Raw genomic sequence first — 112959 nt, 5'->3', positions numbered from 1 at the left:
CGACGGCGGAGGCGGCCTTCCTGGCTCCGGCCGTCGTGCCCGCGGGCGCCTTGCGCGCGACGAGGGTCTGGTCGTCGATCGCCGCCTCAGGGGCGATGGCTCGGATGGCGTTCTGCGCGAGGGTCTTGACGCTGTAGGTGTTGGTCGAGGAGGCGATGACCTTGTTGCGGTTGACGACCTCGAACTTGAACCGGCCGGCCCGATCCTTCTTCAGAACGAACGTTGCTGGCACGAGTGCCTCCTGAGCTTCGCGATTGGCGGACCGCCCGGCGGGCCCGGACGCACCTTTACCCGCAAAGATCGCACTTCAGCGCTGGGTCTGCCAACATCGATGACCGAAGCCCACGTCGTGCCGTTCCCCACGAGCTGCAGGTGCGGGCGTTGTGATTGACGGCCTCGGCACCTGAAGTCGGCTTTGGTCGTCGGGTCCGCCCATTCAATGCACACGGAGATTGCAGCGGCCACAGGAGTGCCCTGTCGGCCGAGCAGGGCAGCGGCGTCCGGCCGATGCGGTCGCTGCGGACGACCGGTGCGACGATCGCCTCATGCCGACCTCTTTCGAGCTTCCCGATGTGAGCGGTGTCGTCCTCGGTGTCCTCGGAGGGACAGGAGACCTCGGGCGCGGGCTGGCGGCCCGCTTCGCCGCTGCGGGCCAGCAGGTCGTGATCGGCTCGCGCGACGCCGAGCGCGCGGTCGCCGCCGCGCAGAGCCTGCCGCTCGGGGGCGGCTCGGTGCGCGGGGCCGACAACCTCGAGTGCGCGCGGGCCGCCGACGTCGTGGTGGTCGCGGTTCCGTGGGACGGGCACGCCGCACTCCTGGAGGGATGCGGCGAGGCCCTCGACGGCAAGGTCGTCGTCGACTGCGTGAACCCGCTCGGCTTCGACGAGCGGGGGGCGTACGCGCTGCCCGTCGAGGAAGGCAGCGCGTGCCTTCAGGCGCAGCGGCTGCTGCCCGGCAGCCGTGTGGTGGGGGCCTTCCACCACATCTCCGCGGTCGTGCTCCTCGACCCGCAGGTGGAGAGCCTCGACCTCGACGTCATGGTCGTGGGGGACGACCGGGAGGCGACGGACACCGTGCAGGCGCTCGCCTCCCGGCTCCCGGGCGTACGCGGCGTCTACGCCGGCCGGCTGCGCTCGGCCGCCCAGGTGGAGGCGTTGACCGCGAACCTGATCTCGGTCAACCGCCGCCACCGGACGCACGCCGGGATACGCGTCACCGGCTTGTGAAGTAGGCCCCGCGCCGTTGGGTGGCCATCAGCACGAGGCCCGCAGCGAACGCGCCGGCGGCGAAGAGGACCGGCGTCGCGATGCCGAAGACCTTGGACTCGCCCTCGAGCAGCGAGGTGACCGACCCGATGAGCAGCGCGATCATGCACGCCGCTCCGCCGATCGGCACGACCACCCGGAAGAGCAGGTTGCGCCGGCCGGACAGGTGTCCGCGGAAGTACGCCGGAACCGCAGCGCAGGTGAGCCCGTAGTAGGCGCAGATGCCGAGCGCCGTGGCCTCGACCGAGTCGGCGAGGGCGTTCTCGCTGGACATGAGGAAGGCGACGAACAGCGCGGCGGAGATCCCGCCGATGACCCACGTGGCCACGGCGGGAGAGCCGCTGTCCTTCTCGACCCGGGCGAGCGGAGCGGGCATCGCGCCGTGCGCGCCCATCGACAGCACCGTGCGGACCATCGGCACGATGGTCGTCTGGGTGCCGGCCACCGCGCTGGAGAGCACGCACAGCAGCAGCAGATTTCCGCCTTGGCCTCCGAGGACCTCCTGCGCGAAGGCGGCGAGAACGTCCTCGTCGCCCAGGGCCGCGGTGCGCTCGATGCCGCCCCAGGCGATCACGGCCACCGTCGCCCCGACGAGGATCACGACGAGGATGCCGATCGCGACGAGGGCCGCGACGGCCGGCCCGCGCCGCGGCGCCGCCGTCTCCTCGTTGACGGAGAAGCTGCTGTCCCATCCCCAGTAGAGGAAGACCGCCAGCAGCAGGCCGGTCCAGGTCGCGCCCATGCCCGCGCCGAAGGGGTCGAGCCAGGTGGCGTCCGGGGTCGTCGAGCCGGGGTGGCCGACGATCAGGACCTCCCAGAGCGCCTTCCCGGCGAACACGACCAGCAGCACGAGCTCGATGAGCAGCAGCGCGGTCTGGGTCGCGGCGGTCGTCGTGATGCCCCGGCTGCACAGCCACGTGAGCAGCCCGATCCAGACCAGGCCGGCGACGAGCTGGGCGACGCGCGAGTCGGCCAGCCCGTCGGCGCCGACGAGCAGGAAGAGGTACTGCGCGGCGACCTGCGCGAGGCTCGCCATGACGAACAGGGACGACACCACGACGGCCCAGCCCCCGAGCCAGCCCGTGCGTGGGCCGAAGGCGCGGGCGACCCAGGCGAAGGTCGTCCCCGCGTCGGGCTCGTGGGCGTTGAGCTCGCGGTACGCGAGGGCCACCAGAAGCATGGGGACGACCGCGAGGAGCATGATCCCGGCGGCGTGGCCACCCGCCTCGTCCGCGAGCAGCCCGACGGTGACGGCGAGGCTGTACGCGGGGGCGGTCGAGGCGAGGCCGATCACCGCGCTTCCGAACGCCGATATCGCGTTGCGGCGCAGACCCTTCTCAAGCGGTAGGCCTGTGACGGGGCCTGCAAGCGTGGTGATCTCAGCTGTCAACTCGGTCCTCCGGGCGTGTCGTCGAGGTGCGCCGCGTCATTGTGCAGGGTCGAAGCGGCCGGTGCGGGAACGTGCCCCGAACGACGAGTGTGCCTGGAGAAGCGGGCGGCGTGCGTGCCGGTGGGCCGCGGGCTCAGTGGTAGGTGTTCTCCTCCGGCGGATAGGTGCCGGCGACGACGTCGTCGGCGAACCGCCGGGCCGCGTCGGTGAGCACCCCGCGGACGTCGGCGTACCGCTTGACGAACTTGGGCGGACGGCCCGGCGTGAGCCCTGCCATGTCCTGCCAGACCAGCACCTGGGCGTCGGTCGCGGGGCCCGCGCCGATGCCCACGGTCGGGATCGCCAGGGCCTTGGTCACCCGCTCGGCGAGCTCGGCGGGGACGACCTCGAGCACGATCGCGAACGCTCCCGCGGCCTCGAGCGCGAGCGCGTCCTCGACCAGCTGGTCGCCGGCCGCGCCGCGACCCTGGACCCGGTAGCCCCCGAACGCGTTCACCGACTGCGGCGTCAGCCCCAGGTGGCCCATGACGGGCACCCCGGCGGCGACGAGCGTCTCGACCTGCCCGAGGACGCGCCGGCCGCCCTCCAGCTTCACCGCGTGGGCGCCGCCCTCCTTGAGGAACCGGGCCGCGGACTCCAGCGCCTGGGCCGGGGAGGCCTGGTAGCTGCCGAAGGGCAGGTCCGCGACCACCAGGGCCCGGCTCGTCCCGCGGACGACGGCCGCGACGAGGGGGAGCAGGTCGTCGACCGTCACGGGGACGGTGGTGGCGTGGCCGAAGACCGTCGTGCCCGCGCTGTCCCCGACCAGCAGGACGGGGACCCCCGCCTCCTCGAAGACCGCGGCCGTCAGGGCGTCGTAGGCCGTGAGCATGGGCCAGCGCTCGCCACGGGCCTTGGCCTCCGCCACGTCGCGCACCGTGACGCGGCGCCCGGCAGGCAGGGACGAGAAGTGGCTGGGCTCGGACATGAGGGCTCCTTGCGCATCTCGAGGCGCTCCGACGCGTCCCCGGACTGCTGCCATCGTGCCACCGACGGGCCTGTCGGCGCCGTCGCGCAGGCTCTCAGGGGCCGGTGACCGCAGACCCCTCGCCGGGCGGGGAGGTCACGGCCGGGGGCTCCGTCCGCGCGTGCGCGCCCGGGGCCGTCTCCCGCCAGCGGCTGGTGATGGGCAGTCGGCGGTCGCGCCCGAAGTTGCGGGCCGAGATCTTCGGGCCCGGCGGGTACTGCCGCCGCTTGTACTCGGCGGCGTCGACCATGCGCAGGATGCGCTCGACGAGGTCGGGGTCGAACCCGGCGGCGACGATGTCCGCCACCCCGAGGTCCTGCTCCACGTAGAGGTCGAGCACCGCGTCGAGCAGTGTGTAGTCCGGCAGCGAGTCCGTGTCGCGCTGGTCGGGCCGCAGCTCGGCCGAAGGCTCTTTCGTGATCGAGCTCTCCGGAATCGGAGGGCGCTCGCCGCGCTCCTCAGCCACCCGGTTGCGCCACCGGGACAGGCCCCAGACCAGCGTCTTCGGGACGTCCTTGAGTGGTGCGTAGCCCCCCACCGCGTCGCCGTACAGGGTCGAGTAGCCGACGGCGAGCTCGCTCTTGTTGCCCGTCGCGAGCACGAGGTGCCCGTGCTGGTTCGACAGGCCCATCAACGTCGTGCCGCGCACGCGCGCCTGCAGGTTCTCCTCCGCGAGCCCGGTCAGCTCGAGCTCGCCCATGAACGCGTCGACCATCGGCGCGATCGCGACGGTCGAGTAGTGCACCCCGGTGCGCTCGGCCAGGTCGGCAGCGTCGCCCTTGGAGTGGTCGGAGGAGTAGCGGCTCGGCAGCGAGACGCCGTGGACGTTGTCCGCGCCGATCGCGTCGCACGCGATGGCCGCGGTGAGCGCGGAGTCGATGCCGCCGGACAGGCCCAGGGCGACCGACCGGAAGCCGTTCTTGCGGACGTAGTCCCGCAGCCCGAGGACGAGCGCGCCGTAGACCTCCGCCTCGTCGGCGGTCCGCTCGGCCACGGGAGCCGGGGCCGGGTCGTACGCCGGGGCCGGCTCGGCGGAGACCACCGACCGCTCGATCCGCACCCGGCTGCCGTCGGGCGCCTCGAGGTGGCTGCGGGTGTCGTCCTCGGAGGCCGTCGCTGCCGGCAGCTCGAGGTCGACGTACAGCATCGCCTCCTCGAACTGCGGGGCGCGGGCCAGGATGGTGCCCTCGGCGGATACCGCCATCGAGTCGCCGTCGAAGACCAGCTCGTCCTGGCCCCCGACCATGTTCACGTACGCCGCGGCGCAGCCGGCCTCGGCCGCCCGGCGCCGCAGCAGCTCCACGCGGGCGTCGTCCTTGTTGCGCTCGTAGGGCGAGGCGTTCACGACGAGGAGCAGCCCGGCGCGGGCCTCGCGCGCGACGGCTGCGGGGCCGCCGTCCTGCCACAGGTCCTCGCAGATGACGAGCGCGACGTCGACGCCGTGCACCCGGACGACGGCCAGCGAGTTGCCCGGGACGAAGTAGCGGTACTCGTCGAAGACGCCGTAGTTGGGCAGGTGGTGCTTGGCGTAGCGTGCGACCACGCGGCCGCCGTGCAGGAACGCGGCGGAGTTCTGCGGGCAGCCGGCGGGCTTGCCGAGCTGGGGCACCGCGTCGGTCAGCGCGTCGAGGTAGCCGACGACGACGACCGTGTCCCCGAGGCCCTCGTCCGCCAGCCGCACCGCCAGCGCGTCCAGCTGCCGGCGGGACGCGGCCTGGAAGGTCTTGCGGAGCGCGAGGTCCTCGACGGGATATCCGGTGAGCGCGAGCTCGGGCAGCGCGACGAGGTGGGCGCCCTGCCCCGTGGCGGCCCGGACGCTGTCGACCACGAGCTGGGCGTTGGCCGTGACGGCGCCGACGACCGGGTTGACCTGAGCGAGCGCGATTCGCAACTGAGGCACGGCACGAGCCTAGGCGCGCGAGCACTCTTCACGACACGCGGCGGCCCCGTAACCTCGGCGACACACGGTTCGTAGGAGGATGCGCCCATGGGTAGGCAGGAAGAGTTCGTCCTCCGGACGATCGAGGAACGCGACATCCGTTTCGTACGGCTGTGGTTCACCGACGTCCTCGGCTTCTTGAAGTCCGTGGCGGTCGCGCCGGCCGAGCTCGAGGCCGCCTTCAACGAGGGCATCGGGTTCGACGGGTCGGCCATCGAGGGCTTCGCCCGGGTCTACGAGTCCGACATGCTCGCGAAGCCCGACCCGACCACGTTCCAGATCCTGCCGTGGCGCGCGGAGTCCCCGGGCGTTGCGCGCATGTTCTGCGACATCCTCATGCCGGACGGCTCCCCGTCGTTCGCCGACCCGCGCTACGTGCTCAAGCGCACCCTGAGCCGGGCGGCCGACCTGGGGTTCAGCTTCTACACCCACCCCGAGGTCGAGTTCTTCCTCTTCGAGAAGGAGCTCGCCCCCGACGGGCGGCCGGTCCCCGTGGACCGCGCCGGCTACTTCGACAACACCCCGCACAGCATCGGCCACGACTTCCGCCGCGCCGCGATCACCATGCTCGAGTCCATGGGCATCTCGGTGGAGTTCAGCCACCACGAGGGCGCGCCCGGCCAGCAGGAGATCGACCTGCGCTACGCCGACGCGCTGACGACGGCGGACAACCTCATGACGTTCCGCCTCGTCATGAAGCAGGTCGCGCTCGAGCAGGAGGTGCAGGCCTCCTTCATGCCCAAGCCGTTCACCGAGTTCCCCGGCTCCGGCATGCATACCCATCTCTCGCTCTTCGAGGGCGACCGCAACGCCTTCCACGAGGCGGGGGCGCCGTACCAGCTGTCGAAGGTGGGCCGCTCCTTCATCGCCGGGCTGCTGCGCCACGCCTCCGAGATCACCGCGGTCACCAACCAGTGGGTGAACTCCTACAAGCGCCTCTCCGGTGAGAACGAGGCGCCCGCGTTCATCTGCTGGGGCCACAACAACCGCTCCGCGCTGGTCCGGGTGCCGATGTACAAGCCGAACAAGGGCGGCTCGACGCGCATCGAGATCCGCTCGCCCGACACGGCGTGCAACCCGTACCTCACCTTCGCGGTGCTGCTCGCGGCCGGGCTCAAGGGCATCGAGCAGGGCTACGAGCTCCCCGAGGGCGCCGAGGACGACGTCTGGTCGCTGACCGACTCCGAGCGCCGCGCGCTGGGGATCAACCCGCTGCCGTCGAACCTCGCCGAGGCGATCCGCGTCATGGAGGGCAGCGAGCTCGTCGCCGAGACGCTGGGCGAGCACGTGTTCGACTTCTTCCTGCGCAACAAGCGCCAGGAGTGGGTGGAGTACCGCCGCGAGGTCACCCCGTTCGAGCTGAACCGCTACCTGCCCGTGCTCTGACGGGCCGTGCTGGTCCGCAGCGTCCACGAGCGGCTCCTCCTCGCCAGCCCCGACGCGGTGGGGGAGCTGCTCGACGCGCTCGGCGGCGCCCACGACCGGCTCTGGCCGGCGGGCCGCTGGCCACCGCTGCGGCTGGACCGCCCGCTGCGGGTCGAGGCTGCCGGGGGACACGGCCCGATCGGGTACGCCGTGGTCGCCCACGAGCCGGGCCGGCGGGTCGTCTTCCGCTTCACCGAGCCGCGCGGCCTCGTCGGCGTGCACCGGTTCGAGGTCGAGCCCCGGCAGGGGGTCGGCGTGGTCCTGCGGCACACCCTCGAGGCCTCCCTGCGCGGCAGGCTGCTGCTCGGCTGGCTCCTCGTGCTGCGGCCCCTGCACGACGCGCTGCTCGAGGACCTGCTCGACCGGGCCGAGCTGGCCGTCGAGGGGCGGGTGCACGCGCCCGCGGGCTGGACGGCGTACGTGCGCCTGCTGCGGCCCCTGCGGCGGGCCCGTCGTCGTGCCGCAGCCGGCGGCGGGTGGCACGATGCGCCCGTGGACGGAGGGCACAGGTGACGATGCTGCCGGCGCAGCCACCGCCGGCCCGGCCCGAGGGCGGGGACCCGCGTGCCCGGCTCGCCCGGCTCGGGTTCACCGACGCCGCGCACGCCGCGAGCCGGCTGGGGTCCGGCCGCCTGGCGGCGCTCGCCGAGGACAGCCGCCTGCTGGCCGACCTGGGCGCCTCGCCCGACCCGGACCAGGCCCTGAGCGGCCTCGCCGACGTCGTGGCCGCCCAGCCCGATCCCGGGCCCCTGCTCCTCGCCCTGCAGCAGGACGGGGCCCTCCGACGGCGGCTGCTCAGCGTGCTCGGGGCCAGCCTCGCCCTGGGCGAGACCCTCGTCCGCCACCCGGACACGTGGCGCCTGCTGCGGGGGGCCGCGCCGCTGAGCCTGCGGCCGTTGCGCGCGCAGTTGCTGGCCGCGGTCGGCGCCGACCCGTCGGCCGACCCGCCGGTCGCGACCGTCGAGTCGGCCGTCGACGCGCTGCGGGCGGCGTACCGGCGGGCGCTGCTCGTCATCGCCGCCCGCGACCTGGTGGCCGAGCGCGGCCTGCCGGGCACGGCGGCCGACCTCGCCGAGCTGGCCGACGCCGCGCTGGAGGCCGCGCTCGCGGTCGCCCGGGCGGCCGAGCCCGACGCGGGCCGGTCGGCGCGGCTCGCGGTGATCGGGATGGGCAAGTGCGGCGGCCGCGAGCTCAACTACGTCAGCGACGTGGACGTGGTGTTCGTCGCCGAGCCGGCGCCGGGCGCCGACGAGGCGGACGCCCTGCGCGTCGCGGCACGGCTGGCCCAAGGGCTGCTGCGCGCCTGCATGGCGCCGTCCCCCGAGGGCCCGCTGTGGGAGGTGGACGCCGCGCTGCGCCCCGAGGGCAAGCAGGGGCCGCTGGTCCGTACGCTGCGCAGCTACGTCGCCTACTACGAGCGCTGGGCGAAGACCTGGGAGTTCCAGGCCCTGCTCAAGGCCCGCCCGTCGGCCGGCGACCTGCGGCTCGGCGAGGACTACGTCGACGCCGTCGCGCCGCTCGTCTGGCAGGCCGCCGCCCGGCCCGACTTCGTCGAGGACGTCCAGAAGATGCGGCGGCGCGTGGAGGAGCACGTGCCGCGGGCACAGGCCGCGCGCCAGCTCAAGCTCGGGCGTGGCGGGCTGCGCGACGTCGAGTTCGCCGTCCAGCTGCTGCAGCTCGTGCACGGGCGGGGCGACGAGACGCTGCGCTCCTCGACGACGCTGGACGCCCTCGCGGCCCTGGCCGACGGCGGCTACGTGGGCCGGGAGGACGCCGCGAAGCTCGACGAGGCGTACCGCTTCCTGCGCACCCTCGAGCACCGGATCCAGATGCACCGGCTGCGCCGCACCCACCTCGTCCCCGAGGACTCGGCGGACCTGCGGCGCATCGGGCGCTCGCTGGGCCTGGCGGGCGACCCGGCCGACGAGCTGGTCCGCGAGTGGAAGCGGCACGCCCTCGAGGTGCGCCGGCTGCACGAGAAGCTCTTCTACCGGCCGTTGCTGCAGGCGGTCGCGCGGCTCTCGCCGGGGGAGGCGCGGCTGGCCCCCGAGGCCGCGAAGGCCCGGCTGGAGGCGCTCGGCTACGCGGACCCCGCGGGCGCGCTGCGCCATCTGGAGGCGCTCACGACCGGCGTGCGCCGCCGGGCCGCGATCCAGCGCGCCCTGCTGCCGGCGCTGCTCGGCTGGTTCGCGGACGCCGCCGACCCCGACGCGGGGCTGCTGGCCTTCCGGCAGGTCAGCGACGCGCTCGGGGACACCCCGTGGTACCTGCGGACGCTGCGCGACGAGGGCGAGACCGCCCAGCGCCTCGCCCGCGTCCTCGCCTCGAGCCGCTATGCGGCCGATCTCCTGCTGCGCGCGCCGGATGCCGTGCCGATCCTCGGTGACGACGCCGAGCTGCAGCCCCGGCGCAGCATGCAGTTGTGCGAGGAGGTGCTGGCGACGGTCCGCCGGCACGAGGACCCGACGGTGGCCGCGGCGGTCAGCCGGGCCATCCGCAGGCGCGAGCTCTTCCGGGTCGCCGCCGCCGACGTGCTCGGCCTCCTCGACGTGGAGCGGGTCGGCACGGCGCTGACCGACGTCGCCGCGGCGACACTGGCGGGCGGCCTGGACGCCGCCCAGCGCTTCGTGGCGGGCGAGCGGAGAGGCCCGCTGCCCACGCGGGTGGCGGTCATCGGGATGGGCCGGCTGGGGGGCGGTGAGATGGGGTTCGGCAGCGACGCGGACGTCCTGTTCGTGCACTCGCCGCTGCCCGGCGCGGACGACCACGACGCGGCCGAGGCGGCGTACGCCGTGGCGAACGAGCTGCGACGCGTGCTCGCGCTGCCGGCGCCCGACCCGCCGCTGGTCGTCGACGCGGACCTGCGCCCCGAGGGCCGGCAGGGCCCCTTCGTCCGGACACTGGGCTCCTACGCGGCGTACTACGCCCGGTGGGGGCTGGTCTGGGAGCGGCAGGCGCTGCTGCGCGCCGCGCCCGTGGCGGGCGACGCCGAGCTCAGCCAGGGCTTCCTGGCCATGGTGGAGCCGCTGCGCTGGCCCGCGGAGGGCCTGCCCGAGGCGGACGTGCGCGAGATCCGGCGGATCAAGGCGCGGGTCGAGGCCGAGCGCCTGCCCCGGGGCGGGGACCGCTCGCGCAACCTCAAGCTCGGGCCGGGCGGCATCTCGGACGTGGAGTGGGCGGTCCAGCTGCTCCAGCTGCGGCACGCGGCCGCCGTCCCCGGGCTGCGCACGCCGCGGACGCTGCCGGCGCTGGCCGCCGCTGCGGAGGCCGGGCTGCTCGACGCCGACGACGCAGAGGCGCTGCGCTCGGCCTGGGTGCTCGCCTCCCGGCTGCGGGACGCGGTCGTGCTCGTGCGCGGCCGTGCGGGGTCCGACCTGCCCAAGGACCTGCGCGAGCTCTCGGCGGTCGCCCGGCTGCTCGGCTACCCCCCGGGCCACGGAGGCCAGCTGCTCGAGGACCACAAGCGCGCCACGCGGCGGGCCCGGTCCGCCTTCGACCGTGTGTTCTTCGGCTGACCGGGCCCCTCGGGGCGGGCGGCTCGGAAGGCATGCTGGGCAGGTGTTCGAGAACGAGACCGAGCTGGACCTGCTGCCGCGACGGCTGTTGCGCGAGCGCGCCCCCGCCCTGATCGCGGAGGCGTGCGCATGGGCCGTCGGGCTGTCGGACCAGCCGCACCAGCACCGCCGGCACGGCCGGGTGGTGGCCAGCGGCGAGACGCTGGGGGCCCGTGCAGCGGCGGAGCTGCCGCTGGGCGGGGAGGAGGACCGCCCGCTCGCGCTGGGGGAGAGCCGTCCCGGAAGCTTCCGCGACGCGCTGAGCGCGCTGACGCCCGACGGGCGCGTCTACGCCGAGCGGCTCGAGGAGCAGGTGCTCGACCCGTTCGTCCTGGAGACCTGCGTGCTGGCCGGCGAGCATGCCCGCAGGGAGCAGCCGGGGGCCTGGGCCGAGCTGGTGGACGACGTGGGCGAGAGCCTCGACGACGTGGCAGCCGTGGTGCGCGCGGCCGAGTGGGCAGTGCCGCTGCAGGCCGAGGCCGAGCAGCTCGTGCTCGCCGCGCTGGGGGACGTGCCGTTGCTCGAGGTGGAGAACGAGGGGCTTCCGCTGTCGCTCGTACGCGCTGCCGAGGCCGCGGCCCGGGGCGCCGTCCCCCCGCCGGAGCCGGCCACCGGGCCGCCCGACCTCGCCGGCGCGCGGTTCCTCGCCCAGGCCGCGCTGGCCGGAACGGGCCTCACGTTGCCGGTGCCGCCGCACGAGGCCGACACGTTGCTGCAGCGGCTGCTCGCCGAGGGGCTGGAGCCGGAGGAGATCGAGGGACTGCTCCCGGAGCTTCCGGTCGACCCGGTGACCGCCGCCCGCGTGCGCGCCGGGCTCGCGCGCGGCGCGGGGCAGGCCGGATGAGGCGCCCGGACACGACGAGGGCGCCGCGGCCGGTCGGCCGCGGCGCCCTCGGGTGACGCTCGGTCAGATGCGGGCGTGGTGGTTGCCGCGCACCTGGCGGTAGATCAGGAGCGCGATGACCGCGCCGATCACCGAGCCGATGATGCCGGACGTCTGCGCGGCGCCGTCCTCGAAGTCACGCCCGAAGAGCAGGAACCCGAGGAATCCGCCGATGAAGGAGCCGACGACCCCGAGCAGAAGCGTTCCGCCCAAGCCCATCGGGTCCCGGCCCGGGACGACTGCGCGGGCGATGAAACCCGCGATCAGCGCCACGATAATCATCCCGATGATGAAGAACATCTTGACCTCCAGACGTATCGTTGCAGGACCAGTGATCCCCCGTCTGGAGCGGCTCACACCTGAGAAGTTCCCGAGTCCGCGTGATTACTCGCCGCCGTTGACCGTCTCCGTGCTGTAGGCGTAGGTCGCCGCGGCGTGCGCGATGGCGTCCGCGCTCGTGTCGAGGGCGTAGGTGTTGACGTTGCCGACCAGCTGGCTCCCGTACGCGGCGGCGAGCTGGGCGTACAGCGCGGCGTCCGCGCCGTCCGCCGTCGGGGTCAGGCTGTCGCAGGCCTGGTGGTAGCAGGGGTCGTAGTCGGCCACCACCCCGCCGTAGCGCTCGACCTGGGCCGCGGACTTGTCGCCCTCCGCCCCGGTGAAGAGGCCTCCCGACGGAATGCCGTTGTTGATGAACGCCTGGTAGTCCGACCGCCCGTTGAACTCGGTGTCCTCGTACGGCAGCCCGCGGAAGCCGAAATGCGTGTTGAACAACTGCTCGATCTGCGCCGAGCCGGGCGGGCGGGGAGCGGTGCCGCCCAATGACCCGCTGCCGTCGTAGACGCCGCGGTAGTAATTCGGTGAGCCGACCATGTCGAAATTCAGGTACAACGCGATGCGCTGGCGGTCGGCCACGGGCAGGCTGTTGACGTAGTAGTTCGAGCCGAGCAGCCCGGACTCCTCCGCGGACCAGAAGGCGAAGCGCACCTTGTTGTTCACCGGGTCGCCGGCCAACTGCAACGCGGTCTCCAACAGGGCTGCGGTGCCCGTCCCGTTGTCGTTGACCCCGGGGCCCTCGTCCACGGAGTCGAGGTGCCCACCGAGCATGACCACGTTGTCCGCGTCGCCGCCCGGCGTCTCGGCGATGACGTTGCGGGTGGTGAGCCCCACGACCTCGGTGCGGACACGGACCGTTGTCGTCGCGGGCTCCATCAGGTCACGGCCGAGCAGATAGCTCACGCCGACCACCGGGATCCGGATCTCGCGCCCGGCGACCGTCGGGTTCAGGGTGTTGTTGCGGTCGGCGACGCCGGTCGTGCCTTCGTTGTAGATGATCGCCGCCGCCGCACCCGCCGCCTGCGCGTTGGCCGCCTTGACGACGAAGTCACAGGTACCGCGCTGCAGCAGCGCGACAGCCCCGGCGGGGAACGCGGCGAAGTCGCTCTCCTCGCAGCCGGAGGTGTTGCTGCTGGGGATCGGGCCCGGGTTGTTGTTGACGTCGACCGGGACGACGCGGCCGGTGACGTCCCCGTAGCCGGTGTTGGTGGCCGGGTTGTACTGCGCGACCGGGGTGTAGGCCACAGGGTCCGGCGCGACCTGCTGGAACGTCGAGTCGGCGATGGAGTACGGGAAGTGCTGGTAGCTCACGTCGTATCCGGCCGCGTCGAGCAGGTTGTAGACGTACTCGGCCGAGTCCTCGTGCCCCGGGTAGCCGGCGAACCGGTTCCCGCCGTTGGCGTCCGCGATCTCCTGGAACGCCTGCAGGTGGCGCAGCAGGCCCGCCAGTGTCACGTCCTGCTGCAGTTGGGCGGAGCCCGTGAGCTCGGCGTAGTCGTCCTCCTCCAGCCAGGCGATGGAGCGTTGCGCGGCCGCGACCAGCTCGGCGCGGGCGCCGAGGTCACGCACCTGGTTCTCCGCCCGGGCGAGGAAATGCCGAAGGAGGGCGATCGGGCGGGCCTCGCTGCCGCCCTGCTCCTCGCGCAGGGCCCGCTGGGCCCGGTCCAGCAGGCTGGTGGTCGCGTTCACGCCGATGCGGCCCTCGGCCCGCAGCTGGTTGACCAGCACGATGAGATCGGCGATGCCGTGGCCGGCCGGCACCTGGGCGACCGGTGGAGCGGCCTGGGCGCTCGCCCCGAGCGGGACCGCTGCGACACACGCCGCTACCGCCGTGGCCGCGGCCAGCACGGCATTCCGCATCCTGTCGCTACGACGCCTCATCGCAAGCTTCTTCCTGCCGGGGGAACCGCCCGACCGAGAATCCTCCCGATATGGGCGCAGCTCAAGCTTGGTTGCTGGTCAGAACGAGTGGTCGGACGGAGGGCGGGGCGGGCGCGGACGGCCCCTGCAGCTCGACCGCCCGAGCGCGGCGGCCTCGAGTGGATCATGAGCGTCGGGCGTGGACGTGCAACAGATGGGCAGACGGACCTGCGGTCGCCCGACCCGGGAGGGCGGCCGCAAGGCCCCAGCCCTCGAGCAAACGGGGGCTGGGGCCGCCCGAGTTGTCCCGCTACTCTGCGACTCATGCACTTCGAGACCCCGGAGGCGCTGGGCAGGGCGTTCGCCGACCTGGCACGCGAGCTCGGGTCGGCCGACGGGGTGGACGAGACGCTGCAGCTCTGCACCGAGCGGACCGTCGCGCTCGTCGAGCACTGCGAGCACGCGGGGGTCTCCTGGATCCGCGGCCGCGCGATCTCGACCCGGGCGGCGAGCAGCGACGTGCCCGTCCGCGTGGATGCGATCCAATACGAGACCGGCCAGGGCCCGTGCCTCGACGCGATCCGCGGCCACGGAACCTACCGGGTCGGGGACCTGCTCGCGGAGACGCGCTGGCCGAGCTTCGCTGCGCGAGCGGCGGCCGAGACCGGCGTGCGCAGCATCCTGTCCTTCCGGCTCTTCCTGCGGAAGGACACGCTCGGCGCGCTCAACCTCTACTCCAGCCGGCGGGACGCTTTCGACGAGACCGACGAGGCCGTGGGTGCCATCGTGGCCGCGCACTCGGCGGTCGCCCTGCAGGGCGCGGCCGAGCAGGAGCGCGCCGACCAGCTGTCCCAGGCCCAGGCGACCAACCGGGTGATCGGGCAGGCGGTCGGCATCCTGATGGCGACGCGGCACATCTCCGCACATGACGCCTTCGGCGTGCTGCGCGCCGCCTCCTCGCACATGAACGTGAAGCTGCGGGACATCGCGGCGCAGGTCGTCGAGCGCCAGCAGGCCGGGGCCGGCCGCTAGCGCCGGCGCTGCGCGGCGCCGGGACGCGAAGGGCCGCCGGCCGCTTCCTGGCGGAAGCGGTCGACGGCCCTGCGGCTCGTGGCCGCGGCGAAGGCCGCGTGGGCCTAGATGTCGAAGTACAGCTCGAACTCGTGCGGGTGCGGGCGCAGCCGGATCGGGTCGATCTCGTTGGCGCGCTTGTAGGCGATCCACGTCTCGATGAGGTCGGGCGTGAAGACGCCGCCCTCGGTGAGGTAGTCGTGGTCGGCCTCGAGCGCGTCCAGGGCCTCGCCGAGCGAGGCGGGGACCTGGGCGATCTCGGCGTGCTCCTCGGGGGGAAGCTCGTAGAGGTCCTTGTCGACGGGCGTCGGCGGCTCGATCTTGTTCTTGATGCCGTCGATGCCGGCCATGAGCATGGCGGCGAACGCGAGGTAGGGGTTGCTCGACGGGTCCGGCACGCGGAACTCGATGCGCTTCGCCTTCGGGTTCGACCCCGTGACCGGGATGCGGATGCAGGCGGAGCGGTTGCGGGCCGAGTAGACCAGGTTGACCGGGGCCTCGAAGCCCGGGACGAGGCGGTGGTAGGAGTTCACCGACGGGTTGGTGAACGCCAGCAGCGACGGCGCGTGGTGCAGCAGGCCGCCGACGTACCAGCGGGCGATGTCCGAGAGTCCGCCGTACCCGAGCTCGTCGTAGAAGAGCGGCGCGCCGTCCTTCCACAGCGACTGGTGGCAGTGCATGCCCGAGCCGTTGTCGCCGAAGATCGGCTTCGGCATGAACGTCACCGTCTTGCCGGCGGCGTGCGCGACGTTCTTGATGACGTACTTGAAGAGCATGACCTTGTCGGCCGACTTCAGCAGCGTGTCGAAGCGGTAGTTGATCTCCGCCTGCCCCGCTGTGCCCACCTCGTGGTGCGAGCGCTCGACCTGCAGGCCGAGGTTGTCGAGCTCGGTGACCATCGCGTCGCGCAGGTCCGCGAAGTGGTCCACCGGCGGGACCGGGAAGTAGCCGCCCTTGTAGGGGGTCTTGTGGCCGCGGTTGCCACCCTCCTCGACGCGCCCGGTGTTCCAGGCGCCTTCGATGGAGTCGATGAAGTAGTAGCCGGCGTTCTGCTTCGTCTCGAAGCGGATGTCGTCGAAGATGTAGAACTCGGCCTCGGGGGCGAAGAACGCGGTGTCGGCGATGCCGGTGCCGCGCAGGTAGGCCTCGGCCTTGGCCGCGATCTGGCGCGGGTCGCGGCTGTAGGCCTCACCCGTGTAGGGGTCGACGATGCTCATGTTGATGTTGAGCGTCTTCTGCACGCGGAACGGGTCGACGTACGCCGTGTCGAGGTCCGGCATGAGCTTCATGTCCGACTCGTGGATGGCCTGGAAGCCGCGGATCGAGGACCCGTCGAACATCTGGCCGTCGGTGAAGAACGACTCGTCCACCGAGTCCGCCGGCACGTTGAAGTGCTGCATGACGCCCGGCAGGTCACAGAACCGGACGTCGACGAACTTGACGCCCTCGTCCTTGATGAACCGCAGGACCTCGTCCGCGTTGTTGAACATGCACCCTCCTGGTCGCTGCGACGCGAGCCGCCGCCTGCGCGCAGGCTAGGCGGGCGCCGTTACCCGGCAATGACCCTACTGTTTCACCAGTGTTACGGGATCAGGGCTGGGTGTTACGCCCGGGTGACCTGGCGTCGCGGTCCGGGGGATGTGAGCGGGCCGTGGCTGCTCGCTGACGAAGAGGTGGCCTCGGCCTACCCGGGATAGCCTGATCCCATGCCGTCGAGCCTGGACCGCCGCACGCTCGGATCGTGGCTCAACGGGCCGCGCGCCACGCTGGAGGCCGAGGGCGTCCAGCTCCCGCCGCGGGGCAAGCGGCTCGGGCGCCCTGCGGACGGCAGCGGCTCGGTGGCGAGCTTCGGGCGGCGCCTCGTCGCGCTCTTCGTCGACTGGGCCCTGGCGCTCGGCCTCACCCGCCTGGCCACCATCGGCGCGGACGTCGACGGTCAGGCCTGGGACCTGCTCGTGCTGGCGGTCTTCGCCGCGATGACCTGGGGCACGTTGGCGGCGACGGGGCGCACGCCCGGCTACCAGCTGCTCGGCCTGCGCCTGGAGATGGCCCGACCCACCGAGCCGCGCACGGTGTGGGGCCTGCGTACGGCCATCCGCAGCCTGCTGCTCGTGCTGGTCGTCCCGGCAGCGGTGTGGGACGCGGACGGCCGAGGGCTGCACGACAAGGCCGCCGGCACCGCCGTCGTCCGCGCGTAGGCGCCCGCTCAGCCGCCGGTGATCTCGGACATCACGCAGAAGCTGGCTCCCCAGGGGTCCTGCAGGACGGCGAAGCGGCCGAAGGACGTGTCCTCGGCCGGGTAGGTCACCGTCGCCCCGCGACGCTCGGCGACCGCGATCGCCGCGTCGGCGGACGCCACGGAGAAGCACGTGGCCCAGCCCTTGGGGGAGCCCGCGGTCAGGCCGCCCAGCCCGCCGAGCGGCCGGCCGTCGTCCATCGCGAAGGTCGCGTACCCCGGCAGCTCGTCGACCTCCTCCCAGCCGAAGCCGAAGACCGACGTGTAGAACTCGCGGGCCGCCACCGGGTCGTCGACAGCGGCTTCGTTCCAGACCAGCGAGCCCGGCTCGTTCACGATCTCGGCGCCGATGTGCCGGCCCGCCTGCCACAGCCCGAAGACGCTGCCCTGCGGGTCGAGCGCCACGGCCATCGCCCCCAAGTCGGCGATGGCCACCGGCCCGGCCAGCACCGTGCCGCCCGCTGACGTGACGCGAGCGCAGGCGGCAGCCGCGTCCTCGGTGGCGAAGTACGTCGTCCACGTCGGCGGGCCCGACGGGTCCTGCTGCGGCCCCATGCCCGCCGCGGCCCGGCCGCCCCGTCGGCAGTCGAGGTAGCCGCCGAACTCGGCCTCGCCGCCGGTGTAGGCCCAGCCGAGCAGCTCGGCGTAGAACTCCTTGGCCGCCTCGAGGTCGGCGGCGCCGTAGTCGACCCAGCACGGGGTGCCGGGCGGCCACGCGGTGTCACGGGTGGGCATCGCTCCTCCTCATGTCCTACGGCCAGATGTCGTACGGCCGGCCACCGGCAGCCGCTGACGGTGTCGGTCCGACGGGCCACGGTCGGGACGGCGTGCGCTCCCGACTCTGCCACCGCCCGCCGACCCCGGCCATCGCCTGCGCCGTGTCGCTCAGCCCAGGGGGAGGAGGAGGGTGAAGCAGCAGCCGTCGGCCGCGTTCGCCGCGGACACGGTGCCGCCGTGGGCCTCGGCGATCCCCTTGACGATCGCCAGCCCGAGCCCGGCGCCGGCGTCAGCCCCCGGCGTGCGGGCCGGGTCGCCTCGGAACCCGACGTCGAACACGCGCGGCAGGTGGGCCGCCGGGATGCCGCCGCAGGTGTCCGAGACCGAGATCGCGGCCGTCTCGCCCCGCTGCTCGGCCTCGACGAAGACACGGCCGCCCGCCGGCGTGTAGCGGACCGCGTTGGCCACGAGGTTGGCCAGCGCGCGCATCAGCGCCGCGGCGTCCCCGGTGACCATCAGCGAGGGCGGGGCAGAGCCGGCGAGGCTCACGTCCAGCGCCTGGGCCATCGGCTGGGCGCTGGCGATCGTGTCGCTCACGAGGTCGTGGACGGGCAGCGAGTCCGTCCGTCGGGCGGTGCGCCCGGCCTGCAGCCGGGAGAGCTCGAACAGGTCCGCCACCATCCGGGAGAGCCAGTCGACCTCGACGCGCATGGACTTCACGTACGGCGTCGGGTCCTCGGCCAGCCCGTCCTCGAGCGCCTCGACCAGCGCCCGCAGGCCGGCGAGCGGTGTGCGCAGGTCGTGCGAGACCGAGGCGACGAGGTCGCGACGGGCCGCCTCGAGGGCGCGCTCCCGCGCGGCCGCCTCGCCGAGCCGCCGCGCGCTCTGCTCCAGCTCGCCCGCGATCTGCTCCAGCTCCTTGGTGCGCAGCGGCCGTGCCCGCTCCGGCACCCGCCGCTGCGGTGCCTCGGCCAGCGCTGCCGCGAGCTCCCGGACCCGACGTGCGTCGAGCAGGACGCCGTGGGCCAGGACGAGCCCGACGAGCGCGGCGACCAGGCCGGAGACGGCGCACACCACGAGGACGACCCGCATCTGCTGCGGCGTGAGCACCATCTTGTGCACGGCGAACGCGGTCCCCGCCACGACGGCGAGCACGGTGGTGAGCACGACGAGGGCGAGGTTCGCCCGCAGGGACAGCCGGCGGGCCAGCCGGCTGCCGGCCAGGCTGACGAGGGCGACGGCCGCCGCGCCGAGGGCCGAGTAGGCCGCGACGCAGACGTACGTGTTCGCCAGCGGGTCCGCGAGCACGGAGGGGTAGGCGGACAGCACGGCCGAGGTCAGGCCTGGGCGAGCTGGCCGGGCCCCGCCAGCTCGACGGGGTCGCTCGGGACCGGATCGGCCGCTCCGGAGGCGTGCCAGCGATAGCCCACGCCCCACACCGTCTGGATCAGGGCCGGGCGCGACGGGTCGACCTCGACCTTCTCGCGCAGCCGGCGGATGTGGACGGTGACCGTCGACTGGTCCCCGAAGGTCCAGCCCCAGACCTGGGCCAGCAGCTCCTCCCGGCTGAACGCGCGGTCCGGGTGGGCGAGCAGGTGGGCGAGCAGGTCGAACTCGCGCACGGTCAGGGCCAGCTCCACCCCGTGCCGGAAGGCCTGCCGGCTCTGCAGGTCGACCTCGACCGGGCCGCCGGCCAGCGGCCCGACGGGATGCTGGGCCGGTACCGGGCGCGCCCGGCGCAGGACGGACTCCACCCGCAGCACCAGCTCGCGGGGGCTGAACGGCTTGGTGACGTAGTCGTCTGCGCCCACCTCGAGGCCGAGGACGCGGTCCTCCTCCTCGCCGAGCGCGGTCAGCATGATGACGGGGCACGCGGGCTCGACGGCTCGCAGCCGACGGCAGACCTCGATGCCGTCGAGGCCCGGCAGCATGACGTCGAGGATGACGAGGTCGACCGCGCCGCCCGGGGTGGAGGGCGTCGCCGCTGCCAGCGCGGAGGGCCCGTCGCCGGCATGCACCGTGTCGAAGCCGGCGCGCCGCAGGTAGTCGACGACCACGCCGGCGACGGTCTCGTCGTCGTCCACCACCAGCACACGCCCCCGCATGAGGCGAGCGTAGGGGGGCGGGAACTCGCAGGGGCCCTGTTCGGGCGAGCCGTCAGGCTTCCGTAAGGAGCCTCAGCGCATGCTGCGCGGGGGGCGCATGTTGCGCGGCAGCGGCCCCTTCGGGATCGGCAGGTTGAGCGACCCGAGCGCGGCCAGCCGCTTCTCGATCTCGTCGACCTGGCCGGGGGAGAGGGTGCGCGGCAGCTTGGCGACCTTGCGCTGCAGCTCGTTCAGGCGCAGCTGGCCCTCCTCCTGCCCGGCCTGGAAGTCGTAGACCGGCACGTCGGGCGCGACCCGGCCGAGCTTCTTGCGCTCCTGCGCGAGCAGCGGGCCGAGCCGCGCGGGGGAGCCCTCGCCGACGAGGACGACGCCGGCGCGCCCGGTCGCCCGGTGGACGATGTCCTGCTGCCGGGTGACCGCGACGCCGGGCGTGACGGTCCACCCGCGCTTGAGCGTCTGCAGCACCGCTGCCGCGGCGCCGGGCTGGCCCTCCGCCGACGCGTACGCCGCCTTCTGCGCGCGCCGGCCGAACAGGATGAGCGCCGCGAGCACCGCGAACGGCAGGCCGACGATCGTGAAGTAGATCGGGTGGTCGACCCAGAGGCCGATCGCGACGAAGACCGCCAGGACGAGGAGGAAGACCGCAGCCAGCAGCAGCCCGATCAGCGGGTCGGTCTTGGCCGTGAGCTTGTAGGCCTGCGACAGCTGTCGCACCCACCCGAACCGTTGCTTGCGGGGCTTGGGCGGAGCGGACTGGGAAGAACTGCTGGCCATGCCGCACAGGGTACGGTCCGCGGCGGCCGACGGACGAGGGTACGCCTCGGTCAGCGGCCCGGGTGCAGGCGCCTGCTGCACGGGGGCACCGGCGAAGGCCTGCCGGAGGCGACGGCCGAGCGCAGCGCGGTGGCGAGCAGCCGGACGAACGGCACGGGCGAGCTGGTCGCCGGGACGGGGCCGGAGGCGGCCACGACCGGCGGAAAGGTCGTCGGCGTCATGCCACCAGGCAAGCAGGACGATGTTGCGCGCAGGTGACAAGCAGCTCAAGAACGGGCGACACGGGGCGACCGGGACGCCGCTCCCCGCTCGGGGAGCGGCCGCCTCGATCTGCCTCGCGCGCTCAGCGCTGGGCGGGCACGGCCCGGCGCTCGAGCGCCTGGGCGTACAGCCGGCCGGCGCGGTAGGACGAGCGGACCAGCGGCCCGCTGAGGACGCCGGCGAACCCGATCTGCTCGGCCACCGCCGCCAGCTCGACGAACTCCTCCGGCTTCACCCAGCGCTCGACGGGGTGGTGCCGGGGGCTCGGGCGCAGGTACTGGGTGATCGTGACGAGGTCGCAGCCGGCGGCGTGCAGGTCGCGCAGCGCCTCCTCGACCTCGTCACGGGTCTCGCCCAGGCCGAGGATGAGGTTGGACTTGGTCACGAGCCCGGCGGCGCGCGCCTGGGTCAGGACGTCGAGCGAGCGCTCGTAGCGGAAGCCGGGGCGGATCCGCTTGAACACCCGCGGCACGGTCTCGAGGTTGTGCGCGAGCACCTCGGGGCGGGCTGCGAAGACCTCGCCGAGCTGGTCGGGCAGGCCGTTGAAGTCCGGGATCAGCACCTCGACCCCGGTGCCCGGGTTGAGCTCGTGGATCTGGCGCACGGTCTCGGCGTACAGCCAGGCCCCGCCGTCGGGCTGGTCGTCACGCGCGACGCCGGTCACCGTGGCGTACCGCAGCCCCATCGTCCGGACGGACTCCGCCACCCGCCGCGGCTCGTCGCGGTCGAGGGCCTGCGGCTTGCCCGTGTCGATCTGGCAGAAGTCGCAGCGTCGGGTGCACTGGTCGCCGCCGATGAGGAACGTCGCCTCGCGGTCCTCCCAGCACTCGTAGATGTTGGGGCAGCCGGCCTCCTCGCACACGGTGTGCAGCCCCTCGCGCCGGACCAGGCCCTTGAGCTCGGTGAACTCCGGGCCGGTGCGCAGCGTCGTCTTGATCCAGGACGGCTTCTTCTCGATCGGCGTCTGCGCGTTGCGGACTTCGAGTCGGAGCAGCTTGCGCCCATCGGGTGCGACCGCCGTCATCCGGCGCCTCCTGCCAGAGATCCCTACCTGCCGCAACAGCGTACGTCGCGACCCCGCGGGGTGAGCCGGCCGTAGCCCGGCCGCGCGGGGCACCGGATGGCCGGCCCGGGCGCGCCGACGGCCACCGTGACGTTCCCGAACGAGCGTTCCTGTAGTGGACAGGATCTGACCGCAAGGGCGAGGAGGCTGCCGTCGTCCCCACCGAGAAGCCTTTGAAGGAGCCCTCCATGCCGGCCAACGTCCGACCCGTCCGCGACGAGCTCGACGGGCTGCTCGCCTTCCTCGCTCAGCAGCGGCTCACCCTGCGTGCGGCCTGCTTCGGGCTGACCGACGAGCAGGCCCGGCTCACGCCCACCCCGAGCACGCTGAGCGTGGGCGGGCTGGTCAAGCACCTCGCGGACATGGAGAGCGGCTGGATGCGCACCATGCTCGGGCTGCCCGAGGTCAGCGACGAGGGCGACGCGGCGGCCACGGAGGCCTACGACGACGGCTTCCGGCTGCGCGCCGACGAGACCCTTGCGCAGGTTCTCGACCGGTACGCCGAGGTGGCCGCACAGACCGAGCGCCTCGTCCGCGCGGAGGAGAGCCTGGACCGCCCGGTGCCGGTGCCGAAGGGCGTGCCGTGGTTCCCGCAGGACGTCGACGCCTGGTCCGTCCGTTGGGTCCTGCTCCACCTCATCCAGGAGACCGCCCGGCACGCCGGGCACGCCGACATCGTCCGCGAGGCCGTCGACGGGGCCAACGCCATCGAGCTGCTGGCCGGGCTCGAGGGGTGGCCGGCCAGCGACTGGGTGCGCCCGTGGGAGCCGGCCGGTGTGTGAGGTCGGCCGTCAGCCGGTGGTGGCCAGCCGTCTGCCGGGCACCGACTGCCCCATGACGTCGACGAGGTGGCGCTCGACGACCGGGAGCGCCTCCTCGATGCTCACCCGGCGGCCGAGCTCCCGGGTCAGTGACGTCACGCCGGCGTCGGTGATGCCGCACGGCACGATGCGCTCGAAGGCCGAGAGGTCGCTGTCGCAGTTGAGGGCGAACCCGTGCATCGTCACCCCGCGGGCCACCCGGCATCCGATGGCCGCGACCTTGCGGTCCTGCGCCCCGTCCCCGCCGAGCACCCATACCCCGCTGCGCCCGTCCACGCGGTCGGTCGCGAGCCCGAGGTCCGCGCAGGCCCGGATCACGACCTCCTCGACCCGGCGTACGTGGGCCACCACGTCCACCGGGTCGGGCAGCCGCAGGATCGGGTAGCCCACGAGCTGGCCGGGGCCGTGCCAGGTGATCCGCCCGCCCCGGTCGACCTCGACGACCTCGGTGCCGTCGGTCGGGCGGTCGTACCACGCGGTGCGGCGCCCGGCCGTGTAGACCGAGTCGTGCTCGACGAGCAGCACGGTGTCCGGTGCCTCGTCCGCGACCCGGGCCGCGTGCAGCTCGCGCTGGCGCGCCCACGCCTCCGCGAACGCGACGTGCCCTTCACGGATGAGTCGGAGGGGGTCAGACACGTCTGCAGAGTACGTCCGGCGGCACACCGCGCCGGGCCCACCGGTCGACTGGGGATTTCCCTGGTGCGCCGGGCCACTGTCCTTCCCTACGCTCGGGGCGTCGCGTCGCCCCGATGAGGAGCTGTCGATGCCTGCCTCGCCGCTTCCGCCCCACACAACCGTCCCTGCCGCTCGCCGTCCCCCGGAGAAACGCCCCGGCGCCGTGCGCTGGCTCGTCCCCGCGATCGTCGTCGTCCTCGGGTTCCTCGTGATGGGGGTCTCCGGCGGGCTCGGCGCCAAGCTCGGTGAGGTGGTGGAGAACGACCAGGCCGCCTTCCTCCCCGAGTCCGCTGAGTCGACCAAGTCGCTCCTGATCGAGGAGCGCTTCGCCGGCGACCAGGACATCCCCGCCATCGTGGTCTGGGAGCGCACCGGCGGGATCACCGACGACGACCGCTCTGCCATCGAGTCGGCGCTGGAGGAGATCGGCCGCGTCGACGGGGTCGCCGGGCCGCCGGAAGGGGCCTCGGTGTCCGAGGACGGCGAGGCCATGCAGGCGCTCGTCCCGCTGCCCGGGGACAACTCGGCGTTCGAGGAGCTGCCCGACGTCGTCGACGAGATCCAGGCGATCGCCGACCGGGTCGAGGGCACGCAGGCGTACGTCACCGGCCCCGGCGGCAGCTTCGCCGACTTCGCCGCCGCGTTCGCGGGCATCGACGGCCGGCTGCTGTTCACGGCGCTCGGTGTCGTCTTCGTCATCCTGCTGCTGATCTACCGCAGCCCCGTGTTCGTGCCCGTCCTGCTGGCCGTCGGCGGCGCGCTCTTCCTGGCCCAGGCCGTGGTCTACCTGGCCGCGGACGCCGGCTGGATCACGGTCGACGGCCAGAGCCAGGGCATCCTGTCGGTCCTGGTCGTGGGCGCGGGCACGGACTACGCGCTGCTGCTGATCAGCCGCTACAAGGAAGAGCTGCATACGCACGACTCGGCCTGGCTGGCGATCCGCGGCGCCCTGCGCGGTGCCACCCCGCCGATCGTCGCCTCCGGCGTGACGGTCATCCTCGGCCTGCTCTGCCTGCTGCTCTCGGACCTCAACAGCAACCAGTCGCTCGGCCCGGTCGCCGCCATCGGCATCGCGTGCTCGATGCTCTCGATGCTGGTCTTCCTCCCCGCGCTGCTCGTCACCCTCGGCCGGCACTGGTTCTGGCCCTTCGTGCCCCGTCACGACGAGGCCCCTGCGGCGGGCCGCGGCCTGTGGGGCAAGGTCGCGGCCCTGGTCGGCAGCAGGGCCCGGGTGGTCGCCGCCGCGACCGCCGTCGTGCTGATCGGCCTCGCGGCCGCGATCTTCCGGCTGGACGCCACCGGCCTGACCACCGAGGAGCAGTTCACGAACGAGGTGCCGTCGGTCCTCGGTCAGGAGGTTCTCGGCGCGCACTTCCCGGGCGGCACCGGGACGCCCGCCAGCGTGATCGGGCCGCAGGGCGACGCGGACCGCATCCTGCAGGTCGTGCAGTCCGACCCGGGGGTCGCGCAGGCCTTCGTGGTGCCCGAGGCGCCCCCCGGCGCCGGCGCACAGGAGGGGGCGCCCCCGAAGGTCGTCGACGGGCAGGTCCAGGTGCAGGCCGTGCTGAGCGACGCGCCGGACTCGCCGGCTGCCGAGGACACGATCCTGCGGCTGCGCTCGGCGGTGGACCAGGTCGGGACGGACGTGCTCGTCGGCGGAACGACCGCAGTGACGTACGACGTCAAGCAGGAGTCGGCACGCGACACCCGCGTCATCATCCCCGTGGTGCTCCTGGTGATCTTCGTGGTCCTCGCGGTGCTGCTGCGGGCCTTCGTCGCCCCGCTGCTGCTCGTCGCGACCGTGGTGCTGTCCTTCGCCGCCACCCTCGGCGTCTGCGCGCTGGTCTTCGAGTTCCTCTTCGACTTCGCCGGGGCCGACCCCTCGTTCCCGCTGTTCGCCTTCGTCTTCCTGGTGGCGCTGGGGATCGACTACAACATCTTCCTCATGACCCGGGTGCGGGAGGAGACCGCCCACCACGGCACCCGCGCGGGGACGCTGCGCGGGCTGGCCGTGACCGGCGGTGTCATCACCTCGGCCGGCGTCGTGCTCGCCGCGACCTTCGCCGCACTCGGCGTGCTGCCGCTGGTCTTCCTCGCAGAGCTCGGCTTCGCCGTCGCCTTCGGGGTCCTGCTCGACACCCTCGTCGTGCGGTCGCTGCTGGTGCCGGCTCTCGTCCACCAGCTGGGGGACAGGGTGTGGTGGCCCTTCGGGCCGCCGCGCCCGAGCGGCCACCGGCGCCCGGTGGAGCCGGCTCGCGAGCCGGTCGACGCCTGACCGGGCTGCGCTCAGCCGAGGAGGCGCGGCTCGATCCGCGTCTCCTCGGCCCGCCCGTCGTCGACGCGCCGCACCCGGTACGCCGCCACGCCACGGGTGTCGGCGACGGCCTCGACCAGCTCGGTCCCGCGGTAGACCAGCCCCACCCCGTCGTCCGTGGCGTAGGACAGCGGAAGCGTGCCGTCGGCCACGAGCCGCTGCAGCAGCGGGCGGCGCTGCCGCTCGCTGTCGTAGTGCACGCCGTTGCCGTACGGCAGGAAGGCCAGCCCGTTCGTCACCGGCCGCAGGTCCGGCCCGAAGGAGTCGGTGGTGCCGCCGACGTGCCAGCAGAGCGACCCCGCGCTGACCCCGCCGAGGACGACACCGGCCTCCCACGCCGCGCGCAGCGCGTCGCCGAGCCCGTGCAGCTGCCACATGGCCAGCAAGCCGGCGACGCTGCCGCCGTCGACCCACACGACGTCCTGGTCGAGCAGGTGCGCGCGCATGTCGTCGTGGTTGGGCATGGTGAACAGAGCGAGGTCCGTGACCTGAAAGCCGGTTCCCTGAAAGGCTTCTCGGACGAGCTGCCGCCGGTGCAGCTGGTCGCCGTTGGCCGTGCCGATGTAGCACAGCTTGGGGCGCGACGGCCCGCCCGCCAGGTCGGCCATGAGGTCGAAGACCGGGCCAGGCTCGAGGTACGTCCGTCGCCCGGGGCGGAAGCCCATCGAGGTCGCGACGACGGTGGGCTCAGCGGCGGCCATGGAGCTCCTCGAGAACGGCGTCGGCGGCGCGCCGTCCGGAGACGAGGGCGCCCTGGATGGAGGCGGTGTCGCGATGGTCCCCGGCCAGGAACAGGCCCTCGCCGAGGGCAACCGGCTTGCGGACGTCGAGCGGCGGCAGCATCGCGGGCAGCGCGTGCGGGATGGCGTACACCCGCACGAGCTCCCAGGACGTGGTGCCGCAGCCGTAGATCCGGGCCAGCGTGTCGCGCACCGCACGCTCGGTCGCCGCGTCGGCCCGGTCGCCGACCACGCTCGCGTGCACCAGGCAACGGCCGGGGGCGTACTCCGGCACGGTGTTGGTGAGGACCGCCGTGTTGACGACCGGGGCGAGGTGCTCCCGGCGCTCGCCGTCGACGTGCAGCGCCGCGAGCTGCGAGGGGGGCTCGGGAGCGAGGAAGTAGAACGTCGTGAGGGCCCGCTGCCGCGGCGTGGGCAGGCCGGGCAGCAGCCGGTGGGCGCCCACCTCGTCCGCGGCCAGGACGACGGCCCGGGCCGCCCGGCGCAACGGCGCCAGGTCGTCGACGCGGTGCCCGAGCTCCACCGACCCCTCGGGAAGGCCGGCAGCCAGCTGCGCGCCGATCGCCCCCATGCCCCGCGCCGGCAGGCTCGGCGTGCCGCGAACGAACGAGCGGACCACGAGGTCCACGAAGCGCCGTGAGGTCGTCAGCTCCTCCTCGCCGAGGACACCGGCGAGGAACGGGCGCAGCACGCTCTCGAGGACGCCGCCGGCGATCCCCCGCTCGGCCAGCGCCTGCCGGGCAGTGCCGTCCGCGGTTGCGAGCAGCTCGGCGACGGGCGTGCGGGTCGTCGCCAACGCGTACTCCGCCAGCCGGGCCTTGCCGAGCGGCCCGCCGACCGGTGCGAGCGCGCTGGACAGCGCCCAGCGCGGCTCCCGACGAGGGTCGCCGACGCGCACACGGCGCCCCCCGATGGCCACCACGACCCCCGCGGCGAAGGGCCGCAGGTCGAGGGCCTCCTGGTCGAGGGCGCGCTCGGCCTCCGGGTACGCCGGGTTGTGCACCTGGAAACCGCGGTCGAGGAGCATGCCGTCGACGACGTCCGTGCGGGCCCGCCCGCCCACCCCGTCGCTCGCCTCCAGCACCCGCACCTCGAGGCCGGCGGCGGCGAGCCGGCGTGCTGCGTGCAGGCCGGCGAGCCCGGCTCCTACAACCACGACATCGGGCATGCCGTCGGACGCTACCCCCTGTGGACGGCCGCGGCACGCCGGCGCCGTCAGGCCCGATCCTCCTGCCATGGCGACAGGGAGACGGGGTTCGCGAGGGCAGCCGGCGGGGCTGCCCTCGTGGGAGGTGCCGGGCTACGAGCCGCTGCGCCGGCTCGGCCCGGGGGCGGGCGGGGGCGTCTGGCTCGCACGCGACGAGGCCACCGGCGCCTCGGTCACGGTGCGGCGCGTCGCTCTGCCCGGCGCGGGCCGGGTGGAGGAGGCGATCCGCCGGGCGGCGGCCCTCGCCGGGGCGGCCCACCCGCACCTGGCGCGGCTGCTCGCGGCGGTCCCCCTGCGCGAGGGGCTGGCTCTGGTGGGCGAGGAGGAGCCGGCGCCCACCGTCGCCGCCCTGCTCGCGGCCCGCGCCCGGCTCGACCCGGGAGAGGCCGTCACGCTCCTGGTGCCGGTGGCGCAGGCCCTCGCTGCGGTCCATGCCGTCGGGCAAGCTCACGGGCGGGTCTCGGTCGAGTCCGTACGCGTCGATGCCCAGGGGCGCCCGGTCCTGGCCGCAGTGGGCGAAGGGCTCGACGTCCGGGCCGGCTCGCCCGCCGGGGACGTGTGGGCACTGGCGGCGGTCGGCTGGCACGCACTGACCGGCCAGCCGTACGAGGCGTCCGGCGGGACCCCGCTGCCACGCCTCGCTCCGGGCGTGCCACGACCGCTGGCGGCCCTGCTGACCTCGGTGCTGGACGCGCCGGCCGAGCGGCGCCCCTCGGCCGCGCAGCTCGCGGCTGCCGTTTTCGACACCTGCACGGCGCTTCCACTGACGCTGCCTGCGGGGACGGCTTCGGGCCCGGTCGAGGCCCCGTCCCCGGCCGTCGGCTCGTTGCGCTTCAGCGGCGACCCGGACTCCGCTCCGGGCCGGGGGCCGGGCACGGGGCGAGCGGGGTCCCGCCGGCCGGGATCAGGGCGGCCGGGAACAGGACGGCCGGGAACAGGGCGGCCGGGAACAGGACGGCCGGGAGCGCGGCGAGCGGTCGACGGCGGCGGGCGCGCCGGCCGCGGCGGCAGGCGGCGCGGGGCGCCTGCGGGGCAGCGGGGCGGGCTCGCGGCCGTGCTGCCCCACGGAGCGGCGCCGGTCGTCCTCGTCCTGGGAGCCCTCGCCATCGCGGTCACCGTCGCGGTCGGGCTCGCGGCCGTCCTCCTGCAGCCGGGGGAGCGGCCGCACGGGACGGCGGCGCTCGCGGTGGAGGCCTCGCCGTCCCGATACTCCGAGGAGTCGCCGTCGCCTCCCCGGGAGGCGCCATCCGTGGCCGACGGGCCGGTCCGTGCGCCGGCACTCGAGCCGCCGAGCCCTGCCGGCTCCCCGATCCCTGCGAGCCCTGCCAGCCCCGCCGGCCTTCCCGCCGATCTCGACCGGCCACCTGCCTCGCCGGAGGGTGCAGACCCGACGCGCTGGCCCGACGTGCTCGCCGGCCTGGACGCGCAGCGGTCCCAGGCCTTCGCGACCGGCGACGAGCAGGCCCTCGCCGCTGCGTATGCGCCGCGGGCGCCGGCCCTCGCTCGCGACCGGGACCTGCTGGGCCGGCACCTGTCCGCCGGCTACCGAGCCCGCGGCCTGCGGCTGCAGGTCCTGTCGGTCCACCCGGTCGAGGAGGCGGCGGCGCCGCGGGTCGCGCTGCGCGTCCGGGACCGGATGCCGGACTACGACGTGGTGGACGCGGCCGGGGTCGAGCACCCGGTCGAGGGCCGGGACGAGCGGTGGTGGACCGTCGTCCTGACCCCGGTGGGCGGGGAGTGGCGCTACTGGGACGTGCGCCCGGCCGCAGGGGCCGCGCCGTGACGGCAGCGGCGGCGTTATTGCCGCGCCAGGCGGCGTTATCGCCGCGCCAGGACGAGCGTGCCGTGCCTAGGCTCGCGCCGTGATGTCCGAAGACGAGGCCCGCGAGTTCGCCCGGTCCTTCCGCCGGTTCCTGGAGGCGATGCACGAGCTGGGCGAGCGCAGCGAGGGCAACGAGGTCGTGCGCCGGGTCCAAGCCCATGTCGAGGAGGCCGCGCGGCGGCACTCGGTGGTCTCGCGCGCCTTCGCGCCCTTCGAGCAGGTGAACGTCCAGGTGGCGCTGGACCGGTGGTGCGAGCACCCCGACCGGTCGGTGACCGTCGAGGGCGTCACCAACCCGCCGCACTACGGGACGTTCTCGCTGCAGCAGCTGCTGCACGGTGAGGGCCTGCCGCCGACCCGGCTGACCGCGCCGGAGCTCGTCGACCTGCCGTCCGGCCCGGCCCGGACGATCGCGTGCCTGCGCAACGGGCTCTTCCTGGTGGACGACCGGGTGCGCGGCCGCTACGCGATGTTCGTGCGCGCACCGGCGCCCAACCAGGGTGACCCGTCACTGCAGCTGGAGCTGGCGGGGCTGCCCACGGCCCAGGCGCAGGAGGTGCTGCGCGAGCTGGACGAGCTGCGCTCGCGCCACAACGTCTACCGCGGGCAGACCGTCGAGCTCTCGCCCGACGTGCACGGCGCGGTCACGGTCGTGTTCCCGGTCCTGCCCCGCACCGAGCGGGCGGACGTGGTGCTGCCGGAGGCCGTCCTCGCCCGGATCGAGCGGCACGCGATCGGCATCGCCGCCCGGCGCGACGCGTTGCGCGCCGCCGGCCGTCACCTCAAGCGGGGGCTGCTGCTCTACGGGCCCCCGGGGACCGGCAAGACCCACACCACGCGCTACCTGGTGCAGCACCTGCCGGGCGCGACGGTGCTGCTGCTGTCCGGCCGGTCGCTGCACCTCATCGGAGCCGTGACCGCGCTGGCCCGGGAGCTGCAGCCCGCTGCCATCGTGCTCGAGGACGTCGACCTCGTCGCCGAGGACCGGGGCTTCGGGCCCGGCTCCAGCCCCGTGCTCTTCGAGCTGCTGGACGCCATGGACGGGGCCGCGGCCGACGCTGACCTGCTGTTCCTGCTGACCACGAACCGGGCGGACCTGCTCGAGGAGGCGCTGGCGGCGCGGCCGGGCCGGGTCGACGTGGCGGTCGAGATCGGCCTGCCCGACGCCGATGCCCGGCGCCGGCTGCTGGAGGTCTACGCCCGCGGCCTCCGGCTCGAGGTGTCCGCCGGCGCGGTCGACGACGTGGTCGAGCGCATGGGCGGCGTCACGGCGTCCTTCGTGAAGGAGCTGCTCCGCCGGGCGGTGCTCGAGGCCCTCGAGAGCCACGGGGCGGCCCCGGACGGCGGCGTCGTCGTCCGTGACGCCGACCTCGCGCGCGCTCTCGACGATCTGCTCGACAGCGCGCAGGGGGTGACGCGTGCCCTGCTCGGTGTGCGCGACACCGCGGTCGACGGGCCGCCCGCCGTGCACGAGCCGCACCCGCACACACGTGCGGCGTACGCGTCCGGGCTCAGCTTCGTGGCCGAGGCCCGGCCCGGCGCTCAACCGTGGAGGTAGGCCGCCACCTCGTCGAGGCCGGGATGCCGGAAGCTGAAGCCGAGTTCCCGCAAACGGCGAGGCTCGACGCGGTTGCTGCCGAGCACCTCGCTCGACAGCTCACCCAGCGCGAGCCGTAGCGCGGGCGCGGGGACGGCGAAGAACGTCGGCCGGGAGAACTCCTGGCCCAGCGCCGAGATCACGTCCCGGACGCGTGCCGGCACGGCGGTGAGGTTCACCGGCCCCTCGACGCGCGCGTCCTCCAGCAGCAGCCGGAGCGCGCGGACCTCGTCGGTGAGGGAGATGAGGCTCCACCACTGATCACCGGATCCGAGCCGGCCGCCCAGCCCCAGGCGGAGCAGCGGCAGCAGCCGGCCGAAGGCCCCGCCCTTGCGGGACGCCACGATCCCGGTGCGGGCGTACGGGACGCGGATCCCCGCGTCGCGGGCGGGGGAGGCGGCGGCCTCCCACTGCTCGACGACATCGGCGAGGAAGCCGCCCCCGCGCCGAGCGGTCTCGTCGACGGCGCGGTCGCCCGTCTCCCCGTAGAAGCCCACGGCCGAGCCGGAGACGAGCACCTCCGGCCGCGGGTCGAGCTGCGCCGCGGCGCGCGCGATCGTGCGCGTGCCGAGCACGCGGCTGTCGAGGATCTCCCGCTTGTACGCCGCGGTCCAGCGCCGGTCGCCGACGCCCGCGCCGGCCAGGTGGACGATGCCGCGCACGCCCTGCAGCTCGGCGGTGTCGACGGTCCCGCCCTTGGGGTCCCAGCGCACCTCCTCCGGCCGTTGCGGCTCGCGGCGGACGAGCCGGAGCACGCGGTACCCGTCCGACTCGAGGTCCGCGACGAGCGCACGGCCGATGAGGCCGGACGCGCCGGTGACGGCGACGGTCCCTCGGTTGCTGTCCACGCCGCGATGCTCCCCGACCCGGGCACGGCGCGCCACCCGGGCCGGCCGCTCCGGAGAGCAGAAATCCAAGGGCTGTACCCGTGCTCAGGCGGTGGTGCGGAACTGCCGCCGGTACGCCAGCGGCGTGATCCCCCGCAGCCGCGCGAAGTGGTGGCGCATCGGGGCCGCCGTCCCGAAGCCGCAACGAGCGGCGATGAGCTCGACGGAGTCCTCGCCCTCCTCGAGCAGGCGTTGCGCGAGAGCGACACGCTGTGCGGTGACCCACTGCAGTGGCGTCGTCCCGACCTCCGCGCGGAACCGACGGGCGAAGGTGCGTTCGGACATGTGCGCCCGTCGCGCCAGCTCCTGCACCGACAGGTCCGCGTCGAGGTTCGCGGTGGCCCAGGCGAGGAGGCCGCCGAGCGTGTCCGCCGGGGTCGCGGCGATGGGCGTCTCGACGTACTGCGCCTGCCCGCCGTCCCGATGCGGAGGCACGACCATGCGCCGGGCCATGGTCGCCGCGACCCCTGCGCCGAGCTCGCTGCGCACCAGATGCAGGCAGGCGTCGATCCCCGCCGCGGTGCCGGCGCTGGTGATGACCCGGTCGTCCTCCACGTAGAGCACGTCGGGGTCGACCCGCGCGGCCGGCAGGGCGGCCTGCAGCTCCTCGGCGTAGCGCCAGTGCGTGGTGCACCGGCGACCGTCCAGCAGCCCGGCCCGGCCGAGCACGAAGGCGCCCGAGCAGACCGACAGGACGCGGGCGCCGCGATCCAACGTCTCCCGCAGCAGGGCGAGCACCGGCTCAGGGGTGTCCGCATGGCGGGGAGAGGCCGGAACGGTGACCAGGTCGGCCTCCCGCGCCCGGTCGAGGCCGTGCTGCACGTCGAGCGAGAAGCCCATCGACGTGGGGACGAGGCCGGGCGTCTCGGCGACGACGTCGAAGTCGAACCCGGGGACGCCCTGATCGCTGCGGTCGAGCCCGAAGACCTCGCAGACCACACCGAGCTCGAAAGGAGCCACACCCGGCAGGGCTATGGCGACGACGTTGCGCAGCATGGGGACAGCCTTCCACGCCATTGGCGGAAAACCTGCGAACCATGGGGTTCCTGCCACTCGTGGCGGGAACGCCAGGGCGGCACAGTTCGAGCCATGACGATGATTCCCGAGCTCGCCTCCGCCCTCGCCCTGCTCGCCTCCTCGGCCGCGATCGTCCCCTGGGTGCGATCGGACGGGCTCGCCGGCAGCCGCCGGGCCCGCGGCCGGGCACTCGGCCGGACGGGAGGCGGCGTCGAGGGCGCGCCCTGCACCTGCGCTGCTCAGGCCCCCAGCTCCCGGTAGTAGAAGAGCAACTGCTCGTTCCGGCCCGGCTCGTGGTTGACGTAGCCGTGTCGCTCGTAGGAGTGGCGCGCGGCCACGTCGTCCCCGTCGACGTTGGTCTCCACCAGCTCGCGCCCGTGCTCCGTCGTCCGTCCCGACGGCGCGCAGGAGCGGCGCCCCGATTTCCTGGCCGCGCCCTGCGGCGCGACGTGCAGCTCGTCGAGCAGTGCGACCGGGCGGTCGTGCCAGACGTCGGGCCGACAGGCCACCAGGGCGAGCCCGGCCGGGGGGTCGCCCGCGATCAGGGCCAGTGCCCGGTCCGTGGCCAGCAGCCGGGTCAGGCGGGCTGCGAGGACGCGGGCCCCCGGGCCGCGTGTCGTGCTCACGGTTGAACCCGTCGAGCAGCGCGGCGACGGCCGGGGCGTCGGCCTTGGTGGACGCCTGGGGCGCGAGGTGCTCCCTCGTCCGAGTCTCGGGCGCCGGTGGCGCCCCACGGCCGGCGGTGCCCTCGCGTCCCGTGGCTCCCTCCGGCTTGTCGAGGACGTCGCCGCAGGAGCCTTGCCCTGTCCGTCAATTTCCACTAACGTTAGTAATATCTGACGGACGCTGCGAGGTGAGGGAGTGGTAGCGATGGGAGCTCCGGTCGCGTTCTTCGAGGTCACGAGCCCGGACCACGAGCGGGCGCAGCGGTTCTACGCCCAGCTGTTCGGCTGGCAGGTGGCGGCCGACGAGGAGATGGGGGGCTACGGGCTGGTCGACACCGGCGCCGGCGACGGGGCGATCGGTGGGGGTATCGGCCCGGTGGAGGAGGGCGACGCGCCGGGCGTCCGGGTGTACGTCCGGGTCGACGACCTGGAGCAGCAACTGCGGAGAGCCGAGCAGCTCGGCGGCACCGCGCTCGTCCCGCCCACGGAGCTGCCCGGCGGGTTCGGCCGGTTCGCCCTGCTCGCCGACCCCGACGGCAACACGGTCGGGCTATGGGCGTGACGACGTGACCTCCAGGGACGAGCAGGGCCTGGACGAGGCCATGCGGGCGCTCGCCGAGCCACGGCGGCGGGCGATCCTGCGCCTCGTCGCCCGTGACGAGCTCGCAGCGGGCGAGATCGCGACCGCCTTCGACGTCACCCGGACGGCGGTCAGCCAGCACCTGACGGTGCTGAAGAACGCGGGGCTGCTCGTGGAACGCCGCGAGGGGACCCGCCGGCTCTACCGGGCCAGGCCGGAGGGGCTCGCCGGGCTGCGCGAGTTCCTCGACGAGACGTGGGCCGCGTCCCTGGGCGTGGCCCGCCAACTGGTCGAGGCCGAGCGCGCCGCTCGTGACGGCGCCGAGGGCGGCAAGGAGGCACGACGTGCCGGATGACATCACCGTGACGCCGCTGCGGCGGCCGCCCGTACGGCAGTCCGTCGTGGTCCGCAGCGACCGCGCGCACACCTTCGACGTCTTCGTCCGCACGCTGGGGACGTGGTGGCCGCTGCAGCCGTTCTCGATCGGCGGCGAGCAGGCCCGGCAGGTCGTCCTCGAGCGGCAGGTCGGCGGGCGGGTGTTCGAGACCTGGGACGACGGCAGCACGCGTGACTGGGGCACGGTCCTCACCTGGGACCCGCCGGAGCGCTTCGCCATGACCTGGCTGGTCACGGGCGCCCCCACGGAGGTCGAGCTCACCTTCGCCGCGCTCGCGCCCGCGCTCACCCGGGTGGCGGTCGAGCACCGCGGGTGGGAGGCGCTCAGCGAGGCCCAGCTGACCGCCGCCTGCGCGCTGCCCGACGGGTACGCCGGGGGCGCCTTCACGCAGGGCTGGGCCCTCATCCTCGGCCGCTTCGCCGCCGCGCTGGCCAGCGAGGCCGCCCATCCGGGTCCGCGGAGCCCAGGAGGGGAGCCGTGACCACCGAGCAGGCCACCGACCGGCAGCTGTACGTCTACCGGCTGACCGGGCCGCGCCCGACGTTCCCGCAGGACATGACCCCGGCCGAGGCCGACGCCATGCAGCGCCACACCGACTACTGGCTCGAGCTGCTCGACCAAGGCACCGCCGTGTTCTTCGGCCCGGTCGGCGACCCGGCGGGGGTCTGGGGCCTCGGCATCCTCGAGGCCGGCTCGCCGGAGGAGGTGGACGCCGTCCGTGCCGACGACCCGGCCGTCACCTCCGGCACCGCGACGGCCGAGGTCATGCCCGTGCTCGGCGGCTACGCGCGCCCGCTGCCGGCCGACCGCACGCCCCCGGGGTAGGGGAGGAGGGGCAGCGCCGCGCGCGCCGGGCAGACTCGTGGGCATGACCACCTCCGACGGCCCGCTGTTCGCCGACCTCGCGCTCCGGGAGGAGCTGCTGCGCCCACTCGCGGCGCTCGGCTACGAGGAGCCGACGCCCATCCAGCGCGAGGCGGTCCCGCCGCTGCTCGCCGGGCGGGACGTCCTCGGGGTCGCGGCTACGGGCACCGGCAAGACGGCCGCCTTCGCGCTGCCGTTGCTGCAGGCCCTCGCGCCGATCGAGGAGCGGCCGGGCAGCCCGACCGCGCTCGTCCTGACCCCGACGCGGGAGCTGGCCGTCCAGGTGTCGGAGGCGATGTACAAGTACGGCCGCGAGCTCGGCGCCCGGGTGCTGCCGGTCTACGGCGGCACCCCGATCGGGCAGCAGCTGCGCTCGCTGTCCCGCGGCGTCGACGTGGTGGTGGCCACCCCGGGCCGGGCGTTGGACCTGCTGGGCCGGGGCGCACTGCGCTTCGACGCGCTGCGCACCGTCGTGCTCGACGAGGCCGACGAGATGCTCGACATGGGCTTCGTCGAGGACATCGACGCGTTGCTGGACGCCACACCCGAGGGGCGCCAGACGGTGCTCTTCTCGGCGACCATGCCGGCACGCACGGCGGCACTGGCCCGGCGCCACCTGCAGGACCCGGTGCACGTGCAGATCGAGAAGGCGCCGGTCGCGGCGGGCGAGGTGCCGCGCGTCCGGCAGAGCGCGTACCTCGTCGCCCGGGCGCACAAGACGGCCGCGCTCGGCCGGGTGCTCGACCTCGAGGCACCCACGGCGGCGATCGTGTTCTGCCGCACCCGCGACGAGGTCGACGACGTGACCGAGAGCCTCAACGGGCGCGGCTACCGCGCCGAGGCGCTGCACGGCGGCATGAGCCAGGACCAGCGCGACCGGGTCATGGGCCGGCTGCGGGCGCAGACCGCCGACCTGCTGGTGGCGACGGACGTCGCGGCCCGCGGGCTCGACGTCGAGCACCTGACCCACGTCGTCAACTACGACGTGCCGAGCGCGCCCGAGTCCTACGTCCACCGCATCGGGCGCGTCGGACGCGCCGGCCGCGAGGGCGTGGCGATCACCCTCGTCAGCTCCCGCGAGCACCGCATGCTCAAGACGATCGAGCGGGTCACCGGGCAGCGCATCTCCGTCGAGACGCTGCCGACCATCGCCGACCTGCAGGCCCGTCGGCTGGAGCTGACGCGGGCGGCGCTGCGCGAGAGCCTGCTGACCGACGACCTGGAACGCTTCCGCAGCGTCGTCGAGACCCTGAGCGACGAGTTCGACGTCCTGCAGGTCGCGCTGGCCGCGGTGAAGCTGGCCCACGAGTCGACGGTCGGCCGTGACGGCGACGAGGACGAGATCCCGGAGGAGCGGCTGCCGTCCAAGCGTGACGTCGGCGACCGCGGGCGGCCCGAGCGCGGGCGCGGCGTTCAGGCCGGCGGGCGCCCGGGCCCGGGGCGCGGCAACGGCCCCATGACCCGGCTGTACGTCGGGGTGGGGCGCAGCGCCGGCATCCGGCCGCAGGACCTCGTCGGCGCGATCGCCGGGGAGACCTCGCTCACCGGCCGCGACGTGGGGGCGATCGAGATCACCGACCGGTTCTCCCTCGTCGAGGTGCCCGAGGACATGGCCGACACGGTCATCACCAGCCTGCGGGGGACGACGCTGCGCGGCCGCAAGCCGACCGTGCGGCGAGAGCGCTTCCCGGCGGGCGGGAGCCGGGGGCGGGACCGCGGGTAGCCCGGCCGCTGCCCCGGAATGCCCGGTATGGACGGCCGTGTTGGCTCTGGGGTGACCGTCGCCCCCGCCCCCACCGTCACCCTCGACAACCGCTTCGCCCGCGAGCTGCCCGAGCTCGCGGTGGCCTGGCGCGCCGAGGGGGCGCCGGACCCTCGACTGCTGGTGCTCAACGAGCCGCTGGCCCGAGACCTCGGCCTCGACCCGGCGGCGCTGGCCGCCCCGGAGGGCCTGCGCCTGCTGACCGGCGCAGCCGTCCCCGCCGGTGCCACGCCGGTGGCCCAGGGCTACGCCGGGCACCAGTTCGGCGGCTACAGCCCCCGGCTGGGCGACGGGCGGGCGTTGCTGCTCGGAGAGCTCGTCGACGCGGCCGGCCGGGCTCGCGACCTGCACCTCAAGGGATCGGGGCGCACGCCGTGGGCGCGCGGCGGGGACGGGCTGGCCGCCGTCGGGCCGATGCTGCGTGAGTACGTCGTGAGCGAGGCGATGCACGCGCTCGGCATCCCGACGACGCGCTCGCTCGCCGTGGTCGCGACCGGCCGGGGCGTACGCCGCGAGACGGTCCTGCCCGGCGCCGTCCTCGCCCGCGTCGCCGCCAGCCACCTGCGGGTGGGCAGCTTCCAGTACGCGGGGGCCAGCGGGGACACCGAGCTGCTGCGCCGGCTCGCCGACCACGCGATCGCGCGCCACTACCCGGAGGCGGCGCAGGCCGAGAACCCGCACCTCGCGCTCTTCGACGCGGTGCTCGCCGCCCAGGCGTCGCTGGTCGCGTCCTGGATGCTCGTCGGGTTCGTGCACGGGGTGATGAACACCGACAACATGACCATCTCCGGCGAGACGATCGACTACGGGCCGTGCGCGTTCATGGAGGGCTTCGACGTCGCGGCGGTCTACAGCTCGATCGACGAGGGCGGGCGCTACGCGTACGGCAACCAGCCGCTCGTCGCCGAATGGAACCTCGCCCGGCTGGCCGAGGCCCTGCTGCCGCTGTTCTCCGACGACCAGGAGCGGGCGGTCGAGCTGGCGATGAGCTCGCTCGGCGCGTACCGGCCGCTGCATGCCGCGGCGTGGCTGAACGGGATGCGGGCGAAGCTCGGCCTCCCGGCCGGCCTCGACGACGCCGTTGCCGCCCCGCTCGTCAACGACCTTCTCGAGCTGCTGCAGGCGGCCCGGGCGGACTTCACGTCCTTCTTCCGCGACCTGGCGAGGGCCGCGCGGGGGCAGGCGGAGCCGGTACGCGGCTGGTTCCTCGACCTCGCGGGCATCGACAGCTGGCTCGAGCGCTGGCGCGCCCTCGAGCCCGACGCCGACGCCATGGACCGGGTCAACCCGGTCTACATCCCGCGCAACGAGCGGGTCGAGGAGGCGCTCGCCGCCGCCACGGCCGGAGACCTCGCGCCCCTGGACCAGCTGCTGCAGGTGCTGGCCCGCCCGTACGACGAGCGGGCCGGGCTCGAGCGCTACGCCGAGCCCGCGGCAGAGGGCTCGGGGCCGTACCGGAGGTTCTGCGGGACCTGACACGCGACGCGCTTCCGGCAAGACACCGGTGGCCCGGCTCCTTCCCCAGGAGCCGGGCCACCGGCGTGTCGGCGAGAGGGAATCAGGCCGCGCTGAAGCGCCCGCCCCTGCCCCTGCCGCCGCGGCTGCGAGAGCGCCGGGCGGCGGGCGTCGCCTCGCCGTCCGACCCCGCCGCGCGTCGCTGCGGAGCGCCGGGCTGCTGGCCGCGGCCGCCGGCGGTGCGCCCGCCTCCGCTCGCGCGCGGGCCCGGGACCTTGGCCTTGCGCGCCGGCTGCTGTGCCGGCGCCGTCGGAGCGGGCGCGGGCTCGACGTGCGGGGCACGCTCGCCCACCAGCGCCGAGAGCGTCGCGTCACCGGGGGCGACCCGGGTGATCGGGGCGGTGACCTTGGCCTGTCGGAGCAGCGTCGACACGTCGGAGCGCTGCTCGGGCAGCATCACCGTGACGACCGCGCCGGAGGCTCCGGCACGCGCGGTGCGCCCGGACCGGTGCAGGTACGCCTTGTGCTCGGCGGGCGGGTCGACGTGCACGACCAGTTCGATCTCGTCGACGTGGATGCCGCGGGCGGCGATGTCGGTCGCGACCAGGACGCGTACGGAGCCGTCGGTGAAGGCGGCCAGGTTCCGCTCGCGGGCGTTCTGGGCGAGGTTGCCCTGCAGGTCGACCGCCGGGACACCGGACGCGGTGAGCTGCTTGGCGAGCTTCTTGGCCTGGTGCTTGGTGCGGGTGAACAGGACGCGGCGCCCCGTTCCGGACGCGAGCTCGCGGACGATCGCGCCCTTGGCGTCGGCCGCGACCTCGAGGATGTGGTGCTCCATCGTCTGCACCGGCGCGGCGGCGGGCGCGACGGCGTGGACCCGCGGGTCGGTGAGGAAGCGCTTGACGAGGACGTCGACGCCGTTGTCCAGGGTGGCGGAGAACAACAGCCGCTGCCCGCCGGTGGGCGTCTGGTCGAGGATGCGCCGGACGACGGGGAGGAAGCCCAGGTCGGCCATGTGGTCGGCCTCGTCCAGCACGCTGATCGAGACGGCGGACAGGTCGCAGACGCCCTGCTTGATCAGGTCGTCGAGGCGGCCGGGGCAGGCGACGAGGATGTCGACGCCCGCGTTGAGCGCGGCTTCCTGGCGCGACTGAGCGACGCCGCCGAAGACCACCGCGGTCACCTGGCCCGCGGCCCTGGCCAGCGGGTCGAGCGTGGCCTGCACCTGGTTCGCCAGCTCACGCGTCGGCACGAGCACGAGGGCATGCGGACGGCGCCGCTCGCGGCGGGTGCCAGCGGCCAGCAGCCGCGCCACGATGGGCAGGCTGAAGGCCAGCGTCTTGCCGCTGCCGGTCGCGCCGCGGCCGAGCACGTCGCGCCCGGCCAGCGAGTCCGGCAGGGTGACGGACTGGATGGGGAAGGCGTCCGTCTTGCCCTCGGCGGCCAGCGAGGCGACCAGGGGAGCCGGGATCCCGAGGGCGGCGAAGGTCACCGGAGCGGCCTCGGCGGCGGTGGTGACGGCGTCGTCGAGGACCGGGGACGGAGCGGCCGCCTCCGGCGCACGGCGGCGGGTGGGCGCCTGACGCGGGGCCTGCGGGCCGGAGGCGCTGGGAGCGCTCGCGCGCCGGCCGGCCCGGCGGCCGGGGGAGGCGGCGCCGGGGCGCGTCGAGGCAGGGGTGGACGAGGCGTGCTTGGTCAATCGAGTCCCTTGGATGCGGTGGCCGCTGCGCATGTCCATGGGGACCCGCCCTGAGGGCGGTGCGACGACCTCGGGCGCGCAGCTCGGCGCAGCCCTCACCGACCATTGTGTCCTACATCTCCGGTCCGCGGCAGGCCCGGAGGCGGTGGGCGTGGTCACCCTGACCGGGCGCGCCACTGCGCGCGACGGCCGAGGGCCGGCCCGGACGACGTCCGAGCCGGCCCTGGGCCGTGTCGTGCTGGGAGGAGCGGAGGGGTCAGAGTCCCAGGTCGGCCTCGAAGGCCGCCTCCTCGAGCCGCTGCTTGATCGTCACCAGGAAGCGCGCGCCGTCGGCCCCGTCGACGAGACGGTGGTCGTACGAGAGCGACAGGTAGACCATCGACCGGATCGCGATCGTCTCGCCCAGCTGCGGGGAGTCGATGACGACCGGGCGCTTGACGACCGCGCCGGTGCCGAGGATCGCGACCTGCGGCTGGTTGATGATCGGGGTGTCGAACAGCGCGCCCCGGCTGCCGGTGTTGGTCAGGGTGAACGTGCCGCCGCCGAGCTCGTCCGGCATCACCTTGTTGTCGCGGGTGCGGGCCGCCAGGTCGGCGATCTTGCGCGCGAAGCCGCCGATGTTCAGGTCACCCGCGTCCTTGATGACCGGCACGAGCAGGCCGCGCTCGGTCTCCACGGCGAAGCCGAGGTGCTCGGCGCCGTGGTAGACGATCTCGTCGCCCTCGATGCTCGCGTTGATCTTCGGGTGGACCTTGAGCGCCTCGACCGCGGCCTTGGCGAAGAACGGCATGAAGGAGAGCTTCACGCCCTCGCGGGCCTCGAAGTCGCGCTTGGCCCGCTGGCGGAGCCGGGCGACGTTGGTGACGTCGACCTCCACGACGCTGGTGAGCTGCGCGGACGTCTGCAGCGACTCGACCATGCGGCTGGCGATGACCTTGCGCAGGCGGGTCATCTTCTCCCGGGTGCCGCGCAGCGGCGAGGGCTCGCCGAGCGGTGCGGCGACCGAGGTCGTCGCCGCCGCCGGCGCGGCGGGCGCCGCCGGCTGGGCCGTCCGGGCCTGCTCCTGCTTCTTGCGCTCGGCCGCCTCGAGGACGTCCTGCTTGCGGATGCGGCCGCCCACGCCGGTGCCCGACAGCGCCGACAGGTCGATGCCGTGCTCGGCGGCGAGCTTGCGCACCAGCGGGGTGACGTAGGCGCCCTCGTTGTTCGGCGCGGGCGCCGGTGCGGGAGCAGCCGGAGCCGGAGCAGCGGTGGCGGGAGCAGCCGGGGCGGGAGCGGGGGCAGCCGCTGCGGGAGCGGGCGCCGGGGCAGCCGGGGCCGGCGCGGGAGCCGGGGCCGGGGCGGGAACAGGAGCCGCCGGAGCCGGAGCCGGAGCCGCGGGCGCGGCCGCTGCGGCCGGAGCCGCGCCGGGAGCGCCCACGAGCGCGAGCTGCGCGCCGACCTCGACCGTCTCGTCGGCCTGGACCGTGATCTCGAGCAGCGTGCCGGCGACCGGGCTCGGCACCTCGGTGTCGACCTTGTCGGTGGACACCTCGAGCAGCGGCTCGTCGACCTCGATCGAGTCGCCGACCTGCTTGAGCCAGCGGGTGACGGTGCCCTCGGTCACGCTCTCGCCGAGCGCGGGCATCGTGACCGGCACGCCCTGCCCACCGGCCGCGGGAGCGCCCTGCGGGGCGTCGGCCGCGGCCTGCTCCTCGTTGCCCGCCGACACGATCGGCTGCTCGGACGGTGCGGGCACCGACGACGGCGCGGCGGGGTAGCTCGCGGACGCGCCCCCCTGGGCCGCGGAGTCCGCCGCGACGTCGTCGAAGGCGGTGTTGTCCTGGCTGGCCGGGGCACCGCTGGGCTCCTCGCCCGCGGTGGCGATCACCGCCAGCTCGGCACCGACGTCGACCGTCTCGTCGGCCGCGACGACGATGCGCTGGAGCACCCCCGCCGCCGGGCTCGGGACCTCGGTGTCGACCTTGTCGGTCGACACCTCGAGCAGCGGCTCGTCGACCTCGACGGAGTCGCCCTCCTGCTTGAGCCAACGGGTGACGGTGCCCTCGGAGACGCTCTCTCCGAGGGCCGGCATGGTCACCGAGAACGGCAAGGGATGCCTCCGGGTCTCGTGTTAACGGATCGACACCGATCCGAAGAAGGGGTGGAAATCAGCCGTGCACGTGCAGGGGCTTGCCGGCGAGGGCGAGGTGCGCCTCCCCGAGGGCCTCCGACTGGGTCGGGTGCGGGTGGATCAGCTGCGCGACCTCGGCCGGCAGCGCCTCCCAGTTGTAGATGAGCTGGCCCTCCGCGATGAGCTCGCCGACGCGCGAGCCGACCATGTGGATGCCCACGACGGGGCCGTCCTTCTGCCGGACGAGCTTGACCGAGCCCTGCGTCTTGAGGATCTGGCTGCGGCCGTTGCCACCCAGGTCGTAGACGAGGGTCTCGACCTCGCCGTACTTCTCCGTGGCCTTGGCCTCGGTGAGGCCGACCGAGGCGACCTCCGGCTCCGAGTAGGTGACTCGCGGGACGCCGTCGTAGTCGATCGGCGTCGTGGCGACGCCGGCGATCTGCTCGGCGACGAGGATGCCCTCGGCGAAGCCGACGTGGGCCAGCTGCAGCGTCGGGATGAGGTCGCCCACGGCGTACACGTTGGGGACGCTGGTCCGGCAGTACTCGTCGACGATCACGTAGCCGCGGTCGGTCCGGACGCCGGCCTCCTCGTAGCCGAGGCCCTGCGACACCGGGCCGCGGCCGACGGCGACGAGCATGAGGTCGGCCTCGATCTGCTTGCCGTCGGCCAGCGAGACCTTGACCCCGGAGTCGGTGCGCTCGACCCCGTTGAAGCGGTTGCCCAGCTCGTACTTGATGCCGCGGCGGCGGAACGCGCGCTCGAGCAGCTTGGAGCTGGACTCGTCCTCGAGAGGGACGAGGTGAGGGAGCGCCTCGACGATGGTGACGTCGGCGCCGAAGGACTTCCAGACGCTGGCGAACTCGACGCCGATGACCCCGCCGCCCAGGACGATGACCGAGCTGGGGACGTGCTCGAGCTGCAGCGCGTGGTCGCTGGTGATGATGCGGTCGCCGTCGATCTCGAGGCCGGGCAGCGACTTCGGCACCGAGCCGGTCGCCAGCACGACGTTGCGGCCGCGGTAGGCGGCGCCGTCGACCTCCACCACGTTGGGCGCGACGAGCTTGCCGTAGCCCTCGACGTAGGTGACCTTGCGCGCCTTCACCAGGCCCTGCAGGCCCTTGTAGAGGCGGGAGATCGTCGCGTCCTTGTACTTGTTCACGCCGGGCATGTCGATGCCCTCGAGCGTGGCGCGCACGCCGAACTGCTCGCTCTCCCGGGCGCCGTCGGCGATCTCGGCCGCGTGCAGGAGCGCCTTGGTGGGGATGCAGCCGCGGTGCAGGCAGGTGCCCCCGACCTTGTCCTTCTCGATGAGCGCGACGGTCAGGCCGAGCTCCGCGGCGCGGAAGGCACAGGCGTAGCCGCCGCTGCCTCCGCCGAGGATCACGACGTCGAAGGCGTTGTCCGCCACGTGGCTCTCCTTGGGTGTGGTGGATGCACGTGCGCGCCAATCTTGTCACTGGCGCGCCGCGTGCTCGAACGGGGGAGGAGCGCGCCGGGTTGGTCCAATCCGGCGCGGGCACCGCCCGGGCTGTCCTAGCGTTCCTATCGGTACGCCGATTCCCGGCGCACGGCGGGCCCGGTCGGCCCGCCCGTCATGGCACGGACCGACCAGGGGGACGGATGCGCGGGCTCGGCAGGATCTTCTCGCGAGGGTCGCGGAAGCCGGTCGCCCAGCGCTCAGCGACCTCCGAGGACGAGCGCCACCTGCGCGAGTTCGCCGCCTCGCGCACCGGGGTGGAGGCGTACGTCGAGCCGCCCACCGCTGTCACGACCACGACCGTCGTCTACGTCGCCAACACCGGGGAGTGGACGCGGCGCCGGGTCCGGGACGCGCACGCGGCCCACGCGCTGGCGAACGCGCTCGGGATCCCGAGCTACGACGCGTCAGTGGTCGGCTACCCCCAGCGGATGCGGGCGTGGAACGCCCGCAAGGCCGCCGAGGAGAAGACGCGCCGCACCGGCACGGTCTGAGCGGCCGCACCCGCCCGGGCAGGGCCGCCCCGTGGCTCAGCCCTTGCGCAGCGTCCCGGCCGCCAGGTCCTCCGCGAGGGCGACGAGCGTGCGGACGCTCGCGCCGGTGCCCCCCTTGGGGGTGTAGCCGAACGGCTCGCCCTCGTTGAACGCCGGCCCGGCGATGTCCAGGTGCGCCCACGGCACGCCCTCGGCCACGAACTCCTTGAGGAAGAGCCCGGCCACGAGCATGCCGCCGTAGCGGTCACCCATGTTGGCGATGTCGGCGACCTGGGAGTCCATGCTCTTGCGCAGCTCCTCGGGGAGCGGCATCGGCCAGACGTTCTCGCCGACGCGGGCAGCGGCGGCCTGCACCGACTCGCGCAGCGCCTCGTCGTTGGACATGACCGCCGCGGTGCGAGAGCCGAGCGCGACCATCTGCGCCCCGGTGAGCGTCGCGGTGTCGACGAGCACGTCGGGCTTCTCCTCGCAGGCCGCGACGATCGCGTCGGCGAGGACGAGGCGGCCCTCGGCGTCGGTGTTGAGCACCTCGACGGTGCGGCCGCCGTACATCGTGAGCACGTCCGAGGGCCGGATCGCCGAGCCGGAGGGCATGTTCTCCGCGAGCGGCATCCAGGCCGTCACCCGGACCGGGAGCCCGAGCCGCGCGACCGCCACCACGGCGGCGAGGACGGCGGCGGCGCCGCCCATGTCGCACTTCATCGTCTCCATCGACGCCGGCGGCTTGAGGGACAGGCCGCCGGAGTCGAACGTGATGCCCTTGCCGACGACCGCCAGATGGGGCCCGCCCGCGTCGGGGGCGTAGCTCAGCTTGACCAGCCGGGGCGGCCGCGCCGATCCCTGGCCGACGCCGAGGATGCCCCCGAAGCCGCGGCGCTTGAGCGACCGCTCGTCGAGCACCTCGACCGTGATCGGCAGGCCCTCGGCGGCGGAGGCCGCGGCCTCGGCGAGGGCCTTGGGCGGCAGGTCCGAGGGCGGGGTGTTGACGAGGTCGCGGCAGAGCGCCACCGACTCGGCCAGGGCGCGGGCCCGGTCCGCCGCGTCCCGGGCCGCGCGCTCGCGGGCTGCGGGCGTGACGAGCGTGAAGGACTCCGCCGGTGCCTTGTGCTGGTCGGCCGAGGTGTTGCGGTAGCGGGTGAAGGAGTACGCCCCGAGCAGCGCGCCCTCGGCCACCGCCGCCGCGGCCGCCGCGTCGGGCGCGGGCAGGGCGAGCGCCACCCGCCGCGTGCCGGCCAGTGCCCGCGCCGCCCCGCCCGCCGCTCGCCGCAGCGTCTCGGCCGCGTACGTCGTGGCCTCCCCGCGCCGGCGGGCCGGCGCCGGGCCGAGGCCGACGGCGAGGACGACCGGAGCGGTCACCCCGTCGCCCCCGGGCACCTTGACGGCCTCTCCCGTCGCGCCGGTCGCGCCGAGCGCGGACAGCGTCCGGGCGAGCCGGCCGCCGAGGGCCTTGTCGACCTCCTCGGCGCCTTCTGCGAGCACCGGGCCGCGCGGCCCCTGCAGCGTGGCGACGACCACGGCGTCGACCCGCAGGCCCGCGGGGGAGGAGCTGGTCAGCGTGAGCTCGGGCACGGTCCGTCCTAACTGCAGGTGTCGCGACTCCGCCCGGGGAACGGGCCGCGGCCGGAGGGGCGCTCCGGGTCGTGATCGTTCCCGACGGATCGGCCCCGAGGGGCCTGAAGCGCTCGATGCTAGCGTCCGGCCCCATGGCCGATGCCGCTGCCGCCCCCCTCCGTCCCGCTCTGTACGACCGGCACGTCGCGCTCGGGGCCAAGCTCGCCCCGTTCGGCGGCTGGGAGATGCCGCTGCAGTACGCCGGGGTGGTCCGCGAGCACACCGCGGTCCGCGAGCGGGTGGGCGCGTTCGACGTCAGCCACCTGGGGACCGTCCTGGTCCGCGGCGCCTCCGCCGCCTCGTACGTCAACTCCACGCTCACCAACGACCTGGGCCGCATCGCGCCGGGCATGGCGCAGTACACGCTGTGCTGCACCGAGGACGGCGGCGTGGTCGACGACCTCATCGTCTACCTGCGCGACGAGGACGACCTGCTGCTCGTGCCCAACGCCTCCAACGTCGCGGAGGTCGCCCGGCGGCTCGCGGCCGGCGCCCCCGCGGGGGTGACGGTGGAGGACGTCTCCGGGTCCTACGCGGTCCTGGCCGTGCAGGGGCCGCGCAGTGACGCCGCTCTCGAAGCCGTGTCGCTACCGGCCGGCCACCCGTACATGTCCTTCGTGGAGACCGCGCGCGACGGCATGCCGGTCACGGTCTGCCGCACCGGCTACACCGGGGAGCGCGGCTACGAGCTGGTCCTGCCGGCCTCGGCCGCGGGGCCGCTCTGGGACGCGCTGCTCGCGGCCGGCGCCGAGCCGTGCGGGCTCGGCGCGCGGGACACCCTGCGGCTGGAGATGGGCTACCCGCTGCACGGGCAGGACCTGTCGCTGGAGATCAGCCCCGTCCAGGCCAGGGCCTCGTGGGCGGTCGGCTGGGCCAAGCCGGCCTTCTGGGGCCGCGAGGCCCTGCTGGCCGAGCGGGCGTCCGGCCCGCACCGCGTGCTGCACGGGATCGAGGCGCTCGACCGGGGAATCCCGCGCCGGGGCATGACGGTGCAGGGCGCCGACGGGGCGCGGGTCGGGGAGGTCACCAGCGGGACGTTCTCCCCGACCCGGGGGGTGGGGATCGGCCTGGCGCTGCTCGACCCGGGGGTCGAGGTCGGCAGCGAGGTCGCGCTCGACGTGCGGGGGCGCATCTCGCGGGCCCGTGTGGTGCGGCCCCCGTTCGTCGCCTCCTCGGTGCGCTGAGCCTCAGGTCAACAAGGGCGACAGCTCGCGAGCGGTGCGGGCGGCGGCCGCGACGTCGCGCGGGTCGAGCGAGCGGATCTGCTCGGGCACGCCGGTCAGCGCCACGGCCGCGACGAGCCGGCCGGCGGAGCTGCGCACGGGCAGTGCGAGGCACGCCCGCATCGGGCGCAGCTCCCCGATCTGGTACGCCCTGTCCGCGCGCCCGACGCCCGTGAGCTCGGCGTCCAGGTCGGCCGGCGAGACCAGCGTCTGCGGCGTCAGCCTGCGCAGCGGTGCCTCACCGAGGGAACGGCGCCAGTCCCCGGACTCGGCGAGCAGCAGCTTGCCGAACGCCGAGGCGTGCAGGTGCCGGGCGAACGCGTCGGCGGGGGGAGGCGGCTGGGCCGGGTCGGGGTCGACGAGCGCCGGGACGCCGCCGGCGTAGGACGCCAGGTGGACGCCCGTCCGGGCACGGGACCGCAGGTCCTCGACCAGCCGGCGGGCGGCCACGGGCACGTGCACGAGCGCGACCAGCCCTGCCAGGTGCGCGACCTTGTGCCCCAGCGTGAAGCCGCGGGCGCCGGGCTGTCGTTCGACGTACTGCAGCGCGACGAGCAGGTTGAGCAGCCGGTACGTGGTGGCGGGCGACATGCCCAGCGCGCCCGCGACCTGCTTGGCCGTCACGCCGGGGCCGGCGCGGGCGACCTCCTCGAGCAGCGCGAACGCGTTGCGCACCGCATGGGACTGGCGCCCGGGAAGCCCGCCCGGGGCAGCGGCTGCCGGCGCGGGCGCAGCCCACGTCCCGCTCGGTCCAGGCGTCACCGCTCCCCCCTTCACGACGCGGCCGGCGGGAGGCCGGCCCCCGGGCCCAGACGATAGGAGTGCGGAGTTACCGCCTGGTTTCTCCGGAACGTCGTCTCGGGGTCGCCGGTGGTCGCCGGCCAGGGGGTGGGGCTGCCCGTCGACCCGGAAGGGCCGGCGCTTTCTCCATTCGCGACGCCGTGTCGTTGCGGAGACCTTCACGGTCGGGAAACCCAGCGCGCGCCGTCAGCGCCCAGAGTTCTCGTCGCCGACCGGGGGTGGAGGCCGGGCCGCCTCAGAGCCGCCCGGGCCCCCGGGACGCATTCTGCGAACCTGACGAGGAGGCCCGTGTGGAGACAGAGGACGAGGCGGCGGCGGGGTCCGACCCGCCGCGCGGAGGACGGGCGACCGGGAGGCCTTCCGTGCGTACCGTGCTCGGGCGCGCCGCGGCGGTGGCCGGCGCCGTCGGCGTGATCTTCGCGATCGCCATCCCGCTCGGCGCGAACAGCTCGACGTTGGCTCCCGCCCCGGCCGCCGACCCGTCGGCCGGCGGCGCGGGGGTCGCAGCGGGCGTCGCAGCGGGCACGTCGCCGGCCGCGGGTGGAGGCGAGGCGGCGGCCGAGGACACCGTGCCGGTGGCCGGCACTCCCGCGCCGCGCGGCGCCGGCACGGGGCGCGACCCGGTGACCATCGACGAGGCCGCGAAGGCCCGGGAGATCGCGCTGGACCCGGCCTTCGTGGCGACGGGCACCGGCGTCTCCGGCGAGCCCGGGCCGGAGTACCTCTCGTTCGAGCTCGAGGACCCGTTGCCGGGCGAGGTGGCCAAGGACGCCCCGCGGCGGGCGGCGGTCTACTTCTACGACTACTCCGACGACACGCTCGTCAAGCGCGTCGTGAACCTGACGACGGGCCAGGTCGAGCGGACCGCCGCGGCCCCGCAGATGCAGCCCCCGGCTTCCGTGGAGGAGACGGCCGTCGCGTTCGACCTCTTCCTCGCCGCGCCCGAGAGCGCGGGCTTCCGGACGGCTTACCAGAAGCTGACGGGGGCGGAGTTCGTGTCGCCCGACCAGATCGTCACGAACGGCATGACGTACGTCGCGAGCCCCGGCGACGTCGGGGCGCCGACGTGCGGGCAGCACCGTTGCCTGCAGTTCATCACGCAACTGCCGGACGACGGCCCCTTCATCGACATCACCGGGTTCGTCGTCAACCTGTCCACCAAGACCGTCGCTCAGCTCTCATGAACCGGAGGATCCCGCGAATGCTCGGCAGGACAACGACTGCGGGCGTCGGGGCGGCGGTAGCAGTACTCGTCGCCTCGACCCTGACCGCTTCCACCGCGGAGGCCAGCAAGGAGAAGGACCGCGCCGCCTACTGCGGGAGCAACGGGCTGGTCAACGAGAAACTGCACAACGGCACTCGCTGGACGATGTGCTGGCGGGTCGATGCCAAGACCGGCCTCGTGCTGGAGAGGATCGCGGTGCAGGCGCCGGGGGAGGGCGCGCCGACGACCCTCATCGACCAGGCGGCGCTCGCACAGCTCAACGTCCCCTACGACTCCGGCGCCAACGAGTGGAACGACATCACGTCGTACGGCTTCGGCGACCGCTACATGCAGCCCATGACCAAGGCCGAGTGCCCCGGCGGCAAGGTCTACGGGCAGTGGCTGGGCACCGGCGAGGACACCAAGATGGTCCTCTGCGTCTCGGAGGAGGAATCCGGCTTCGCCTATCGCGCGAAGACGGGGAACACCACGGGCACCGGCCCGCTCTACAGCAAGCAGGGCCACGACCTGGTCCTGCGCACGATCTCGAAGATCGACTGGTACGAGTACGTCACCGAGTGGCGCTTCGCCGACGACGGCACCATCAGCACCGCGCTCGGAGCGACGGGTGACCTCGCGCCCTCGGACTACACGACCGCCGACCACGGGTGGCCGATCGGCACCAACCTCGCCGACTTCTCCACGAACCACTACCACTCCGCGTTCTGGAAGATCAACTGGAACATCGGCGGGGCCGGCAACGAGACCGTGGAGCAGTACGACACCGCGCCGACGGGCGAGGTCGGGCGGCGGGCGGCCATCCTCAAGACCACCAGGACGGACATCCCCGTGGAGGGGTCGTTCACCACGGCGAACCGCCGGTGGTGGCGCGTCGTGAGCCCGACGACCAACACGGACGGCCACAAGCGGTCCTACGAGCTCGAGCTCGGGGCGAACGACGCGTACGAGGTGCACCCGGAGACGACACCTGACGTGTCGTTCACGCAATATCGTGCGTGCGAGAAGTTCGCGAGCTTCAACCAGGACCCGGAGTGCATCGGCACGTCGCTGCCCGAGTACGTCAACGGGGAGACGATGACCGACCCGGTGATGTGGGTGCGGGTGGGCTTCCACCACATCCCGCGCGACGAGGACCAGAGCCCGATGCCGTTCCACTGGCAGGGCTTCGACCTGGTGCCGCGCGACTTCACCGCGCAGAACATGCTCACGCCGGACCAGCGGCGCTACGTCAACGGCCGCGTCGGGCGGCCGACGTCCTGAGCGCACCCCCGGCCGGGCCCGCCCCCTGGCGGGCCCGGCCGTCCGGTCGCAGCCCGTCCCCCCAGCAAGGAGCACGCACCCCATGAGAGCTTCCGGGCTCCTGGCGCTCGTCGCGGCCGTCGCCGCGGCGCTGATCGGCACGACGGCCCTGCGCGGCGGGCCGGGTAGGGACGTCTCGGCCGCGCAGCCGGTGGCGGCGAGCGCCGGCCCGGCGGCCGCCCAGCCCGTGGTGCGGCCCAAGCCGCCGAACGCGGCCGACGTCGTGTTCGCGCAGATGATGGTCCCGCACCACCAGCAAGCGGTGCGGATGAGCAGGCTGCTGCTGGCCAAGGACGGGGTCCACGACCGGGCCCGCGCCATCGCGGAGTACATCGCCCGCGACCAGGCCCGCGAGGCCTCGGACATGCGCGCCTGGCTGACGGCGTGGGGAAAGCCGCTCGCACCGGGCCCGGGCCCGGCCCACGGCGCGCACGGATCGAGGTGGTCACGGGACCTCGCCGCGATGCCCGGGATGCTCACGCCGGCCCAGCTGCGCCGGCTCGACGGGGCCGTGGGGGCGCCGGCCACCGAGCTGTTCCTGCGGCAGATGATCGAGCACCACCTGGGTGCGCTCGACATGGCCCGCCAGGTCGTGGCCGAGGGCGACAACGTCTACACGCGCAAGATCGCCAAGCACATCCTGGCCGAGCAGGCCGGGGAGAACGCGGCGATGGCGAGGCTCATCGACGAGCTGTGAGGCCGGCTGGGCCGTCCGGGCGACGTCGCTGCGGCACGCGGCCCGACGCCTCAGCACCGCGGCCCGGCCGCCGATGGGCTCCCCGACGGGCAGGGGGCGCCGTCGGGAGCCGGGGAGGGGACGGCTCCCGTCGCGCCCTGCCCGGGGGATGGTCGGGGGGCCAGTGCCCCGCACCGGCCCGCCGGGCCGGTGCGGGGCGCCCCTCAGCGCAGCGGCCCGTCCCAGGGCACGGGCGGCGCCCCCGCCATCTGGGAGAGCAGCTGCTCGATGCTCCAGTCGCGCAGCCGGCGCAACGGCTCCGGGGTCTGCATGATGAGGAGGTCGTTGCGGCCGGCGTACGCGTCCAGCGCCTCCAGCGTGTCCCGGAACTCGACGAGGACCTCCTCCGTGCCCTCCGGCATCGGGTACTCGAGGTCGACCGTCTCCTCGCCGCGGCGCAGTGCGGCCAGGCGGTCGCGGTCCGCGCGCTCGCTGACGGTCGGGAAGCGGCTCGCGACGTGCTCGGCGAGGCGCACGAGCCGCTCGGGTGCCGATCCCTCGCCGCGGGAGGCGGCCTCGCTGAGCAGGACGCACTCGCGGAGCAGGGCATCGAGCTGCTCGCGTTGCTGCAGCCAGAGCGCGACGGGGTAGCGCAGCAGCAGCGCCACCCGGCCCGCGGGCCGCGCGGGCACCGCGGGGACGTCCTGCAGGTCGTCGTCGCCCCACATGGCCAGCAGGCCGGCCTCGTCGTCGGCCGCCGCGGGTGGCGGGTCCGCCGACAGCTCGCACCACACGACCTTCCCGCTCTCCGCGCACTGGTCCGCGCCCCAGTCGACCGCCAGCACGTTGACCAGGTCCAGCCCACGTCCGGTCGTGGCCCGCTCGCTGTGCAGCACCTGGCGGGGGAGCGCGGCGGAGAAGTCGCGGACCTGCAGCAGGGCACGGCCGGGCGCGACGCGTACGGAGGCCTCGAAGTCGGTCCGGGCGTGCAGCACGGCGTTGGTCGCGAGCTCGGACATGCAGAGCTCGGCGACGTCGACCGCCTCGGGGAGCCACTCGCTCAGGCAGCTGCGCAGGAAGGCCCGGGCCGCCGGCACCGACGCGGCGTCGGGCGGCAGCCGGACGACTCGCTCGCTCGTGGAAACGGTGGGCCTCCGCTGGGACAGGTCCTACGCACTCACGGTGTGCAATCTCTCATATCCGCTGCGTGCACATCTACACCGTGCGTTCGGGTGGCCGGCACTCAGCGGGAGCCCAGCGCCAGCACCGCCAGCGACACCGCCGTCGAGGTCTCGACCAGGGCACCGAGCACGTCGCCCGTGACGCCGCCGAAGCGGCGCCGGCACCGGGCGAGCAGGGCCAGCCCCGCGAGCAGCCCGCCGGCGGCCGCGCTCGCGCCTCGCGCGCCGAGCAGCACACCGCCGAGCCCGACGGCAGCGGCCGCCACGAGGAGGGCGCCGGCCACCGGGACGGTTCCGGCGACCGTCGCGCCGAGGCCGCCGGCCCGGGCGGAGGGCACTCCGCGACGGCAGGCCAGGGTGACCGCCGCCCTCCCGGTCACCGCGGCGACGACCACAGCGGTCGTCGGGGCCGCGGCCAGTGCGGCCGCGTCGGCGAGCAGCACGAGCACGAGCGTGACCACGCCGAACGGCCCGATGTCCGATCGCTTCATCACCTCGAGCGCGCCGGGGGCGGGACGGCCCGACCCGAGCCCGTCAGCTGTGTCCGCGAGCCCGTCGAGGTGCAGGCCCCGGGTGAGCCCGGCGAGCGCCGCCAGCGCCGCGGCCGCGCCGAGCAGCGGGGGCCCGTCCAGGGCGTCGACGGCCAGGAGCGCGAGCGCGGCCACGCCTCCCAGGCCCGCGCCGACGAGCGGGCCGAGCAGCATGGCGCCGGACGCCACGGCGGCGTCGACCCGCCGGGGGGCCGGGACGCGCACGACGCTGAAGGTCCCGACCGCGAGCCGGAGCGCGTCGCCGGCGGTGCTCACCGCCGGCCCCGGCGCCGGGGCAGCACGGTCAGGGAGCCGCGGGCTCGTGCGAGCCGCCCAGCTCCGACAGGGTCGCCATCTCCGAGCAGGCCGCGACGGCCGCCTGCAGGACCGGCAGCGCGAGCAGGGCGCCCGTGCCCTCGCCGAGCCGGAGGCCGAGGTCGAGGACGGGCTCGAGGGCCAGCTGCTGCAGGGCGATCGACTGGGCGGGCTCGGTCGACCGGTGCCCGGCGAGCCACCACAGCGAGGCCGTGGGCGCGACCCGGTGGGCGAGCACCGCACAGGTCGAGGGGATGATCCCGTCGAGCACCACCGGCGTCCGGCGGATCGCCGCCTGCACGAGGAACCCGGTCGTCGCGGCGAGGTCGGGGCCGCCGATCGCCGCGAGCAGTGCGATCGGGTCGCCGAGGTGCGGGCGCCCGCGCCGCATGGCGTCGCGGATCGCCGCGCACTTGCGCATCCAGCCCCGGTCGTCCACCCCGGTGCCGCGCCCGCAGACCGAGGCCGCGTCGTTGCCGGTCAGCACGCCGACGAGGGCGGAGGCCGCGGTGGTGTTGGCGATGCCCATGTCCCCGGCGATCAGCAGGTCAGCGCCCGCGTCGACCTCCTCGTCGGCCACGGCCATGCCCACGCGCAGCGACGCCACCGCCTCCTCGCGGGTCATGGCGTCCTCGGTGTCGATGCGCCCCGTCCCGCGGCGGACCTTGTAGCGGGTGACGTCCTCGGGCAGGTCCGACGTGTCCGCGTCCACCGAGAGGTCCAGCACTCGCACCCCGGCGCCGGCCTGCCGAGCGAGGGCGTTGACCGCTGCCGTCCCGGCCAGGAACGCGCGGACCATGTGCCCCGTCACCTCCGCGGGGTACGCCGACACCCCGCCCGCCGCGATGCCGTGGTCGCCGGCGAAGACGACGACCCGCGGGCGCTCGAAGGGGCGCGGCGGGCAGGCGGCCTGCACGCCGGCGGCCCACACGGAGAGGTCCTCGAGCTGGCCGAGCGCCCCCACGGGCTTGGCCAGCTCGGCCTGGCGCTGCCGCGTCTCCTGCCGGAAGCCCTCGTCCGGGTGCTCCACCCGGCCGCCGAGCAGGTGCAGCTCCTCGACCGTGAGCGTGACCGCACCGGCCGGGGGCAGCTGAGCGTCGGTGGGCCCGACCGCCGCTTCGGCGCCGGCCCCGGAGCGGTACGCCGCGTCCTCGCGCGGCGCCGGAGGCGGGGGCGCCTCCCCGGGCTGGTCGGCCCGCCGGGCGTTGTCGGGCGCGTCCGGGTCGCTCGGCGCGTCGGTCGGGCGGTCGGACGGTCCGTCGGGCGGCAAGGAGCTCACAGGCAGGCGACCCTACCGGCCACCACCAGCAGGGCCTGCTCGCTCTGCGCGGCGATAGCGGCGTTCAGCCGGCCCAGCTCGTCCCGGAAGAGCCGCCCGCTGGGCGTCGCCGGCACGACGCCGCTGCCGACCTCGTTGCTCACGGCGACGGCCCGGCGCCGGGTGCCGCGCCAGGCGGCCACCAGCGCCTCCTGCCGCTCGCGCACGGCCGGCAGCGCGGCCCGCGGGTCGTCCCAGGCCCTGCACTCGTCGAGCACGGTTGTGAGCCACAGCGCCAGGCAGTCCACGAGCAGGGGCGGTCCCTCCGCGGCGAGCAGCGGCACGAGGTCGCGGGTCTCCAGCGTCCGCCAGTGGGCGGGCCGGCGCTGCCGGTGCAGCTGGACGCGGGCGTCCCACTCGGGGTCGTCCGGCCGGCCGGGCGCGGTCGCGACGTACGTCACCTCCGGCTCGGCCGCCAGCAGCCCCTCGGCCACGGCGGACTTGCCGGAGCGGGCGCCACCGAGCACGAGGGTGCGCCGGGGGGTGAGGGGGCGGCTCGGCTGCCCGACCAGGTCGAGGGCGTGCCCGTCCGGCACCGCGCGCACGCCCACGGCGGCCAGCTCGCGCGGCAGCTGGTCAGGGCGGTGCCGGTGCGAGAGGCCGACCGCGACCACGTCGGTCGCCGGCCCGACCGCACCGCAGCGCCGCAGCCACGCCAGAGCGGCGGGGTCGGCGTCCCCGAGCAGCACCAGCGCGTACGGGCCGGCGGGGGCGGGCACGGGGCCGGGCGCCGTGACGAGCAGCAGGCGTGGGCCGTCCAGCGGGCCGGCCTCCCAGGCGCCGGGGGCCGTCCGGCGTACGCACACGCCGTCGACCACCGCGTGCTCGCCGACCCCGAGCGCCGGGTCGGGCAGCCGGGCCGCGCCGACGCGTACGTCCCACGGCGCCCGCGGATCGGCGGCCGCGAGCGCACAGGACGCGCAGGGGCAGCCCGGCTCCGGCCAGCCCGCCACCGCTCCGGTCCCGAGCAGCCGGGCCAGCGGGCGGGGGACGGGCATGAGGGGAACGCTAGCCGCCGGTCACGGGGGCCGGCAGCCGTCGGGGCCCGCTCTGCCGGCACCCGGCACCGCAGGAGCCATCGCGACCGAATCGTTGTCGTCGAGGCCTTGACCGACGACGCGGTGCTGGCCACAGTCGGGGCTGCGCTTGTGAGCGCTAACACCGACGCCGCCCCTCGAGGAGACAGATGCAACGCCGCATGCTGCGCCACCCCGGCAGCCCGCCACGGCCACCCCGTATGGCCCGGCCCCTCGTGGGCCTGCTCTCGCTCGCGCTGGCGCTGGGGACCGCCGGCGCGGTCACCGCACCTGCCGCGCAGGCCGCCGAGGTCGCGCCCGGCCTCGTCCTGCACTACCCGCTGCAAGGGGACACCGGCACGGTCGCCGAGGACGCGTCCGGCAACGGCCGCGACGGCGTGCTCAACGGGACCGCGCTCGAGGCGCCGGGCCAGGGCCTCGCCTTCAACGGGACCAACACGTACGTCCGCATGCCCGACAACATCCTCGCCGGCCTGGACTCGATCACGGTCACCGCGGACGTCTACGTCAACCCGGCGCAGGCGACGCCGTACTTCATCTACGGCATGGGCAACACGAGCGGGTCGACCGGGAACGGCTACCTGTTCACCACGGGGAACGACTACCGGTCCGCGATCGCGACCGGCAACTGGTCCACCGAGCAGAACATCCGCCCGGCCGCGTCGTACAACCTCAGCCGCGGCGTGTGGAAGTCCATCGCCGTCACCATCGGCGGCGGCGTCGGCGTCGTCTACGAGAACGGTGTCGAGGTCGGGCGCAACAACGCCGTGACCATCCGCCCCTCCCAGATCGGCAACGGCGTCACCACCGCGAACTACGTCGGCCGCTCGGTCTACACCGGTGACCGGCTCTTCAACGGGCGCATCCGCGACTTCCGCATCTACGACCGGGCTCTCGCCGCCGACGAGGTGAACGAGCTCGCGGCCACCGTGATCTCCGGCGTCGTGGCCGTCGACAAGGCGGCGCTCACCCTGGGCGACACCTCCGCGGTCACCGGCAGCCTCACGCTGCCGACGACGGGGGCGGGCGGCTCGACGATCTCCTGGGCCAGCTCGAACCCGTCGCTCGTCTCGCCCGCGGGTGTCGTCACGCGCCCCGCGTACGGCTCCCCGCCGGGCACGGCGACGCTGACCGCGACCCTGTCCTACCGCGGCATCAGCGACACGAGGACGTTCGAGGTCACGGTGCTCGCGCAGTCGAGCGACGCCGAGCTGGCGGCGCAGGCAGCCGCCGCGCTCGCGGTCCCGAACGCGGACGACGTGCGCGGCAACGTCACGCTGCCGACGACGAGCCGGGGTGCCACCGTGTCCTGGGCATCGAGCGACCCCGCGGTCGTCACCGCCACCGGCGAGGTGGCCCGGCAGGCGGCCGACACCCAGGTGACGCTGACCGCCACGGTGACCTACGGGGCGCAGACCACGACCCGCACGCTGCCGCTGCGCGTCCGGGCCAAGGCGGCTCTCGCGCCGTACGCCGGCTACGCCTTCGCGTACTTCACCGGCGACAGCATCACCGGGGAGAAGATCTACATGGCCGCCAGCCGCGGCAACAACGCGCTGGCCTGGGACGAGCTCAACGGCGGGCAGCCGGTGCTGACGTCCACCCAGGGCACGAAGGGCCTGCGCGACCCGTTCGTCATCCGCTCGCCGGAGGGCGACAAGTTCTACCTCATCGCGACCGACCTCTCGATCGGCAGCGGGACGAGCTGGGACGCCTCGCAGCGCCAGGGCAGCCGCTACATCGAGGTGTGGGAGTCGACCGACCTCAAGACCTGGTCCGACCAGCGCCACGTGCTGGTCTCGCCGGAGACCGCGGGCAACACGTGGGCGCCGGAGGCCTACTACGACGAGAGCCTCGGCTCGTACGTCGTCTTCTGGGCCTCCAAGCTGTACGCCGCGAACGACCCCGGCCACACGGGCAACACCTACAACCGCATGCTGTACGCCACCACCCGCGACTTCGTGACGTTCAGCGAGCCGAAGATCTGGCAGGACCGCGGCGAGTCCCGCATCGACTCCACCGTCATCCGGGAGAGCGGCACGTACTACCGCTTCACCAAGGACGAAGGCGGCGGCGGCACCGGGTGCTCCGACATCATCCAGGAGAAGTCGACGTCGCTGACCGCGGTCGACCTTCCGGGACAGCCGGCGTGGGCGATGCAGGATTCGTGCATCGGGCGCGACGCCGGCACCGCGGCCGTCGAGGGCCCCACTGTCTTCAAGGCGAACCCCGGGGACGTCAACGGCCAGAAGTACTACCTGTTCGTGGACGAGTACGGCCGCCGCGGCTACATCCCGCTGGCCAGCACGTCGCTCGAGACGCCCAACTGGGCGGTCCCGGCCAGCTACAAGCTGCCGGGCGCCCCTCGCCACGGCACGGTCGTCCCCGTGACGAAGGCCGAGCTCGACGGCCTGCGCGCCGGGCTGCCCACGGTGGAGCCCGTCCCGGCCAACGCGAAGGGCGAGATCCTGCGTTACTCGTTCGACCAAGCCAGCGGCTCGACCGTCACCGACAGCTCGGGCAACGCCAAGAACGGCACGATCGTCGGTGGCGGGACGTGGACCGGGGTGGGCTCGCTGCGGCTCGACGGCGTCGACGACTACGTCGACATCCCCGACAACCTGCTCGCGGGCGTCACGGACATCACCATCGAGGCCGACGTCAAGATCGACCCGACCCAGGCGACGCCGTACTTCGTCTACGGCTTCGGCAACACCGACTCCGCGGGTGCCGGCAGCGGCTACCTCTTCACCACCGGCGACAGCTACCGGGCGGCGATCGCCTCCGGCAACTGGACGACCGAGCAGGGCGTGACCGGCACCGGAGCGGTCGCCCGCGGGGTGTGGAAGCACCTGACGTACGTCCTGTCCGGCACCACCGCGACGCTCTACCTCGACGGCGTGCAGGTCGGGCGCAGCACCGACGTGACGCTCGACCCGGGCGACATCGGCAACGGCTACACGCTCGCCAACTACCTGGGCAAGTCCGTCTACAACGGCGACCGGACGCTCAAGGGGGAGGTCCGCGAGTTCGCGGTCTACAACCGGGCGCTCTCGGCGCAAGAGGTGATGACCGCTTCAGGGAACACTGCTGCCGTCGTCGACGTGACGCTCCCGGAGCTGAAGGCGCCTGCCATCGTCGACGCCGACGGCGGTGGCGTGACGCTCCCGGTCAAGCCCGGCACGGACGTCACCACGCTGGCGCCCACGCTGGTCACGTCCGCCGGGGCCACGGTGTCGCCGGAGAACGGCTCCGTCCGAGACCTCACCAGCCCGGTCACCTACACGGTCACGGGCACGGACGGGAAGGTGCGGGCCTGGACGGTGCGGGCGGTGCAGATGCGCACCCCGGTGCTGCCGGGCCTCTACGCCGACCCGAACATCGCGGTCTTCGGCGACACGTTCTACATCTACGCCACCACGGACGGCACGCCCGGCTGGGGCGGCAAGGACTTCTACGTGTGGAAGTCCAAGAACCTGGTCGACTGGGAGCGCTCGGAGAAGCCCTTCCTGACGCTGGACGGGGTGAACGGGAACGTTCCCTGGGCGACCGGCAACGCGTGGGCGCCGACGATCATCGAGCGCGGCGGGAAGTACTACTTCTACTTCTCCGGCCACAACCCGGCGGTCAACCGCAAGACCATCGGCGTCGCCGTGGCCGACAGCCCGGAGGGGCCGTTCACGGCGCAGCCCACCGCGATGATCCTCAACAACGAGGCGGTGACGTCAGGCCAGGCCATCGACCCGGCCGCCTTCCGTGACCCCGCCACGGGCAAGTACTACCTGTTCTGGGGCAACGGCAGCCCGGTCTACGGCGAGCTCAGCGACGACATGCTCTCGGTCAAGCCGGGGACGTTCAAGCGCATCAACGGGCTGACCGACTTCCGGGAGGGCGCGTTCGTCAACTACCGCAACGGCACGTACCACCTGACGTACGCCATCGACGACACCGGGTCGCCGAACTACCGCGTCGGCTACGCCACCTCGACGAGCATCGACGGCCCGTGGACGTACCGCGGCGTTCTCCTCGAGAAGGACCCGTCGCAGGGCCTGCTCGGCACGGGGCACAGCTCCATCGTGCAGGTCCCCGGCACCGACGAGTGGTACATCGCCTACCACCGCTTCGCCATCCCGGGCGGTGACGGCACGCACCGCGAGACGACGATCGACCGGCTCCACTTCGGCGCTGACGGGCTGATGCAGAGGGTCGCGCCGACGCTTACCGGTGTCGACCCGGTCGTCGTGGACCTGACCGGCCCCGAGATCACGGCCGCGACGGCCGGCACCGCGGACGGGACCGACGGCTGGTTCCGGACTCCCGCTTCGGTCATCGTGACGGCGACCGACCCGCGCGGCGTCGCCTCGATCGAGTACTCCGTCGACGGCGGCACGACGTGGAAGGCCTACACCGCGCCGTTCTCCGTCGCCGACGGGACGACGACCGTCAAGGCGCGGGCCACCGACGGGCGGGGCAACGTCGGCACCGCGGCCGACCTGACGGTCCGCCAGGACACGCTCAGCCCGGTGGTGACGTTGACCGGCGGCGTGACGGGCGGGGGCGCGTACGGGCACTCGGCCCGTCCGACGGTGGCCTGGTCCGCCGCGGACGCCACGTCGGGAGTCGCCTCGACGAGCGCGACGCTCGACGGGAAGACGCTCTCGAACGGGGCGGCCGTCGACCTGTCGGCCCTCCCGCTCGGCGGTCACACGCTCGTCGTGCGGGCCACCGACCGGGCCGGTCACGTGCAGGAGCTCACCGTGACGTTCACGGTGACCACGTCCACCACGGACCTGGCGGCACTGGCGGACCGCTACCTCGCCTCAGGGGCCCTGTCGCAGGGTGCGCACACCAACCTGCGCAACCGGCTCGAGGGCGCGGTCGAGGCGCTGGCCGAGGGCAACAGGGCCAAGGCGGCGCGCTACCTGCAGCAGTACGTCGAGCACGCCGAGCGGCGCGTCGACGACCCGGCTGTGCGCAGCCTGCTGATCACGGATGCGCGGGCCCTGCTCGCGCAGCTCGGCGGCTGACGGCCGGGCGAGCAGGGGCGGCGGGCCCGCTGGTGCGCACCAGCGGGCCCGACTCCGCTCTGCGAGGCTGCGGGGATGGATCCTGGTGACGTCGAGGGGCGCTTGCGCTCGGCCCTGGCGGCCCAGCAGCTCGTCCGCCTCTGGCGGCCGCGCCTCGACAGCCACCATTTGCAGGGGTACGTGGCCGGCCTCGGCCGGCGCTGGGTGCTGCTCACCGTGCTGGGCCCGGGGTACGAGCCCGACGGCTGGACCGCGGTGCGGCGCAAGGACGTCATCCGGGTCCGGAAGGCCCCGGCGAGCGAGCTCGTCCGCCGCTCGCTCGAGCTGCGCGCGATGTGGCCGCCACCGCGTCCCGCCCAGCCGGTCGACCTGGACTCCCGCCGGCGGCTGCTCGCCACGGCCGCAATGGCGTACCCGCTCGTGACCATCGCGCCGGAGAAGCGGTGGCGGGACGTCGTCTACATCGGCCGCCCACGGCGCATCACCCGCGACGGCCTGCACCTGCAGCAGGTGGGCCCGGACGGGGTCTGGGACACCGAGCCGACCGTCCACCCGCTCCGGCACATCACGGCTGTGCAGTTCGGCGGGGCGTACGAGAACGTGCTCCTGCTCGTCGCGGGGCCGGCGCCGTCGTGACGCACCGCGCGCGGTCAGCGCGGGCCGGAGGGCTCGGGAAAGGCCTGCCGGGGCGGGAAGGCATGCTCGGTCGGGCCGTGCGCGCGCAGGTGCTGCAGCCGCTGCGCCGCCTCCGGCATCCTCGGGCGGTGGCCCGCGGGCACCCACCACAGCACGCTCGCCGGCTCCGGGTGACGGGCGAACCACGAACGGCGCTGCCGCAGCGCCTCCAGGTGCAGCCCCGAGTGCACGAACTCGGCCAGGCTCTCCAGGGACTCCCACACGGACAGGTTGACCACCAGGCCGGCGCTGCCGGCGAGGTCGAACGCGAACGGGTGGGTGCGCATCCCAGGCGGGACCGTCACGTGGGTGCGCCACACGAAGCCGGGGGCGGCGGCGCCGGCTCGCTCGACCGGCCCGGACGCCTCGACGAAGCCGGCGAGCTGCGGGGATGACGTGGGGGCGACCAGCCGCGAGACGTTGACCTGGGCGAGGTGCACGAGTCGATTGTCCCGCGGCAGAGCGCGCGGGCGCGCGCTCCGGGGGACGGGCGGGGTGCCGTCCGGCAGCCGGCGTGGGTAGGGTCCGGCCATGCCGTGGAGCTGGCGCTACGAGCGCGCGGACGGGTCCGAGGTCACGGGGGCCACGCTGCCCGGATCGGGCTTCCCGACCCAGTCGGACGCGGAGTCCTGGATTGGCGAGGAGTGGCGGGCGCTGCTCGCCGAGGGGGTGGAGCAGGTCACGCTGCTCGAGGACGACACCCAGGTCTACGGCCCCATGAGCCTGCGCCCCTCGGGCGGCGGCATGTAGCCGCCCGAGGGGGCGCTCGGGCTGCTACGGCCGCGGGTTCGGGCTCTGGGTGAGCTCGGGGTCGGTGGCGGCGACGTCGCCGAGGATCGTGTCGATCTCCGCCTTGAGGTCGGCGTCGAGCCTGACCCCGGCGGCCTTGACGTTGCTCTCGACCTGCTCGGGCCGCGAGGCGCCGATGATCGCGGCGGCCACGTTGTCGTTCTGCAGGACCCAGGCCACCGCGAGCGCGGCCATCGACAGGCCCGCCTGGTCGGCGAGAGGGGCCAGCTGCTGGACCTTCTCGAGCACGTCGTCGCGCATCCAGCGCGAGATGAACTGGGCGCCGCCGCCCTTCTGGTCGGTGGCCCGCGAGCCCGCCGGCGGCTCGGCGCCCGGCTTGTACTTCCCGGTCAGGACGCCCTGGCCGATGGGGGAGAAGACGATCTGGCTGATGCCGAGCTCGCGGCAGGCGGGCTCGACCTCGGCCTCGATCACGCGGTACAGCGCGGAGTACTGCGGCTGGTTCGACACGAGGTGCACGCCGAGCTCGTCGGCGAGCGCCTTGCCCGCGCGGATCTGCTCGGCGTTCCACTCCGAGACACCGATGTAGAGCGCCTTGCCGGCCCGGACGACGTCCGCGAACGCCCGCATCGTCTCCTCGAGCGGCGTCTCGTAGTCGTAGCGGTGGGCCTGGTAGAGGTCGACGTAGTCGGTCCCGAGCCGCCGCAGCGACGCGTCGATCGACTCCATGACGTGCTTGCGGGACAGGCCGCGGTCGTTCGCGCCGTCACCCATGGGCCAGTAGACCTTGGTGAAGATCTCCAGGCCCGAGCGGCGCTCGCCCTCGAGGGCCGCGCCCAGGACCTGCTCGGCCCGGCCTCTGGCATAGACGTCGGCGGTGTCGAACGTGGTGATCCCGGCGTCGAGGGCCGCCCGGATGCACGCGGTCGCGGCGTCGTCCTCGACCTGCCCGCCGTGGGTGATCCAATTGCCGTAGGCGATCTCGCTGATCTTCAGGCCGCTGCGGCCGAGGGAACGGAACTCCATGTCCCGACGATAGGAGCCGCGCACCCCTCCGGCAGCGCCAGGGCGTCAGACCTTGGTGCCGCGCTGCACCTGCGGGGCGGGCAGGCGGAGCCTGCGCAGCTGCAGGGCGCGCAGCACGGCGTACGCCACGGCGCCCTTGCGCTGCTCGTCGGGAAAGCGCTCGGGCAGGATCCGGCGCAGTCGGACGCTCGTGATGAAGGCGTCGAGGATGATGCCGATGAACATCAGGAACATGACGTAGATCGACGCGGCCTGGATCGCGGTCACCGGCACGAACGACAGCACGACCACGACGACCGCCACCGGCAGGAACAGCTCGGCGAGGTTCCACCGGGAGTCCACCCAGTCGCGGACGAACCTGCGGACCGGGCCCTTGTCGCGGGCGGGCAGGGCGCGCTCGTCGCCGCGGCGCAGCGCCTCGACCCGCTGCTGGCGCTCCTGGCGGGCGCGCTCGCGCTGGAGGCGGACGGCTTCCTTGCGGTCCTTGGGCGGGCGTACGGCCTGGCGGCGCTGCTTCTCGGCCTCCGCACGCTTGGGCGTGGGCCGCCCCTTGCCGCCGGCCCTGCCGCCGTCGGGCACCTCCTCCGAGGCCCCGGGCACGGGAACCTTGACGAGCGTGTCGTCAGCGGTGGACGAGGAGCTACGGCGCCGGATCACCCTGCTTAGGGTAGACGCTCGCCTGACGGGGGAGGGGCAGCACGGAGCACGGTGCCCCGACGGCGGGCACAGGATCAACGGCACCAGCGGCCGGAGTGGAGCAGGCATGTCGATCATGAAGCGGATGTCGATGATCTTCAGGGCCAAGGCGAACAACGCCCTGGACCGCGCGGAGGACCCGCGCGAGACCCTCGACTACTCCTACCAGCGGCAGCTGGAGCTGCTGCAGAAGGTGCGCCGGGGCGTCGCTGACGTCGCGACCTCGCGCAAGCGGCTCGAGCTGCAGCTCGCGCAGCTGCAGCAGCAGGCGGACAAGCTCGAGGGGCAGGGGCGCCAGGCACTGGGCGCCGGACGCGAGGACCTCGCTCGCGAGGCGCTCACCCGCCGCTCGGGGCTGCAGCAGCAGATCGCCGACCTGCAGGCGCAGCACGCGCAGCTGCAGGCCGAGGAGGAGAAGCTCACGCTCGCCTCGCAGCGGCTGCAGGCCAAGGTCGAGGCGTTCCGCACGAAGAAGGAGACGATCAAGGCCACCTACACGGCGGCCGAGGCCCAGACCCGGATCGGTGAGGCCTTCTCCGGCATCAGCGAGGAGATGGGCGACGTCGGGCTGGCGATCCAGCGCGCGGAGGACAAGACCCAGTCCCTGCAGGCGCGCTCGGGCGCGATCGACGAGCTGCTGGCCTCCGGCGCGCTCGACGACCCCACGGGCACGTCCAAGGACGACATCACCGCCGAGCTGGACCGCATCTCCAGCACCGGTGACGTGGAGCTGGAGCTGCAGCGGCTCAAGGGCGAGCTCGGCTCGGCCCCGGCGCCGCAGGCCATCGAGGGGTCGACCGCTCCCGGCGGCTCCGCCGTCGGGCAGGTCAACGTGCAGAAGGAGGGCCAGGCGTGATCGTCCGCATTCTCGGCGAGGGGCAGTACCACGTCCCCGACAACGAGGTCGACGCCCTCAACGCGCTGGACGACGCGGTCGAGAAGGCCGTGACGATGGCGGACGAGCCGACGTTCCGCAACGCCCTGGCCGCGTTGCTCGGCCACGTGCGCGCGCAGGGCACGCCGCTGCCTGCCGAGGAGCTGGTGCCTTCGGACGCCGTCCTGCCGGCCGAGGACGCCTCGGTCGAGCAGGTCAAGGAGCTGCTCACCGACGAGGGCATGATCCCCGGATGACGCGTGCCGCCACCGCGCCGACCGGTGCCGGGGGGACGCCCGCGTGAAGTCCCGCTACGCCCCGGACCGCGGGCTGGTCGGGCGCATGGTGCTCACCGTCGTGCTGCTCGGCCTGCTGTACGTCGTCGTCATGGCGGTGCTCATCGGGCTCGGCCTGCCCTGGCCGCTCGTGCTGCTGCTCGGCGGTGTCGGGCTGTTCGTGCAGTGGTGGTTCAGCGACCGGCTGGCCCTGGCGTCGATGCGGGCGGTGGAGGTGTCCCCGGCGCAGGCCCCCGAGCTGCACGCGGTCATCGACCGGCTCTGCGCGCTCGCGGACATGCCGAAGCCGCGCGTGGCCATCGCCGACACCGACATCCCCAACGCCTTCGCGACCGGGCGGTCGCCGAAGCGGGCGGTCGTCTGCGCGACCACGGGCATCCTGCGCCGGCTCGACGAGCGTGAGCTCGAGGGAGTGCTCTCGCACGAGCTGAGCCACGTCGCGCACCGGGACGTGACCGTCATGACGGTGTCGTCGTTCGTGTCGGTGGTGGCGGGCCTGCTCATGCGCTCGTTCCTCTTCGGGGGCGTGGCCCCGCGGCGCGGCAACGACCGGGACAACGCGGCGGCGGTCGTCCTGCTGGTCGTCGTCGCGAGCGTGGCGGTCTACGCGGTCAGCTTCCTGCTGATCCGAGCGCTCTCGCGCTACCGCGAGCTCGCCGCGGACCGGGCGGGCGCCCTGCTCACGGGCCAGCCCAGCGCGCTGGCCAGCGCGCTGGTCAAGGTGTCCGGGGACATGGCCCGCATCCCGACACGAGACCTGCGCCAGGCCGAGGCGTACAACGCCTTCTTCTTCGCCCCGGCGCTGGCGGGCGGGTTCAGCATCTCCTCGCTGTTCTCCACCCACCCCTCCCTGGACACGCGGCTCGACCGGCTCTCGCGCATCTCCGGCGAGCTCGGGCGGGCCGGCTGATGGGGCTGCTCGACCGGCTGCTGGGGCGGGCGCAGCCACCGCCTCCCAGCCTCGACGAGCTCTTCGCCCTGCCGGACGCGGCGCTGACGCTGGAGACCTCGCTCGGGCTCAGGCCCACCGGGGTCGGGTCGGTCTGCTTCCGGGCCGCCGAGGGGGCGGCGTTCGCCCAGCTGGAGACCGACGTGCAGGCGTTGCTCGACGCCGACGGCGGGCCGAACGTGGAGCGGTCGCTCGACGGGTACGGCTTCACCTGGCTCACCTGTCGCCACGACCCGGGGGACATGGCCGGCCTGGTGACCGCTCTGCACGCCGTCAACGCGAGCCTCGAGGCGCAGGGTTTCGGCCCGGCCCTGCTCTGCTCCCTGGTGGCCTTCAGCGGCACGCAGGACCAACGGCTGTCCCTCGTCTACCTCTACAAGCGCGGCACGTTCTACCCCTTCGCCCCGACCGGCCACGAGCAGCGCGACAACGCCCTGGAGCTGCAGGCCCGCGGCGCGCTGACCGACCTGCGCGTCGAGCCGGACCTGGCGCGGTGGTTCCCGGTGTGGGGCGCGCCGGGGCTCTGAGGCAGCCACCCGGCCGGGGGCTGCCTCAGGCCCGCGCCCGGGCGGCCCGCAGGTCGTACATCGCCCGGTCCGCGCGGGCCAGGACGTCGGCCGGGGAGTCGGACGGGTGGCCGAGCGCCACCCCGACGGACGCCGAGAGCCGGAGCTCGCCGCCCTCGTGGCCGATGGGCTCGGCCACCGCCTGGGCCAGCCGCCCGGCGAGCGCGAGCGCCTGCTCCTCGGTGACGTCCACCGCGAGCACGGCGAACTCGTCCCCGCCGATGCGGCTGGCCGTGTCCACGGCGCGCAGCTCCGCCGACAGCCGCGAGGCGACCTCGCAGAGGGCGATGTCCCCGGTCGCGTGCCCGTGCCGGTCGTTGACCGCCTTGAACCCGTCGAGGTCGAGGTAGAGGACCGCCACGTGCGAGCCGCTGCGCTCCAGCGCTGCCACCGCCTGGGCGAGCCGGTCGTCGAGGAGCCGGCGGTTGGCCAGCCCGGTCAGCGGGTCGTGCAGGGCCAGGTGGGTCAGGTGCTCCTGGGCCGCCTGCAGGTCGGTCATGTCGTCCACGACCATCACGATGTGCTGGGTGCCGCTGCGCTCGACGAGCCGTGAGTTCACCATCACGCGGACAGCGGCGCCGTGGCCGGTGAGGAGCCGGCAGCGCAGCCGGCTGGTGCTCCCGCCCTCGTTCAACGAGGCGCAGGCGGCGTGCGCGGCCGACGCGTCCTCCGGGTGCGTGATCTCGAACAACGACGTGCCGACCAGCGAGCCGGTCGAGCGGCCGAGGAGGTCGGACAGGGCGTCGTTGGCCTCGAGCACCACCCCCTGCGGGGTGCAGATCACCATCGCGCTAGGCGCGTCCTCGAACGCCTGGTGCGCAGCACGCGTGCCAGTCCCCATCGTCGCCTTCCCCGAGCCCGGCCGCTGTGCCGAAGATCGAGGGAACGGTAGGCGCTGAGCCGGGCCGCGCGCAGCCGTACGCGCCGAGCGCCCGGCTGCGGTGCGCCGTCAGACCCCCCAGTCCGGCCGCAGCGGCATCGCGGCGTCCCCGTCGTCGTGCGTTCTTGCCCCGAGCACCTGGTGCAGCTCGATCCCGCGTCGCTCGAAGGAGACCCGGCATCCGGCCATGTAGAGCCGCCAGACGCGGGCCCGGCCGACGCCGACCTCGCGTACCGCCGCGTCCCAGTTGGCCTCGAGGTTGCGGCCCCAGTCGCGCAAGGTCATCGCGTAGTGCTCGCGCAGCGACTCCTCGTGACGGACCTCGAGGCCGTTGTCCTGCATCGCGGCGATGATCGTGCCGACGCCCATCAGCTCGCCGTCCGGGAAGACGTAGCGGTTGATGAAGCCCTTCTTCTTCAGCGGCCCCTCGAGCGTGGTGGGGCGGGTGATGCAGTGGTTGAGCAGCCGCCCGCCCGGCTTGAGCTTCGACCGCAGCTGGCTGAAGTAGCTCGCCAGCTCACGCCGTCCGATGTGCTCGGTCAGCCCGATGGAGCTGACCGCGTCGAACGCCTCACCCGGCGCGTCCCGGTAGTCCAGGAAACGCACCTCGGCCCGGTCGGCGAGGCCCGCGTCCGCGATGGCCTTCTGCGCCCACTCGGCCTGCCGGCGCGAGAGGGTGACGCCGAGCGCCTGCACGCCGTAGTGCTGCGCAGCGTGCATGACCATGCCGCCCCACCCGCACCCGACGTCGAGCAGCCGCTGCCCGGGCTGCAGGCCGAGCTTGCGGCAGACCAGGTCGAACTTGTTCTCCTGGGCCTGCTCGAGCGTCGCGTCGAGCGTGGGGTAGACCGCGCACGTGTAGGCCATCGACGGGCCGAGGACGTGCTCGTAGAACGTGTTCGAGATGTCGTAGTGGTGCGAGATCGCCTCGCTGTCGCGGCGCTTGGAGTGGCGGCCGCCGCGCAGCACGACCTCCTCGGCCGGGCGCGGCGGCGGCTTGAGCGCCGAGGGGCCGAGCGAGCGCATCACCTCCAGCCGCTGAGGCCAGGAGACCCGGTCGATCGAGGCCTGCGACAGCGACGCGAGCGCCGTGTAGACGTCGCCCTCCACGTCGAGCTCGCCGGAGACGTACGCCCGCCCCAGCCCCAGCTCCCCCGGCGAGGTCACGACGTACGCGACGGCCCGCGGGGAGCGCAGGTGGATCGTGACCTCCGCGTCCGCTGGCCCGGCCGTGCTCCCGTCGTACGCGCGCCAGGCGACGGGCGCGCTCGGGCCGACGACGGCCTCGAAGGCTTCGGCGATCCTCATGCTGGGCCCCCTTCTCGTCTCAGTGCTGCCGAACGGTCTTGGAGTAGAGGTCGAGCAGCCGCCCCTGCGGGTCGTACTCCTTCTTCAACTGCGCGTAGGCCTCGCCGCCGTAGAGGGACCAGAACTCGTCCTCCTCGTAGAAGGAGGTCGAGTAGAGCGACTTGCGCCCGCCGAGCTCCTGGACCTTCTCCTCGATGCGGCGGTTGTGGTGCCCGTCGGACTGTCCCGGCGCGAGCGGCACCGTGGACCAGAACCCGAAGTTCACATACGTGATCTGTGGATCCATGACGTAGAGGTCCCAGGTCTTCGACGGGTCGCGCTGACGGAGCGGGCAGGCCCAGATGGGCTGGATGCCGGTCTGCGCCGAGAGCCAGGCATGGAACTCCGCAGCCCGGGAGATCGGCACCTCGACGTCCTGGACCACGCGCTCGGCCGGGGGCTTGCCCTTGGCGCGGTCGAGCCGCTCACCCACGTGGTAGCGGGACTCCAGCGCGATGAGCTTCCAGTAGGCGTCGCTGCGCAGGTAGCGCTTGGGCCAGAGCCGGCGGACACGGGGGTTCTGCGCGCCGAAGGCCCGCGAGCACCAGAACCAGTCCGTGTCCCAGCGCCAGTAGTAGTCACGGGCGGTCAGATGGTCCTCGCGCCGGGTCTGCAAGGACCGGTAGTAGATGCCCATGCCCGTGTAGTCGGACACGGACGGCGCGGTGTCTGACCAGGAGCCCAGGGTGAGGTAGAGCTCGCTCCCGCTGAACGCCGTCGCGTCGACGAAGTGGACGGGCTCCCCCTGCCACAGGCCGTCCCGGACGGCCTCGTCCATCGCCGCGAAGAGCTCGCCTGCTCCGGTGAACGGCACGTGGGCCAGCCGGACGTACGGTGCGACGGGCTCGAGCTCGATCGTGAGCCGCAGGGCGTAGCCCAGCGTCCCGTAGGAGTTGGGGAAGCCGGAGAAGAGCCGCGCGTGCTCGTTGTCCGGGGTGACGGTGAGGACTCGGCCGTCGCCGGTGAGCACGTCCATCTCGAGGACGGACTCGTGGGGGAGGCCGTTGCGGAAGGACGTCGACTCGATGCCGAGCCCGGTGACGGCGCCGCCCAGCGTGATGGTCTTCAGCTGCGGCACGACCAGGGGGGCGAGGCCGTGCGCCAGGGTGACGTCGAGCAGGTGCTCGTACGTCGTCATGCCCTGCACGTCCGCCGTCCGGGCGTCCGGGTCGACCGAGACGACCCCGTCGAACCCGCTCACGTCGAGGCCGGGGGTGGGGACCGGGCGGCGCGTACGGAAGAGGTTCGACGTCCGCTTCCTCAGCCGGACGGGCGCCCCGGCTGGTATCGCTGCGTAGTCCTGCAACAACCGCTCGCGACGGCGCTCGTACCCGGCCCGGTCGGCCCCGACAACTGCCACGGGCCGACCCTACGCCCGGTCCTGAGGCAACTACCGTCGCCGGGGATCACCCGCGCGTCGTGCCGCTGCCGGGAAGCGCGAGCATCCGCTCCAGCGCGACCTTGGCCCAGTGCGCGGTGTCCCCGTCGACGACGATCCGGTTGACCACACGCCCCGCGACGAGCGACTCCAGCGCCCAGACCAGGTGGGGCAGGTCGATGCGGTTCATGGTCGAGCAGTAGCAGACGGTCTTGTCGAGGAACACGACCTGCTTGTCCGGGTGGGCCTTGGCCAGCCGGGACACCAGGTTGAGCTCGGTGCCGACGGCCCACGCCGAGCCCGCCGGCGCCTGCTCCAGGGTGCGGATGATGTGCTCGGTCGAGCCGACCGAGTCCGCGGCGGTGACGACGTCGTGGCGGCACTCCGGGTGGACAAGGACGTTGACCCCGGGGATGCGGGCACGCACGTCGTCGACGTTGTCCCTGGAGAACCGGCCGTGCACCGAGCAGTGGCCGCGCCAGAGGATCATCTTCGCCGCGCGCAGCTGCTCGAGGGTGACCCCGCCGCCGGGCTTGTGCGGGTTGTAGACCACGCAGTCCTCGAGCGAGAGGCCGAGCTGGAGGACGGCGGTGTTGCGGCCGAGGTGCTGGTCGGGCAGGAAGAGCACCCGCTCGCCGCGCTCGAAGGCCCAGCGCAGGGACCGGTCGGCGTTGGAGGAGGTGCAGATGGTGCCGCCGTTGCGCCCGGTGAACGCCTTGATCGCGGCGCTGGAGTTCATGTACGCCACGGGCACGGTCGACGCGGCCAGCCCGGCCTCGCGGAGCACCTCCCAGGCGTCCTCGACCTGGCCGAGAGCCGCCATGTCAGCCATCGAGCAGCCCGCGGCGAGGTCAGGGAGCACAACCTGCTGCTCGGCAGAGGTGAGGATGTCCGCGGACTCGGCCATGAAGTGCACGCCGCAGAAGAGGACGAACTCGGCCTCGGGCCGGGCCGCGGCCTGCTGCGCCAGCTTGAAGGAGTCCCCGGTGACGTCCGCGAACTCGATGACCTCGTCGCGCTGGTAGTGGTGGCCGAGCACGAACGCCCGATCCCCCAGCGCGGCGCGGGCCCGGCGGGCACGCTCGGCCAGGCCCGGGTCGCTCGGCGCCGGCAGGTCGCCGGGGCAGTCGACGCCGCGCTCGCTGGACAGGTCCCTGTCGCGACCGAGCAGCAGCAGCGCCAGCGGCGACGGGGTCACGCCCAGCCCGAGCCCGGTGGCCGGCGTCGGCGGGGACGACGGCGCCGGAGTGGCCTCGGGGGCGGGGGCGGCAGCGGACGTTGGGCTCACGGGTCTCCCGGGTCGTTCAGGGGGATCGGCATCTTCCCACGGCCTGTCGCGTCGGAGGGGATGTTGGCCACGCTCCAGCCGCGTCGTGACACGTGCAACACGCGAGGTGGGCGCCCCCTTCCCGAACCCGCGGTTCCGGCAGGACTACCGACGGTGATCCGCCCGGCGAGCGCCGGGAACCATCTCGGCGCATCGCTCGATCGAAGGGGGAGATCGTCCCTCTCATGTGCTTCCATGGACGTGGAAGCAACGGGCAGCCGTCGGTGTTGGACCCCTGAGAGACTCGGGGTCGGCACCCGGCCCCGGGAGGCATCAGGACAGGAGCCCCTGCAGCATGACTGTTTCGGACCAGACCCTCGCCGGCACCGAGGTCGCGGACGGCATCGTCCTCACGGACGTCGCGGCCAGCAAGGTCCGTAGCCTGCTGGAGCAGGAGGGCCGCACGGACCTTCAGCTGCGTGTCGCGGTGCAGCCCGGTGGCTGCTCCGGGCTGCGCTACCAGCTCTTCTTCGACGAGCGCTCGCTCGACGGCGACGTCGTCAGGAAGTTCGACGGGGTCGGTGTCGTGGTCGACCGCATGAGCGCGCCCTACCTCACCGGCGCGGTGATCGACTTCACCGACACGATCGAGAAGCAGGGCTTCACGATCGACAACCCCAACGCGCAGAACTCCTGCGCCTGCGGGGACTCGTTCCACTGAGCGGGCCACAACACCTGCGTTCGCCAGGGGAGCCGAGTGCTCCCCGGCCGAGCGGGGGCGGCAGGCATGCCGCCCCCGCGGCTCACGCGCGGAGCAGCTCGAAGGCACGGGCCGTCGCGTCTCTCGGCGCGGCGGTCCTTGTCGTGCTGGCGCTCGTCGCCGGCGCGGTGGCTGCTGCGGGCGGGTTCCCCGGGGACGGGCAGGAGTCCGACGCCGCCCCCGTCGGCGCACCCGGGACCGGCGCCGCGTCGCCCAGCGCGAGCCGGTCGCCGTCGGCCAGCGCGAGCCGGTCGTCGTCGGCCAGCGCGAGCCGGTCGCCGTCGGCGTCGCCCGCCCCCAGCTCGACGGCCAGCCCCACGGACAGCTCGCCCACGGCGCCGACGGGGACGCCGCGCCCCGCGGCCACGGGGGCTCCCCGGCCCACCGGCACGGCACGCGCTCCCGCCCCGGCCGGGCCAGGGGCGACGGCGGCACCGGCGGCCGACGCCCCGGGCCTCGTCCTCACGGCGACCGGGACGTGCTGGTACCGCATCCGCGGCGACGGCGTCATCGTCGGGGAGGGCACGCTGCGCAAGGGCCAGACCCGGCGCTACGACGGCGCCCGCGAGTACGACATCATCCTGGGCAACGCCGGCGGCGTGCAGTACTCCGTCGCCGGGTCCCCGGCACGCTACCGCGGCGAGTACGGCACCCCGCTCCGCTTCACCGTCGTCGACCGGCGCGTTCCCGCGCCCGCCGACTGACCGACGAGCCCCCCCCGCCCCGGGGCGCCGGGGCGCTACGCGCCGCGCCCCTTCCGGCAACGAGCCGGTGCTAGGGTCCAGCGCCGCCAGCCGCCCACCTCAGACCCCAGGAGCAGCGCCCGTGCGCATCGCCGTCACCGGCTCCATCGCGACAGACCACCTGATGCGGTTCCCCGGCCGGTTCACGGACTCCCTCGTGGCCGAGAAGCTGGACAAGATCTCGCTGTCCTTCCTGGTCGACGACCTGGAGCTGCGCCGTGGCGGCGTCGCCGCCAACATCGCCTTCAGCCTCGGCCAGCTGGGCGTGCGCCCGGTGCTCGTCGGCGCCGTCGGGGCGGACTTCGGTGACTACCAGCAGTGGCTGGAGGCGCACGGCGTCGACTGCGGCTCGGTGGCGTACTCGACGAGCCGCCACACCGCGCGCTTCGTCTGCACGACGGACGCCGACCACAACCAGATCGCCTCGTTCTACCCCGGGGCGATGTCCGAGGCGCGCGACATCGCGCTGCGGCCGGTGCTGGACCGGACCGGGGGGCTCGACCTGGTGCTGATCAGCCCGAACGACCCCGCGGCGATGGTCCGGCACACCCGCGAGTGCCGCGAGCTCGGCGTCCCGTTCGCGGCGGACCCCTCCCAGCAGCTGGCCCGGATGCACCGTGACGAGGTCCGCGACCTGGTCGACGGGGCCGCGTACCTCTTCACCAACGAGTACGAGGCCGCGCTCATCGAGCAGAAGACCGGCTGGTCGGCCGACGACCTGCTCGACCGGGTGCAGACCCGCGTGACCACGCTCGGCTCGCTCGGCGTGCTGGTGGAGCGCAAGGGCGAGCCCTCCGTGCGCGTCGGTGCCGCCACCGTGACCGACGAGGTCGACCCGACCGGGGTCGGCGACGCGTTCCGCGCCGGCTTCCTCGCGGCCACGAGCTGGGGCGCCCCGCTCGAGCGTGCGTGCCAGGTCGGTGCCATCGTCGCCGCGCTCGTCCTGGAGACGGTGGGGCCGCAGGAGTACACCCTCGAGCCCACCGCCTTCCTCGAGCGGCTGGCGGGCACCTACGGCGATGACGCGGCCGCGGACCTGCGCGAGCACGTCGCCGCGCTCGCGGGCTAGCCCACCGGGGCGAGCACGGCGTGCCCGTCGAGCCGCCGCCCACGCGCTGGGCGCTCCCGCGCGCCGGGGCGCCCCTGCTCGGGGAGGTCGCCGGGGTGGGAGCCGACCTCGAGCCCGGGACGCTGCTCGCCGCGTACCGCAGCGGGATCTTCCCGATGCGGCTGGACGGCGTGCACGGCCCGCTGGCCTGGTGGTCGCCGGGTCCGCGCGGCATCCTGCCGCTCGACGGGCTGCAGGTGAGCCGGTCGCTGCGACGCTCGCTCCGTCGCTACACCGTCACCGTGGACACCGCTTTCGCCGACGTCGTGGCCGCCTGCGCGGACCCGCGCCGGGACGGCGCCTGGATCGACGACGAGATCCGGGCCGGCTACCAGCGGCTGCACGAGCTCGGATGGGCGCACTCGGTGGAGGCGTGGGAGGGGGGCGAGCTCGTCGGCGGGCTCTACGGAGTCGCCATCGGCGGGCTGTTCGCCGGGGAGTCGATGTTCCACCGGGCCGTCGACGCCTCGAAGGTGGCGTTGGTCTCGCTGGTGCGCATGCTCGGTGAGGACGGCGTCCCCCGGCTGCTCGACGTGCAGTGGAGCACTCCGCACCTGGCCTCCCTCGGGGTCGTCGAGGTCAGCCGGCGCCGCTACCTGCGGCTGCTGCGCGCCGCGCTCGAGCTGCCGCTCCCGACGGCCTTCGACGACGGGCGGCGCTGAGCGCACCTGACCGCGGAGCCGGCGTCAGTGCAGCCGGCGGACGACGTACGCCGCGCCGCGCTCGCGCGGCCGCTCGCCGGCGTACTCGTGGCCGCGCAGGCGGCACCAGGCCGGCACGTCGACGCGGGCCGCCTCGTCGTCGGCCAGGACGGCGACCAGCCCGCCCACCTCCACGTCGCCGACGTGGCGAGCGAGCTCGATGACCGGCAGCGGGCAGCGGCGCCCGAGCGCGTCCACCTCGAGGCCCAGCGCCTCCTCGCTCACAGCCCCGCCACCCCCGCACGCTCACGCAGGCCCTGCACGACGCCCGGCAGCACGTCCAGCAGCCGCTCGACGTCCGCCGCCCGCACCCCGCGGGGGAGGGAGACCCGGACGTTGCCGTGGGTGAGGACGCCCATCGCGGCGAGCACGTGGCTCGGCCGCAGCGTGCTGGCGGTGCACGCCGAGCCCGAGCCGACCGAGACCCCGAGCCGGTCCAGCTCGGTGACCAGTGCCTCCCCGTCGACGAAGAGGCAGGAGAAGGTCAGCACGTGGGGGAGGCGGTCGTCGGGATCGCCCACGACCTCGACGTCCGGGACCCGCCGCGCCAGCTCTTCGCGCAGCCGGGCCACCAGCGCGCGCTGCCGCGCTGCCTCGGCCGCGGCGCCCGCAACGGCTGCCTCCAGCGCCGTCGCGGCGGCGAGGACGGCGGGCAGGTCGAGCGCGCCGGGCACCCGGCCACCCTCCGCCTCGTCCACCGGCAGCGGGGCACGCCAGCGGACGGCGCGGCGCACGGCGAGGACGCCGACCCCCGGCGGGCCACCCCACTTGTGCGCGCTGGCCGTCAGCAGGTCCCAGGGCGGCACGGGCATGCGCCCGACGGTCTGAGCGGCGTCGACCAGCAGCGGGACCCCGGCCTCGGCGCAGGCCGCGTGCGCCGCCGCCACCGGCTGCACCGTCCCGACCTCCTGGTTGGCCGACTGGAGGGCTGCGAGGGACGTGCCGGGCTCCCGGACCGCGTCCGTGAAGGCGCCCAGCGCCACCCGGCCCTGGCGGTCCACCGCGATCGTCGCGACCTCGCCGCCGCCGCGCTCCGCGTGCGCCCCCGCCGACAGCACGGCCGAGTGCTCCACGGCGCTCGTGACCAGCCGGCCGTACGCCCCGCCCGGGCTGCCGGGGCGCCTGGCCAGCCCGCCGAGGACGCCGAGGTGGACGGCGGCGGTGCCCGACCCGGTGAAGGACACCTCGTCCGGCTGCGCGCCCAGGACGGCCGCCACGGACGCGCGGGCCGCGTCGAGCAGCAGCGCGGCCCGCCGGCCCTCGGCGTACAGGCGGCGGGGGTCGGCCCACCCGTCGTCGAGCGCCGCGAGCAGGGCCTCCCGCGCGACGGGCGCGAGTGGCTCGCCGGCAGCCGCGTCGAGGTACGCCCGCGCTCCCGCCATGGCTCCAGCATGCCAACCCGGCAGCGCGCACGGCCGGTTCGAGCGCGTGCTCCACCGCACAGACCATCGCTCAGCGTGCCCCGCCAAGCACCGCCCGGAGCCCGGTAGTACTGTCTGCAAGCCAGGAAAAACGAGTTCGACCGGCGTCGGGCTTCCCTCACGGCAGGGTTCGGCCAGCGCCGCGGGAGAAGGGTTGCGAGTGCGTCCGTACGGTCCTCGGGCCACATCGCCGGCCAGCCCGCCCAGCGCGGCGCTGAAGCCGCGGCGCAAGTGGCGACGTCCCCTCATGCTCTTCACGCTCGCGCCCCTGGTGCTGAGCGGCTGCTCCTCCGAGCTCAACGACCAGTGGGCCCGGGGTGGCCTGCCCGAAGGCGTCACCGACCACTCCCAGCGCATCGAGACGCTCTGGCAGGGCGCCTGGGCAGCGGCGTTCATCACCGGCGCGATCATGTGGGCGCTGATCCTCGGCGCCTGCGTCGTCTACCGCCGCAAGGCGACGGACACCGGGCTGCCGCCGCAGGTGCGCTACAACCTGCCGGTCGAGGTGCTCTACACGACGCTCCCGATCGTCATGGTCCTCGTCTACTTCTACTTCACCGCGCGCGACCAGAACGAGATCACCGAGGTCAACAACGACGCGGCGGTCAACGTCAGCGTCGTCGGCAAGCGGTGGAGCTGGGACTTCAACTACCTCGACGCCGGCGTCTTCGAGAGCGGGACCCCGGGGGAGCCGCCGACGCTCTACCTGCCGGTGGGGGAGAAGGTCCACTTCGACGTGGTGGCGCGTGACGTCATCCACGCGTTCTGGGTGCCGCAGTTCCTCTACAAGATGGACATGATCCCCGGCCGGGTCAACAGCTTCGAGCTGACGCCCACCAAGACCGGCATCTACGCCGGCAAGTGCGCCGAGCTCTGCGGCACGTACCACGCGCGGATGCTCTTCAACGTCGCCGTGGTCGAGCGCGAGGAGTACGACCGGCACCTCGAGGAGCTGCGCGCGGCGGGCAACGTCGGCGACCTGACCGGCGTGAGCGGGCCCGAGCAGCCGCGGTCCGACGACAGCCTGACGATCGACCCTGAGACCGACGAGACGGAATCGGAATGACAGCGATCCAGAACCCCGAGGTGCTCAACGAGAGCGCCATTCCCCGGGGGAAGTCGAAGGGCCGCATCCTGGTCTCGTGGCTGACGTCCACGGACCACAAGGTCATCGGCTACATGTACCTCATCACGTCGTTCGCGTTCTTCCTGGTCGGCGGCATCCTGGCGCTCGTCATCCGGGCCGAGCTGGCGCGGCCGGGGCTCGACTTCGTCAGTGAGGAGCAGTACAACCAGCTCTTCACGATGCATGGCGTCATCATGCTGCTCTTCTTCGCGACGCCGACGTTCGTGGGTTTCGGCAACATCATCATGCCGCTGCAGATCGGCACGGCTGACGTGGCGTTCCCGCGGCTGAACATGCTGGGCTACTACCTGTTCCTGTTCGGTGGCCTCATCGCCGCAGCGGGGTTCTTCACGCCGGAGGGCGCGGCCGACTTCGGGTGGTACATGTACACACCGCTGTCGACGATCTACTCACCGAGCGTGGGAGCTGACCTCGCCGTCGCCGGCGTCATCCTCTCCGGCTTCTCGACGATCCTTGCGGGCGTCAACTTCATCACCACGATCTTCTGCATGCGCGCCCCGGGCATGACGATGTTCCGCATGCCGATCTTCACCTGGAACATCCTGCTCACGAGCGTGCTCGTGCTGCTCGCCTTCCCGGTGTTCACCGCGGCGCTGTTCGGCCTGTTCACCGACCGCAACTTCGGGACGCACATCTTCGACCCGGCCAACGGCGGGGCGATCCTCTACCAGCACCTGTTCTGGTTCTTCGGCCATCCCGAGGTCTACATCATCGCGCTGCCGTTCTTCGGGATCGTCAGCGAGATCATCCCGGTCTTCAGTCGAAAGCCGATCTTCGGCTACAAGGGCCTGGTCTTCGCCACGATCGCCATCGCGGGGCTGTCGGCGACGGTCTGGGCGCACCACATGTATCCGACCGGAGCGGTCTCACTGCCGTTCTTCTCCCTGATGACGTTCCTCATCGCCGTGCCCACCGGCGTGAAGTTCTTCAACTGGGTCGGCACCATGTGGCGCGGGTCGATCACCTTCGAGACCCCGATGCTCTGGTGCATCGGCTTCCTGGTGACCTTCCTCTTCGGTGGCCTCACGGGCATGATCCTCGCCTCGCCGCCGCTGGACTTCCAGGCGAACGACTCGTACTTCGTCGTGGCGCACTTCCACTACGTGGTGTTCGGCACGGTCGTGTTCGCCACCTTCGCCGGCTTCTACTTCTGGTGGCCGAAGTTCACCGGACGGATGCTGGACGAGCGGCTCGGCAAGCTGCACTTCTGGCTGCTGTTCATCGGCTTTCACCTCACCTTCCTGGTCCAGCACTGGCTGGGGGCCGAGGGCATGCCGCGCCGCTACGCCGACTACCTCGCTGCGGACGGGTTCACCACGCTCAACACGGTGTCCTCCATCGGAGCGTTCCTGCTCGGCGCCTCGATGCTCCCGTTCCTCTACAACGTGTGGAAGACGTCCAAGAGCGGGCGCCGCGTCACGGTCGACGACCCGTGGGGCTACAGCAACAGCCTCGAGTGGGCCACCTCGTGCCCGCCGCCGCGGCACAACTTCCTCGAGCTGCCGCGCATCCGCTCCGAGCGGCCGGCGTTCGACCTGCACCACCCGGAGGTGCCGCGCGTCGACACCCCGACGCCCGGCAAGACGCTGCTCGACCAGATCGCTGGGGAGCCGGACCTGGAGGACCGCCGATGAAGGTCGAGGGCTGGCTGTTCGCGTCCGGCGTCATCTTCTTCGGCGCGATCGCGATCATCTACGGCGTCGTCATCCAGGAGCCCGTCGGGACGACGGCCCTCGCGTTCACCGCCGGGCTGAGCCTGCTGGTCGGCTTCTACACGCTGTTCACCGCTCGGCGCATCGGGCTGCGGCCCGAGGACCGCAAGGACGCCGAGATCGCCGAGAGCGCGGGGGAGATCGGGTTCTTCAGCCCCACCAGCTGGTGGCCGCTCGCGGTCGCCTCCGGCGCTGCCCTCGTGACGCTCGGGCTGGTGTTCGGCTGGTGGCTCGTCGGCCTCGGTGCGGCTGCGCTCATCATGGCCGTGATCGGCATGGTCTTCGAGTACTACCGCGGAGAGCACTCGCACTGACGGCGCGAGGCCGCGCTCGACGCCCCGCCGGAGGTTCATCCGGCGGGGCGTGAGATGGGGCACTCGGCCCGCGGGCGGGTCGTTGCTGGCCCTGGACGCGGCGATCGGGGAGACTTGGGTCGTCCTGCGCTGCGTCGGTGGCCAGGGATGCTCTCGATCGGAGGACCGGTGTCCTGCACGTCCACGGGGGTGCCGCGCGCGCGGCGCGTCCTCCAGCTCGTCGCAACCGTCAGCGCGCTCGCCCTCGTGCCGGCGCTCGCCTCGTGCGACTCGGGCAACTCCGAGGCGATCGCCGCGGTCTCCGGCAGCACGCCCAGCGCGTCGGCGTCGGCCTCGGCCGCGCAGATCGTCGTCAGCCCCACCGGCGGTGCCCGCGGCGTCGGCCTGGACTCCGACGTGGTCCTCACGGTGACCGGGGGTGCCCTGCGCGGGGTCGTGGTCACCGACGCGGACGGCGACCGGGTCCCCGGAGCGCTGGCCGCGGACGGCAAGACCTGGGAGCCGGAGGAGCCGCTCGAGCCGGCGACGCGCTACACCGTCAGGACCACGGCTCGCGACACCGAGGGCCGCGTCGCCGCCAGGACGACGCGGTTCACGACCGTGCGGCCGTCCGAGGTGCTCGACACCGCCATCTCCCCGCTGACCGGCAGCACGGTCGGGGTCGGCATGCCGATCGTCGTGCGGCTCAACGCCGACGTGCCGGACGCGCAGAAGGCCGCGGTGGAGAAGGGCCTCACGGTGACCTCGAGCAAGTCCGCCCCGGGCGCGTGGAGCTGGATGAGCGACCGCGAGGTGCACTACCGCCCGAAGGTCTTCTGGCCGTCGAACACCAAGGTCACCCTTGCGGTGGCCCTCAACGGCATCGCCGCCGAGGACGGGGCCTGGGGGACCAGCGAGTCCGACCGGGAGATCAAGTTCTCGGTCGGGGCGTCGATGATCAGCACCGTCGACGTGAGCAAGCACCGCATGGTCGTGCGCCGCAACGGCAAGGTCTGGGCGACCATCCCCGTGACGACGGGCAAGGGCGGCTTCCTCACCCGCGGCGGGACCAAGGTCATCAGCGAGAAGTACGAGATGAAGGTCATGGACGCCGCGACGACCGGCATCTCGCAGGGCGACCCGGAGTACTACCGACTGGACGTCCCTTTCGCGATGCGGGTGACCAACTCCGGGGAGTTCGTCCACGCCGCGCCGTGGTCGACCGGCTCGCAGGGGTCCGCCAACGTCAGCCACGGCTGCGTGGGAATGAGCATGTCCGACGCCAAGCGGCTGTTCGACAACTCGCTCGTCGGGGACGTCGTGAAGGTCGTGGGCTCCTCGCGCGAGCTCGAGCCGGGCAACGGGTGGACCGACTGGAACGTCTCCTGGAAGGACTGGCTCGAGGGCAGCGCCCTCGCCTGAGCGCGTTCGGCACCGTCGCGAAGGCCCGGCACCGCGGTGTCCGGGCCTTCGGGCTGTTGCCCGGGCGGCAGCCCCGCTCGTTGACGGCTGCACCCCAGGCGGGGACGGTGGGTGGCGTGCGGCGGCGGGGCGCGGGCCCCTGCCGCTGCTGAGCAGCGAGGGGGACGCGTGCGCACTGCGACTCTGCGGCGTGCCGGGCTGGTGGTGCCCGTGGCGGCACTGCTGGCCACCGGGGTCGCCGCGCCGGCTGCCGGCGCGAGCACGGGGAGCGACACCGGCCTCGGGATCGGCCGGGCGGGCGGGACACGTTGGGTCGTCGTGGACCCGCGGAGCGCCGACCGGGCCATGGACGGTGACCAGGTGCCGGTGCACCAGAAGGTCGTGGCCCCGCCGGGCGCCACCCTCGCCCAGCTGCGCGAGCGCTTTCCGGGGCGGGAGGTCTACCCGGACACCACCGAGCACCTGCGTGCCCTCCCCTCGCCGCCCTCCGACCCGCTCTACCCCCAGCAGTGGGCGCTGCAGGCACCGCCTGCGGTGCCGGGCGGCGCCGGCCTGGCCGGTGCCTGGCCACTGGCCACCGGCAGGGGAGTGGTCGTCGCGGTCGTCGACACCGGCCTGCGCGCCGAGAGCGGGGAGTTCACCGGGCGCGTCCTGCCCGGGTGGGACTTCATCTCCTCCCCGGAGTCCGCGGGGGACGGGGACGGCCGTGACCCCGACTACAGCGACACGGGGGACTACGGCGACTTCGAGCCGTCCAGCTGGCACGGGACACACGTGGCCGGCAGCGCCGTGGCGGGGGCCAACAACGGCGGCATGGTGGGCGTGGCACCCGAGGCCTCGCTGCTGCCCGTCCGCGCGCTCGGGCGGGCCGGGGGCCTGCTCAGCGACATCCTCGATGCCGTCGTCTGGGCGTCCGGAGGCCGTGTGGCCGGCGTCCCCGACAACCCCACACCGGCGCGGGTCATCAACCTCTCGCTCGGGAGCCAGGCGAGCTGCGGTGCCTACCAGACGGCGATCGACCTGGCGACGTCGCGCGGGGCCGTGGTCGTCACCGCCGCGGGCAACGACGCGGTCGACGCGGCCGGCGCTCGGCCGGGCAACTGCCGCAACGTCGTCAACGTCGGCGCCGTCGCGGCCCAGGGCGTCCGTGCGTCGTACTCGAACTACGGCCCCGACGTCCTGCTGTCCGCGCCCGGTGGCGACCTGTCCTACCTCGACAGCGGGATCCTCTCCGTCGTGGACTCCGGTGCCAGCAGCCCCACCGGCCTCCCCACGTACGGCGCGAACAACGGCACGAGCATGGCCGCCCCGCACGTCTCCGGGGCGGTCGCGCTCGCGCTCGAGCGCAACCCGGCGCTGACGACGGCCGAGATCGCCGACCTGCTGACGCGCACCGCGAGCCCGGTGACGCCGACGTCGGCCGCGCTCTTCACCTGCGCCCCTCCGACCACCTGCGGGGCGGGGGTGCTGAACGCGAGCGCGTTCGTGCAGGCCGTCCCGGTGCTGCCGGCACCGCCGACCGCGCTGGCCGCCACCGCCACCGCGACGTCCCTGCAAGTGACCTGGACGCCCGGGGCCGACGGCGGCACGCCGCTGCTGGACCACGTGGTCGAGTACTCGGCCGACGGCGTCAGGTGGGCCGCCGTCCCGCACCCGCCGTCGCCCGTCGCGTCGCTGACGCTGCCGGGGCTGTCGCCGGCCATGACGTACCAGGTACGGGTCGCCGCCGTGAACAAGGTCGGCAGGAGCGAGTTCACGGCCCCGATCGCGGCGACCACGCTCGCGACCGTGCCGTCGGCGCCGGCGGCTCTGGCCCGGCGGGCTGTCACGCCGACGTCGGTCACCGTCAGCTGGGCCGCGCCGTACGACGGCGGCTCCGCCGTGATCGACCACATGGCCCAGGTCAGCGCCGGCCGGGGCTGGGCCGCGGTGAGGCACCGCCCGAGCAGTGACACGACCGCGACGGTCAGCGGGCTGCGGCCGCGCACGGCCTACCGGCTGCGGGTGGCGCTCGTGAACGCGGTGGGGGCAGGGGCGTACAGCCCCGTCCTCACCGTGCGCACGCCGTGGGCCACCAGGCTGTCCTCGACCAGGGTCACCCCGCGCGGGCCGGTCCGCAGGGGCACCAGGGTGACGGTGTCCACGAAGCTCGGGTACGTCGACGGACGCTCGCTGCGCCCGGTCCGGCGAGCGGCGCTGACCCTCGTCTTCGACCCTGTCGGCCGGCCCAAGCCGCGGGTCGTGGCCACGCTGCGCACGACGAGGAAGGGCTCGGCGTCCGTCGCCTGGCGGGTCCCGGGCAGCGGCACCCTCCGGCTCGTGTACGCGGGGGCGGGCGCCTACGCCGCGGTCATCAGCGGCCCGTTGGCGGTGCGTGCGCGGCGCTAGGCGCTGGTGGCCCGGGCCCCGCGGCCGAGGGGGTCAGGCAGGGCCAGGCCGCGGGAGGGAGCCTCGCGCGGCGCGAGCAGCGCCGGTGAGGCCTCATGGGGCCGGGCGGCCGGCGGCGTGCGCGGTGGCCGCAGTCTCCGCCCGTCGCGCGCCGTGGCGGCAGGGTGTCGGGGGCACGGTAGACGCGGGCACCACCGCTGCTCGCGCCCCCTCCGTCGCCCACCGCCGGGCACGCCGGGAGTCGACGCGGCACTACGCGCCGGACACGCACGAAGGGCGGGTACGCGGCTGGCGCCGCATACCCGCCCTTCGCAGGAGCCGGGGAAAGGAGCCCGTCAGTGGTGGCCGCTGGACTCCAGCTCGTGGACGTCGGCCGGGGTGGCGGGCTCGACGCGGTCCTCGAAGTACCACCGGGAGACCTTGCTGCGGAGCTTGCCGGCCAGGGCGCCGCGCGGGGCCACGCCGTTGCCGTCGGCGCCGGCGGGGAGCACCGGGCGCTGGACCTCCTGGGAGGTGAGCCGCCAGCGCTCCTCGGGCGTGATCGGCTCGTGCACCTCGACGAACTCGCCGTGCGGCAGTTGCATGAGGATGCCGGTCTCGCGGCCGTGCAGCACCTTCTCCTTGTCACGGTGCTGCAGGCCGAGGCAGGCCCGCTTCGTGACCCAGAAGGCCAGCGGCGGCAGGACGAAGAACGCGATGCGCATGAACCAGGTGATCGAGTTGATCGACAGGCCGAAGATCACGGCGATGATGTCGTTGCCGCCCGCGATCCACAGGATCGTGTAGCTGGTGATGAACATGACGCCGAGGCCCGTGCGCACCGGCTGGTTGCGCGGCCGGTCGAGGATGTGGTGCTCGCGCTTGTCGCCGGTCACCCAGGCTTCGAGGAACGGGTAGAGCGCGAAGACCGTGAACATGATCCCGGGGACGACGAGCGACGGGATCAGGACGTTCAGCGAGAGCGTGTTGCCCCAGAACTCGATCTCCCAGTTGGGCATCAGGCGCAGCGATCCCTCGAGGAAGCCGATGTACCAGTCGGGCTGGGAGCCCGCCGTGACCTCACTCGGGTCGTAGGGGCCGTACTGCCAGATCGGGTTGATCGGCGCGACGGCCGCGAGGCCGGCGATGACACCGAAGACCACGAAGAAGAAGCCGCCCGCCTTGGCCGCGTAGACCGGCAGCAGCGGGTAGCCGACGACGTTCTTCTCGGTCCGGCCGGCACCCGGGTACTGCGTGTGCTTGTGGTAGGTCACCAGGCCGACGTGAGCGGCGATGAGCGCCAGGATCGCGCCGGGCACGAGCAGGATGTGGACGACGTACATCCGGGGGATGAGGTCGACGCCGGGGAACTCCCCGCCGAAGAAGAACATCAGGATGTAGCTGCCGACCACGGGGATCGAGAGGATGACGCCCTCGGCGATGCGCAGGCCGGTGCCGGAGAGCAGGTCGTCCGGGAGCGAGTAGCCCATGAAGCCCTCGAGCAGGCCGAGGACGAGCAGGGCCACGCCGAGCAGCCAGTTGAGCTCACGCGGCTTGCGGAACGCGCCGGTGAAGAAGGTGCGGAAGGCGTGCACCACCATGCCCGCGATGAAGATCAGCGCGGCCCAGTGGTGGATGTGGCGCATGATCAGGCCGCCGCGGACCTCGAAGGAGATCTCCAGGGCGGAGGCGTACGCCCGGGACATCTCCTCGCCGCGCAGCGGGCCGTAGGCCCCGTTGTAGACCGTCTCGGTCATCGAGGGGTCGAAGAAGAGGGTGAGGAAGGTACCGCTCAGCAGCAGGATGATGAAGCTGTAGAGCGTGATCTCGCCCAGCATGAACGACCAGTGGTCCGGGAACACCTTGCGGATGTTCTTGCGGACGACCTTGGCCAGCCCAAGGCGGTCGTCGAGGTAGCGGCCGGCGCCGCCGGCCGCGTTGCCCATCATCGACATGTCTAGCCCCGTTCCCAGAAGCTCGGGCCGACCGGTTCAGCGAAGTCGCCCTTTGCCACCAAGTATCCGTCCGCATCCACGGTGATCGCGAGTTGAGGCAGCGGGCGGGCCGCCGGGCCGAAGATGACCGCGCAGTGGCGCGAGGCGTCGAACGTCGACTGGTGGCACGGGCAGAGCAGGTGGTGGGTCTGCTGCTCGTAGAGGCCGACCGGGCAGCCCACGTGGGTGCAGATCTTGGAGTACGCGTAGATGCCCTGGTAGTCCCAGCCCTCGCGCTCCGGGTTCGGCTCGACGTCCTCGGGGGCAAGCCGCATGACGATGACGGCGGCCTTGGCCTTGTCGTTGAGCGTCAGCCCGTCGTGCTCGGTGTCGGCGACCTCCTCGACGTCCTCGCTCGACTCCGAGCGCTCGGGGGTCTCGGGCAGGACGTGCACGACACCGCCGACGGGGATGTCCTCGGGGCGGATCGGCTCACCGGTGGGGTCGAGCACGAGCCGGGCGCCCTCGTGCCACGCGGTGTGGCTCAGCTGCACCCACGGGTCGGTGCTGCGGTTGCGCAGCCAGAGGTCCTTGAGCGGCACGACGGCGAGCAGGCTCGAGCCGCCCATGGCGGCGAGCATGCTGCCCCAGAGCATCTTGCGCCGGCCGAAGCCGGTCTCCTCGCCCGCGTCCTTGAAGATCCGCGCGGTCTCCTCGCGGTCCTCGTCGGTCGAGCGGACCGGCTTGCGCTTCTCCACCGACTCCTCGTCGGGCATGAGCGCCTTGGCCCACTGGATCATGCCGGCGCCGATGGGGAACAGCGCCAGGAACATGCCGAGGCCGAGCGTCATCGTCGACCAGCGGTAGTTGTCACCGCTGGGCAGGCCGAAGGCGAAGTAGCCGACGATGAAGACCGCGGTGCCGACCAGCGAGGTCGCGAAGAGCAGGCTGATCTGCCGCTCGGCGCGCCGAGCGGCCTTCGGGTCGGTGTCGGTGGACCGGTGGACGTGCGCGGGCAGGCCCGGGTCCTGGAACCGGTTCGCCGAGGCGTGCGGGCCGGGTGCGACCGGCAGCGAGCCGCCCTCACCCGGCGCGACCGGGGAGGTGCCGCCGCCGGGGGCCGTGTTGGACTGGGGAGCGGCGTGCCGCCCGCGGACGGACCCGCCGCTCTCGTGCTCCGGCGAGCCGGGGACGTCGTCGTGCGTGCTCATGCGTGTTGCGTCTCCTGCGTCCGGGGCTTGCGCGCCGAATCCCGAGCGGTGCGTGCGGTGGGGGCCATGGCGGTGCTACTTCGCCTTCTGCGTCAGCCACACGGCACAGGCGAGGAGCAGGCCGAGGCCGACGACCCAGCCGAAGAGGCCCTCGGCGGAGGGGCCGAGCGCGCCGAGGCCGGTGAGGCCGGGGCTGGGGTGGTCCGAGCTGGCCTTGATGTACGCGATGATGTCGCGCTTCATGTCCGGAGTGAGCTGGGTGTCCGAGAACACGGGCATGTTCTGCGGGCCGGTGAGCATGGCCTCCCAGATGTGGCGCGGGGAGGTCTGGTTCACCGACGGCGCGTACTTGCCCTCGGTCAGCGCGCCGCCGGAGCCGGCGTAGTTGTGGCACATGGTGCAGTTGGTGCGGAAGATGTCGCCACCCCGCGTGACGTCGGCCTCGGAGTAGTCGAGCTCCTCGTCCGAGGGGATCGCCGGACCGGGGCCGAGCGTCGCGACGTACGCCGCCATGTCGGCGATCTCGTCGTCGCTGAAGCGGACGTAGTCGCGCGGCGCCTGGGCGCCCGGCTGGGCCATCGGCATGCGGCCGGTGCCCACCTGGAACTCGACCGAGGCCGCGCCGACGCCGACGAGGGTCGGCCCAGCCGTCGTGCCCTGGCCCTGGAGGCCGTGGCAGGACGAGCAGTTGGCCAGGAAGAGCTCGCGGCCCGCCTGGACGTTGCCCGGGTTGTCCACGTCGGCGTTGGCCGGCGCGAACAGCGAGTAGACCGCGCCGAAGAGGCCGAGCGCGAGCAGCAGGAGGAGCGACGCCCCCAGCGGCCGCCGACGCAGCGGACGGCGGGCCGGCGTGGCAGCAGCCGTGGCCGGCTCGCCGTCCCCGGCGGCGGGACCGCCCGCGGGACGGTCGGAGGAGTCCTCGGGGCGCAGGTTGGAGTCGCTCACGTCGCCTCTCACTTGAGCAGGTAGATCGTCGCGAACAGGCCGATCCAGACGACGTCCACGAAGTGCCAGTAGTAGGACACGACGATGGCGCTGGTGGCCTGCTCGTGGGTGAAGCGCCTCGCGACGTAGGTGCGCCCGAGGACGAGCAGGAAGGCGAAGAGGCCACCGGTCACGTGCAGGCCGTGGAAGCCGGTGGACAGGTAGAAGATCGAGCCGTAGGGGTCCGAGGCGAGCGTGAGCCCCTCGCGGAACAGCTCCGCGTACTCGTAGGCCTGCCCGCCGATGAAGAACGCCCCCATGACGAACGTGAGCACGAACCACTGCCGGAGCCGCTTCACGTCGCCGCGCTCGGCCGCGAACACGCCCATCTGGCACGTCACCGAGGACAGGACCAGGACGGTGGTGTTCGTCGTCGAGAACGGGACGTTGAGCAGCTCGTTGCGGCTGTCCCAGAACTCCTGCCCGGTCACCGAGCGGAGCGTGAAGTAGATGGCGAAGAGCGCCGAGAAGAACATCAGCTCCGACGAGAGCCAGACGATGGTCCCCACTGAGACCATGTTCGGCCGGTTCGCCGGAGCATGGGCGACCGTTGTCTCCACCGCTGCTGCCGTAGCCACGCGGACATCGTGCCACTTGGCCGTCCGCGTGGCGCGGCGGGGCACCGTGGCGCGCCGCACACTCGCCGTCGCAGACGGTGCCGAGGGCGGGGCGAGGCGTCCTGCCTCCCCGCCCGGGGCGCACGTTGGGCAGGATGCCGACGTGCCGCCCCTGCCCTACGTCGACCTCCGGGTGCTGCGGTCCGAGCTCGAACGGCGGGTCGACGGCGAGGTCCGCTTCGACCCGGGTAGCCGCGGCGCCTACTCCACCGACGCGTCGAACTACCGCCAGGTGCCGCTGGGCGTGGTCGTGCCGCGCAGCGTCGAGGCAGCGGTGGAGGCCGTGGCGGTCTGCCGCGAGCTCGGCGCCCCCGTGCTCTCGCGGGGCGGCGGGACGAGCCTGGCCGGGCAGGCGTGCAACGTCGCCGTCGTCCTGGACTGGAGCAAGCACTGCAACCGGATGCTCTCGGTGGACGTGTCGGCGCGGACCTGCGTGGTGGAGCCGGGGATCGTGCTGGACGAGCTGAACCGGCGGCTGGCGCCGTACGGCCTGCAGTTCGGCCCCAAGCCCGCGACCCACGCCAACTGCACCCTCGGCGGGATGATCGGCAACGACGCCTGCGGCGCGACGGCCCAGGGGTACGGCCGCACGGCCGACAACGTGCGGCGGCTGGAGGTGCTGACGTACGCCGGGGAGCGCTTCTGGGCGGGCGTCGACGGCGCGCCGGAGGCATCGGAGCAGCTGCGGGCGGCCCTGCGCGAGCTCGGCCGCCGGCACGCGGAGCGGATCCGGGCGCGCTTCCCCGACATCCCGCGGCGGGTCTCCGGCTACAGCCTGGACGCCCTGCTCCCGCGTGCGGGGGACGGCACGGGTGGCGACCGTGTCGACAGCGCCGACGAGGTCGACTGGGCCCGGCTGCTCGTGGGCAGCGAGGGCACGCTGGTGACCGTGCTCAGCGCCGAGCTGGCGCTCGTGCCGCTGCCGGCGGCCACGGCGCTCACCGTGCTCGCCTACCCCGGCCTCGTGGAGGCCGCCCGCGCGGTGCCGCCGATCAACGAGCACCACCCGATCGCCCTCGAGGGGTTCGACGCGGAGCTCATCGAGCTCCAGCGCGAGAAGCAGCTGGCGCCGGACGTCCTCGGGGCTCTCCCGCCCGGCGGGGCCTACCTCTTGGCGCAGTTCACCGGGGACAGCCGCGAGTCGGCGGTCACCCGGGCGGAGGCGCTGGCGGCGCAGCTGCCCGGCACGCCCTCGGTCGTCCTGTCCGAGCCGGCGCTGCAGGGCCAGCTCTGGCAGATCCGCGAGTCCGGGCTGGGGGCGACCGCTCACGTCCCGGGGCGGCCCGACACCCATCCCGGGTGGGAGGACTCGGCGGTCGCGCCGGAGCGGCTCGCTGACTACCTGCGCGACCTCAAGGCGCTGCTCGACGCCTCCGGCTACGCCCAGCACTCGCTGTACGGCCACTTCGGCCACGGGTGCGTGCATGCCCGCATCCCGTTCGACCTGCGCTCGGAGCCGGGGGTGCGCGCCTTCCGGCGTTTCCTGGAGCAGGCCGCGGACCTCGTGACGGGATACGGCGGGTCGCTGTCGGGCGAGCACGGCGACGGTCAGGCCCGGGGCGAGCTGCTCGGGCGCATGTTCGGCCCGGAGCTCGTGCGCGCGTTCGAGGAGCTGAAGGCGGTCTTCGACCCGCTGGACCGGATGAACCCCGGAAAGGTGGTGGCACCGAACCGGCTCGACGCGGACCTCCGGCTGCTGGCCCCGTTGAGCCCCCCTTCCTCGGATGCCCGCTTCGGCTATCCGCACGACGGCGGCACCGTGGTGGGCGCTGCCGCGCGGTGCGTCGGAGTGGGGAAGTGCCGTTCGCACGTCGGCGGCGTCATGTGCCCGAGCTACCGCGTGACGGGGGAGGAGCAGCACTCGACCCGCGGACGGGCGCGGCTGCTCTTCGAGCTGATGCGCGACGACGGGACCGTGCGGGAGGACGGCTGGCGGTCCCGGGACGTCCTCGAGGCGCTCGACCTCTGCCTGTCCTGCAAGGGCTGCAAGACCGACTGCCCGGTCAACGTCGACATGGCCACCTACAAGGCCGAGTTCCTGGCCCATCACTACGCCGGCCGGCTGCGGCCCCGCGCGCACTACGCGATGGGCTGGCTCCCGCTCTGGCTGCGGGGCGCGACCCGCGCGCCGCGGCTGGTGAACGCCGTCGGGTCAGCGCCCTTCTCGTCGCGCGTGGTGAAGCTGGTTGCCGGAATCGCGCAGCAGCGGTCATTGCCCTTGGTCGTCGATGAGCGCTTCACCGCGTGGTACGCCGGGCGCGGGCCGCGCGGGGACGGCCGGCGCGGTGAGGTCCTCCTCTGGCCGGACACCTTCACCGACGCGCTCTCCCCGGGGGTGGGCCGCGCCGCGGTCGAGGTGCTCGAGGACGCGGGCTTCCGGGTCGTCCTGCCCCAGCAGGCGCTGTGCTGCGGCCTGACCTGGGTGACCACCGGCCAGCTCGACGTCGCGAAGCGGGTGCTGCGGCGTACGGTCGACGCCCTCCGCCCCCACCTCGACGCCGGACGACCGGTCGTCGGCCTCGAGCCCAGCTGCACCGCGGTCCTCCGGGCCGACGCGCGCGGGCTGCTCCCCGGTGACCCGGACGTCGAGCGGCTCCGGCAGGCCACCGTCACGCTGGGGGAGCTGTTCGCGCAGCGGGCGCCGGGCTGGCGCCCCGCTTCACCCATCGACCGGCCCGCCGTGGTGCAGCGCCACTGCCACCAGTACGCGGTCATGGGGTACGACGCCGACGCGGAACTGCTGCGCCGGGCGGGCGCGCGGGTCGAGGTGCTCGACGCCGGCTGCTGCGGCCTCGCCGGTGACTTCGGGTTCACCGCCGGGCACTACGAGGTCTCGCAGGCCGTGGCGGAGCACGCGCTGCTCCCGCGGCTGCGCGCGCTCGAGGCGGACGCGGCGGTGCTGGCCGACGGGTTCAGCTGCCGGGCCCAGGTCGAGCAGTCCGACGTCGCCGCCCGCCCCCTGCATGCCGCGGAGCTGCTCGCCGCGGCGCTCCGTGGAGTGCCGCCCGTGCCGCCCGGGCGGCCGTCGTGGCGTGCCGGCGCGGCCGTCGACGCCGTCGCGATCGGGGGGCTGCTGACGGCCGGCTACGCCGTCGCGAGGAGGCTGTCCCGGTGAGGCTCCCCTGGCGGCGCCGCCGCGCCGCGCCGCTTCCCGCGTACGCCGACGACGGCTCGCTGCCCGTGCTCGGCGGCAGCGCCGACCCGGCCCGCTCGGACTCCGCGGTGCTGGCCGAGCTCGGGCTGGCGGACGGCGCCCCGCTCCTCGTGCGCCACCACCTGACGCTCCCGGCGCCGGAGGCCGTCGAGCAGGCGCGGCGGCTGGTCGCCGAGGAGGGGTACGCCCTCGCCGCCGAGCGCGACGGCGCCGGCTGGCGCGCCCGAGCCAGCCGGGTCGAGGTGCCCTCCGGGCTGGTCCTGTCGCGCGAGCGCAGCCGGATGGCCGGGCTGGCCCAGCGGCTCGGCGGGGACGTCGCGGGCTGGGACGTCTGCGGCCCCGACGGCGCAGCAGCCGCGCCGCAGCCCTGAGCGCCTGCCGGAGGTCACGCGCTGCTGCTCGGCCGGCCGCCCACGGGCTGGGCGCGCTCGGCCTCAGGACGGCGTGCCGCCCTGGACGGCGGCGGGGACGGCCGGCCGGGCCGCCTGCAGCGCCTCGCGCAGGGCGGTGCGGAAGGCGCGTACGGCCGGGTGGCCCGCGCTCCCGCTCCGGGCGCCGGTGAAGAGCCGGCGGTGCGGCCGGCCCGGCAGCTCCACGAGGCGGACGCGCCGCTCGCGCTCGGCCCAGAGCAGGTCCGGCAGGACCGCGACCGCGTGGCCGGTCTCGACGAGGTGGACGTGGAGCAGCAGGTCCAGGCTGTCGAAGCGGACGTCCGGCTCGAAGCCCGCGCTGCGGCAGAGCGTGCGCACCCACTGCCCGGGTGGGGCCGTGGCCGGGTCGAGCACCCACGGGGCCCCCGCGACGTCGGCGAGGGCGGCCGCGGTGCTGAGCGGGCCGGTCGGCGGGAGGGCGAGGCGAACCTCGTCGACCGCCAGGTCCTCCTCGTGAACGCCCGCGCGCAGCGGCTCCGGCAGCCCGGGGTACTCCTCACCGAGGACGACGTCGAAGTCGTGCGCGAGCAGCCCGGCGAAGGCGGGCTCGGCCTCGCGCTGGCTGATCTCGACGCGCAGCTTCGGGTGCAGCGCGGCCAGCCGCGTGAGCGTCGCCGGGACGAGCGCGAGCAGGACGGTCTGGAAGGACGCGACCCGCAGCGTGCCCGTGACCTCGTGCAGCGACGCGGCAAGGTCGGCCTCGGCGAGCTCGAGCCGCTCGAGGATCGCGTCGGCATGGCGGGTGAGGACGCGGGCCTGCTCGGTGAGGCGGACGCCCCGCCCGACCCGTTCGAGCAGGCGGACGCCGGCCTCGGCCTCGAGCTGCGCGAGCTGTTGGGAGATGGCCGAGGGGCTGTACGCCAGCGCCCGCGCGACCTCGGCCAGCGTGCCGCGCCGCTCCAGCTCGCGGAGCAGCCGGAGCCGCTGGACGTCGAGCACCGGCGGCCCCGATTCGTAAGCAAGTCCGAACGGTATCGCTCAGAACAATACGCTGGACTGGAGCTTCGTCCGCGACGACAGTGCACCCGTGAAGACCTCGCCGCGCTCGCTGCCGTCCCCCCTCCGCCTCGGTGGGAACGGCCCGGCGGTGCTGCTCGTGCTCGCCTCCTGCTCGTCGCTGCAGCTCGGGGCGGCCCTCGCGTCGAAGCTGTTCGCCACGACGGGGAGCACGGGGGCGACCCTGCTCCGGCTCGGCCTGGCCGCGGTCATGATGCTCGTGGTCGTGCGGCCGCGCGCGCGCTCCTGGACGGCCCGCCAGTGGCGTGCGGTCGCAGTGCTCGGCGTGTCGATGGCCGGGATGAACGGCTTCTTCTACGCCGCCATCGAGCGCATCCCGCTCGGGACCGCGGTGACCATCGAGTTCCTCGGCCCGCTGGCCCTGGCCGCGTTCCTCACGCACCAGCGCCGGGACCTGGCCTGGGTGGCGCTGGCCGGCCTCGGCGTCGTCCTGCTGTGGGCCGGCAGCGAGGGCCTCGACGGGGGCGGCCTGGACCCGCTGGGCGTCCTGTTCACCCTGGTCGCCGCCGCCTTCTGGGCCGGCTACATCGTCGCCAGTGCGCGCGTGGGCACCGCTGTGCCCGGCCACAGCGGGCTCGCGGTGGCGGTCGCGATCGGCGCGCTCGTCCTGCTCCCGGCCGGGGCCCACGGCGCCGCATCGGCGTTCGCCGACCCGGGCGTGCTGCTGCTCGCCGCCGGCACCGGCCTGCTCGCCTCGGTCATCCCCTACTCCCTGGAGTTCGCGGCCCTGCGCACGCTGCCCAAGAGCGCCTTCGGGGTGCTGCTCAGCCTCGAGCCCGTCGTGGCCGCGATCGCCGGCTGGGCGCTGCTCTCGCAGCACATGGGGCCGCTCGAGCTCGTGGCCATCGCCGTCGTCGTCGCCGCGAGCGTCGGGTCCACGCTGTCGGCGCGGCCGGGGCCGGCCGCGCGCACGGACCTCGCCGACGGGCCGCGGGCGCCCGAGCCCGCGCTGCCCGGCTGAGCCGCCGCGCGCCGGCTACCCGCCGGGCCGCAGCCGCCGGGCGCGGTCGAGCAGGAGCTCGCGCTCGCGGGTGTTGCGGGTCAAGGACGCGGCGCGGGCGAGCTCCTCCTGTGCCTCGTCGACCCGGCCGAGCCTGGCCAGCAGGTCGGCGCGTACGGCGGGCAGCAGGTGATAGCTGCGCAGGGCGGGGGCATCGAGCAGCTGGTCGGCGAGGGCGAGGCCCTCGGCCGGCCCGTACGCCATCCCGACCGCGACGGCCCGGTTGAGCTCGACGACCGGCGAGGAGGTGAGCTGGGCGAGGGCGTCGTAGCAGGCGACGATCCGCTCCCAGTCGGTCTCCTGCGCGGTGCGGGCGCGGGCGTGGCAGGCCGCGATCCCGGCCTGCAGCGCGTACGGGCCGCGGGCGCCCCCCAGCCGCTCGGCCAGCTCGAGGGCGGCGAGGCCGCGGCGTACGAGGACCCTGTCCCAGCGCGACCGGTCCTGGTCGGCCAGGAGCACCGGCTGCCCCTCCGGGCCGAGCCGGGCGCGCAGTCGGGACGCCGAGAGCTCCATCAACGCGACGAGGCCGTGCACCTCGGGCTCGCGCGGCATCAGCTGTGCGAGGACGCGGCCGAGCCGGAGCGCGTCCTCGCACAGCCCGGGGCGTACCCAGTCCTCGCCTGCCGTCGCGGAGTAGCCCTCGTTGAAGATCAGGTAGATGACGTCGAGCACCGCGCCCAGCCGTGGGGCGAGCTCGGCGCCGCTCGGCACCTCGAAGGGCACGTTGGCCTGGGTCAGCGTTCGCTTCGCCCGGGAGATCCGCTGGCCGACCGTCGGCTCGGGCGCGAGGAAGGCCCGCGCGATCTCGGCCGTCGTCAGCCCGCCCAGCAGGCGCAGGGTCAGCGCGACCTGCGCCTCGGTCGAGAGCACCGGGTGGCAGGCGGTGAAGACGAGCCGCAGCAGGTCGTCCTGCACGCCGTCGACGTTCTCGTCCGGCGACGGCTCCTGCTGCTGCTCCAGCGCGTGAGCCATCTGCGCGTGCTTGCGGTCGAGCATGACGTCCCGGCGCAGCAGGTCGATGCCGCGCCGCTTGGCCGTGGCCATGAGCCAGGCGCCAGGGTTGTCCGGGACGCCTGACTCGGGCCACTTCTCCAGGGCGATCACGAGCGCGTCCTGCGCGAGGTCCTCGGCCACGCCGACGTCACGCACGAGCCGGGCCAGGCCGGCGACGAGGCGGGCCGACTCGATGCGCCACACCGCCTCGACCGCGGCCCTCGTCGCCCCGGCGCTCATCCGGTCAGGCCGACCCGGACGACCCGGACGACCCGGTCTGCTCGCGCAGACGGTCCTCCTGGGCGCGCAGCTCCGGGGTGAGCTCCTCGCCGAAGTCCTCGGCCTCGAAGACCTGGCGGACCTCCAGCTGCGACTCCCCACGAGTGGGGCTGGGGCAGCGCTTCGCCCACTCCACGGCCTCCTCCAGCGACTTGGCCTGGATGAGCCAGAACCCCGCGATCAGCTCCTTGGACTCGGCGAACGGCCCGTCGATCACGGTCCGCGAGTCGCCGGAGAACACCACCCGCGCGCCCTTCGCGCTCGGGTGCAGCCCCTCGCCGGCGAGCAGCACGCCCGCCCGGGCGAGCTCCTCGTTGTACGCGCCCATCGCGGCGAGCTCCTCCGTCGTCGGCAGGACGCCGGCCTCGGTGTCCTCGGTCGCCTTCACGATCACCATGAAGCGCATCGTCGTCCCCTTCCGGTCCGAGCACGGGCCCCTCGGCGCGGCCGCCGCGGTCGTCGTCCCGTTGCTACAACCTCACGACGAGCGGGGGGAGCGCTTTTCGACAGCGGCCGTCCGGGATTCTTCGCGTCGGGAGCGCCCGCCTCAGCCGAGCGCGGGTGCGGGGAGGCGCTCGGGCCGCGCGAACGCCGATGCCAGGCGCTCGGCGAGCGCGGCGTCGCCCTCGACCGATACGTCTCCGGCGGCGACGGCCTCGTCCAGCGGCCGGGAGCCGAGCAGCACGGCCGCCAGCGCGCTGGGGGTGCCGGTCAGCACGGCGCCCGGCGCCTGGGCCATGCCGGGCGCGACCTCGAAGCCGCCCTCGGTGATGCGGACGCCGAACGAGTGGTCGCCGAGCCGCAGCTCGTACGTCGCGGTCAGCCCCGCAGCCGCCACTGGGTCGTACATCGTGCGCAGCGCCAGCACGAACGAGTCCTGGCCGATGTCCTGCACCTCGGGCAGGCTCGGCGACCGGACGCCCCAGCGGCCGAGGGCCTGCAGAACGGGCTCCAGGCCCTGGCCCCACTCGGTCAGCTCGTAGACCGCCGACGCTGCAGGGGGAGGCAGTCGCCGCCGTCGCACGATGCCGGCCTGCTCGAGGTCGCGCAGGCGCTGGGACAGGACGTTGGGACTGGCGAGGGGGAGCCCGGTGCGCAGGTCGGTGAACCGCTTCGGGCCGAGCACGAGCTCGCGCACGACGAGCAGCGCCCAACGCTCACCGACCAGGTCCAGCGCGTGCGCAGCGGCGCACCCGTCGAAGTACTCCCGCCTGGTTGCCACGAGAACTAATCGTACAAGGACCACCTCGTACGGGTGGACGAACAGCCGGTTGCGCGGTAGGACTTGTGGCCGGATCCTGGGCGAGCGGTCACCCGGGCAACGGTGGAAGGACGGCCCGGGTGCCCGAGATCGTGCATCGCGTGGAGACCGCGTACGTCGGGCTGAGCCGCGTGGTCCGGGTGGACTCCTTCGCCGAGATCGCCGACCAGCTGCCGCCGCTGATCTCCTGGCTGCAGGAGCAAGGGGTGGAGCCTGCGGACGCGCCGTTCCTGCGTTACCTGACCTTCTTCGAGGACGGCCGCATCCACGTCGAGGCGGGCGTGCCGGTGGACGTGCCGGTCGACGTGGGGGACACGCCGTACTCCTGCGGCGCCCTGCCGGCGGGCCGCTACGTCGCCGAGGTGCACGTGGGCTCGTTCGAGGGGCTGGCCGACGCCACCGCGCGGGCGCTCGAGTGGGGGAGCGAGCAGGGGCTCGCGTGGGACCGGGACGCCGCGCCGGGCCAGGAGTCCTGGGGATGCCGGCTCGAGGCGTACGAGGCCGACCCGCTGCGCGAGCCGGACCCGAGCCGGTGGCGCACCCGGGTGCTCCTCCGGCTCGCCCAGCCCCCGCAGGCGCGATAGCCGCGAGGACGACCGGCCCGGCCGGTAGAGTCCGGCCTCGTCGACCCGTCCGTCGTTCGACAGCAGGGAGCCGGCCGCACCGATGGCGACGCAGCAGCCGGGCAGCTCGCCCGCGGGCAGTGAGCCCGAGCAGATCATGACGGTCCTCGTCTACAGCGACGACCGCAACACCCGTGCCCGCGTCACCACCGCGCTCGGCCGCCGCCCCGCACGGGACGTGCCGCGGCTGGAGTACGTCGAGTGCGCCACGCAGCCGGCGGTGCTGGAGCGGCTCGGGCGCGGCGGTGTCGACCTCGCGATCCTGGACGGCGAGGCGGTCCCGTCCGGCGGGCTCGGCCTGTGCCGCCAGCTCAAGGACGAGATCTACGCCTGCCCGCCCGTGCTCGTGCTGACCGGCCGCCCGCAGGACGACTGGCTCGCCGCCTGGTCGCGTGCCGACGCCGCGGTGCCGCACCCGCTGGACCCGGTGCTGCTCGCCGACGCCGCCGCCAAGCTGCTGCGGACGCGCCTGGCCGGCGCGGCGGCCCGATGAGCCCGGCCTCCAGCCGCACCTGGCCGAACCTGCTGCACGCGCTGCTGCGCGGCGAGGCGCTGTCGGCCGACGACACCGCGTGGGCGATGGACCAGGTGATGCAGGGCGCCGCGACCCCGGTCGAGATCGCCGGCTTCGCCGTCGCGCTGCGGGCCAAGGGGGAGACCCCCGAGGAGGTCAGCGGGCTGGTCTCGGCGATGCTCACGCACGCCCAGCGGACGGCGGTCCCGGGCGCGGCCGTTGACACGTGCGGAACCGGCGGCGACCGCGCCCACACGGTCAACATCTCGACGATGTCGGCGGTCGTCGTGGCGGCTGCCGGCGGGCGCGTCGTCAAGCACGGCAACCGCGCCGCCTCCTCGCGCTCGGGGTCGGCCGACCTGCTCGAGGCGCTTGGTGTCGTCGTGGACCTCAAGCCCGAGGCCATCCCCGCCTGCGTCGAGGAGGCGGGCATCGCCTTCTGCTTCGCGCCGCTCTTCCACCCGGCGCTGCGGCACGCCTCGGTCACCCGGCGCGAGCTCGGCGTGGCGACGATCTTCAACTTCCTCGGCCCGCTCGCCAACCCGGCGCAGCCGGCCGCCCAGGCGGTCGGCGTCGCCGACGCGCGGATGGCCGGCGTCATGGCCTCGGTGCTGGCCGCCCGCGGGACGTCCGCCCTCGTCTTCCGCGGTGAGGACGGGCTCGACGAGCTGACTGTCACGGGGCCGTCGCGGGTGTGGGAGGTGCGGGGCGGCGCCGTGCAGGAGTGCACGGTCACGCCGGAGGCGCTGGGCGTCTCGCGGGCACCGGCCGAGGCCCTGCGCGGCGAGGACGCGACCTACAACGCGAAGGTCGCCCAGCGGGTGCTCGGCGGCGAGACGGGGCCTGTGCGCGACGCCGTGGTCCTCAATGCCGCTGCAGCTCTCGTCGCGCTCGACGCGGTCGGGGCCGAGCCGACGGCGCCGCTTCAGGAGCGGCTGAAGGCCGGCGTCGTGCGGGCCGGAGCGGCGATCGACTCCGGGGCGGCCGGCACCACGCTGGACCGGTGGGCCGCGGTAAGCCAGCGGCTCGGGGCGGCGAGCTGAGGCTCTCGCCGCCCTGCGGCTGAGGCGGGTGGCCGCCGCGCTACCAGCAGCCGGTCACGGTCGCGGCGAGCGCGTCGATCTTGCGCCGTAGCGTCAGCGTCGAGCGCGGCCCGTTGACCACGACGGCGAACGCCTTGAGCTCGCCGTCCTTGCCGTAGGTCACGCCGGCCAGCGAGACGACGTCGCGCAGCAGGCCGGTCTTGGCCCAGAGCTTGCCCGTGGCGCACTTGGACGGCGCGGTGACGAATCGCCCGCGGGCCGGCCGCAGCGAGCCGGTCTTCCCGGCCGTCGGCAGCCCGCCGTCGATGACGGCCGCGAGCTCGGGCCGGGCCGGGTCGGCGGCGAGCTCCAGGAGCGTGACGAGGGCACGGGCCGTGAGCCGCGTCGTCCGCGAGAGGCCGCTCCCGTCGTCGATCCGCACTCCGGTGAGCGGGACGCCGAGCTGGACGAGCACCGCCGTGCGGGCGGCGGCCGCGCCCGCCCAGTCCGGGGCGAACCCCTGCGAGACCGCCACGTGGCGCGCGAGGTTCTCGGCGATGTCGTTGTCGCTGACCTGCAGCATCTGCCGGACGATGGCCGACAGTGTCGATCCCTGCACCGCCGCGACCTCGACGGCCGCGGCCGGGGCCCGGCCGCGGCGTACGGAGGTGACCGTGACGCCACGGCGCTCGAGCTGCGCCGCGAAGGCCCGGCCGGCGAGCATGCTCGTGTCCATGCTGACCCGCTGGTCCAGGTCGAGCGCGCGGACCGGGGAGACCGAGCCCGGCACGTAGCCGCGCGACCAGCCGCGCGCGTTCGTCGGGCGCGGGAAGTACGAGTCGTCGACCACCACGCTGACCCGACGCTTGCCGGCGGACTTCGCCGCGACGGCCGCACGGTTGGCGAGGGTCTGCACGGCCCGCGTCGTGAGCGAGGCGTCCCCGCCGCCGGAGATCGTGAGCGCGCTGCCGCGCAGGAGGGCCCTGGTGGTGAAGCGGGTGTCCGGGCCGAGCGCGGTCAGGGCGGTGACGGCCGTCGCGAGCTTCGTGGTCGACGCCGGCATCAGTGGGCTGTCGGCCGAGGAGGCGACGAGCTCCTGCCCGGTCGCCAGGTCCTTGACGTACGCCGCCACCTGCCCGCCGATGCCGAGCGAGTCGATGCGGGACGGGACGAGGGCGGTGATCTTCTCGTCGGCCGTCGGGGCCGCGGCCCTGGTGGCGGCCGGCGCGGGCGTCCTCGGCCGGATGCTCGGCTCGTCGTCCTGGCACCAGCCGTCGGCCGGGGCCGGCGTCGTCGGCGCAGCCCCGGCGCTCGGGCAGTACGCCGCGGACGCCGCCTGCGCGAGGTCGGAGCCTCCGCCGCTGGTCAGCAGGCCGGCCGCGACGGCGGCCGCCACGGGAGCGCTGAGGACGGCAAGGCCAAGGCGGGAACGGTGGCGCACTGTCATCCTTCAGGTGCTCGGCGTCCGGGCGGCGCGACTGAAACGCGAGCCGCATCACAGACGGTACGTGGCGGCGGGGCGCTCGTGCGGTAGCGCCGCACAGGACGGTGCCGCGCCCTGTCCGCCGGCACGCCTCCTTCCGGTTGCCCGGGATGGGACCTGCAACCGGGGCATCGGGCGTCGCCCGCCGGGGCGTCGCGCTGCCGGCCCCCTCCACGCGGGTGAATGCGCCATCGAGCCGACCGAGGTTGCCGCCGGGTGAATGCGCCATCCACCCATAGGTTCGCGACGATGCCGCATTCATCCAGACGGGGGTGCGGCGCGGGGGCCGGGGTGCGGGCGTGCGGCGGCGCCGGGACGCGCCCGGGTGGACGTGTCAGTCCGGGTCCTCGACCCCGAGCGCGAAAGCAGCCTCGAGGTCGTGGCGGGAGTACGCGCGGAACGCGATGTGCGTCTCGGTGTGCACGACGCCCTCGACCTTGTTGAGCCGGTCGGCGATGACCTCGGCCAGCTCGTCGTGCTGGCGGACGCGGACGAGCGCGATCAGGTCGACGTCACCTGTCACCGAGTAGACCTCGCTGACCCCGTCGAGGTCCGCGATGCGGGCGGCGACCTCCGGGATCCGGTCGACCTCGGTCTGCACGAGCACGATCGCGGTGATCACCGGAGAGCCTCCTCGAGAGCAAAGCGCCGACGCAGCAGACCCTAGGGCCTCAGCCCGCGGCGCCCCAGGCCGCCGCCGGGTGCTCGCCCGGGCGCAGCCCCCGCTTGTCCGCGAACGGCACGACGTCGGCGTCGCTCACCTCGTAGCGCCCGCGCAGCCCGCCCGCTCCGTACGCGGGGCTGGCCCACGTCCCCTCCAGCTCGACGAGGCGCGTGCCGGGCTGCTCGAGCCAGTCGAGGACGCGCTCGGCCTCCTCCGCGAGCGAGCAGGGCAGCGGGCCGGGCCCGGGGGTGACCGACTCGGCCGTGGCCAGCATGGCCTCGATGTGCGGCGCCGGGTGCTCCTGGCGCGGCACCGCGCAGGAGCCGACGAGCCGCCCCCAGCGGACGGCCGCGAGGTCCCATCCGCCGCCGGTCCGTGGCCGGGCGGCCACGAGCAGCCCGGACGCGGCGAGCGCAGCCAGCCGCTGCGTGCGGGCCGCTCCCCGGACGAACGCGGCCAGCCGGTCGCGGGCGGCGGCTGCGTCCTCGAAGCGCTCCTGCTCCGACAGCCGCTCGATCCGCCGCTCGAGGACGGCGGCGAGGTCGCGCGCGTCGGAGCGGAACGCCGCCCGGACGGCGGCCGCGTGCACGGCGTACTCCTCGACGCTCTCCCGCCCGTCGCAGGGCGCCCCGCACCGGCCCATCTCGGCCAGCGCGCACGCGGGCGTCGCCTTGCGCGGGGAGAGCCGGGCGTTGCACTGCCGGATCCGGAACGCCTGGTGCACGGCGTCGCGCGCCCGCTCGGCGGTGCGGGTCGACCCGAACGGGCCGAGGTAGGAGCCGCCGTCGTCGCGGACCTGGCGGACGATGGAGAGCCGGGGGAACGCCTCGTCGGTGAGCTTGAGCCACACGGAGCGCTCCGGGAACTTCGAGCGGCGGTTGTAGCGCGGGCGCAGCTCGGCGATGAGCCGCAGCTCGCGGACCTGCGCCTCCAGGGAGGTGGCGCAGACGATGGCGTCGACCTTCTCGGCCAGCCCGACCATCTCTGCCATCCGGCGCCGGGGCTCGGACGCGGTGAAGTAGGTCCGGACGCGCGAGCGCAGGTCCTTGGAGGTGCCGACGTAGAGCGCCTTCCCCTTGGCGTCCCGGAAGACGTAGACGCCGGGCTTCGACGGCAGCGCGTCGGCGAGGTAGCGCTTGCGCCGCTGCTGCGGCGTGACCCGGGAGGTGAAGGTGGACAGCTCCTCCAGGCTGTGCACCCCGATGCCGCCGAGCCGCTCGAGCATCCCGTGCAGGACGTCGACGGTCGCCCGGGCGTCCTCGAGCGCCCGGTGGTTGGGCGTCGTGGCGGAGCCGAAGACCCGGGCGAGCGAGGAGAGCTTGCAGTTGGGCGACTCGTCCTTGGACACGAGCTGGCGGGCCAGCCGGGCGGTGTCGACCACGGCGTACGACGGCCAGGGGATCCCGGCCTCGTCGGCGGCGAAGCGCAGGAAGCCGGTGTCGAACGGCGCGTTGTGCGCGACGAGCACCACGTCCGGCCCGCACCACTCGAGGAAGGCCGGCAGCACGGTCTCGATGCGCGGCTGCCCGTAGAGCATCGAGTCGGTGATGCCGGTGAGCACCGCCACGAACGCGGGCACCGGGCAGCCGGGGTCGACCAGGGTCTGGAACTCGCCGAGCCGCTGGCCCCCGCGCACCTTGACGGCGCCGATCTCGGTGATCCGGCTGCCGCCCTGCGGCGAGCCCCCGGTCGTCTCCAGGTCCACCACCACGAACGTCGTCTCCCGCAGCGGCGTCCCGAGCTCGTCGAAGGTGCCTTGCAGCGCGGCGTTCGGCGGGGCGGCGGGACTGGCGCTCATGGCCGGGGACGCTAGGCGGCACCACCGACAAGCCGTCGGCGCCGCGCCGGGGAGCGCCGGGTGAACGGGCAGTGCCGGCGGCACGACGGGCCGGACCTGGCCGAGCATGCACTCGCGGGCCGCGCCGGGCCGTACGCTCGGGCCGTGTCCTCGACCTCGCACCCCGCCCTGCCCGGTCCCGCTTCCCGGTGGCGCTGTGCGCGGTGCGGCAACCTCACCCGCTTCGACGTGACGCGGCGCAGCCGGGTCACCGAGTTCTGGCACTTCGACCTGCCGGGAGAGCCGCGGGTCGAGTCGGTGGAGGTCCACGAGGAGCAGGTCGAGCAGGTGCGCTGCCGCTGGTGCGACTCCGTCGACGACGTCGAGGTCGTTCCCCGCGGGGGCAGCGAGGAGGCGTGACCGCCGCCCCGTCGGCGGGCTCCGGCGAGCCGCGCGACGACGAGGCGGGGCCGGAGGGACACGCGGAGCCGGTGGCCGTGGTGCTGCCCGAGGCTGTGCGGGCGAGAGTCGTGGCGATGGCCGACGAGACGCTGTCCGGGCTCGGCCCGGGGGAGGCGCCGGCCTCCCTGCGCCCCTTCCTCCGCTTCACGGCGGGCAAGCGGGCGCGGCACGCCGGCCCGGCGCTGGCCGCCGCGCTCGAGACCGACGACTCCTTCCGCTCCCGCGTCGCCGCCCGCGTCCGCGAGGGCCGGGCCGACCTCGCCGCCGCGGTGGACGCCGGCCGGCCCCCGGCCGCGGCCGAGCCGGTCGAGGTCGCCGCCGTCGCCTACGTGCTGCGCGCTCCGGGGTGGCAGGCCCTGGTCGCCGCCGCCACCGCCGAGGAGGTGCGCGCCGTCCGGCAGGCGGACGCGTCGAAGGCCGCCGCCGAGGCCGAGCGGCTCTCCGCGCAGCTCGCCGCCGCCCGCACGCAGGCCCGCGAGGAGGCCGAGCGGCTGCGGGCCGAGCTGGGCACCGTGAAGGCCGAGGTCGCCGACCTGCGCCGGCGGCTGCACCGGGCGCGCGAGGAGGCCCGGCTCGCCAAGGAGGGCGCCCACCTCGCGCAGGAGCAGGCCGACGCCGTGCGCGCGGACGCGCAGGCCCGGGCCGGTGCGGCCGAGACCGAGGCCCGCAAGCTGCGCGAGCGGCTGCTGGAGGCCGACGCCGAGCTCGAGACGGCCCGGCGGGTCAACAAGGAGGGCCGCGCGCTCGCCGACGCCCGGGTGCGCCTGCTGCTGGACGTCGTCGCCGACGCGGCGTCCGGGCTGCGCCGCGAGCTCGCGCTCCCGGCCACCGACCTGCGCCCCGCGGACGTCGTCGCCGGCGGGGAGACCGGGTCGGCCGTCTCCTCTGTGGGCGCCCGCGCCATGGCCGCCGACGACCCGGCGGTGCTCGACGACCTGCTCGCGCTGCCCCGCGTGCACCTCGTCGTCGACGGCTACAACGTGACCAAGCTCGGCTACGGCAACCTCTCCCTGCAGGACCAGCGCGAGCGCCTCGTCAACAGCCTGGCCTCGCTCGCGGCCCGCACCGGCGCCGAGGTCACCTGCTGCTTCGACGGCGCGGCGGTGGACGTGCCGGTCGTCATCGCGAAGCCGCGCAACGTGCGCGTCCTCTTCTCGCTGCCGGGCGAGATCGCCGACGAGCTGATCCGCCGGCTCGTGGCCAACGAGCCGGAGGGCCGCCCGGTGGTCGTGGTGTCGAGCGACAAGGAGGTCGCCGAGGGAGTGCGCCGCTCCGGCGCCCGCCCGGTGGCGTCCGCCGCGCTGCTCAAGCGCCTCGAGCGGGGCTGACCTCCTCCGACGGAAAGAGCCTGCTTTCTCGTTCAGCGAAGAGGGCTTCAGTCAACCGCTCGACGCCGTCCGCGGTGAGCCGGATCTCCTGACCCTGCGTGTACCCCGGCACGGACGCCTCGGGCGTGAGCCCGGCGGCCCGGTGCACGAAGTGGCCCGCGGAGCGCAGCAGCGCGATGACGTGGAGCGGCTCCAGCACCGCGAGCGACTTCTGGCCCCGCCGCCGTCCGTCGTGGCGGCGAGCTCCCGGTACGCCGCCGGCCGGGCTCCGATGTCGTCCCGGGCCGCCGGGGCCTCCTCCTGCGAGCACGTGCTCCTGCGGGGCATCGCGGCCCTCCGGCCCGCCCGGCCCCGCGGAAGGAGACCGCGCTCAGCGCTCGCTGTCGAGGTCGCGCATCGAGTGCTCGGGGTAGCGGTCCCCGGCGACGGCGTCCGCGGGCACCGCCGCCGCGACGGACACTAGGTCGGCCGAACTCAGCTTCAGGTCCGCCGCGCCCAGGGACTCGGCGAGCCGCTCCCGCGTACGGGCGCCGACGAGGGGGACGACGTCCGCGCCCTGCCCGGCGACCCAGGCGATGGCGACCTGTGCGGGAGTCGCTCCGCGCTCGGCCGCCACGCGGCGCAGGGCCTCGACGAGCGTGAGGTTCTGCTGCAGGTTCTCGCCCTGGAATCGCGGGCTGTGCGCGCGGAAGTCCCCCTGCGCAAGGGCCCGGGACGGGTCCCAGGAGCCGCTGAGCAGGCCGCGCGAGAGCACGCCGTACGCCGTGACCCCGATGCCGAGCTCGCGGGCGGTCGGCAGGATCTCGGCCTCGATCCCGCGGGAGATCAGCGAGTACTCGATCTGCAGGTCCGCGATCGGGGCGACCGCCGCCGCGCGCCGCAGCGTCCGCGCGCCCACCTCCGAGAGCCCGATGTGCCGCACGTGCCCGGCGTCCACCATGTCCTTGATGGCGCCGACGGTGTCCTCGATCGGCACGTTCCGGTCGAGCCGGGCGGGCCGGTAGACGTCGACGTAGTCGGTGCGCAGCCGGCGCAGGGTGTAGGCGAGCGCGGTCTTCACGGCGGCGGGGCTGCCGTCGTACCCGAGCCAGTTGCCGTCGTAGTCGCGCTGCGCGCCGAACTTCACGCTGACGACGACGTCCTCGCGGCGCCGCCCACGGAGAGCGTCGTGAAGCAGGAGCTCGTTGTGGCCCATGCCGTAGAAGTCGCCGGTGTCGAGCAGGGTGACGCCGGCGTCGAGCGCGGCGTGCACGGTGGCGATGCCCTCCTGCTCGTCGGACGGGCCGTACATCCCTGACATGCCCATCAGGCCCAGGCCGATGGCGCCCACCTGCGGGCCGGTGCTGCCGAGGGTGCGCTTGTCCATGGGAAGCCTCTTCCTGTCGGGCGCGGCGGCCGTCCGCCGCGCCGTGGCTCCACGGTGCCCCGGGGAGGACCCGCCCGGAGAGGACCGCGCATCCAGGGAGCGGCGGTCCCTGGATGCGCGGCCCGGCGCGGGTGACCATGGTGGGCATGGACAGGGACGGGCTCGCCGACTTCCTCCGCCGCCGCCGCGAGCGCCTGCAGCCCGCGGACGTCGGCATCGCGCCGGGCCCGCGGCGGCGTACGCCGGGGCTGCGTCGCGACGACGTCGCGACGCTCGCGGCGATCTCGACCGACTACTACACCCGGCTCGAGCAGGCTCGCGGGCCGCATCCGTCGCCGCAGGTGCTCACGGCGCTGGCGCGCGCGCTCCGGCTCGGCGACGACGAGCGCGACCACCTCTTCCACCTCGCCGGCCAGCAGCCGCCGCGGACGGGGGCGACCCGCCACCACGTACGCCCGGCCCTGCTGCACATCCTCGACTCGCTGCAGGACACCCCGGCCTTCGTCATCACCGACCTGGCCGAGACCCTCGTGCAGAACCGGCTCGCGACCGTGCTGCTCGGGGACGAGACCCGGCACAAGAGCCAGGCCTACCGGTGGTTCCTGGTCCCCGGGGCACGCGCGATCTACCCCGTCGAGGACCACGCCCGGCACAGCCGCGTCATCGTGTCGGACCTTCGGGCGACGTCGGCGCGGCGCAGCGACGACCCGGACGTGACCGAGCTCGTCGAGGAGCTGCTCGCGGGCAGCGCCGAGTTCCGCGAGCTGTGGGAGCGCCACGAGGTGGGGGTGCGCCGCTTCGACAGCAAGCGCATCGTCCACCCGCTCGTGGGGGTCGTCGAGGTGGACTGCGAGACGCTGCAGAGCCTCGACTCCGGCCAGACCCTCGTGGTGCTCACGCCGCGCCCGGGGACGCCGGCCCGCGACCAGCTGTCGCTGCTCGGCGTCGTGGGGCTGCAGGACCTCACCAGCCCGGAGCCGAGCGCGCGCTGAGGCCGCTGCCGGCGCCTCGTGCCGGCTGCTGCCGTCAGCCCGCCGTGAGGTACGCCTCGAGCAGCGGGACGACGTCGACGCCGGCGACCTCCAAGGAGGACCGGGCGGCGCGGGCCGCCCCGAACGCGGCCAGCTCGGCGTTGCGATTGGTCGCGGCGTGCAGGGCCTGCATCGCCCTTCCCTGCTGCAGGAGGCGCCGGTCGGCCCGGGTCGGGCCGTCGCTCGTGCTGCGCATCCACACCGCGGACTCGGCGGCCAGGGCGTCCCGCACCTGCAGCTGAAGGGGCCCGCGCAGGGCCGGCGGGCGGGACGAGGCGAGCCGGGGGAGCGCGGCGCGCACCGCAGGGCGGGTGGCGAAGCCGGCGCGGGTCACGGCCTGCCTCACGACGTACGCGGCGGCGCGGCGCTGCAGCCCGGGAGGCGCGGCGCGCAGCAGCGTCGTGAGCCGGCCCGCGCGTTCCCGGTCCCCGTCCCAGTCGAAGGCCGGCGGGGCCGTCGGGTCGGGCCGCGGCAGGTCCGACAGGAGGGGCGACATCAGGTGGACGTGGGTCATGGCCTTGACGTCCGCCGCCGTCAGCCGGGCGCCGGTGATGCGCTCGGCGATCGCCAGCCCGGCGGGTATCCCCATGCCCTGCCGGGACAGGCTCAGCCCGCTGAGGAACGGCTTGAGCGCGGCGTTCGCCCCGGTGGTGAGCGAGACGGTGCCGTCGAGCATGTCGAACGACGTGACGACCCGGCCGTCGACCGCGTAGCTGAAGGCGTTGTCGTACTCGACGTTCCAGAAGACCGAGACGGCCCTGCCGCCACGCGAGACCGCCCGCAGGACCTCCGGCCTCGTGCACTCGAAGCTGTTGTCGCTCACGAGCACGGCGCTGCGCCCCGCGGTGGCCACCGCGACGGAGTCGAACCCGCTCCAGAACGCGTCCTCGGCGGGCACCATCCGGCGCTCGGGGACGGCGCCGTACTCGCGCAGCACGGTCCGTGCCCCGGTGTTGGTCACGAACGTGACGCAGGCACCCTCGCCCAGCGCACCCTGCTCGGCCCAGGCGTAGCTCGCGGGCCGGACGCTCGGGCTGCCCTTCTCAGCGAGCGCTCCCGAGATCGGGGGCGCGGCGAGCACCGTGGGCGCGGTAGCCCGCTGCGGAGAGGACGCGGTCGCGGGCGCCGTCACGGTGCCGGCGCCGAGGAGCAGCCCGACGGCGAGGGCGGCGCAGGCGGGCGGGAGGAGTCGGGCCACCCGGCGCACTCTAGGGGGGGCCGCCCGACTACAGGCCTCGTTCGCACGCTCAGCAGTACCGCGTCCGGGGGACTTGTCAGTGGTCCCCCCTAGCGTCCTCCATGTCAGACGCGGTGCGCCTCGGGCGGCTCGCGTCAGCCGAGCTAGGAGGAACGCTCATGATCGTCGACTGCGACGGGTGCGTCGTGCGCGGGCGCGGGTGCGCCGACTGCGTGGTCGCCGTGCTCCTCGGGGCGCCGCCGGAGGGTGTCGACCTGGACGCCGACGAGCGCGCCGCGATCGCCGCGCTCTCGGCAGGTGGGCTGGTGCCGCCGCTGCGCCTGGTGCCCCACGAGCCGCGCCGGGCCGCCGGCTGACGCTGCGCCTGCTGCGGTGAGATCGCCGCGGCCCCGCCGGGGCCGGCCGGGATACGTACGCTGCAGGCGTGCCCCGCTCCGCTGCCCGTCCGCACTGGGCGGCTCGGCGGCGGCCGGTGGGCCGCGCGGTGGCGGCGGTGCTCGCGGCCGTCGGGCTGGTCACCGGCTGCTCCGACCCGGGGGCCACGACGGGCGCGCCCACCGCGCCCCACGGCGGGCCGTCGCCGGCGGCGACGGGCGCTCCGCCCGACCGCGAGGCCCGGGCCGCCGAGCTCGCGGTCGTGCTCGACCAGCGGGCAGGCGCGTTGCTGCGCGGGGACCGGGCGGGCTGGCTGCAGGCGGTCGACCCGGCGGCCACCGCGTTCGCCCAGCGCCAGGCCGCCGCCTACGACGCCCTGTCCCTGCTGCCGTTGACGTCCTGGTCCTACTCGGTGCTCGGCACGAGCCCGGCCCGGCCGCGGGACGCCGCGCTCGCGGCCGACCCCGAGTCCTGGGTCGCGCAGGTCGAGCTCAGCTACGAGGTCGCGGGTGCCGACCCGGTCCCGGTCAGGCGCTCACAGGTGCTCACCGTGGTCCGCCGGGCAGAGGGGTGGCGGCTGGCCGACGACGTCGCGCCCCCGGGCGCCGGACGGGCCGACGCGGACCTCTGGGACATCCGGCCGGTGCGGGTGGCGCAGGGCGCGGCGAGCGTCGTCGTCGCGGACGCGTCACTGCCGCCCGCAGCGGCCGACACGGTCGCCGCCCTGGCCGACCGGTCGGTCGTGCGGGTGGACGAGGTGTGGGGGACCGACTGGCCGCGGCGGGTGGTCGTGGTCGTCGCGGGCTCGCTGGACGACCTGGCCGCGCTGCTCGGGCGCGAGCCGGGGAGCACCGGCCCGCTCGCCGGCCTGGCGGCGGTGACGACCGGGCGCGTGGGCGGCACCGGCACGACGAGCGGGGACCGGGTGCTCCTCAACGCGCAGGCCTACGACGAGCTGACCGACGCCGGGCGGGACGTCGTGCTCACCCACGAGATCACCCACGTCGCGACTCGGGCGGCGACCAGGACCCCGGTGCCCGGCTGGCTCGTCGAGGGCTTCGCGGACTACGTGGGCTTCCGGGGCTCCGGCGTGCCCGTCGGCACCGCCGCCGAGGAAGCCCTGGTGCAGGTCCGCGCGGACGGCGTGCCCGACGCGCTGCCCGGCGACGGCGAGTTCGACACCCACATCGGCGCCGAGCCGGAGGCGTACGAGCTGGCCTGGCTCGCCTGCCGGATGATCGCGGAGACGCACGGCGAGCAGCGGCTGGTCGAGCTCTACCGCTCGGTCGCGGGCGGGCGCCGCCTCGATGCCGCGCTGGCCGACGTGCTGGGCGTCACTCCCGCCGGCCTCACCGCGGCGTGGCAGGCCTACCTGGGCAAGCTGGCCGCGTGAACACGTCCCGCGCTGCGGCGCTCGCAGCTCTCGTCGTGCTCGGCGCAGCCCTGGTCGTGGTCGTGGTCGTGACCACTCCCTGGAACGCGCTGCCGGGCCCGGTGCCCGGCGGGCGCGTCCCCGTCGACGCGTCCCGGGACTTCACGGCCGCCCAGGTCGAGCACGCCGACGCCTACCGCTCCGCGGTCCGGCCCTGGGCATACGCCTCGCTCGCCGTCGGTGCCGTGGCGCTGCTCGTGCTCGCCTTCTCCGGCCTCGGGGGACGGCTGATCCGGGTCGTCGCCGCGCCGCTCGGCGGGGGCTGGCTCTGGCAGGCGGCGCTCGGCCCCGTCGCGCTCTGGCTGGTCGTGCGAGCGCTGCAGCTGCCCTTCGACGCGCTGGTCGAGCGGGGGCGGCAGCGCTACGGCATCTCGACGCGGTCCTGGCCCGGCTGGGTGAGCGACGTCGCGAAGAGCTGGGCAGTCACCGCGGTGCTGCTCGTCGTCGTCGCCGTGCTCGCGGTCGCGCTGGCCCGCGCCCTGCCCCGCTGGTGGTGGGCTCCCGGGTCCGCCGTCGCCGCCGTGGTCGTGGTCGTCGCCTCGTTCGTCTACCCGGTCGCCGTCGAGCCGCTGTTCAACAGGTTCGACTCCATGCCGCAGAGCCAGCTGCGGGCCGACCTGCTCGCGCTGGCCGAGCGCGACGGCGTGCCGGTCGAGGACGTGCTCGTCGCCGACGCCTCCCGGCGGACGACGGCGCTCAACGCCTACGTCTCCGGCTTCGGCTCGACCCGGCGCATCGTCGTCTACGACACCCTGCTGCAGGAGGCGACGCCGCAGGAGGTGAAGATCATCGCGGCGCACGAGCTCGGCCACGCCAAGGAGGACGACGTCCTGCACGGGACGCTGGTCGGGGCGCTCGGGGTCGCGGCCGCGGTGTGCCTCCTCTACCTGCTGACGACGTCATCGCCCGTCCTGCGCCGGGCCGGCGCGGAGTCCGCCGCGGACCCGCGCTCGCTCGCCGTGCTGCTGGGGGCCGCGCTCGTCCTGTCCACGCTGAGCACCCCGCTGCAGTCGCTCGTCTCCCGTCACATCGAGGCCCGGGCCGACGTCCACTCGCTCGACCTCACCCGCGACCCCGACACCTTCGTGGAGATGCAGCACCGGCTCGCGCTCAACAACCTCTCCGACCTCGACCCGCCCTGGCTCACCTACGCGGTCTTCTCCACCCACCCCACGGCCCCCGAGCGCATGGCCCTCGCTCGCGACTGGGCGCGGCTGCACGGGGTGGCCGAGCCGGCGGCCCAGGCACGCTGACGGCGTCCCCGCGCAGTCGCAGCCGCGCCCGTCCGACAGGATGAGCCCCGTGGAGGCGACCGAGATCCGCAAGCTCGCAGCGGTGGAGGACCGGCACTGGTGGTACGCCGAGCGCCGCTCGCTGCTCGCGGCCGAGGTGCGCCGGCTGCGCGTGCCCCCCGGCCGCGCGCTGGACGTGGGCGCCGCGGCGGGGGGCAACACCCGGGTCCTCGCCCGGGCCGGCTGGCAGGCCCTCGCCCTCGAGTACGGCGCCGACGGGGCGGCCCTCGCCCGGGAGCGCGGGCTGGCGGTGGTGCGCGGGGACGCGACCCGGCTGCCGCTCGCGGAGGCGAGTGTCGATCTCGTGGTGGCGTACGACGTGCTCGAGCACCTCGACGACGACCAGGCCGCCGCGCGCGAGATCCGGCGGGCCCTGCGCCCCGGGGGCACGGTGCTGGTGGCCGTGCCCGCGGGCATGGGCAACTGGTCCGCGCACGACGAGGCCGTCGGGCACTACCGCCGCTACGAGCGCGACACCCTGCGCGCGCTGCTGGAGGCCGCCGGCCTGCACGTGAGCGAGCTGCGCTCCTGGAACGTTCTGCTCGCCCCGGTGGCCCGGTGGCGGCGGCGGGCGTCGACGGGGTCGGACCTCGACGAGGTCGGCCGCGTCGTGAACGCCGGCGCCCGCGCCGTCGTCAGCCTCGAGCGCGGGCTGCCGGTGGGCCGGCTGCCCGGGCTGTCGCTGCTCGCCACGGCCTCTCGACCGGCCGAGCCGTCCCCGACACCGAGCCGTTGACCGTCCCGCGCACCCTCGTCGTCACCAACGACTTCCCGCCGCGCCAGGGCGGGATCGAGTCGTACGTCGCCGCCACCCTCGCCCGCATGCCTGCGAAGTCCGTCGTGGTCTACGCCCGGGGGCAGGAGGGAGACACGGCGTACGACGCGACGCTGCCGTTCCCGGTCGTCCGTCATCCGCGCGGCATCGTGCTGCCGGAGCCGACCGTCGCCCGGCGGGCCGCGCAGGTCGCCCGGTCCGAGGGGTGCGAGGCGGTCTGGTTCGCGGCGGCGGCGCCGCTCGGCCTGCTCGCCCCCGAGCTTCGGCGACGGGCGGGCGTCGCGCGGGCCGTGGCGACGACCCACGGGCACGAGGTCTGGTGGGCACGGATCCCCGGCGCCCGCGACGTGCTGCGCCGCATCGGTGACGCCGTCGACGTCCTCACCTGCCTCGGGCCCTACACCAAGCGCGCGATCGCGCCCGCCCTGTCCCCGGCGGCGCTCGCGCGCGTGCGCCGTCTCTCGCCGGCCGTGGACGCGACGGTCTTCCGTCCCGGGTGCGGCGGGGACGCCGTGCGCCACCGCTACGGCTTGCAGGGCCGCCCGGTCGTCGTGTGCGTGTCACGCCTCGTCCCGCGCAAGGGCCAGGACACGCTGATCGCGGCGTGGCCGTTCGTGCGGCTCGCCGTGCCGGACGCCGCGCTGCTCCTCGTCGGCGGCGGCAGGGACTTCGACCGCTTGGAGCGGATGGTCGTCGAGCGCGGCCTGGAGGGCTCGGTCGTGCTCACCGGGGCCGTCCCCGCCGAGGAGCTGCCCGCGCACTACGACGCCGGTGACGTCTTCGCGATGCCGTGCCGCTCCCGGCGGGCCGGGCTGGAGGTCGAAGGGCTCGGCATGGTCTACCTGGAGGCGGCGGCGACCGGGCTCCCGGTCATCGCCGGGGACTCGGGCGGGGCACCGGAAGCCGTGCAGGACCGCGTGACCGGGTACGTCGTGCCCGGCCGGTCGCTGCAGCAGACGACCACGCGCGTGCTCGAGCTGCTGCAGGACGCCGAGCGCGGGCGCCGCATGGGCGAGCTCGGGCGCGCCTGGGTGCAGGACCAGTGGTCGTGGGACGCGACCGCGCAACGCCTGGGCGCGCTCCTCGCCGGGGAGGACGTGCCCGCCTGAGACCGGCGCGCTCAGCGCATGGCGCTCGCCGCGTTGAACCGCTCGGCGAGGCCGGTCTGGTTCTCGAGCACCTCGCCGATGCCGTTCTGGATCCCGGAGATGTCGTCGATGACGGAGCGGATCTCCTGAATTGCGCTTCCCGCGTTGTGGGTCTCGTCCTGGATGCTGTTGATCCGGTCGGTCACGTCGGCGCTCGCCGCGCCGGTCTCCTGCGCCAGCTGCTTCACCTCGCCGGCGACGACGGCGAAGCCGCGCCCGACCTCGCCGGCCCGTGCAGCCTCGATCGTGGCGTTGAGTGCGAGCAGGTTCGTCTGGCCCGCGATCGACGCGATCAGCTGCACGACGCTGCCGATACCGCCCGACGCCTCCTGCAGCCGGCTCACGCTGGCCTCGATCGCGTCGGCGCGCTGCATGGCCGCGGCGATGACCTGGTTGGTGCGCTCGGCCTGCCGGCCCAGCTCGGCGATCGATCCGACCAGCTCGGCCGCGGTCTCGGTCACGGCCTGCACGCGCATGACCCGGGTGAGCGCCTGGG

The 112959-nt window shown here is 74.3% G+C and carries 105 protein-coding genes (1 of these 105 only partly in view); 54 read left to right on the top strand and 51 right to left on the bottom strand.

Annotated features, from left to right (window positions below; all coding sequences use genetic code 11):
* Window positions 1-137: the final stretch of a hypothetical protein gene (locus tag G9H72_RS06800; protein WP_166169235.1), read on the top strand. The gene continues 658 nt to the left of window position 1, outside the view; 137 of the gene's 795 nt are visible here — the last part of the coding sequence; its start codon lies beyond the left edge, outside the window; its stop codon occupies window positions 135-137.
* Window positions 138-545: 408 nt separating this feature from the next.
* Entirely contained in the window at window positions 546-1226 is a 681-nt protein-coding gene (gene npdG, locus G9H72_RS06795; protein WP_166169234.1) for an NADPH-dependent F420 reductase, read from the top strand.
* Here the strand turns inward: npdG and G9H72_RS06790 are convergent.
* The 3 genes from G9H72_RS06790 to G9H72_RS06780 form a co-directional block, all read right to left on the bottom strand.
* Window positions 1213-2559, bottom strand: a complete 1347-nt coding sequence (locus G9H72_RS06790) for an APC family permease (RefSeq protein ID WP_166169233.1) — start codon at window positions 2557-2559, stop codon at window positions 1213-1215. The two genes, npdG and G9H72_RS06790, sit on opposite strands and share 14 nt — an antisense overlap.
* A 229-nt stretch (window positions 2560-2788) precedes the next feature.
* The gene (panB, locus tag G9H72_RS06785; protein ID WP_166169232.1) at window positions 2789-3622 is read right to left on the bottom strand and encodes a 3-methyl-2-oxobutanoate hydroxymethyltransferase; all 834 of its coding nucleotides are present in this window, start codon (window positions 3620-3622) and stop codon (window positions 2789-2791) included.
* Window positions 3623-3716: 94 nt separating this feature from the next.
* A complete protein-coding gene (locus G9H72_RS06780; RefSeq protein WP_166169231.1) occupies window positions 3717-5561 on the bottom strand; it encodes an NAD+ synthase in 1845 nt (614 codons plus the stop codon).
* An 87-nt stretch (window positions 5562-5648) separates the two neighbouring features.
* Between G9H72_RS06780 and glnA (G9H72_RS06775) the strand changes: the two genes are divergently transcribed.
* The 4 genes from glnA (G9H72_RS06775) to G9H72_RS06760 are packed head-to-tail and all read left to right on the top strand — an operon-like array spanning window position 5649 to window position 11423.
* Window positions 5649-6986: a type I glutamate--ammonia ligase gene (gene glnA, locus G9H72_RS06775; RefSeq protein WP_166169230.1), complete on the top strand. Its 1338-nt coding sequence runs from the start codon at window positions 5649-5651 to the stop codon at window positions 6984-6986.
* Window positions 6987-6992: 6 nt separating this feature from the next.
* Window positions 6993-7538: an SRPBCC family protein gene (locus tag G9H72_RS06770; RefSeq protein WP_166169229.1), complete on the top strand. Its 546-nt coding sequence runs from the start codon at window positions 6993-6995 to the stop codon at window positions 7536-7538.
* Between the two features lie 2 nt (window positions 7539-7540).
* The gene (locus G9H72_RS06765; protein ID WP_166169897.1) at window positions 7541-10540 is read left to right on the top strand and encodes a bifunctional [glutamine synthetase] adenylyltransferase/[glutamine synthetase]-adenylyl-L-tyrosine phosphorylase; all 3000 of its coding nucleotides are present in this window, start codon (window positions 7541-7543) and stop codon (window positions 10538-10540) included.
* Between the two features lie 43 nt (window positions 10541-10583).
* Window positions 10584-11423, top strand: a complete 840-nt coding sequence (locus G9H72_RS06760) for a hypothetical protein (RefSeq protein ID WP_166169228.1) — start codon at window positions 10584-10586, stop codon at window positions 11421-11423.
* 63 nt (window positions 11424-11486) lie between these two features.
* Here G9H72_RS06760 and G9H72_RS06755 read toward each other — a convergent pair whose 3' ends face one another.
* Window positions 11487-11762: a GlsB/YeaQ/YmgE family stress response membrane protein gene (locus G9H72_RS06755; protein WP_231126574.1), complete on the bottom strand. Its 276-nt coding sequence runs from the start codon at window positions 11760-11762 to the stop codon at window positions 11487-11489.
* A gap of 84 nt (window positions 11763-11846) precedes the next feature.
* Entirely contained in the window at window positions 11847-13676 is a 1830-nt protein-coding gene (locus G9H72_RS06750; protein WP_166169227.1) for a M20/M25/M40 family metallo-hydrolase, read from the bottom strand.
* A gap of 303 nt (window positions 13677-13979) precedes the next feature.
* Between G9H72_RS06750 and G9H72_RS06745 the strand changes: the two genes are divergently transcribed.
* Window positions 13980-14687 carry a GAF and ANTAR domain-containing protein gene (locus G9H72_RS06745; RefSeq protein WP_166169226.1) on the top strand — a complete coding sequence of 236 codons (708 nt, stop codon included), beginning with the start codon at window positions 13980-13982 and terminating at the stop codon, window positions 14685-14687.
* Between the two features lie 104 nt (window positions 14688-14791).
* Here G9H72_RS06745 and glnA (G9H72_RS06740) read toward each other — a convergent pair whose 3' ends face one another.
* The gene (gene glnA / locus G9H72_RS06740) at window positions 14792-16216 is read right to left on the bottom strand and encodes a type I glutamate--ammonia ligase (RefSeq protein WP_166169224.1); all 1425 of its coding nucleotides are present in this window, start codon (window positions 16214-16216) and stop codon (window positions 14792-14794) included.
* A 216-nt stretch (window positions 16217-16432) separates the two neighbouring features.
* Here glnA (G9H72_RS06740) and G9H72_RS06735 point away from each other — a divergent pair, with 216 nt between their 5' ends.
* Window positions 16433-16924, top strand: a complete 492-nt coding sequence (locus G9H72_RS06735) for an RDD family protein (RefSeq protein ID WP_231126573.1) — start codon at window positions 16433-16435, stop codon at window positions 16922-16924.
* Window positions 16925-16932: 8 nt separating this feature from the next.
* Here G9H72_RS06735 and G9H72_RS06730 read toward each other — a convergent pair whose 3' ends face one another.
* The 6 genes from G9H72_RS06730 to lipA form a co-directional block, all read right to left on the bottom strand.
* Entirely contained in the window at window positions 16933-17697 is a 765-nt protein-coding gene (locus G9H72_RS06730; RefSeq protein WP_166169222.1) for a VOC family protein, read from the bottom strand.
* 150 nt (window positions 17698-17847) lie between these two features.
* A complete protein-coding gene (locus G9H72_RS06725) occupies window positions 17848-19008 on the bottom strand; it encodes a sensor histidine kinase (RefSeq protein ID WP_166169220.1) in 1161 nt (386 codons plus the stop codon).
* 8 nt (window positions 19009-19016) lie between these two features.
* Window positions 19017-19784: a response regulator transcription factor gene (locus tag G9H72_RS06720; protein WP_166169218.1), complete on the bottom strand. Its 768-nt coding sequence runs from the start codon at window positions 19782-19784 to the stop codon at window positions 19017-19019.
* A gap of 72 nt (window positions 19785-19856) precedes the next feature.
* Window positions 19857-20558, bottom strand: a complete 702-nt coding sequence (locus tag G9H72_RS06715) for a DUF4191 domain-containing protein (RefSeq protein ID WP_166169216.1) — start codon at window positions 20556-20558, stop codon at window positions 19857-19859.
* A gap of 50 nt (window positions 20559-20608) precedes the next feature.
* Window positions 20609-20779: a hypothetical protein gene (locus G9H72_RS06710; protein ID WP_166169214.1), complete on the bottom strand. Its 171-nt coding sequence runs from the start codon at window positions 20777-20779 to the stop codon at window positions 20609-20611.
* A gap of 122 nt (window positions 20780-20901) precedes the next feature.
* Window positions 20902-21843, bottom strand: coding sequence for a lipoyl synthase (gene lipA, locus G9H72_RS06705; RefSeq protein ID WP_166169212.1), 942 nt, complete (start codon window positions 21841-21843; stop codon window positions 20902-20904).
* 227 nt (window positions 21844-22070) lie between these two features.
* Here lipA and G9H72_RS06700 point away from each other — a divergent pair, with 227 nt between their 5' ends.
* Window positions 22071-22664: a DinB family protein gene (locus G9H72_RS06700; protein ID WP_166169210.1), complete on the top strand. Its 594-nt coding sequence runs from the start codon at window positions 22071-22073 to the stop codon at window positions 22662-22664.
* A 9-nt stretch (window positions 22665-22673) separates the two neighbouring features.
* On the opposite strand, the gene lipB is transcribed toward G9H72_RS06700, so the two are convergent.
* Window positions 22674-23339, bottom strand: coding sequence for a lipoyl(octanoyl) transferase LipB (lipB, locus tag G9H72_RS06695; RefSeq protein ID WP_166169208.1), 666 nt, complete (start codon window positions 23337-23339; stop codon window positions 22674-22676).
* A gap of 250 nt (window positions 23340-23589) precedes the next feature.
* Between lipB and G9H72_RS06690 the strand changes: the two genes are divergently transcribed.
* Window positions 23590-25653 carry an MMPL family transporter gene (locus G9H72_RS06690; RefSeq protein ID WP_231126616.1) on the top strand — a complete coding sequence of 688 codons (2064 nt, stop codon included), beginning with the start codon at window positions 23590-23592 and terminating at the stop codon, window positions 25651-25653.
* Window positions 25654-25664: 11 nt separating this feature from the next.
* Here G9H72_RS06690 and G9H72_RS06685 read toward each other — a convergent pair whose 3' ends face one another.
* Together G9H72_RS06685 and G9H72_RS06680 are read right to left on the bottom strand one after the other, a co-directional pair.
* On the bottom strand, window positions 25665-26393 hold the full coding sequence (locus tag G9H72_RS06685) for a Type 1 glutamine amidotransferase-like domain-containing protein (RefSeq protein ID WP_166169204.1): 729 nt from the start codon (window positions 26391-26393) through the stop codon (window positions 25665-25667).
* Entirely contained in the window at window positions 26380-27600 is a 1221-nt protein-coding gene (locus G9H72_RS06680; RefSeq protein WP_166169202.1) for an FAD-dependent oxidoreductase, read from the bottom strand. The genes G9H72_RS06685 and G9H72_RS06680 overlap by 14 nt, the downstream gene beginning before the upstream one ends.
* Window positions 27601-27667: 67 nt before the next feature.
* On the opposite strand from G9H72_RS06680, the gene G9H72_RS06675 reads away from it, so the two are divergent.
* Both G9H72_RS06675 and G9H72_RS06670 read left to right on the top strand, forming a co-directional pair.
* Window positions 27668-29422, top strand: a complete 1755-nt coding sequence (locus G9H72_RS06675; protein WP_166169200.1) for a serine/threonine-protein kinase — start codon at window positions 27668-27670, stop codon at window positions 29420-29422.
* An 82-nt stretch (window positions 29423-29504) separates the two neighbouring features.
* Complete coding sequence (locus tag G9H72_RS06670) at window positions 29505-31019, top strand: AAA family ATPase (protein ID WP_231126615.1); 1515 nt, start codon at window positions 29505-29507, stop codon at window positions 31017-31019.
* On the opposite strand, the gene G9H72_RS06665 is transcribed toward G9H72_RS06670, so the two are convergent.
* Together G9H72_RS06665 and G9H72_RS06660 are read right to left on the bottom strand one after the other, a co-directional pair.
* Window positions 31004-31906 (bottom strand): TIGR01777 family oxidoreductase, encoded by a 903-nt coding sequence (locus G9H72_RS06665; RefSeq protein WP_166169196.1) that lies wholly within the window; start codon window positions 31904-31906, stop codon window positions 31004-31006. The genes G9H72_RS06670 and G9H72_RS06665 overlap by 16 nt on opposite strands.
* A gap of 84 nt (window positions 31907-31990) precedes the next feature.
* The gene (locus G9H72_RS06660; protein ID WP_166169194.1) at window positions 31991-32941 is read right to left on the bottom strand and encodes a GlxA family transcriptional regulator; all 951 of its coding nucleotides are present in this window, start codon (window positions 32939-32941) and stop codon (window positions 31991-31993) included.
* Window positions 32942-33034: 93 nt separating this feature from the next.
* Between G9H72_RS06660 and G9H72_RS06655 the strand changes: the two genes are divergently transcribed.
* Window positions 33035-33223, top strand: coding sequence for a hypothetical protein (locus G9H72_RS06655; protein WP_166169192.1), 189 nt, complete (start codon window positions 33035-33037; stop codon window positions 33221-33223).
* Here the strand turns inward: G9H72_RS06655 and G9H72_RS06650 are convergent.
* Window positions 33202-33588: a GNAT family N-acetyltransferase gene (locus G9H72_RS06650; protein ID WP_166169190.1), complete on the bottom strand. Its 387-nt coding sequence runs from the start codon at window positions 33586-33588 to the stop codon at window positions 33202-33204. The two genes, G9H72_RS06655 and G9H72_RS06650, sit on opposite strands and share 22 nt — an antisense overlap.
* A gap of 244 nt (window positions 33589-33832) precedes the next feature.
* Here G9H72_RS06650 and G9H72_RS06645 point away from each other — a divergent pair, with 244 nt between their 5' ends.
* The 6 genes from G9H72_RS06645 to G9H72_RS06620 are packed head-to-tail and all read left to right on the top strand — an operon-like array spanning window position 33833 to window position 38706.
* The gene (locus G9H72_RS06645; protein WP_166169188.1) at window positions 33833-34189 is read left to right on the top strand and encodes a VOC family protein; all 357 of its coding nucleotides are present in this window, start codon (window positions 33833-33835) and stop codon (window positions 34187-34189) included.
* Window positions 34190-34229: 40 nt separating this feature from the next.
* The gene (locus G9H72_RS06640) at window positions 34230-34562 is read left to right on the top strand and encodes an ArsR/SmtB family transcription factor (RefSeq protein WP_166169891.1); all 333 of its coding nucleotides are present in this window, start codon (window positions 34230-34232) and stop codon (window positions 34560-34562) included.
* On the top strand, window positions 34552-35085 hold the full coding sequence (locus G9H72_RS06635) for an SRPBCC domain-containing protein (protein WP_331272054.1): 534 nt from the start codon (window positions 34552-34554) through the stop codon (window positions 35083-35085). The genes G9H72_RS06640 and G9H72_RS06635 overlap by 11 nt, the downstream gene beginning before the upstream one ends.
* Entirely contained in the window at window positions 35082-35429 is a 348-nt protein-coding gene (locus G9H72_RS06630; RefSeq protein WP_331272053.1) for a YciI family protein, read from the top strand. Before G9H72_RS06635 ends, G9H72_RS06630 begins: the two co-directional genes overlap by 4 nt.
* A 43-nt stretch (window positions 35430-35472) precedes the next feature.
* On the top strand, window positions 35473-37191 hold the full coding sequence (locus tag G9H72_RS06625; RefSeq protein WP_166169186.1) for a DEAD/DEAH box helicase: 1719 nt from the start codon (window positions 35473-35475) through the stop codon (window positions 37189-37191).
* Between the two features lie 51 nt (window positions 37192-37242).
* A complete protein-coding gene (locus G9H72_RS06620; protein ID WP_331272050.1) occupies window positions 37243-38706 on the top strand; it encodes a protein adenylyltransferase SelO in 1464 nt (487 codons plus the stop codon).
* A gap of 82 nt (window positions 38707-38788) precedes the next feature.
* Here the strand turns inward: G9H72_RS06620 and G9H72_RS06615 are convergent, their stop codons facing one another.
* From G9H72_RS06615 to lpdA, 3 genes are all read right to left on the bottom strand, one after another.
* Window positions 38789-40384: a DEAD/DEAH box helicase gene (locus G9H72_RS06615; RefSeq protein WP_231126571.1), complete on the bottom strand. Its 1596-nt coding sequence runs from the start codon at window positions 40382-40384 to the stop codon at window positions 38789-38791.
* 256 nt (window positions 40385-40640) lie between these two features.
* Window positions 40641-42476 (bottom strand): 2-oxoglutarate dehydrogenase, E2 component, dihydrolipoamide succinyltransferase, encoded by a 1836-nt coding sequence (gene sucB / locus G9H72_RS06610; protein WP_196790884.1) that lies wholly within the window; start codon window positions 42474-42476, stop codon window positions 40641-40643.
* A gap of 58 nt (window positions 42477-42534) precedes the next feature.
* A complete protein-coding gene (gene lpdA / locus G9H72_RS06605; RefSeq protein ID WP_166169182.1) occupies window positions 42535-43908 on the bottom strand; it encodes a dihydrolipoyl dehydrogenase in 1374 nt (457 codons plus the stop codon).
* A gap of 212 nt (window positions 43909-44120) precedes the next feature.
* On the opposite strand from lpdA, the gene G9H72_RS06600 reads away from it, so the two are divergent.
* Entirely contained in the window at window positions 44121-44471 is a 351-nt protein-coding gene (locus G9H72_RS06600) for a hypothetical protein (protein ID WP_166169180.1), read from the top strand.
* Window positions 44472-44507: 36 nt separating this feature from the next.
* Here G9H72_RS06600 and G9H72_RS06595 read toward each other — a convergent pair whose 3' ends face one another.
* Window positions 44508-46040, bottom strand: coding sequence for a leucyl aminopeptidase (locus tag G9H72_RS06595; protein ID WP_166169178.1), 1533 nt, complete (start codon window positions 46038-46040; stop codon window positions 44508-44510).
* 134 nt (window positions 46041-46174) lie between these two features.
* On the opposite strand from G9H72_RS06595, the gene gcvT reads away from it, so the two are divergent.
* A complete protein-coding gene (gene gcvT / locus G9H72_RS06590) occupies window positions 46175-47266 on the top strand; it encodes a glycine cleavage system aminomethyltransferase GcvT (RefSeq protein ID WP_231126570.1) in 1092 nt (363 codons plus the stop codon).
* A 3-nt stretch (window positions 47267-47269) separates the two neighbouring features.
* On the opposite strand, the gene G9H72_RS06585 is transcribed toward gcvT, so the two are convergent.
* A complete protein-coding gene (locus G9H72_RS06585; protein WP_166169174.1) occupies window positions 47270-48067 on the bottom strand; it encodes an IclR family transcriptional regulator in 798 nt (265 codons plus the stop codon).
* 401 nt (window positions 48068-48468) lie between these two features.
* Between G9H72_RS06585 and G9H72_RS06580 the strand changes: the two genes are divergently transcribed.
* The 3 genes from G9H72_RS06580 to G9H72_RS06570 all read left to right on the top strand — a co-directional run bounded on the left by G9H72_RS06580 (window position 48469) and on the right by G9H72_RS06570 (window position 51327).
* Window positions 48469-49290, top strand: a complete 822-nt coding sequence (locus G9H72_RS06580) for a Tat pathway signal sequence domain protein (RefSeq protein WP_166169172.1) — start codon at window positions 48469-48471, stop codon at window positions 49288-49290.
* Window positions 49291-49307: 17 nt separating this feature from the next.
* Entirely contained in the window at window positions 49308-50591 is a 1284-nt protein-coding gene (locus tag G9H72_RS06575) for a copper amine oxidase (RefSeq protein WP_166169170.1), read from the top strand.
* A gap of 82 nt (window positions 50592-50673) precedes the next feature.
* Window positions 50674-51327, top strand: coding sequence for a DUF305 domain-containing protein (locus tag G9H72_RS06570; RefSeq protein WP_166169168.1), 654 nt, complete (start codon window positions 50674-50676; stop codon window positions 51325-51327).
* Window positions 51328-51530: 203 nt separating this feature from the next.
* On the opposite strand, the gene G9H72_RS06565 is transcribed toward G9H72_RS06570, so the two are convergent.
* The 4 genes from G9H72_RS06565 to G9H72_RS06550 all read right to left on the bottom strand — a co-directional run bounded on the left by G9H72_RS06565 (window position 51531) and on the right by G9H72_RS06550 (window position 55648).
* The gene (locus G9H72_RS06565) at window positions 51531-52424 is read right to left on the bottom strand and encodes an ATP-binding protein (protein WP_331272109.1); all 894 of its coding nucleotides are present in this window, start codon (window positions 52422-52424) and stop codon (window positions 51531-51533) included.
* 125 nt (window positions 52425-52549) lie between these two features.
* Window positions 52550-53293: an adenosylcobinamide-GDP ribazoletransferase gene (locus tag G9H72_RS06560; RefSeq protein ID WP_166169164.1), complete on the bottom strand. Its 744-nt coding sequence runs from the start codon at window positions 53291-53293 to the stop codon at window positions 52550-52552.
* A 28-nt stretch (window positions 53294-53321) separates the two neighbouring features.
* Window positions 53322-54383, bottom strand: a complete 1062-nt coding sequence (gene cobT / locus G9H72_RS06555; RefSeq protein WP_166169880.1) for a nicotinate-nucleotide--dimethylbenzimidazole phosphoribosyltransferase — start codon at window positions 54381-54383, stop codon at window positions 53322-53324.
* Window positions 54384-54607: 224 nt separating this feature from the next.
* Entirely contained in the window at window positions 54608-55648 is a 1041-nt protein-coding gene (locus tag G9H72_RS06550; protein WP_166169162.1) for a bifunctional adenosylcobinamide kinase/adenosylcobinamide-phosphate guanylyltransferase, read from the bottom strand.
* A 239-nt stretch (window positions 55649-55887) separates the two neighbouring features.
* Between G9H72_RS06550 and G9H72_RS06545 the strand changes: the two genes are divergently transcribed.
* Both G9H72_RS06545 and G9H72_RS06540 read left to right on the top strand, forming a co-directional pair.
* Window positions 55888-60714: a family 43 glycosylhydrolase gene (locus tag G9H72_RS06545; RefSeq protein WP_166169161.1), complete on the top strand. Its 4827-nt coding sequence runs from the start codon at window positions 55888-55890 to the stop codon at window positions 60712-60714.
* Between the two features lie 75 nt (window positions 60715-60789).
* Window positions 60790-61350: a hypothetical protein gene (locus tag G9H72_RS06540; RefSeq protein WP_166169159.1), complete on the top strand. Its 561-nt coding sequence runs from the start codon at window positions 60790-60792 to the stop codon at window positions 61348-61350.
* Window positions 61351-61364: 14 nt separating this feature from the next.
* Here the strand turns inward: G9H72_RS06540 and G9H72_RS06535 are convergent, their stop codons facing one another.
* Window positions 61365-61829, bottom strand: a complete 465-nt coding sequence (locus G9H72_RS06535; RefSeq protein WP_331272048.1) for a DUF3291 domain-containing protein — start codon at window positions 61827-61829, stop codon at window positions 61365-61367.
* 91 nt (window positions 61830-61920) lie between these two features.
* Between G9H72_RS06535 and G9H72_RS06530 the strand changes: the two genes are divergently transcribed.
* The gene (locus G9H72_RS06530) at window positions 61921-62139 is read left to right on the top strand and encodes a hypothetical protein (RefSeq protein ID WP_166169155.1); all 219 of its coding nucleotides are present in this window, start codon (window positions 61921-61923) and stop codon (window positions 62137-62139) included.
* A gap of 24 nt (window positions 62140-62163) precedes the next feature.
* Here the strand turns inward: G9H72_RS06530 and G9H72_RS06525 are convergent, their stop codons facing one another.
* Both G9H72_RS06525 and G9H72_RS06520 read right to left on the bottom strand, forming a co-directional pair.
* Window positions 62164-63165, bottom strand: coding sequence for an aldo/keto reductase family protein (locus tag G9H72_RS06525; protein WP_166169154.1), 1002 nt, complete (start codon window positions 63163-63165; stop codon window positions 62164-62166).
* Between the two features lie 45 nt (window positions 63166-63210).
* Window positions 63211-63822 carry a DUF3043 domain-containing protein gene (locus G9H72_RS06520; RefSeq protein ID WP_331272047.1) on the bottom strand — a complete coding sequence of 204 codons (612 nt, stop codon included), beginning with the start codon at window positions 63820-63822 and terminating at the stop codon, window positions 63211-63213.
* A gap of 115 nt (window positions 63823-63937) precedes the next feature.
* Here G9H72_RS06520 and G9H72_RS06515 point away from each other — a divergent pair, with 115 nt between their 5' ends.
* The 4 genes from G9H72_RS06515 (at window position 63938) to pspAB (ending at window position 66507) form a co-directional block, all read left to right on the top strand.
* On the top strand, window positions 63938-64717 hold the full coding sequence (locus G9H72_RS06515) for a PspA/IM30 family protein (RefSeq protein ID WP_166169878.1): 780 nt from the start codon (window positions 63938-63940) through the stop codon (window positions 64715-64717).
* Window positions 64714-64992 (top strand): PspA-associated protein PspAA, encoded by a 279-nt coding sequence (gene pspAA, locus G9H72_RS06510; protein WP_166169150.1) that lies wholly within the window; start codon window positions 64714-64716, stop codon window positions 64990-64992. The genes G9H72_RS06515 and pspAA overlap by 4 nt, the downstream gene beginning before the upstream one ends.
* Before the next feature lie 85 nt (window positions 64993-65077).
* Window positions 65078-65941 (top strand): zinc metalloprotease HtpX, encoded by an 864-nt coding sequence (gene htpX / locus G9H72_RS06505; protein ID WP_196790906.1) that lies wholly within the window; start codon window positions 65078-65080, stop codon window positions 65939-65941.
* Window positions 65941-66507: a PspA-associated protein PspAB gene (pspAB, locus tag G9H72_RS06500; RefSeq protein WP_166169146.1), complete on the top strand. Its 567-nt coding sequence runs from the start codon at window positions 65941-65943 to the stop codon at window positions 66505-66507. The genes htpX and pspAB overlap by 1 nt, the downstream gene beginning before the upstream one ends.
* A 25-nt stretch (window positions 66508-66532) precedes the next feature.
* Here the strand turns inward: pspAB and G9H72_RS06495 are convergent, their stop codons facing one another.
* From G9H72_RS06495 to nadA, 4 genes are all read right to left on the bottom strand, one after another.
* On the bottom strand, window positions 66533-67387 hold the full coding sequence (locus tag G9H72_RS06495; protein ID WP_166169144.1) for a GGDEF domain-containing protein: 855 nt from the start codon (window positions 67385-67387) through the stop codon (window positions 66533-66535).
* Window positions 67388-67495: 108 nt separating this feature from the next.
* A complete protein-coding gene (locus G9H72_RS06490) occupies window positions 67496-68734 on the bottom strand; it encodes a class I SAM-dependent methyltransferase (RefSeq protein WP_166169142.1) in 1239 nt (412 codons plus the stop codon).
* Between the two features lie 19 nt (window positions 68735-68753).
* Entirely contained in the window at window positions 68754-70133 is a 1380-nt protein-coding gene (locus G9H72_RS06485; RefSeq protein ID WP_166169140.1) for an FAD-binding oxidoreductase, read from the bottom strand.
* A gap of 46 nt (window positions 70134-70179) precedes the next feature.
* Window positions 70180-71349 carry a quinolinate synthase NadA gene (gene nadA / locus G9H72_RS06480; protein WP_166169876.1) on the bottom strand — a complete coding sequence of 390 codons (1170 nt, stop codon included), beginning with the start codon at window positions 71347-71349 and terminating at the stop codon, window positions 70180-70182.
* A gap of 424 nt (window positions 71350-71773) precedes the next feature.
* Between nadA and erpA the strand changes: the two genes are divergently transcribed.
* From erpA to aat, 4 genes are all read left to right on the top strand, one after another.
* Window positions 71774-72139: an iron-sulfur cluster insertion protein ErpA gene (gene erpA, locus G9H72_RS06475; protein WP_166169138.1), complete on the top strand. Its 366-nt coding sequence runs from the start codon at window positions 71774-71776 to the stop codon at window positions 72137-72139.
* 143 nt (window positions 72140-72282) lie between these two features.
* On the top strand, window positions 72283-72882 hold the full coding sequence (locus tag G9H72_RS06470) for a DUF4115 domain-containing protein (protein ID WP_166169136.1): 600 nt from the start codon (window positions 72283-72285) through the stop codon (window positions 72880-72882).
* Between the two features lie 121 nt (window positions 72883-73003).
* Window positions 73004-73990 (top strand): carbohydrate kinase family protein, encoded by a 987-nt coding sequence (locus tag G9H72_RS06465; RefSeq protein ID WP_166169134.1) that lies wholly within the window; start codon window positions 73004-73006, stop codon window positions 73988-73990.
* Between the two features lie 20 nt (window positions 73991-74010).
* Window positions 74011-74691, top strand: coding sequence for a leucyl/phenylalanyl-tRNA--protein transferase (gene aat / locus G9H72_RS06460; protein ID WP_166169132.1), 681 nt, complete (start codon window positions 74011-74013; stop codon window positions 74689-74691).
* A gap of 24 nt (window positions 74692-74715) precedes the next feature.
* Here the strand turns inward: aat and G9H72_RS06455 are convergent, their stop codons facing one another.
* Window positions 74716-74955, bottom strand: a complete 240-nt coding sequence (locus G9H72_RS06455) for a sulfurtransferase TusA family protein (RefSeq protein ID WP_166169130.1) — start codon at window positions 74953-74955, stop codon at window positions 74716-74718.
* Window positions 74952-76112, bottom strand: a complete 1161-nt coding sequence (locus G9H72_RS06450; RefSeq protein WP_166169128.1) for a cysteine desulfurase family protein — start codon at window positions 76110-76112, stop codon at window positions 74952-74954. The genes G9H72_RS06455 and G9H72_RS06450 overlap by 4 nt, the downstream gene beginning before the upstream one ends.
* A 286-nt stretch (window positions 76113-76398) precedes the next feature.
* On the opposite strand from G9H72_RS06450, the gene ctaC reads away from it, so the two are divergent.
* From ctaC to G9H72_RS06425, 5 genes are all read left to right on the top strand, one after another.
* Window positions 76399-77217: an aa3-type cytochrome oxidase subunit II gene (ctaC, locus tag G9H72_RS06445; RefSeq protein WP_166169126.1), complete on the top strand. Its 819-nt coding sequence runs from the start codon at window positions 76399-76401 to the stop codon at window positions 77215-77217.
* The gene (gene ctaD, locus G9H72_RS06440) at window positions 77214-78932 is read left to right on the top strand and encodes an aa3-type cytochrome oxidase subunit I (protein ID WP_166169124.1); all 1719 of its coding nucleotides are present in this window, start codon (window positions 77214-77216) and stop codon (window positions 78930-78932) included. The genes ctaC and ctaD overlap by 4 nt, the downstream gene beginning before the upstream one ends.
* Window positions 78929-79324, top strand: coding sequence for a cytochrome c oxidase subunit 4 (locus tag G9H72_RS06435; RefSeq protein ID WP_166169122.1), 396 nt, complete (start codon window positions 78929-78931; stop codon window positions 79322-79324). The genes ctaD and G9H72_RS06435 overlap by 4 nt, the downstream gene beginning before the upstream one ends.
* A gap of 168 nt (window positions 79325-79492) precedes the next feature.
* A complete protein-coding gene (locus tag G9H72_RS06430) occupies window positions 79493-80725 on the top strand; it encodes a L,D-transpeptidase (RefSeq protein WP_166169120.1) in 1233 nt (410 codons plus the stop codon).
* A 168-nt stretch (window positions 80726-80893) separates the two neighbouring features.
* On the top strand, window positions 80894-83113 hold the full coding sequence (locus tag G9H72_RS06425) for a S8 family serine peptidase (protein ID WP_166169118.1): 2220 nt from the start codon (window positions 80894-80896) through the stop codon (window positions 83111-83113).
* A 335-nt stretch (window positions 83114-83448) separates the two neighbouring features.
* On the opposite strand, the gene qcrB is transcribed toward G9H72_RS06425, so the two are convergent.
* The 4 genes from qcrB to ctaE form a co-directional block, all read right to left on the bottom strand.
* On the bottom strand, window positions 83449-85047 hold the full coding sequence (gene qcrB, locus G9H72_RS06420; protein WP_166169116.1) for a cytochrome bc1 complex cytochrome b subunit: 1599 nt from the start codon (window positions 85045-85047) through the stop codon (window positions 83449-83451).
* 2 nt (window positions 85048-85049) lie between these two features.
* On the bottom strand, window positions 85050-86237 hold the full coding sequence (gene qcrA / locus G9H72_RS06415) for a cytochrome bc1 complex Rieske iron-sulfur subunit (protein ID WP_166169114.1): 1188 nt from the start codon (window positions 86235-86237) through the stop codon (window positions 85050-85052).
* 75 nt (window positions 86238-86312) lie between these two features.
* Window positions 86313-87182 carry a cytochrome bc1 complex diheme cytochrome c subunit gene (gene qcrC, locus G9H72_RS06410; protein ID WP_331272045.1) on the bottom strand — a complete coding sequence of 290 codons (870 nt, stop codon included), beginning with the start codon at window positions 87180-87182 and terminating at the stop codon, window positions 86313-86315.
* 8 nt (window positions 87183-87190) lie between these two features.
* Window positions 87191-87799, bottom strand: a complete 609-nt coding sequence (gene ctaE, locus G9H72_RS06405) for an aa3-type cytochrome oxidase subunit III (protein WP_331272044.1) — start codon at window positions 87797-87799, stop codon at window positions 87191-87193.
* Between the two features lie 142 nt (window positions 87800-87941).
* On the opposite strand from ctaE, the gene G9H72_RS06400 reads away from it, so the two are divergent.
* On the top strand, window positions 87942-90953 hold the full coding sequence (locus G9H72_RS06400; RefSeq protein WP_331272043.1) for an FAD-binding and (Fe-S)-binding domain-containing protein: 3012 nt from the start codon (window positions 87942-87944) through the stop codon (window positions 90951-90953).
* Complete coding sequence (locus tag G9H72_RS21355) at window positions 90950-91363, top strand: ribonuclease E inhibitor RraB (RefSeq protein WP_166169110.1); 414 nt, start codon at window positions 90950-90952, stop codon at window positions 91361-91363. The genes G9H72_RS06400 and G9H72_RS21355 overlap by 4 nt, the downstream gene beginning before the upstream one ends.
* A 63-nt stretch (window positions 91364-91426) precedes the next feature.
* On the opposite strand, the gene G9H72_RS06390 is transcribed toward G9H72_RS21355, so the two are convergent.
* Window positions 91427-92362, bottom strand: coding sequence for a LysR family transcriptional regulator (locus tag G9H72_RS06390; protein ID WP_166169108.1), 936 nt, complete (start codon window positions 92360-92362; stop codon window positions 91427-91429).
* 88 nt (window positions 92363-92450) lie between these two features.
* Between G9H72_RS06390 and G9H72_RS06385 the strand changes: the two genes are divergently transcribed.
* A complete protein-coding gene (locus G9H72_RS06385; protein ID WP_166169106.1) occupies window positions 92451-93401 on the top strand; it encodes an EamA family transporter in 951 nt (316 codons plus the stop codon).
* A gap of 15 nt (window positions 93402-93416) precedes the next feature.
* Here the strand turns inward: G9H72_RS06385 and G9H72_RS06380 are convergent, their stop codons facing one another.
* The 3 genes from G9H72_RS06380 to G9H72_RS06370 form a co-directional block, all read right to left on the bottom strand.
* Window positions 93417-94673, bottom strand: a complete 1257-nt coding sequence (locus G9H72_RS06380) for an RNA polymerase sigma factor (RefSeq protein WP_166169104.1) — start codon at window positions 94671-94673, stop codon at window positions 93417-93419.
* Between the two features lie 4 nt (window positions 94674-94677).
* The gene (locus G9H72_RS06375) at window positions 94678-95118 is read right to left on the bottom strand and encodes a YciI family protein (protein ID WP_166169102.1); all 441 of its coding nucleotides are present in this window, start codon (window positions 95116-95118) and stop codon (window positions 94678-94680) included.
* Window positions 95119-95259: 141 nt separating this feature from the next.
* Complete coding sequence (locus G9H72_RS06370; RefSeq protein ID WP_166169100.1) at window positions 95260-95934, bottom strand: winged helix-turn-helix transcriptional regulator; 675 nt, start codon at window positions 95932-95934, stop codon at window positions 95260-95262.
* A gap of 119 nt (window positions 95935-96053) precedes the next feature.
* Here G9H72_RS06370 and G9H72_RS06365 point away from each other — a divergent pair, with 119 nt between their 5' ends.
* The 3 genes from G9H72_RS06365 to trpD all read left to right on the top strand — a co-directional run bounded on the left by G9H72_RS06365 (window position 96054) and on the right by trpD (window position 98153).
* Window positions 96054-96557 (top strand): GyrI-like domain-containing protein, encoded by a 504-nt coding sequence (locus G9H72_RS06365; RefSeq protein WP_166169098.1) that lies wholly within the window; start codon window positions 96054-96056, stop codon window positions 96555-96557.
* Between the two features lie 82 nt (window positions 96558-96639).
* Window positions 96640-97089, top strand: coding sequence for a response regulator transcription factor (locus G9H72_RS06360; RefSeq protein WP_166169096.1), 450 nt, complete (start codon window positions 96640-96642; stop codon window positions 97087-97089).
* Window positions 97086-98153 carry an anthranilate phosphoribosyltransferase gene (gene trpD, locus G9H72_RS06355; RefSeq protein WP_166169094.1) on the top strand — a complete coding sequence of 356 codons (1068 nt, stop codon included), beginning with the start codon at window positions 97086-97088 and terminating at the stop codon, window positions 98151-98153. The genes G9H72_RS06360 and trpD overlap by 4 nt, the downstream gene beginning before the upstream one ends.
* Before the next feature lie 40 nt (window positions 98154-98193).
* Here trpD and dacB read toward each other — a convergent pair whose 3' ends face one another.
* From dacB to G9H72_RS06340, 3 genes are all read right to left on the bottom strand, one after another.
* Complete coding sequence (dacB, locus tag G9H72_RS06350; RefSeq protein ID WP_166169092.1) at window positions 98194-99573, bottom strand: D-alanyl-D-alanine carboxypeptidase/D-alanyl-D-alanine endopeptidase; 1380 nt, start codon at window positions 99571-99573, stop codon at window positions 98194-98196.
* Between the two features lie 376 nt (window positions 99574-99949).
* Entirely contained in the window at window positions 99950-100237 is a 288-nt protein-coding gene (locus G9H72_RS06345) for an Lrp/AsnC family transcriptional regulator (RefSeq protein WP_166169090.1), read from the bottom strand.
* A 49-nt stretch (window positions 100238-100286) separates the two neighbouring features.
* The gene (locus G9H72_RS06340; RefSeq protein WP_166169088.1) at window positions 100287-102077 is read right to left on the bottom strand and encodes a DEDD exonuclease domain-containing protein; all 1791 of its coding nucleotides are present in this window, start codon (window positions 102075-102077) and stop codon (window positions 100287-100289) included.
* A gap of 144 nt (window positions 102078-102221) precedes the next feature.
* Here G9H72_RS06340 and G9H72_RS06335 point away from each other — a divergent pair, with 144 nt between their 5' ends.
* Complete coding sequence (locus tag G9H72_RS06335) at window positions 102222-102476, top strand: hypothetical protein (protein WP_231126564.1); 255 nt, start codon at window positions 102222-102224, stop codon at window positions 102474-102476.
* Complete coding sequence (locus G9H72_RS22825) at window positions 102473-103846, top strand: NYN domain-containing protein (protein WP_331272041.1); 1374 nt, start codon at window positions 102473-102475, stop codon at window positions 103844-103846. The genes G9H72_RS06335 and G9H72_RS22825 overlap by 4 nt, the downstream gene beginning before the upstream one ends.
* Here G9H72_RS22825 and G9H72_RS06325 read toward each other — a convergent pair.
* Entirely contained in the window at window positions 103824-104045 is a 222-nt protein-coding gene (locus G9H72_RS06325) for a hypothetical protein (RefSeq protein WP_166169086.1), read from the bottom strand. The genes G9H72_RS22825 and G9H72_RS06325 overlap by 23 nt on opposite strands.
* 171 nt (window positions 104046-104216) lie before the next feature.
* Complete coding sequence (locus G9H72_RS06320) at window positions 104217-105212, bottom strand: aldo/keto reductase (RefSeq protein WP_166169084.1); 996 nt, start codon at window positions 105210-105212, stop codon at window positions 104217-104219.
* Between the two features lie 146 nt (window positions 105213-105358).
* On the opposite strand from G9H72_RS06320, the gene G9H72_RS06315 reads away from it, so the two are divergent.
* Window positions 105359-106204 (top strand): helix-turn-helix transcriptional regulator, encoded by an 846-nt coding sequence (locus tag G9H72_RS06315; RefSeq protein WP_166169082.1) that lies wholly within the window; start codon window positions 105359-105361, stop codon window positions 106202-106204.
* Window positions 106205-106238: 34 nt separating this feature from the next.
* Here G9H72_RS06315 and G9H72_RS06310 read toward each other — a convergent pair whose 3' ends face one another.
* Window positions 106239-107441: a DUF6461 domain-containing protein gene (locus G9H72_RS06310; RefSeq protein WP_166169080.1), complete on the bottom strand. Its 1203-nt coding sequence runs from the start codon at window positions 107439-107441 to the stop codon at window positions 106239-106241.
* Between the two features lie 158 nt (window positions 107442-107599).
* Between G9H72_RS06310 and G9H72_RS06305 the strand changes: the two genes are divergently transcribed.
* The 5 genes from G9H72_RS06305 (at window position 107600) to G9H72_RS06285 (ending at window position 112424) form a co-directional block, all read left to right on the top strand.
* A complete protein-coding gene (locus G9H72_RS06305; RefSeq protein WP_231126563.1) occupies window positions 107600-107797 on the top strand; it encodes a hypothetical protein in 198 nt (65 codons plus the stop codon).
* A 68-nt stretch (window positions 107798-107865) separates the two neighbouring features.
* Window positions 107866-109209, top strand: coding sequence for a hypothetical protein (locus tag G9H72_RS06300; protein ID WP_166169076.1), 1344 nt, complete (start codon window positions 107866-107868; stop codon window positions 109207-109209).
* Window positions 109206-110501, top strand: coding sequence for a M48 family metallopeptidase (locus G9H72_RS06295; RefSeq protein ID WP_166169074.1), 1296 nt, complete (start codon window positions 109206-109208; stop codon window positions 110499-110501). The genes G9H72_RS06300 and G9H72_RS06295 overlap by 4 nt, the downstream gene beginning before the upstream one ends.
* A gap of 49 nt (window positions 110502-110550) precedes the next feature.
* The gene (locus tag G9H72_RS06290; RefSeq protein WP_166169072.1) at window positions 110551-111276 is read left to right on the top strand and encodes a class I SAM-dependent methyltransferase; all 726 of its coding nucleotides are present in this window, start codon (window positions 110551-110553) and stop codon (window positions 111274-111276) included.
* Window positions 111273-112424, top strand: coding sequence for a glycosyltransferase family 4 protein (locus tag G9H72_RS06285; protein ID WP_231126562.1), 1152 nt, complete (start codon window positions 111273-111275; stop codon window positions 112422-112424). The genes G9H72_RS06290 and G9H72_RS06285 overlap by 4 nt, the downstream gene beginning before the upstream one ends.
* Window positions 112425-112435: 11 nt before the next feature.
* Here G9H72_RS06285 and G9H72_RS06280 read toward each other — a convergent pair.
* A partial coding sequence (locus G9H72_RS06280; RefSeq protein WP_231126561.1) for a methyl-accepting chemotaxis protein occupies window positions 112436-112959 on the bottom strand: 524 nt, incomplete at its 5' end.

It is taken from the genome of Motilibacter aurantiacus, from assembly GCF_011250645.1.
Lineage (GTDB): Bacteria > Actinomycetota > Actinomycetes > Motilibacterales > Motilibacteraceae > Motilibacter_A > Motilibacter_A aurantiacus.
This window is presented reverse-complemented; position numbering and strand designations above follow the sequence as displayed.

What these genes read in the sequence shown, in the direction of transcription:
- G9H72_RS06540 (WP_166169159.1), top strand. Translation starts at nt 60,790, where the DNA reads ATGGATCCTGGTGACGTCGAGGGGCGCTTGCGCTCGGCCCTGGCGGCC.
- G9H72_RS06710 (WP_166169214.1), bottom strand. Translation starts at nt 20,779, where the DNA reads ATGACGCCGACGACCTTTCCGCCGGTCGTGGCCGCCTCCGGCCCCGTC.
- G9H72_RS06745 (WP_166169226.1), top strand. Translation starts at nt 13,980, where the DNA reads ATGCACTTCGAGACCCCGGAGGCGCTGGGCAGGGCGTTCGCCGACCTG.
- G9H72_RS06305 (WP_231126563.1), top strand. Translation starts at nt 107,600, where the DNA reads ATGATCGTCGACTGCGACGGGTGCGTCGTGCGCGGGCGCGGGTGCGCC.
- G9H72_RS06645 (WP_166169188.1), top strand. Translation starts at nt 33,833, where the DNA reads ATGGGAGCTCCGGTCGCGTTCTTCGAGGTCACGAGCCCGGACCACGAG.
- G9H72_RS06640 (WP_166169891.1), top strand. Translation starts at nt 34,230, where the DNA reads ATGCGGGCGCTCGCCGAGCCACGGCGGCGGGCGATCCTGCGCCTCGTC.
- gcvT (WP_231126570.1), top strand. Translation starts at nt 46,175, where the DNA reads ATGGCCGATGCCGCTGCCGCCCCCCTCCGTCCCGCTCTGTACGACCGG.
- pspAB (WP_166169146.1), top strand. Translation starts at nt 65,941, where the DNA reads ATGGGGCTGCTCGACCGGCTGCTGGGGCGGGCGCAGCCACCGCCTCCC.
- ctaC (WP_166169126.1), top strand. Translation starts at nt 76,399, where the DNA reads ATGCTCTTCACGCTCGCGCCCCTGGTGCTGAGCGGCTGCTCCTCCGAG.
- glnA (WP_166169230.1), top strand. Translation starts at nt 5,649, where the DNA reads ATGGGTAGGCAGGAAGAGTTCGTCCTCCGGACGATCGAGGAACGCGAC.
- G9H72_RS06715 (WP_166169216.1), bottom strand. Translation starts at nt 20,558, where the DNA reads ATGGCCAGCAGTTCTTCCCAGTCCGCTCCGCCCAAGCCCCGCAAGCAA.
- lipA (WP_166169212.1), bottom strand. Translation starts at nt 21,843, where the DNA reads ATGACGGCGGTCGCACCCGATGGGCGCAAGCTGCTCCGACTCGAAGTC.
- G9H72_RS06625 (WP_166169186.1), top strand. Translation starts at nt 35,473, where the DNA reads ATGACCACCTCCGACGGCCCGCTGTTCGCCGACCTCGCGCTCCGGGAG.
- G9H72_RS06685 (WP_166169204.1), bottom strand. Translation starts at nt 26,393, where the DNA reads ATGGCCGCCGCTGAGCCCACCGTCGTCGCGACCTCGATGGGCTTCCGC.
- G9H72_RS06600 (WP_166169180.1), top strand. Translation starts at nt 44,121, where the DNA reads ATGCGCGGGCTCGGCAGGATCTTCTCGCGAGGGTCGCGGAAGCCGGTC.
- ctaD (WP_166169124.1), top strand. Translation starts at nt 77,214, where the DNA reads ATGACAGCGATCCAGAACCCCGAGGTGCTCAACGAGAGCGCCATTCCC.
- panB (WP_166169232.1), bottom strand. Translation starts at nt 3,622, where the DNA reads ATGTCCGAGCCCAGCCACTTCTCGTCCCTGCCTGCCGGGCGCCGCGTC.
- npdG (WP_166169234.1), top strand. Translation starts at nt 546, where the DNA reads ATGCCGACCTCTTTCGAGCTTCCCGATGTGAGCGGTGTCGTCCTCGGT.
- G9H72_RS06750 (WP_166169227.1), bottom strand. Translation starts at nt 13,676, where the DNA reads ATGAGGCGTCGTAGCGACAGGATGCGGAATGCCGTGCTGGCCGCGGCC.
- G9H72_RS06515 (WP_166169878.1), top strand. Translation starts at nt 63,938, where the DNA reads ATGAAGCGGATGTCGATGATCTTCAGGGCCAAGGCGAACAACGCCCTG.
- G9H72_RS06765 (WP_166169897.1), top strand. Translation starts at nt 7,541, where the DNA reads ATGCTGCCGGCGCAGCCACCGCCGGCCCGGCCCGAGGGCGGGGACCCG.
- G9H72_RS06360 (WP_166169096.1), top strand. Translation starts at nt 96,640, where the DNA reads ATGGCGACGCAGCAGCCGGGCAGCTCGCCCGCGGGCAGTGAGCCCGAG.
- G9H72_RS06490 (WP_166169142.1), bottom strand. Translation starts at nt 68,734, where the DNA reads ATGAGGATCGCCGAAGCCTTCGAGGCCGTCGTCGGCCCGAGCGCGCCC.
- G9H72_RS06735 (WP_231126573.1), top strand. Translation starts at nt 16,433, where the DNA reads ATGCCGTCGAGCCTGGACCGCCGCACGCTCGGATCGTGGCTCAACGGG.
- G9H72_RS06375 (WP_166169102.1), bottom strand. Translation starts at nt 95,118, where the DNA reads ATGCGCTTCATGGTGATCGTGAAGGCGACCGAGGACACCGAGGCCGGC.
- G9H72_RS06700 (WP_166169210.1), top strand. Translation starts at nt 22,071, where the DNA reads ATGCCGGCCAACGTCCGACCCGTCCGCGACGAGCTCGACGGGCTGCTC.
- G9H72_RS06675 (WP_166169200.1), top strand. Translation starts at nt 27,668, where the DNA reads ATGGCGACAGGGAGACGGGGTTCGCGAGGGCAGCCGGCGGGGCTGCCC.
- G9H72_RS06450 (WP_166169128.1), bottom strand. Translation starts at nt 76,112, where the DNA reads ATGGCGGGAGCGCGGGCGTACCTCGACGCGGCTGCCGGCGAGCCACTC.
- G9H72_RS06575 (WP_166169170.1), top strand. Translation starts at nt 49,308, where the DNA reads ATGCTCGGCAGGACAACGACTGCGGGCGTCGGGGCGGCGGTAGCAGTA.
- G9H72_RS06690 (WP_231126616.1), top strand. Translation starts at nt 23,590, where the DNA reads ATGGGGGTCTCCGGCGGGCTCGGCGCCAAGCTCGGTGAGGTGGTGGAG.
- erpA (WP_166169138.1), top strand. Translation starts at nt 71,774, where the DNA reads ATGACTGTTTCGGACCAGACCCTCGCCGGCACCGAGGTCGCGGACGGC.
- G9H72_RS06570 (WP_166169168.1), top strand. Translation starts at nt 50,674, where the DNA reads ATGAGAGCTTCCGGGCTCCTGGCGCTCGTCGCGGCCGTCGCCGCGGCG.
- qcrB (WP_166169116.1), bottom strand. Translation starts at nt 85,047, where the DNA reads ATGTCGATGATGGGCAACGCGGCCGGCGGCGCCGGCCGCTACCTCGAC.
- G9H72_RS06320 (WP_166169084.1), bottom strand. Translation starts at nt 105,212, where the DNA reads ATGGACAAGCGCACCCTCGGCAGCACCGGCCCGCAGGTGGGCGCCATC.
- G9H72_RS06545 (WP_166169161.1), top strand. Translation starts at nt 55,888, where the DNA reads ATGGCCCGGCCCCTCGTGGGCCTGCTCTCGCTCGCGCTGGCGCTGGGG.
- trpD (WP_166169094.1), top strand. Translation starts at nt 97,086, where the DNA reads ATGAGCCCGGCCTCCAGCCGCACCTGGCCGAACCTGCTGCACGCGCTG.
- G9H72_RS06315 (WP_166169082.1), top strand. Translation starts at nt 105,359, where the DNA reads ATGGACAGGGACGGGCTCGCCGACTTCCTCCGCCGCCGCCGCGAGCGC.
- G9H72_RS06495 (WP_166169144.1), bottom strand. Translation starts at nt 67,387, where the DNA reads ATGGGGACTGGCACGCGTGCTGCGCACCAGGCGTTCGAGGACGCGCCT.
- G9H72_RS06525 (WP_166169154.1), bottom strand. Translation starts at nt 63,165, where the DNA reads ATGGAGTTCCGTTCCCTCGGCCGCAGCGGCCTGAAGATCAGCGAGATC.
- htpX (WP_196790906.1), top strand. Translation starts at nt 65,078, where the DNA reads ATGGTGCTCACCGTCGTGCTGCTCGGCCTGCTGTACGTCGTCGTCATG.
- G9H72_RS06550 (WP_166169162.1), bottom strand. Translation starts at nt 55,648, where the DNA reads ATGCCCGTCCCCCGCCCGCTGGCCCGGCTGCTCGGGACCGGAGCGGTG.
- G9H72_RS06720 (WP_166169218.1), bottom strand. Translation starts at nt 19,784, where the DNA reads ATGCGGGGGCGTGTGCTGGTGGTGGACGACGACGAGACCGTCGCCGGC.
- G9H72_RS06340 (WP_166169088.1), bottom strand. Translation starts at nt 102,077, where the DNA reads ATGAGCGCCAGTCCCGCCGCCCCGCCGAACGCCGCGCTGCAAGGCACC.
- G9H72_RS06680 (WP_166169202.1), bottom strand. Translation starts at nt 27,600, where the DNA reads ATGCCCGATGTCGTGGTTGTAGGAGCCGGGCTCGCCGGCCTGCACGCA.
- G9H72_RS06435 (WP_166169122.1), top strand. Translation starts at nt 78,929, where the DNA reads ATGAAGGTCGAGGGCTGGCTGTTCGCGTCCGGCGTCATCTTCTTCGGC.
- glnA (WP_166169224.1), bottom strand. Translation starts at nt 16,216, where the DNA reads ATGTTCAACAACGCGGACGAGGTCCTGCGGTTCATCAAGGACGAGGGC.
- qcrA (WP_166169114.1), bottom strand. Translation starts at nt 86,237, where the DNA reads ATGAGCACGCACGACGACGTCCCCGGCTCGCCGGAGCACGAGAGCGGC.
- G9H72_RS06660 (WP_166169194.1), bottom strand. Translation starts at nt 32,941, where the DNA reads ATGCTGCGCAACGTCGTCGCCATAGCCCTGCCGGGTGTGGCTCCTTTC.
- G9H72_RS06530 (WP_166169155.1), top strand. Translation starts at nt 61,921, where the DNA reads ATGCCGTGGAGCTGGCGCTACGAGCGCGCGGACGGGTCCGAGGTCACG.
- G9H72_RS06380 (WP_166169104.1), bottom strand. Translation starts at nt 94,673, where the DNA reads ATGAGCGCCGGGGCGACGAGGGCCGCGGTCGAGGCGGTGTGGCGCATC.
- G9H72_RS06730 (WP_166169222.1), bottom strand. Translation starts at nt 17,697, where the DNA reads ATGCCCACCCGTGACACCGCGTGGCCGCCCGGCACCCCGTGCTGGGTC.
- G9H72_RS06670 (WP_231126615.1), top strand. Translation starts at nt 29,505, where the DNA reads ATGTCCGAAGACGAGGCCCGCGAGTTCGCCCGGTCCTTCCGCCGGTTC.
- G9H72_RS06655 (WP_166169192.1), top strand. Translation starts at nt 33,035, where the DNA reads ATGACGATGATTCCCGAGCTCGCCTCCGCCCTCGCCCTGCTCGCCTCC.
- G9H72_RS06755 (WP_231126574.1), bottom strand. Translation starts at nt 11,762, where the DNA reads ATGTTCTTCATCATCGGGATGATTATCGTGGCGCTGATCGCGGGTTTC.